Consider the following 115,343-nt stretch of genomic DNA (forward strand, 5'->3'; position numbering starts at 1 on the left):
TATCATAGAAGAACCTTCCAAACATTATTTTACAGAAAAAGTTTCATACTCTCTCCATTTTTTCAAGTACATTTATATAATCCATTGATGGAAATTCTTTATCGTCAATGGTATATAACACATTTAATTTTTCTTCTGCCATTCCTACACTTTTCATCATTTTATAAGATTATAACATACAACATCTTTATCTGCCATTCCTCTTAGAGACTATCTATTCTATGCTGATTAACAAAGATGAAAAATTACAGGAATATAAATACCGCACTGATCCTCATAACAATAATTACTCTCTTCCTCTATAACAGAAAAACACACAGACCCTTATTACACTAACCATGAGTCTGTGTGTTTTTCTAATTTTGGTTTTCAATATAATTTGTAATAATTTCAGTGAGTAATTCATCGGGATTCCTGCCAAGCTTTTGAGCATGTTCGCGCAAACATTTAACTAACTCTCCAGGAATATGAAAAGGTTTAAATTTTTCAGGATATGCCCAACAACAAGTTTCACAATCTAACTGGCAATCTCTGCAAGCAGTACTTTTAAAGTTATTGCATTCATCACACAATGGTTGCCAATTTGAAATTTCATCACTTCCCCCTCTAAGTCTCGGCACTTTATGATCCTGCTGAAACCCTGTATCTTTCGGGGTTCTTCCACATGCAGCACATACATGGTTATATTTTGCAAGAAGAGGTTCAGAACTACCTTGCAACAAAACCAGAAGGACGCTACATGTTTGTATTTACACAAACCCATAGTTCCTGGCTAAATTTGATTGAAAGCTTTTTCAGCAAGATGACAAAGCAGATGCTGAAGGGAATTCGAGTTAATACAAAGCAGGAACTTGAAGACAGAATTTATAAATATTTCGATGAAGTAAATGCAGATCCAGTAGTCTATCATTGGACTTATAAGCCCGATGAAATTTCACCAGAAGACGTTTCGTAAAATGTAGCCAGTTATTTATTATTTGATCTACTAGATAAATTGACATAGTAATAAAACTATATTCTGTTCATTTTCTTTCTTTCCAGTTTATCCCAGTTCAGTTTGTTCTTCTTGTATCCCACAAATGCAGTCACACGGACAAACTCCAGATAAAAGCGGAGAAAAGTTGTTTCAAAAAAACAAGCAGTAATAGCAAGGATCAGCTCTCGAAAAGAAAACCTCTGGTCAATGGTATAGATTCTTGAAAAATATGCAGTTAATGTGAGTAAAATACCATACAGGGCATAGTATGCAAGAAATACCAGCATAAATTTCACGTTCAGCATATCCATCATCACAGATAAAACCATTGTAAGTACACCCAAAAGTTCAATAAATGGTGACAATAATTCGTAAAGCAGAAAATAAAGATAGGATAAAAGTCCTACAGCTCCGTACCGTGGGTTTGCCAGCATTTTACGGTGTCCCCACATACACTGGAACAATCCTCTCTGCCATCTTTTCCGCTGCTTGCCTAATTCACTTAATTTTTCCGGAGTCTGCGACCAGCAGATGGCATCCTGTGCAAAATCAATCTTATATGGCTTACGATTCATGCGGCTGAATTCATGAAGTCTGACTACCAGTTCCATATCCTCGCCCATTGTACTGTTGTCATATCCGCCTACGGCAATCACTGTTTTTTTCTCAAATAATCCAAAAGCTCCGGATATGATCATGTTTGCATTGATTTTATCCAGCAGGATACGTGCTGCCAGAAAAGAACGGGCATATTCCAGGGATTGCATTCTTGCTATTATATTTCTGGGCAGCCTGTATTTTATCACATGACCTTTTTTTATGACAACACCATTGGCTGGGCGGACACTTCCACCAACGGCTATTACATTTTCGTCCTCCAGAACCGGGCGAACGATTTTCTCCAGCGAATCATGCTGTAAAATAGAGTCCGCATCCATACAGATAAACCAGGGATACCTGGCTGCATTGATTCCGGCATTTAAACTGTCTGCTTTTCCGCCATTCTTCTTGCGGATCAAAGTAATGGGCACTTTCTGGTTCGGGCATTCATAAATTTCTTCCTCAGGCTGACATTGGATCAGATGACGGATCGGGCGTTCCACTCGCTCCATATGAAATGCATCAATCAGAACCTGAGATGTTTTGTCTTTAGAACCATCATCTATTACTATAATTTCATATAGTTTATAATCCAGGTTGAGAAGTGAAGTGACTGTATCCTTCACCGTAACCTCTTCGTTATAAGCCGGAACAAGAATGGAAACCGGTATGTAATAGCTTTGCCACAGTTTATTGTGCATCTGTTCAAGGCGGTATGATCTGTACAGCTCAATTGCGCCTGCTACAACCGACAAAAACAAAAAGCTGGAATATCCAATCAGGTATATAATAAAAAACAGATTGACACATTCCAGAAAAAAACGAAATGCATCGGTCATAAACCCGCCCCCCTTTGTACTTTTACTTCATCCAGCTGGTACTCTAACATTTCTTTTGCGTAGCGGTCATTTCCCTGTAAAATATCAGCTAATGCATCCCTGTCTGTATTCAGAACTGCAAGGCTTTTTGCAGCATTATAACGGACATACCAGTTTTTACTGGAAGTCTCTTTTTTCAAGATTTCCAGTGTCTGCGGTCCGGGATACACAGCAAGAGCAGAAATACAGGCATTCTGCAATTCCCAGAACCCTTCCTTTTCTTCTTCAGCGTGATGAAGCAGAAAAGAAACACTTCTTTCATCCTGATATCTGCCAAAATAGCGGACACATGCGATTTGAATTTCCATATCCTGGCTTGTTTCCAGCATAGACAGCATTTCATCCTTCCAGTTTGACGATGCATATCGAATATAATCCAACAAGCTTACCTGCATCCTTGGATGAAATTCACTCAATTTTTTCCAAAGGAGTGGTATCAGTTCTTCTTTTTTATCGAAGGAAAGAAGTCCATCTGCAAGTATTTTTTTATGCGGAAGCAGCTGCTCATTTGCATCCAGAAATGTCAATGCCTGCATAACCGCTTGTATATCTTCTGAACTGTATAATGCCCGCAAAGCATTCTCCCTGCAATAGAGACTTTTATTTCCAAGCAGGTCAAAAAGAAATGGGAAAACAATTTCCTTAGCCTGGAATTTCGTCATATGAAATATGGCAAATACATAAGCCAGGCAGGCCTTTTCCATATCCGGTTTTCTTTTATAAACCGGTATCAGTTCTTCCATCAGCCGACTTACAGATGCTATTCCCTGCTGGAATTGTTCCGGCATACTGTTTTCAACTTTAGATAATGCTTCACTGAACGTCAGAAGTCTGCTGGCTGAATGAAGCTCTTTAACCAGCCTTTTTTCCTGCTTTTTATTTTCCGTTATATTTTCTGAAAACAACTGTCTGTATTCTTCGCAATATCGTTGTTCCCTCCTTTTCAGAACACAGGAACGATATCTTGAAATTATCTCTGTAAAGCAGTTAAAAATGATAATCCCCACACAGACAATAAAATAAAAAACAATCACAAGCTGCGCTATCATTCGTATTCCTTTCCTGTCCAGTATGTCTTCAGAACCTGGTATGCTTCTTTTAATCTTTCATGGTAGGATACTGTATTCTCCCATCCTTTCAGTTTAAGGCCTCCCATCTCGATTGTATTTCCTTCTCCGCCAAAACCTATAAACATCTCTTTGATCCCCACTGATTCAATGCCATAATTTCCGTCATAATAATCATCATGGATCTGCATTCGGGACGGATCAGAAAAATTCAGCAGCTGCCATGGGATTCTAATTTCCACATCATCTCCATTACAGATAAAATCTGCCCTGGAATCATAAGCAGATGCAGATGGATTTCCATTACCATAATACAGCTTTCCACTTTCAAAGGTTTTTAACGGTGTGGCAGCATCCTGATACTGACCAATAACATCCCGTAATACCATGCTGATATTTTCGAATACAGCGCTGTCCCTGGCTGGTGGATCAATATAAGGATCTTTTCCTGTAATATCTTCCTCATAATTGGCATGAATGGGATTATACCGATCCTGAACCAACAGACGAGTATTATCTTTTCCATTTAAGACCAGTACAAAATCTGCAGGTCTTTCAAATTCTGCTGTACAATTTTCCATACGGGTACTGCCTGTTTTTTTGGTCGTATCAACCGGAACATACAGCGTGTCATTTTCCAGATCAAAGTCCTTTTTATGGAGATATAAATAAACACCGGAGGCATCATACTTCACACTGATGAAAGAGCCGTCTTCATATTGGATCACCCTATCTTTATCCGTCCATTCGGAAGTATCACCGTCCACGTAACAAACACTTTCTTTTTCCCCACAGTCAAATGCCAGCAGGCCAAAATGCTGGTCATTTGTCTGAGCATCTTCCCAGTAAATATTACGGCTTAAATCTACAGCATACATGGTATTCCAGGTATGCTTGAACCATTCATCCTGCCAGGAATAGACACAGCCTCCGGAAAGTCCGGCAGCCATAATGTCTTCATAACAATCTACCAGAATCTTTCCCTGTTCTTTTTCAGAATAGTATCCAAGTCCTCTGCTGGTCACCTGATTCTCATGAATCTCACCTCGTCCTGTGGCTGCACCAAATTCAACAGCCAAAACCGGCATTGTATGATGTTCGTTTAAAAGTCTTAAATATGCCCGATAAGTATTCCGTTTTCCGTCAGGAGTGATACAGTCACTAAAGTCAATCTTTTTATCAGACAAGCTGTTCCATGTTGTGTATTCCATACAGGAAAAGTAATCCTGATCATATGGAGATGCACTGTAGCTGGCAAACTGACCTGATATAAATTTATCAGTTGCAGTTATATGTTCTGTGTCGATCCGGGCACATTTTCTGAAATATTCTGCAATCTCTTTAGGATAATCAAAGGGATCTGTTGCATTTCCACTGGAAAAGGAGATCAGACGCTGCTCATCATATCTTGTTGATTCATAGTGCAGCATCCTGTCACCTGTTTTGGCAAGCAGGGATTCAAAGGCAGAGGCATCTTTTGAAGCAATAAGATAGGTTCCTTTATAAGGTTCCATATCCGGATATTTCTCATCTGTATATGCAACTGTTGTATCTTCCCATCCATTTCCGATAATATATCCCAGCACCCATTTCGAGACATCGTGTAAATAAAGTCCTGTACTTGTATCTGCATCATTATTGATGATAAGTCGTTTTCCATGGATCACATCTACAGTGACCAGGCAATTATCCAGAAGCTTTCCTGCAAAGGAGTCGGCATATGCATCCACTCGGGAGTTCTGTATATAATCATTTACCCAGATTCCCTGAAGTAAATATAACGGCTCCTCATGTTGGGAATTGTATTCATAGAACGCTTTATAAAAAGACGGATTCTGGACAGAATAGACTCTCAGCGTATTTGCTCCTGCTTCCTGGATCAGCTGAAACCAGTGCAGATAGGTTTCTTTGGTGATCGCATAATCTGTAGACCATTCACCAGGAATACCGCTTCCCATATCAATTCCCCTGACTTCAAATGGTTTCCACTTATCTTTGTCCTTTATAAGTATCTCTTTATTCTCAGTCCGGACAAATGTGTTTATATGATTGTCCCGGTCTGAGTCCATATAAAATCCGCCATAAAACACAGCTATAAATCCAATAAATAGAAGCAGAATGATGGCAGATATGCTGATAATAAATCGTTTCATATTTTAATCATTAACCTCATTATACTGCTTTACACGGGAGGATGCTGAATACTGACGCAGAGTCTCAATGTTTTCATCCAACCATTTTCCTCTGTTTCGCAAGTAACCTTTTAGCTGTCCTTCAGCGGCAGATCTGCTGTCCAGATTTCTTGATACCGGAACCAGAAGTCCCTTTGCCTGCTGTTCTACACTTCCCCATCGTGCATCGTTTCTTGCAAGAGCTGGTGCGATAAAATCAAGGGTTTCATCAATATAACGATAAAGTGATTCCTCACTTAACAGACCTTTTCGCAAGGAATGATATCGCTGGATGATCCGTTCAGTAAAATCCTCATCTTTGATAAGCATTTCAAACCATAATCGGTTGTTCAGGAAAAATCCAGTATAAGGAAGTTCCTCCTCGAAATAGTTATTACAGGCATTATTAAAATCCCATACACACATATGATACAGATTATCTGTTCCCTTATAAATATAAGTGGAATAGTTTCCGGCATCTGCATTACTGGAAAGCTCATTGATAATAAAGTAATCTACAAAGCTGTCTACATCTATCATAGAAGTGTAGCCATGTTTTTCCCTGTCATAATCATATGAGTACAGAGTTTTTTCAAAATTTGAAAAATCCTGCCGGATTTCTTCTGTCAGTCTGGCATCCCTGTTCCTGCTTCCGGGATATTCTATCTGCAGCATGAAGGGGGTTTTGTAGGTATACGTTGTAAAGCTGTTTAAAGCTTCTTCGCCCGCATGCTGATGATCCAGGCGAAGCAGGTATCCGGAAAATGTGCTGCGCTTGGCATTTACACGAAGTCCCAGCCTGGCGCCATCTTTTCCGCCGGTTATCATTTCAGTCATTACATATAGACCTTCATATTCACCATTAAGAATTACTTCGCAGAATCTTACATTTGGCGCATAAGACATCATTTCTCCGGCAAGATTGTAAAACATATAATTTCGTATGGCTGTTTTATCGAGCCAGGGACCGTATAATACCCATTCATGGTGCGCATCCATTCCCATAATGGAAAGCGGATTGTTTTCCCCTTTTTTATCTACAAGTCTGATGGCATAGCTTGGCTTATCAAACTCTCTTGAGGAATTACCTCTCATTCGTATGCGGATTGCAGAAGATACATCTGCCGTTTCATTTGCATGATGGTACTCTTTGCTGTCATTTCCGATTATATCCATCTGAGCAGCAATTGTAGTTTCCCCATCAGCAGCACGTGTATAAATGCGGTTGTTTCCATCATCCTTAATGGGTCTTCCCGGGATTACCACCCCATCTGTATCAATTTTGACAATCGGAAGATATGTACACAGACCGCCATCCGCAGGATCCGTACATGGTTCTTGGGGAATTTCCTGTTCATGCTGATGAATTCTCTCTGTTTTTCGGTAGTCCTTATAAAACAATGGCGCAAAAACGGCAATCAGAATAACCGCAAAGCAGCATGTAAATCCTATTATTTTATATTTCATATCAGTTATAAATCTCATCGCTTTGAGCTACAATATTAACACTTTCAATTTGTCCAAGGTTATAGAAATCATCTGTTAAAGCCGGATGCTGTTTCTGAACTTTTTCCAGTATTTTTCTGGATAATTCATAAATGTACTCAGCATTCTCCTCTGTCGTATTTTTTACCCGAAGAACGGCACCAGTCCCAAAATAACGAAAGATCTGGGATTCTATATTTTCACAGCGGCTTCTTTTTGCACGGATGATCAAAAGCATACGGTTATCACTGCGGATTGCTCCCATGATAAGAAAGATAAGAAAAATAGCAGAACTGCCTACTGCAGCAACCAGATAATCTCCAACTCCACAACATATTCCCACAATGATCGTCCAGAAAATATATACAGTATCTCTGGAATCTTTTATTGCAGTTCGAAAACGCACGATAGATAATGCACCGACCATACCAAGCGACAATGCAATATTGTTTCCTATGACAGTCATAACTGTTCCTGTCATAACAGTCAGAACGATTAGTGTTACTCCAAATTTTTTGCTGTAAATCGTTCCCTTATGTGAGATCACATATGAAATAAAAATAAACAGACCAATGACAGCACTTACCAGAATATGCATTGTAATTTGCTGCCAGGTCATATCCCCCTGCTGGGCAAGCAGGTTATAAATCGTCTCTTTCATTTCCTTTCCTCCTAAAATCTGTAGTCACAGCCAATTTGTCTTGCCATACAGTATTTGCTCACAGAAAGCTCGCTTTTCTGAACGGGCAGAAGCATATGCTTGATATAGCTTAACAAAAAACCGTTATATTTTACTTCCAACACTACAGCAAAAGGAGACATTACACTGTTTAACACCAGATTTCTATCAAATATATTGAAATTTACTTCATTAGCCCGTATTCCAGAATCAAAAGTTATTCGAATAGAATTTTCCGGCGCGATAAATGCAAATCTGTCATATTCTACAACTGTTTTAGGACGGTATGCCCACATTTCCATAATTGAATAACATTCCTGTCCAAACTCACTGCCACTGTTTAAAAGTACAGAATAATCACCCTCAATGAGAGCCTGCGCTTCCCTTCTGGATAATCTTAATGATCGCTTCCGCTGATAAGGTCCCTGCTTCTGCTTCATTTCAAACAGTGCAAAATCCGCATCAGGACTATATACCCGCAAACGAAACTTCCTTCTTAACTCCAGACCATCTTCCTTTTCCTGAAAATCCCGATTTGACAAAGAATCAAAGTACAAAGAACGTACCTGATAACCATCCGGTCCGTTATGTGAGTCAGTATGAACCACATTTGACAAATAATTCCGAAGTTTTAATGCTTCTGCCTGATTAAGTAGAAATTTCTTTTCTTCCCGCAGTACATCGCGCACAGTATTATTTCCTCCTGCTTTTGCTTTTTAGTAAATACTACAATAGTATACATCCATAATTTTTTTTGTCCATATATGGAATAAAACTTTGTAGTATACAATGAACTCTCAATAAAATCAACATTTATTGACAATATATACCAAAAGATATGATATTTTATAAACAAATATATAAAAATCATAATGGAAATGGGGATTCCTTATGAAATGGGGATGTTGTATGATATCAAACTACCAAAAATATCTTGAAATACTATTAACATTTATCTGTGTGATCGTACTGTATCCACAATCGCCCTATGCCACCGAAGCCATTTCACAGCGTGAAACCATACGCGTGGGATTCTTTGAGATGGACGGATACCATATGCAGGATGAAACCGGAAAACGAAGCGGCTATGGATATGATACCTTACGTCTTATGGCACGCTACTGGAATGTTCATTTTGAATACATCGGCTACGACAAAGCTTGGTTTAATTGCCTGTACGGATTTACGGGAAGATAATCCTTTCAGCTTTGACTTAAACTTCTTCCATGACTACTCCATTCTCCATTACACCGCTTTTCAGATAACGCTTAATCAGCTGCACCACTCGTTCATCCTTTTCATTCCTGCGAAGTAAGTTCATGAGAATTTCATGATTGAGTGTGTCAAAGTATTTTGATAAGTCCAGCTCTGCCCATTCTGTGTCCGATTTTAACGCCCTTATTGCCTCCGTAATCATTTCTTTAAAATCCTGAAGAAAGGCTTGTTTCTTCTCACTCACTTCAGCAGTTCTCTGAGTCTCCTGATATTCCTGTATGACCCCTTTCATATCAATCCGATTGGACTGCAGCTTATTCTGCAAAGCTAACATTTTCTGTATATCGTTGATCTGTGACCACCAAAAAAATATAGACCACACGAGATTGGCTACAGCTTCCGGTGCCTGTCCCCGAAAAAAATGAGGAGAAAGTACTGTAAGAAATAATTGACTCCCTTAGGAGTAAATATGTAGTAGCAATAATTCATACCTTTTTAGCTGTATTTTGTATCGTAAACAGAAAGAAAATACACTATAATCCAAGGCAATGAAAGTACTTAAAAAAGTAGTTTCGTTGCCTTGGTTCCATTTTTAGAAAGAATAATACTTAGGTGGGAAAATTCCCAGGCGCTGTGTGGAGTTTTCTGTAAGAAGCCGGGGACAGACCGCACTGTTTCTTGAAAAAGGAAGAAAAGTGGTGAGGGTCTAAGAACCCAAGCTGTGTGGAGATGGCAGAAACAGGAAGAGTGGTGCGGCTTAGCATGGACTGGGCCAGCTTGCACTTCTGGGACAGGTAATACTGGTAGGGAGCAACATGATATACCTCCTGGAACAGGTGGATGAGCCTGGAGCGGGACAGGGAAACGGTATCTGCCAGATGATCCAAGGACAGACTTTCTGTTAAGTGCATATCGATATAATTGCGGATCGCCAGTGCAGTAGGATTGATGGGAACTTTGTTTGCCAGAAAATCCGCCAGCTCCTGAATATATTGATGGAGCAGTACAGCCAGCTTGTCAGCAGAGTGTACAGGGTCGGCGGTAAAGGCATCAAGGATCCGGGTCAGAGGTGTTTCGTTATGGAAGCGGGGGATCAGGGTGACACCGTCTAAGCCGTAATCGGAGAGAAGATGCTGTACCAGACTGCCGCTGACATTGAACCAGATCTTGGTCCAGGGATCAACTTTGTCTGAATAGTAGTGGTGGTAGGTGCCGGCAGTAAGGATATAGGCATCTCCGGCATTTACAGTGAGGATACTGCCGTTTCGCTCGATATGTCCACGGCCGCTTAAAACGTATTCAAACACACACAGGGGTCTGCGATAAACCAGGATCTCATAGGCAGGATCCGGGTAAGTGATACCGGCCATGGTGGGAGAAAAGCTTTCCGCGGTAGGGCCGGTGTAGACAGTGTATTTTTCAGTCTGTGTGCGTGTAATTTCCTGAGGCATGGTGGTTCCTCCATTTTTTGAAAGCAAATTGCAATAATGTAATAACAGCATTGTAGTAAAAAGGAGCAAGCCTGTCAACTATGGCTTTCACTATATAAAATAAAAATGAAATCAACCCAAATAAATGATCACAGGAGGACAAAATTATGACACAAATACCCAGACCGGAGCATCCCCAGCCCCAGATGAAGAGGGAGCATTGGAAAAACCTGAATGGAGAATGGGATTTTTCCTTTGACTTTGGATGCAGCGGCATAGATCAGAAATGGCAGGAAGGAAAGACAGATTGGGAGAAGAAGATCCTGGTGCCCTTCTGCCCGGAAAGTGATCTGAGCGGAATCGGCTATAAGGACTTTATCCCCGGCGTATGGTATCACCGTACCATCACATTGACAGGGGAGGAGCTGAAGGGAGATCTTCTCTTACACTTCGGCGCAGTGGACTATGATGCAAGAGTATGGATCAATGGAGTAGAGGCAGGCAGACACCAGGGCGGTTATGTTTCCTTTACGTTTAATATTACAAAGCTTGTAAAGGAAGGAGAAAATGACATTACGCTTTTTGCAGCAGATGATGTGAGAGGCGGAAAGCAGCCCAAGGGAAAGCAGAGTCATTTCTTCAACTCCAGAGGCTGTGATTATACCAGAACGACAGGTATCTGGCAGACGGTATGGCTTGAGTGGGTACCGGAAAGCTACATTGAAAAAGTGCAATATTATCCAAACCTGGCAGAGGCAACTCTGGGAATTAAGGCGGTAGTAAAGGGGCAGGGCACACTGGAAGCAAAGGCCTTTTATGGGGGAGAGCCCTGTGGCAGCGTAAGCGCAAAGTCAGAGGGCGGCACCGTTACCATGACACTTCCTTTGTCCCGTCTGGAAAAGTGGGAGCCGGGTCATGGCAGACTGTATGACCTTACATTAACCTATGGAGAAGATAAGGTAGAAAGCTACTTTGGTATGCGTGAGGTAAGACTGGATGGAGAGAAATTCCTCATCAACGATAAGAGCGTGTTCCAAAGACTGGTGCTGGATCAGGGCTTCTATCCGGATGGCATTTACACAGCGCCTACAGAGGAAGCACTTGTCAAGGATGTGGAACTGTCCATGGCTGCAGGCTTCAACGGCGCAAGACTCCATCAGAAGGTATTTGAGCCTCTGTTCTTGTATCACTGCGATAAAGCAGGCTATCTGGTATGGGGCGAGCAGGGCTGTTGGGGACTGGATTACAGCAATCCCGCAGCATTAAAATATTTCCTGCCTGAGTGGATGGAAGCCTTGGAGAGAGACTTCAACCATCCCGCCATCATCGGCTGGTGTCCGTTTAATGAGACATGGGATTATGAGGGAAGAAGGCAGGATGACAGCTTACTGGCCAATGTGTATAAGATGACAAAGCTGTATGACACCACCAGACCCTGCATTGATACCAGCGGAAATTATCATGTGGTGACGGACATCTATGACTTACACAATTATGAGCAGGATCCGGCAAAGTTTGCAGCAACCTACGAGTCCTTTAAACAGGGAGGTGATTTGGAAGATAATCATGGCTACAGGCAGACACCTGTAAAGGGTATCCCTACCTTCATCAGTGAGTATGGCGGTATCAAGTGGGACGAGGAAGGTGTTGAAAAGGATGGCTGGGGCTATGGTGCAGGTCCTGCTACCAAGGAGGAATTCCTGAACCGATATAAGGGACTGACCGATGCCCTTTTGGACAATCCCCATATGTTTGCCTTCTGCTATACCCAGCTGTATGATGTGGAGCAGGAGTTAAACGGTCTGTATACCTATGAACGTAAACCCAAGTTTGATATGGATGTGATAAAGGCAATCAATGCCCGTAAGGCAGCAATCGAGGATTAAAAGCATCTCGCAGAGTATAAAAGAAAGCGTGTGAGAGACATTGGGGTCTGACCCTCTTACAATTTTCTTGGTGAGATAAAAAGCAAGTGCAAAACTTTTAAATGTATAGCTATAAATGAGCAAATTTGAAAAACTGTACAAACAAATCTGCTATACACGGACATTAAGAGGATTAAACAATTTATTGTCCGCTACACTTGGCGGTAAATACCCGTGACTGGACTTGCACCAGCAAGATTAGTGCCATGCTCGGCACACAAAATGACTGCCCCGCCTGCTCAAATGCAGGCAGAACAGTCATCTGATCTTTTTATTCACTTTTTATGAAACAAATTTTCCAACGATCAGACAGATTACAATCGTAATCACCATATCCGGCAGAGTGTTTCCCAGCGGCATGTCGATGTTCATCAGAATTCGGTATACCACAAATCCAATCACCCAGATGATCAGATTCGGAATATGTACGGCCAGGCTGCTCTTGTCCCGTTTCAGCAGGAAAAAGTCGGCAATCTGAATTGCGATCATCGGTGCAAAGACCGAGCCGATCAGATAGAGGAAATCTGTGATGTTGTCCATCGGATATACAATCGCTGCGATGGTTCCAATGACGGTGACAACGATGGCCACATGCTTTCCATTCCATTTGCTTACGACGGTCTCGCTGGAAATTCCTGCGGAGTAGGCATCCAGAAATGTCGTTGTTACTGTTGAAAATACAATAATCAGAAGGCCCGCAATGCCAAGGCCTGCCTTCAGCATGATCTGCGCGATGTCATATTCTCCGGTGATGATCGCTGCTCCCATTCCAATCACATACATCCAGCAGCTGACGATTCCATAGACAACCGCGCTGATGGCCGTTGCTTTGACCGGTTCTTTTGCTTCTCTTGTGTAATCGCTGATCAGCGGCAGCCAGGATAACGGCATCGCAACCGCAAGTTCTACTGCTGCACCGAATGTCATACTGTCATCCGATGGCGCTCCTGCTCCGCCTCCGGCAAAGATGACCTTGCTCAGGATCAGGCTAAGCAGAAATAATGCTGCCATGGCAACCGTGTTGATTTTACCAAGATTCGTGATTCCGATCACAATCCAGAGAATAATCAGGACTCCGATCACAAGGCACCAGATCCATCTGCCCGTATGCATTACGCCGTCTGCGGCGAGCGCTCCGTCATAGATCATGATGGCGGTCCAGCCAACGAGCTGCAATACATTCAGGACAGCAAAAAGGATGCTTCCCTTCTGTCCAAAACTCATTTTTACAGTTTCCATGGCACTTTTTCTGACCCTTCCGCCGATCACGCCCGCCAGAAACAGCATCAGGCATCCGATGATATGGCCGATAAGAATCGCTGCCAGACCTTTTCCCATGCCGAGCGGTGCAAGGTAGGTTCCGGTCAGGATTTCGGCAATCGAGACACCTGCCCCAAACCAGATCAGGCCATTCTCGAACAGGCCGGTACGTTTTTCGTTCATTTTCATGTTCCTCTCTTTGCTTAAATTTTCATACCGGAAACCATTTTAGCACAGAAGGGAAAATGCGGCAATGAATTTACTCTATCCGTTCATCTGACTCCCAATCTTTCTCCAATCATCCCAGCTTTTCAGACCATTCTGCTTCCTTAAAGCCGATCAGCACGGTATCACCATCGATCAGCAGCGGGCGTTTCACCAGCATACCATTCGTGGCAAGAAGCTGCAGCTGTTCCTCTTCGCTCATGGCAGGAAGTTTGTCCTTCAGTTTCATTTCTTTATAAAGAAGGCCGCTGGTATTAAAGAACTTTTTAAGTGGAAAGCCGCTCTTAGAATACCATTCCTTTAACTCACCGCAGGTTGGATTCACATCCACGATGTTGCGCTCGGTATATTCTATTTTCTGTGCATCTAACCATTTTTTCGCTTTCTGGCAGGTTGAGCATTTTGGGTAACATATAAATAACATTTCTCCATCTCCAATCAAATATAATTTATCCATAATCCTGTATCTTTTGCCGGAATCATTTCAGCACAGGAACGGAGGATCGGCAATTATTTTCCTTCTTCCAAGATCAATTCCAGCACCTTCATCAGCTTCGGAATCCAGCCCATCTATCTTATATAGACGAGCTGTTTGAGCTCTTTTGGTCTTTCCTTTTTCACAATTATGCAATAATAATCTATAACTTTGCACATACCAAATCATACAAAGCACTCATAAGTTCTTCCCCGTTCCGGCATTCTGCGACCATCGAAATAACCGCATTCTTGTCCGGAAGGATCATAGAAATCTGAGAATATTTTCCATCCGCCCGGTAGGAATTGTATTCTCCTCTCCAGAAAAGATAACCATAATTGTCTGTATCGGATGCTGCTGTACTTTCTTCTATCCATTTTTCGGATAAAATCTGTTTTCCATTCCATTTTCCCTTATTCAGGTAAAACAATCCGAATTTATGAAGTTCAGAAAGTGTAAGGAACAATCCACCTGCGCCAAAACTGTTTCCAAGAGGATCTGTCTCCCATGTCGGCCGCTTGATTCCAAGATGTTTAAAAAGCCTTGGTGTAAGATAAGAGACCAGATCGCATCCGGAACGTCTCTGTACAAGAATGCCTGCCAGGTAGGGACCAACATTATTATATACAAAATGTGTACCTGGCTTATATTGAAACGGAATCGCCAAAGACATTTTTACCCAGTCATCCTCCTGGTATAATGGCCGCTGTTCTCCCATAAGGCTGCCCTGTTCCTGTCCTAAACACATCGTAAGCAGGTCTCGAACCGTTGCCATTTTCAGATTATCATCGATCACATCGGGTAAATCTTCAGGAAAGGCATCCGTCAGTTTTTCATCTAAAGACAGTAATCCTTCCTGGACAGCAAAACCAACTGCACAGGATGTGAAGCTCTTCGTTGCAGAATAGATATTTCTACGGCATTCGGGTTCGCTGTACCATTCATTTATGAGGTCGCCATCTTTTGTGACCTTTATTCCAAGAACGTGAAAGGTTTTTGCAGCTCCTATAAAATCAGATATGTCCATAGCTAGGTTCCTCCTTTATTTTTACTATAATAATTTGTAGTATCTTTGCCATGTTGTCTTTCTGAAATTTTTATAAACCTATGTATATTTCCTCCTCATCAACCACTTCTGATCAATACATTTCACCTCACCATCAAACCGAATATGAAGATGAACTCCACCAGATCTCAGATTAATCTTTTCTACGATTCCATCTCCGAATTTCGGATGTGTGATATTGTCTCCAATTTTATATTAAACAACTTCATCCTTCTGCTTCTGTGCTTTCTGCTGGCGCTGATACGTATCTCGAATCGGCACTGTCTTATCATGAATCCGGCTTTTTAATACTTTATCATAGTTATGATCCAACAGCGCCTCTCCTGCCTTATAATAAGGTGTCGGTGCTGCACCTATAAGAGAACAACAATATTTCCACGCACTTCCATGTGTTCCAGCCTGCCATTTATACTTCTCAGGTATCCGCATATTGTACTGCATGTAATGCGCATATTCATGCTTGAATAAATCGATACGGTCCTCTTTTGACAACGGATTGTTGACTCCATACGCAACAAAGAGCAGGGAAAAATGAAAATGTTCCTTTTCATGAGCACTCTGCCTTGTATAGGATCCCAGAGAATCTGTCTCAAATCCAAATGTTACCGGTATTTTTGCTCCGTTCAAATGAAACTTCCGGTCCAGGTCCTGATACAACTTCTGGATTAATGCTGTCAAGATCGGGATTTCTTTCTGTAACTGCTGGCGTAAAAACTGGTTTTCTTGATCATAATAAGTCATTCTTTCATGTTTCCTCCCAGCTTTTCTATTGCCACTTCTTCCATATCTCCGGCTGATAACCGAGCGTAGAAAGTTTTCCATTTCTGACCACCGGCGTCTTAATTACAGATGGATTTTCCAGCACTTTTTGAAGCTTATCCTCATCGGCAATGTATTTAATCAAAGCTAATAAATCTTTGTCTTTGCCATCCCAATTAATCATATTTTCCAGTCCGCCATTTGCCTGAGCTACAGAATTAAATTCCCCTTTACTCATGCCTTTTTCCTTCATGTCTACGAACTGGTACTTGATGCCGCGCTCTTTGAAAAAACGCTCAGCTTTCTTTGTGTCGTTGCATTTCTTAGTTCCGAATATTTGTATGTTCATTGTAATGTTCCCTTCTAGCTCCAAAATTATATTTAATTCTTCGGATTATCCCTTTCGCAATAAAGCACTATAACAACTGTGTCATTAATCCTCAATAACCAGTACCTTCTCACCCTATCACATTTCCGAGATAATCACACCTTCACTTAAAGCGACTTGATTCCATACTTTACAGATCAGTTCATACTTATTTCAACTCACATCTTTCTGGAATACGACTGTAAGAAGATCCAACTTTACAAATTTCTTTTTTCTATTTTCTAGATTTTTTCTTCAATATATCCCGTTTTCTGTAGTAAACGACTCTTCCATCGTATCTGATATTTCCTATACGCACTGGAATGTATTTCCTGTGTTTTACATTTATTCGCAACAATTCGGTATTGCAATTGATATTCCACTAGCTGAGACCGCAAAGCATTTTCCGTTATTGGTTTAATTGGGTTGTCAAGAGTGTGCAGTATTTTTTGGGAGTTCTATAGAATCAGCTTTACTGCATCAATCAATTCCTCTCCGAATCCTTCAAGCTCATCCATTGTGATAACTCCATCTCCAACCAAATATGCAATGTCCCAAATCGCCGTGGATTTCCGAATTTCAATCAGAACTCCCGGATTTTTCTTATCCTGCCTGATACGCTTCTCAAGTGTCCAGAAATGATCTGATGCATTTCCTGTGTTCGCAGGGTCAGGTACCTGTTGCAGATGTCGCCTCGTATAGGATCACAGAGAATCCGTGTCAAATCCAAAAGTTATCGGGATTTTTGCTCCGTTTAAATGAAACTTCCGGTCCAGTTTCTGATACAAATTCTGGATTAATGCCCTCAAAATCGGGATTTCTTTCTGCAATCGCTGGCGTAAAAACTGGTCTTCTCGATTATCATAAGTCATTATTTTATGTTTCCTCTTGATGTAAGGCGCTGACCCCAATGCTATGAATCTTCTATGTTCTCGGTCACTTAATTATATATTTTGTTCCTCTGCCTTTTCCTTCAACTGCAACCACACCCTTTTCTCCCATAGTTTTAAGTAAATGTGTTGTTTTTGATTTTCCAAATGGGACATATGGTGCAATTTCACTTATTGATTTTAACATCGTCTTACTTAATAATTTGTAAATTACTTTTTCATCCTCAGTCAAATTAACATTCGTTTCAAATAGCGGCAGCACAATTTTTATAGCATTTTCTGATACCTCAAAATCTGGTTTTATCAGACTCTCTGCATACAGTTGTTTTATTCGTGTAATTCCCATTCCAAATATCTCTACAAACCCCAATCTGTAAAACACATTTGCGAGATTTCTATTCCTTAAAACAGAAAGTTTACCTGATAAATATTCTTCGGCTGTTATTCCAGCTGGCAATCCACCAGGAGATACAACCTCTATTCTATCATCAAACATAGAAACTCTGATGTGTGAATCAATATCCCATACCCTATGAATTAAAGCATTTGCAATTGCTTCTCTGAAAGCTGCTTGTGGTATTTTCTCCATCGTTTTTCTATCAGCGCCCTGTATGACTTCATATTGGTAATAGTCTTTAAATACAGCAAGTGTTTTTTCATATACATCTAAAACTGATACATTTTCAAAGGTTACTCTTTTTTGAATAATACTGATGTTCTCACCGAACTTAACAAGATCAATTCCGGAAAAATGATTTTTATCTGCCAAAAGTCCTGCTGCATTATTAAAACCATTTGCATTGTCATACAGATTCAGTGTCTTTAAAGTATCCTGATTGAAACTTTCAATCTGAATATTTTCTTTTAGTTTATGCTGTAAAAAATCAAAAGATAGCTCTTGATCTTTACACTGTAATTCTTCAAAGCTAATATTTTTTCCTTCTAATACAAGCCTTGAAAATTCAAGTGTGTCTACCTCTATCGTTGCTGTATCATTTCGTTTGTATGCTTTCGATTTATATAAATATGGCTTCTGAAGACCACTTTTTACAGTAAGTTTTATCGTTTGATCATTATTCTGTAGTTCAAGCATATAATTTGGCTGAGGCGAAATACTGTCATTGATTTTATTTTCGATATCCAGGCAAGCCTGCTTTACATCTGGCAAGCCTTTTACATTTCCATCATCATCTACGCCAAAAAGAATCATTCCGCCATTATAATTCGAAAAGGCACTGACTGTTTTCAAAAAAGTATTCGTAATCGTTTCCTTGAATTCCAATATTCTTGTTTCACGCATAGCAATCATTTCCTTTCCCAGTCTTAATGATTATATTATATGTTTAAATACGCGAAAAATCAATCGTAACTTTTTACGATTGATTTTTCAATTGATTTTGAGTGTGTTTTTCTGTTATTCTTCTTCATTTCAATTCACGTCTTCACGGGAGACGACCAATGCCGCTTCACTTTATAGTAAGTGTTCTACCGGTTGCGATTTTTCTGGGCTGGTATAATTTATTTATGTTTTTTTTAGATTTTTTTATTTTCTCTTTCGAGTCCCAGACATCCTGACAAATGCTTTCATCATTATTTTTATTTTTTTCTTTCCTGAAACCTGGAACTTTAAATATGCTTTATAAGTTTTTTCCAATATTTTCAAGTTCTTTTATAGAATCCTTGTTTTTTGCAAGTTCATCACTGGCTGTTGCATAATATGATTTTTGGAAAATCATATCCCATGAAAGATATTTCGCCATGCAGTCGAACTGTTTGTCAATTAACTCATACTGGATACTGTCCACCGGGGATCCTCCCACAACGATTGTTCCAACTTTTTTATTTTTCAGCTGCAAACCGCGGCAGTAGCACTTATCAATGATAAGTTTCAACTGCGCAGACATTCCCCACCAATATACCGGAGTAGCAAAAAGAATCACATCTGCAGCAGTAATTTTATCAATCGTGGGATTTGTATCATCCTGATCAATACATCCTTTATAACATTGACAGACCCCACATCCCTTACAAGGTGCTATATGATATCACATGCTCCGCTGACTGCGTCCTTTGCACTTTCCACTCCTTTTTCTTCAGAGATATAAGCTTCCGCTGTCTTTTCAAGCGGTTCCTTTGTCTTCTACAATGTGATCCAATGCAGCCAGCGGCTCAAGTCCTTTCTCCTTCGCGATTGTCGCACGTGTGCGGCGCTTTGGACGATATGGGCGATACAGGTCTTCTACTGCCACAAGCGTTTCCTCTGCCAGAATCTGTTTCTTTAATTCTTCTGTCAGTCTCTGATTAATATCCAAGCTTTTTAGTTCTTTCCACTTTCATAGGCGTTCTGCACCCGTTCGGTCAGCACTTTTCCACCGTTTGCATACCATTCTACCACAAAAGTATCAAAGTAATCCACTGGTTTCTCCCCACTAATGATCTGAAGAAATGCTTCCTGTTCCAGTTCCTGTAATTCTTGCGGAATTTCTGCATTTACATTTTCCAGAGGCAATGTCGATGTACTTGTTATTCCTGCCTTCTGCAGTTCCCCCACAGCCTGAATTCTTGACGCATACGCCGCCCATCCATTCGCGGTTGTCAGCTGTCCATTCAAGTAAGATTTGCATGTATTAAAATAAGACTTTTCCAAACCGCTAAGCTCTGATACATCAAGCGTCTTATCCAGTGCTGCCTGAATATGTTCTGTCGTACGGTAAAGTGCATCCTCATAATCCACATTAATATTCAGTGGCCGGGCCGTCGGATCTACATTAATAGAAAAATAATCATTCACTTCTCTTGCCGCACTATCCTTTGCATATCTAGACTGATCAAAAATCGCACTCACATACTTTGCTACAATTTCCGGATGCTCATATCCTTTACGCACCACCACATACATCCACTGGTCATACGATTCAAAAACTGATATCTTCTGCGTCTCATTTACCTGTTCTTTGTCTAAAAGATACGGTTTCCACTCTGCATTTGAATCGACATTATATGCTGCACTCAACGGGTTATTCGGAGCCCACCAGCGTCCATAGATAGCACCGCAATGTCCGGTTTTTAACAGATCATCTATGTTTTCCGTCTTTCGTAGCAGGAATCTCTGGTCGAGTATCTCATCCTCATATAGATTGTGAAGTTTCAAAAGCGCTTCTTTTGTTTCCTGTGTTACTGACCCATAAACTACATTTCCATTTTTATCCAGGATCCAGTGACATGGCATTGCACCGGCATGTATAAAAGTTGCATCCACTCCATAAGTCTGATCCGCACCGGCAACCACGTCTGTACTACAGGCAAGGCCGATTGTCTGACCGTCTCCTGCTGCATCCTGTTCTACAAATGCCCGGATCACTTCCAACGCTTCTCCTACTGTTTCCGGTTCCTTTAATCCCAACTTCTCAATCCAGTCTTTCCGCAGCCAAAGAAGCGGAGTTCCATCGTCAATCACCGTATTCGGAAATGCATATAGCTTTCCATCCACGGTTGCAGACTGTAAAAGAGAATCTCCATAACTTTCATACATTTCTTTGATCGTATCTGTCGTACACTCTTCATACGTTTCTGTAAGTTCTTCGATCAGGCCTGCTTCAATCAGGCGGAGCAGGTTATCTCTTCCCTTCACAACAAGCACGTCTGGAATATCACGATCTTCAATCGCTACATTGACCGCCTCTTCATAAGTATTGCCATCCTGCAATTCAAAGACATCTTCATTCTGAATATTAAGTATTTTCTTCAAATATCTCGTATATGCATTATTTTCGTACGTATCTCCTACAGGAAGATTCGAATTATTCGCCCCTGCAATCTTGCCAAGTGTATAGGTAACAGTCTCAGGATATTTCCCAAGTGGTGTATGCATCGCTTTATACATCAGCTTTCTTTTCGCTTTAACTGCATTGCTTGCACCAGACTCACTTTGAGATGCTTTTAACTGTTCCATCTGTCTTTGACTTTCCTTCGTCTCAAAATAGGTTCCGCACCAAAGCATCAGCAATAAAATTAATGCAAGATGGGCTGAGAGAATTCGCTTTTTCATATCGTTTTTCATAACACCTTCGCCTCCGTGTTCTTCGGAATCCGGATAAAGACCCGCGTTCCTTTTCCTGGAGTACTTTCTATCTTCATCTCACCTTTTTCTCCATAAAGGACATGGATTCTGTCACAGACATTTCGCACACCATAACCGGAGGACTGATATGTCAGAATCTGATCCGCCTTCTCCTGCGTCATTCCCGCACCATTGTCCCTGATTTCAAAGAAAATGTGCTCAGCCTCTTCACGAATCGTCAGCCACAACGTCGGATTCTCATTCTCTGACACATCAATTCCATGATCGATTGCATTTTCTGCAAGTGGCTGCAGGATCAACTTCGGTATCAGATAATCATTAAGACCATCCGAAATCTGTTCAACCACACGGAACTCGTTATCATGCATAACAAGTTGGATTTTGAGATATGCACGGATGTTATCAATTTCTTTTGCCACTGTAGTCATTGTTTCACCACGATTTAGGCTTGTCCGATAATAAGTAGACAGTGCTAATGTCACATGACTGATTTCATCCTCTCCCGCTTCAATTGCTTTCCAGTTGATGATTGAAAGCGAATTATAAAGGAAATGCGGATTGATCTGTGCCTGCAGTGCTCTCATCTCACTGTTCTGAAGCTGGATCTTACTCTCATATACTTCTGAGATCAAATGGTTCATCTGATCCATCATGCGCCGAAATGACCGGATCAGCACACCCACCTCGTCTTTGGATTTACTCTGCACGGTAACTTTACGAAGTCCCATATTGATCAGGTTCATATTTTCAGTCAATAACTCCAACTGCGATACCATACGGAGGGAAAAAACATATCCCAGAAAACTCAGAAGAAGAACACTGATCAAAATAATCGGAATATTTTTGAGCAAAAGCTTATGGATTGCGTTTTCACTTACTGCCTTTGGACGATAGATATAGAATTTCCATCCTGTATCCTTCATTGTCCGCTGTACCAGATAATAATTCTCACTGATATCTTTCGGACTCTCAATATCCTTCGGACGATATTTTTTATCCATAGAACACTCGGCATAGACAATATTTCCATTATCATCCTGAATCATGCCTCCTGTATTATCTGTGAGCTGGCTCATGAATGGTTCAAGAACTTTTTCATAATCCAGACGCATCTCCAACACCGCTTTGATCGTATCATTGTCATAGAATTTCCGACTGGCAATGATTGATTTATTCACACCGCGAGTGATGCTCCACTGCATTAATGTTCCCTCATTCAACCTGGAATACCACTGTTGATTCTCCGCTTCCGACATTGGAAGAAGTGTATCTCCATGTGGCACTTCTATATTGTCAGAATATAATGTAATGCTCTGGATCTCTTTGTGATAGATCGTCGGCATCTGCAACAGTGGATCAGCCACCTTCACATATTTCAAATACTTCTCATAATCCGACTCTGTCTCCACATCAAAAATATTCCTGAGATTTTGAGAATAAGACAGATAATCAACCAGGTTCTCATAGATCTGAGACTGATTCTCAATCGAACTCACTGACTGTTCCAACATTTTCTCCAGATTGTACTGTTCCTTCTCTCGCAATTGATTCATCATGCCATACTGCATGGAAAAAGCAAGGAATCCTACCGGAACCAGTCCTGCAATCAGCATCAAAACAGACAGTTTTTTACGAAATTTCAGATTTTCAAATCGCTGGATCAACTTCCGTATTTGTTTTTTCATCCGCCGCTATTCCTTTCCTGCATGCTTCCGGTGTATCTCCGAAAAACTCTCTGAAACTTCTGCAGAAGTATGAGTTATTGGAAAATCCTACTTCTTTCGCAATTTGGGAGATTTTCATATTCGTTGTCTCTAAAAGCTCTTTTGCTTTATTCATTCGCACTTCACGGATAAAACGGTTCAGTGTCATCCCTGTTTCTTCTTTAAATACAGCACTTAAATATCCCGGTGACAGAAAAACCATTGCGGAAAGTGTCTCTGCTCCCAGATCCTTTTCCTTATAATGGTGATAAATATATCCCTTCACGTTTGTAACTTCTGATCGGAACCCATCTTCCTGCTCTTGTATGCAATGTTCATATTCCTGAAGTACTTCTTCTACTATAGCAATCACATCATTAAGGTTTCTGCAACGATATAATCGATCCACTCTCTTTGAAAGCATCTTTTCATCCAGCCCTTCCATCTGGTCGAGCAATTCTTTCATAATTCCAGAAAATACAAACTTTACATACATATCCGAAAATTGCTTATGCGCACGATATTTTTCTTCCAGTCTCTGAAAATCCTGACGGAGATGTGGCAGATCTTTATATTGAATATCTTTCGTAATCTGTTCCATGATTTCAGAATCTTCTGCTGGATCAGCTTTCTTCTCTTCCTGCTTCTCCCCGTGGAAAAACAGATGCTGACGTGGCTGATAGAACTGCTCTTCTAACATTCCTTCCAGCACCTTAAATTCCTCTGCCAGATTTTTTCCATCTTCGATTTCCTCACTGACTGCAAAATAACATTCACTGTCAAACTGGTGCGCAAAAAAACGGTACATTTTCTCTACGATTCCATGATAATCTGCATATTTTTCCGTGAACAAAAAGATGGATTCGTTCGAATTCAGATTCACATAATGAAACTCTCTCTGCACCTCTTCCTTCAGGCTCATCAGGAAATGTTCCTCTTCCGTTTCGAAGAATCCATTTGAGGCACTGACAAGAACCATACGGGTAAATTGGGACAGACCATCTTCCATTCCATCTGTAAGTTTCTTAAACTGAACAAAATCTTCCTCATTTCCCCCATACAGATATTTCAGTAAAAAGTATTTTTTCAGATAATCTTCTTTCTTTTCCTGCTGCTCTTTTTTCTCTATCTTAGAAGAAATATTTTCCATCACTCGTTGAAAAGTCTTATGGAATTCCTCCGGATCAACCGGCTTCAGAACATAGTCCACAACTCCATACCGCAATGCTTCTCTTGCATAAGAGAAATCATTATATCCGCTGAAGATCACGATTTCCATATCCGGATGATCTTCTCTCACTGCTTTCGTCAGCTCCAGTCCATTCATATAAGGCATCTTTACATCCGAAAATAAAATATCCACATGGTTTGATTCTAATACTCCCAGTGCATCCTTTCCATTCGTTGCTTCTAGGATCTGGAATTCTCCTTCCTCCCTCTTTAACAGAAAGCGGATTCCCCTTCGCTCCAGTTTTTCATCATCCACGATCAATATTGTAATCATTTCCCCACTCCTCCCACACGTTCACTTTACATTTTCACTATTCCTTTTATAACGTCCGAAAACAGCAGGGAATGTTCACTCACTCTCTGCTGTCTTTTTTTAATTTTTATAATTCTATTTTAATTCATTTTTTAGACAATGTCCACACTAGCCTTTAACCGCTCCGGCTACAACGCCTTCGATAATATATCTCTGGCAGAACAGGTAGAAGATGATAATCGGCACAATTGCAAGAACCAGAGTTCCCATCATTGCTCCCATATCTACAGAACCGTATCCACCTTTCAGATACTGAACTGCCATCGGCACTGTCTTATATTTTCTCTGATCCAGTACAAGTGATGGAAGCAGGTAGTCGTTCCAAATCCACATTGCCTGAAGAATTGTAACTGTTACGCAAGTCGGCTTTGCAATCGGAAGTACAATTTTAAAGAATGTCTGGATTGGTGTGCATCCATCAATCATTGCAGCCTCTTCAATCTCCAATGGAATGGATTTCATGAACCCGGTAAACATAAAGACGGAAAGTCCTGCACCAAATCCAAGGTAGATCACAACCAGTCCCCACGGATTTCCCATATGAAGCATATTTGCGATCTTGGATAATGTAAACATTTCCATCTGGAATGGCACGATCATTGCAAACAGGCAAAGCATGTAAAGGATCTTTGTAAATTTTGTCTTCACGCGGCAGATATACCATGCACACATGGAGCAACATAAGATAATCACTGCTACAGATAAGATTGTGATAAATAAACTCCATCCAAATGCCTGAATCAGCTGTGTCTGCTTAATACCACGGATATAGTTCTCTAATCCGACATACATCTTTCCGGTCGGTATCTCGAACGGTGCTTTACTGATATAGGCTTTTTTCTTAAAGGAGTTGATAAATACCAGTATGATCGGATACAGATACAGCAGGCTGAGTAGTGTAAAAATAACGGTTAATAATGTACCATGTTTTACTTTTTTATTCATTACTGCTGCACCTCCTTTGATGTTGTCAGTTTATTCTGGATCAATGCAATCACTCCTACGATAATAAAGAAGATAACTGCTTTCGCCTGTCCTACACCTTCCCAGCCAGTTCTTCCATAGAATGTATTATAGATATTCAGGGCAAGCATTTCTGACATCTTGTCCGGTCCACCGTTTGTCAATGCAAGGTTCTGGTCGAAAAGTTTAAATCCGTTTGTAAGTGTCAGGAAAGTACAGATTGTAATGGATGGCATAACCATCGGAATTGTAACATATCTTAAAAGCTGTACTTTATTCGCTCCATCAATCTGTGCTGCCTCGATCAGCTCTCCAGGAATATTCTGGATTCCTGAGATGTAGATGATCATCATGTATCCAACCTGCTGCCAGAGCATCAGGATAACCAATCCCCAGAAACCATATTTTGAAGAATATGTAAGTGTTTTCTGGAAATGTGCCAGAATACCATTTAATAACAGCTGCCATACATACCCAAGTACAATACCACCGATCAGGTTCGGCATAAAAAATACAGTACGGAAAATATTGGTTCCCTTAATATTCTTTGTCAAAAGCATTGCTACCGCAAATGCAAAAATGTTGATCAATAATACTGTCACAATTGTAAATAATGCGGTAAACCAAAGAGAGTGAAGAAAATCTCCGTCTCCAAGGATCTTTACATAGTTGCTAAGTCCAATAAATTTAGCGTCTGTCACCGTTGTGAACTTGCAGAACGAAAGATATACGCCTAACACAAACGGTGCAAGGAAACCTATCGTGAATGCAATCAGCGTCGGCAATACAAATACCGGAAAATATCTCTTTATTGCTTTTTGCATGTTCTTCTCCTCCTGTCTTTCTTTTCTGTAAAAAGCCTTTCTGCGCCTTTGCTTTTCACAATTCTAATTACATAATTTCAGCCTGCCCCGGTATGCTCGTTGGCAGGCTGTTTGATCTTCTTCTCTATTTCACAGCCTTTTTATCTGCCTATCCTGTGAAAAGTCTTTTTTATTCGTTTGCTGCTGCGTATTCTTCAGCCCATCCATCAACAAATGCTGTCTGTACACTATCCCATGCGCCTGTACCCTGTGCATAGTTCAGAAGAGCTCCACCAAGATTGTTTTTCCAGTTCTCAGATGGCATTGTTGTAAAGTTCCAGCTTACTGGTGTCTTTCCTGCCTCTGTATACTCAGCATTTGCTTTTACAAGCGGGTTGTCCGGAAGGTAATCTGAGAATGTTGTGAACGGTGTTACAAATCCCATCTCGTTAGCCAGCATGTCACGACCTTCATCGCTCTCAACTACCCATTTCATAAAATCAAGTGTTGCCTGAATGTCTTCTTCTGAAGCGTTCTTATTTACACACCAGTAGTTCTCAGATCCTGTACAAAGTCCCTGATTTTCTTCTCCATCAACTCCGATGTAGATTGGAAGCATTCCCATATCTTCATCTGCTACTTCATTATCTTTGATATCATTGTAAGCCCATGTACCATTCTGATAGAATACTGCTTCGCCAAGTGCAAATTCACTTGCTGCGTCATCTCCTGTCTTAGAAGAAATCATAGATGGCTCACATGTAGAGTTGTTCAGATACAGATCCCAGATCTGTTTGTAGTTGTCAAGGTATGTTCCTTTGATTGCATCTGTGCTGTCAATTCCGTCTGCCTTATACTCATAGTAGATTGGAAGATTTGCAAGGTGTGTCTTGAATCTCCAGTCAGAGGAAGAATCCATTCCTGCTGAAGTAAAAGCTCCTTCTACTCCAAGATCATCTTTGTGTGCCTGAATCTCTTCTGCAACTGTCTTAAGTGCCTGGAAGTTATTCAGATCATCAATTGATTTGATACTTGCATCCGGCAATTCGAAGTATTTGTTCAGAAGAGCTTTGTTGTAGATCAGACCATAAGTCTCAATAACATAAGCGATTCCATCTACTGCGTCGCCATCTTTTAATATATAATCGTCAGACTCGACATCTTTATAAACATCGCTGTCTGAAAGGTCATAGCAATAATTTTTCCATGTAGCAAGTCCAACCGGTCCGTTTACCTGGAACAATGTTGGTGCCTCATCTTTTGCCATCTCTGATTTCAACTGTGACTCGTAAGTTCCTGATGCTGCTGTCTGTACATCAACCTGAACACCCGTCTCATCTGTATACTCTTTTGCAAGTTCTACCCACTGGTCAGCCTGCTCTGGTTTAAAGTTCAGATAATAAACTTTTCCGGATGACTTATCTCCTTTCGCTGTTTCATCTCCGCTTGATGTGGCTCCACATCCTGCAAGCATTCCTCCTGCCATTGAAGCTGCAAGTACAAGTGCAAGAATCTTTTTCTTCTTCATAATTGAATCCTCCTTTTATGATTACTTTTCTTTGTTTTTCTTGATGATGTTATTATAAGAAAAAGTTCCAAAATAAGATATAATAAAATTCCAAGAAACATAACACTATTTCAAGATTATTGTAATTTTTGAAGATTTTGTGTATGATACAAGAGTTCGCCAAGAACCAAAAATGAAGTTTGAAACAAATAAGTAGAGAACAGCCACGAAATAGAGGGCATAGCAAACAAACCACCGGATTAGCTGGTTTTGAAAATTGAATATATAAACGCAACACCTAATTAGGAGACCGGCGAAGGCTCATCTTTAATGAGATACCCTCGTTGCCTTAGAAGATTAAGTGCCTGTGAAGTTGTAAGAACTTTTTCTTTTTTCACAGGACGTGATTCAAGAAAACCATCGGATGTATAAGGTTTTAAATCTATGAGTATGTGCCAGATAGCGGTCAGGATCATACGGCAGCGTGCAATAATGGCTTTCTTGTGGCCACGACGTGTTTTGATACGCTTATAGCGGGTGGTAAATTCAAAATGTTTCTTCGATTTGATTAAAGCATTTGCAATCTGTACCAGAACTGGTTTAAAATAAGAACCAGCACAGGAAATCCGAGTGGATTTGATTTTACGGTCGCTCTTATCATTTCGGGGACAACATCCAGCCCAGGAGACGAGGTGTTTTGCTGTGAGGAAGACAGACATATCACCACCAATCTCTGAAAGCACCTGAATTGCAGTCATTGGATTCTTATCGAATCCAGGAACCGTTCTTATTAAGTTTAAAGCAGCCTCGTATTTATCACTGAGACGAAGGATTTCCTGTTCTACTTCTGAAATGTGCTTTTGAAGTTCGTCTATGTGATCAAGGCACTGTCTGAGCTTTACATCCTGTTCTTTCGAGATATTACCATCAACGGCCGCCTGAATTTCTTCTATTGGAGTTTTACAGCGGCTGTCAACAAAGGGTGACACATCAAATTTTTCCCCAGGGTGCTGCAAAATCTGTTCCGTAATGGAACGGGAAGATTTCCCGAATACATCAGAAAAGACATCATCAAGCTTCAGATTGGAAACAGTAAGACAATTTTGGGCACGATTCTTCTCACCGGTAATCATACAGGTGAGTTTGAAACGGTATCTTACGAGATCCCTGAGTTCTCTGATGTCAGCAGGTGGAATAAAAGAAGGTTTCACCATGCCGCACATGTATAGATCACAGATCCATTTGGCATCTTTGCGGTCGGTCTTGTTTCCTTTCATGGGTTTGGTGTATTTCGGATGGGATAGAGTAACCCGGATTTTGTGTTGCTCTAAGATATTGAAAACAGGGATCCAATACTTGCCGGTAGATTCCATACAGACATCGTTACAGTTGTATTTAGCAAGCCAGACACACAGCTGATGCAAACCTTTAGAAAAGGAAGAAAAGCGAGCCTGCTTATACTCTGTACGATTATTGGAATCCGTGATACCGATACAGGCATAAATCCATGTTTTGTGGACATCAAGTCCACAGCAGTTAAATTTAAAAATTTTAAAAGACAAGTAACTACCTCCTGATAGCATAATGATAAAACGGACAGTGACTGGTCATCCGGCGAGATCGAGTCGACTTCGGAAGAGATAAGTTTCCGGGCTACAGTTATGCGCCACTCATTGATGCCTTAACGGATGACCGACAACATATAAATATGCGAGGTTGCCGCTATACAGCCCCGCCACTCACCTCCACGTGTTCTGTAGTGTGTCAGTCTTATGGAACCATCATATCAGAAGGGAACAAAAATAGAAAGTGAAGGTAACCAACACGTTTCATGGCGCATTGGTGGCTTTCGCAGAAAGACGGGAAATAAATATGGATAAATCCATGTTCATAATAATTCTTTCTCCATAGTCAGATAGTGCAGCTAACCTAAACCAAAACAAAAAACTTCATAAACAACGTCATGGCGAAGCCCCCTTCGCTCTTTTGTTATGTCATTTTTTATTTCCAGCCCATTATACACTATTTCTGACGATTTGAGAAATTTCCTATAAAGCAAAAAAGGCTCGGTGGGTGCAACACCGAGCTTTCGTTTTTCTATTAGAAACTATCTGACAAATCAGAGCTTTAGCAGGTTGCAAGAAATAGATCGGCTTTAGGTTCTGCAACCGAACGGTTAATATAAACAAGATTGAATTCACCAGTGATCTCCATGTCCTCCACTCTAAATGTTGCCAAGTCATTTCGGCAGTGGCTAATTGGTTCATATGCAAAAGTAATCAAATGATCCATTGCAACCAAGTCGCAAATAATAGAAAAATTACTGATGGACGAATGCCGACTGAAGCTGTCCAGTGAATAACCTCTTGCGGCCACGGCTTGTTCCTGAAGCATGTGTGTTCCGGAACCTTTCTCACGCACAAGCAGGCTTTCCTGAAGAACTTCCTCAAGAGAAACGGTTCTGCCTGCAAAAGAATGACGGCGGCTGCATATGCCCAAAAAGCTCTCTTTTTTATAGAGGCGGTGCGGATACTTTTCTTTATCGAACACGCCTTCAATTATTGCAAAGTCCACAGGCATCTGCGGTGGCTCTGCCATTGCCGCTATCGCCCCCACCATCGACGCGGACGACAACGACGTTGCCTACGCCATGTCCGCCACCTTCCTATTTGACATGGCGATGATCGTGCTGTTTCCCATCATGGGCCGGGCACTGGGTATGACGGATCAGGCCTTTGGCATCTGGGCAGGTACGGCGGTGAGCGGCACCAAGACTGCCAGCAAGTTCCTGATGGTCTGCGCACTGGCTACCATCGGATTGAATACCTCCTTCGCCAGCATGAAGAAGGCTGGCATCCGCCCCATGATTCACGGTTTCATCATTTCTGCGCTGGTTGTAATTGTGGCGCTGCTGGTGGAGATGGGCATGGGAATCGTGTAAGAAAGCTACAAGACAATTGAGCAAAGCCACAGTTCAAAACAAAACTGTGGCTTTTGTCTTTGGATTGAGGAATGGCGTTACGTATTTGCTCGAATTACGCAGCTGATGGATAATGCAATTCTGAATTTCCGTCTTGGGAAATACAGCCCCAATCGCCGCAGAGAATCCCGTCAGGTTATCCGTGCAGGCAATGAAAATGTCCTCCACGCCTCGTTTTTTAGCCCGTTGAGTACCGTTGCCCAGTACTTGGCACTTTCGTTTTCTCCTACCCACATCCCCAACACGTCTTTTTTAAGGGCACAACGCACATATCCTTGCTCACTCTTTTTTCATTTTCTTGTTACGGTCTTTCGGGGCAACAGCCCCATCAAATCGCTTGTAAAGCGATTGTGCTTTCGAAAAAAGCATGATACGATATTGCCATAAGCAGTGATGTTGCAACACATAGCTACAATCTACAATAGTGAAAGGAGACGATCTCACCAATGCGATGCTCCCTTGTTTCCAACAAAATAATCCAAGCCCGTGAACGTTTGGGACTCACACAGCAGCAGTTAGCGGAAAAGCTTTGTGTAACCAACAAAGCCGTTTCCAAGTGGGAATGTGGCGTCACACTTCCTGACATCTCGCTTTTGGTGCCGCTATGCCGTGTTCTGGGTCTGACGGTGCAGGAACTGCTGGATGAATACGACGGCAAATTCGGTAATACCCCCGGCTGCCAGACCACGGAAGATCCTGCGCAGGACACGCTGTTTGCGGCGCAGCAGCACAGCCATTACCTGTATATCGATCTCAAAACCACCTCTACGGTGTCGCCCCATTTGTTTGGCCACAACCTGGAGCATACCAGAGCCAGCATCATGGATGGTCTCAGCGCCCAGATGATCCGCAACCGGAAGTTTGCCGGCGCTGCGGCGCGCAACGGCGTAGCGCTGGACTGGGAAGGCATCGGCGAATGCGTGTACTTTGCCAATGAACACCGCCTTCCCGGTAGCAACGCAAACGAAGCTTATGTATGTCATTACGCGCACAACGGCATGTGGCGGCGTAACGAATGTCAGTCCCAGATGATTCAGAACCCAATTCCGAATCAGGTGAGCGGTATCCGTCAAAAAGAGCTCTTCCTTCAAAAGGACAGGAGCTATCCGTTTGCCGTCGTTGTCAAAGTACAGCAGCCGCTGGATGTGCGCGTCGCGCTCACCAACGCCGATGGTACGCAGATTTATGCGGAAACCGTTTTTCCTGTTCAGCCCGTTCTAGCGAAGGAGGATGCACAGGAAGAGGTGGATGAATGGCAGCGCTTTGAGACGATTCTGACCCCCGGCGTCGACGATGCGCATGCCGTGATAAGCATTACCTACACGGAGCAGGCACAACTGCTCATCGGCGCAGTTTCCATGATGCCGGACAATCATTTCCATACCATGCGCAGGGACACCGTGGAAAAGCTCAAGGAAATCGGCGTGCGTCTGCTGCGCTGGCCGGGTGGCAACTTTGCCGGCGAATATCGCTGGCAGGATATGTTCCTGCATCCCGACAGGCGCGCTCCCATGGAGGGCTACATGGAAAATGAAACGCAGCCCTTTACACACGGCTATGACATGCATGAAATAGACACCGACGATTTTATTGCACTGTGCCGTGAGATCGGCGCGGAGCCCTTCCTCACCATCAATGCCGCCTGGGATTCCCCCGAAGTATGCGCCGCCTGGGTGGAATACTGCAACGGCCCTGCCGAGAGCAAATACGGCAGGCTGCGTGCCCAGCGCGGTCATCAGGAGCCCTACAATGTCAAATGGTGGTCGCTGGGCAACGAAATGGGTTATGGCCACATGGAGGGCGCAAATACGCCGGATGGATACGCATCGCTGGTGGAAACGCATGCGCGTGCCATGCTGAAGGTTACGCCGGATCTGAAATTTGTTTCTTCCGGCCCCTATCCGAATCAGGAGTGGGTAGATGTTTCCATCAAGAAGCTGGCTCCCATTGCGCCATACGTTTCTCTGCATACGTACAATTCAGTCCATTGGGACTTCACCTCTCCGGAGGGCATGGAGCGCTGCTATAACGAAATGATCCGCATGCCCATCCACAATCTAGGAATCCTGCGCAGGCTGCATGACATGCTCCCGGAAAAGACATTCATCTCCTACGATGAATGGAATCTGTGGAAAACATGGTGCCGCAATCCTTCCTCCATGGAGGGCATCTTCACTGCGCAGATGCTGCACATGTTCATGCATGAAAGCGAAAAACAGCGCATGCCCATGGCCTGCTACTTTGAGCCGGTTAACGAAGGCGCCATGCAGGTGCATCCGGATCATACCGAGCTGACGGCAACCGGTCAGGCCTTTGCGCTGCTCTCCCGGCATGCCGGCGGAAAGCTGTGTACGGTAGATGGTGTAGAAGACTTTGAAGTCGTTGCCACCATCGATGATCATCATGTGCTGACCCTGACGATGCTCAACCTGAACTGGCAGGAGGAAACTACTTACTCTCTGAATAAATGCGGAACAATTCTGGAAAACAAGGTACTTCAGGCCGAAAATCTGTTGCCTGGTACCCCGTTTACGGAAAATCCCCTGATGATTCATGTCAAGGATGATATTATCAAGGCGAAGCTTCCACCCCGCAGCGTTGCCTGTATCAGTATTTCACTCGTCGAATAACATACACGGAATGCAAAAAAAATAAAATGAAAACAGCAAGTCGCTCACAGCATGAAAGGAGTAATTTTATGAAAAATGGAAAGTTGACGGTTGCCATCGTGGGCATGGGTTTCGGCAGCTGCTTCCTGCCCATCTATCTGAAGCATCCGGATGTGGAGCATGTCATTATGGTGGATACCAATCCGGACCAGCTGAAGGCGCTGGCAGATATGTACCTGCTGGACGAAAGCTACTACACCACCGACTTTGAATCGGTATTGCAGAACCCGGATGTGGATGCGGTCCATCTGGTCATTCCGCCCGCGCTGCATGCGCCCATGTCGGTTCAGGTGCTCAACGCAGGCAAGCACTGCGCCTGCACCATCCCCATGGGTATGTCCATGAAGGAGCTGGAAGACGTTATCAAGGCGCGGAAGGCTTCCGGCAAACACTATATGTTCATGGAAACTTCCGTCTACACCCGCGAGTATCTGTATGTGAAGGAGCTGTACGAATCCGGCGCAATGGGCAAGCTGCAGTATATGCGCTGCGCCCACTATCAGGATATGGAGGGCTGGCCCTCTTACTGGGACGGCTTCCCGCCCCTGGCACATCCCACCCATGCCATCGGCCCCTGTTTTGCTCTGGCAGGGCAGCGTCCGGTCAGCGTCTTCGGCAGAGGCTCCGGCAAGGTCCGTCCGGAACTGGAAAAGCAGTACGGCTGCCCCTTCGCCTTTGAGTCTGCTCTGGTGGCCTTGGAGGATGGCGAGACGACCGTTGAAATGGAGCGCTTCCTGTACCATGTCGCCCGTGGCTACAGCGAATGCTTTAATATCTATGGTGAAAACAAGTCCTTTGAGTGGGATCAGCTCAACGGCGACAAACATGTGATGTTCAGCCGGGATCTGGTTTGGGAGAACGAGAACCGCGGCGGCAAGATCGATGAGGAATACGTTCAGGTCCCCGATTATGCCCATCTGCTTCCGGACGTCATTGGCCGGTTTACCTACGAAGTGGCCTATGACGAGGTCAATCCCCATCTGTCCTTCAAGCAGGGCGGCGGTCATGGCGGTTCCCATCCGCATCTGGTCCATGAGTTCGTTACCAGCATTCTGGAAGACAGAACTCCCTTCCCCTCCGATATCGATGCGGCCTACTGGACCGGCGTTGGTCTCCTGGCCCACGAAAGCGCCATGGAAGGCGGCACCGTAAAGTCGCTGCCCAAGTACGAAGAGCTGTAACGGGAGCCGGTAAAAACGCAGTCTCCCCAAAAAAGCCGAACCAATCGTTCTGCCTCAAATTGTCCATACAGCCAAGAGGGCTTGCCTTGATTTTGCCCAGCAATGCATCTTCAGCAAAGACCGCGGTCAAGGCTTCTCCCACAATAAAAAAGTGTCTGCGACACTCTCAACTCCCCTAACCCCTCATTCATGAGGGGAAGGGGTTTTCTTATCTCCTTCTTTATTGTAAAATTCTATTATGAATATATTACAATCCATCTTTACCGATTATTATGAACTCCATCCTCGTCCTGCTGTCATTGAAAATGTCAACAAGATGATTCATTGTGGTGACCCTTCTTACGGTGGTGCCATGTATGGCTGTCCTCACTGTGGAAATCTTAAATTTGTTCCCTTTCGCTGTAAAAGCCGTTTTTGCCCTTCCTGCGGAAACAAATACAACCAGCTTCGTTCTTTTCATATGTCCTGTAAGCTTGTTTCTTGCGTTCATCGCCATTGTGTTTTCACTATCCCAGCGGAACTTCGCGTTTATTTTCTCGAAGACAGGACTCTCTTAGATTGTTTATTTCATTCTGTTCGTGATGTTGTTTTACGCATGTTTTCCAAAATGAATAAAACCGAAAACTTTACTCCTGGGCTTATCTGTATTCTTCACACTTTTGGGCGTGATTTAAAATGGAATCCTCATATCCACGCTCTCATCTCCGAGGGTGGGGCTGGTAACATCACTCCTTGGCGTCCTGTCAAACACTTTGATTACAGTTTCCTTCGTAATGCTTTCCGCAAAGTCCTGCTTGAACGACTTACCTCCCGCATTGGTCCGACTTTTCGCAAAGTCAAAAATGAAATGTACACGAAACACGCTGACGGCTTTTATGTCCGTGCAAAGCCAAATCTTTGCACTCCTGATATCACCATTAAATACATCAGCCGATACCTCGGCAGACCTGTTATTGCCACATCGCGTATTGATACTTATGACGGCAAAAATGTAACCTTTCATTACACCAGACACGAAGACAATAAAACTGTTACTGAAACCATTCCTGCTTTGAACTTCATTCAAAAACTCATTGTCCACATCTCCGAAAAACATTTTAAAATGCTTCGCTACTATGGGATATATGCCAAACATCATAAGCAGGAAATGAAGCTCCGTAAATGTATTTCTGCCGAAAAACAATGTTTCCTACATTCTAGTTAGCAACCACCTGTTCAACTGGTGGTTTATTATTAGCCCTCCAAAGGGCTATTGTTACTGCTCGCCCCAAAGGGCGGTATCGCAAGCACTTTTGCTGGCCCGCTATAAAGCGGTACTACTCGAATCTTCTCGTCTCGATTCTTCTGCTTGCTCTTTTATATACTTTTGAACTGCTTCATCTGTTATATTGCCAATCGTTTCAACATAATATCCTCTAGCCCAAAACGCTTTATCCCATTTACTTTGCAACTCAGGATGCCTGTCATAAATCATTAATGTGCTTTTTCCTTTCAGATACCCCATAAAATCTGATACTCTGAGTTTTGGTGGAATTGCTACGCTTAAATGTACATGATCTATACATACCGCTCCTGCAATTATCTCTACATTTTTATACTGGCATAAAGTTGCTATTATCTCTCGGACATCTCTGCGTATTCTCCCATACAATACCTTCTTTCGGTATTTAGGAATAAACACAATGTGATACTGGCATTTCCAACGAGTATGTGATAAACTTTTATTGTCCATTTGGACCGCCTCCTTTGATTTTGAGTTTGGCTTGCGACACCATTCTCATTCTATCACAGTCCAGTTTTTACCATGCTTTATAACGTCTCCTGATACGCCCGATCAATCAGCTTCTTTGCCTTCTGAAAGTCTTCTGCCGTCTTGATTGACACTTCTAGCTCCCCCGTTCCGTAATGTCCAATCCCGCGGGTATCTCTTGTGAATCCTTCTTCCAGTTCAACAGTGTCCGGGTCGAGTTTCATTCGGAGCAGGATCTGTTTGTTATAAATTTCAATGCAGAAAATGTTCTGCACTTTCTTATAGGCCAAATACAGCTTCAATTGGTTTGGAACAAGATCGTCTCCCAACGATTCGATGTAGTCACAAAGCGCCGTATATAATGTTTTGAAATGGCTGCTTGCTGATGACAGCTTCTCTAAATGTGTTTTCTGTGTGTATGTACTACTTGTTGTTGAAATGGTTGATGTTTCCGTTACTGGCTTTGCCACCGGTGTGTTCAGATGTTCAAACAGCAACAGATCTTCCCCATATTTCCGATATTTCACCAACTTGATATTCCTCTGCATCTGATTCACTGCATGCACGTCGTATTTCGTAAAATCATTTGCAATACAAATCACACAAGGCACCGACCAATCAATCTGGTCTGCTACTTCCATACCCAATTTTTCAATCACAAGCAGTTTGAAATCCGCTTTGTGATCCAGAAGCCAATCCAGATAGAATAATCCCTGATTAATTACGTTCTCGCTCGAGCTTCTCTTATACTCAAAAATCACTGGGCTATTATTTTCATCAATTCCGATGCTGTCCATTCTTCCGGATGTGATCATATATTCACTTTTCAGAAAACGAACGCCGAAAAATGTCTCCATGTTCTGCTCTATCGTTGTTTGCAGTTGTTTCTCCAATACTACCGTGGAAGAGGTGCGCTCTTTCACAACCGTTCCGACCTCAAAAAGTTTTATTTCCGACACTGCAGTTTCTCCTTCCCTGTCGCAAGATATATGTTCATTATATCGTACCTTCTTACAAAATACTATTGTAAAACATTCTTTCCTCAGGCATTCCCATCAAAAAAGGCCGCAGCTCCGCAAAGCTGTGACCTTTTCCCAATATTACCAATATGCTATTTCCGATACACCGTCTTCCCCCGTGCAACGACTTCCTGAATCTCTAGTCCCTGATCCAGTACGCAAAGATCCGCATCATATCCTTCCCGGACCTTGCCTTTTCCTTTCAGTGACAGGATCTCTGCCGGGTTTGCCGTAATCGTCGAAATTGCGGTTTCCAGCGGAATTCCCGCTTTCTCCACGCATTCTTTTACTTCTTTCAGCAAACAGCTCGACTGGCCCATGCCCATCCGCAGGAATTCTCCCTTCTCATTAAAGATCGGCAGACTGCCCTGACCGTCGGATGAGATGGTGATGTGTTTCGGATTCACGCCTGCATCCAGCATGCGGCGGATTCCTTTGCACACGCGGACTTCATCACAGACAGTTTCCCAGTAATCGATCTCTTCATTTCCGGTGAAATCGACCGCACCGCCCTTTACGGCGTATTCAATTGCCTTCTGGAACAGCTTCTCGTTCCGGTTGACATGGGTCGGGAGGAACTGGCTGGCCGGGATTTCGGTTTCGCTGATGACGCGTTCGATCAGCTCCATACATCTTGCACCGTCGCCAAGGTGGACATTGATCACTCCCGCTTTCCCGGAAAGAACACCGCCGAGGCGCGTGTCTGCTGCCAGTCGGGCGAATTCTTCGAAGGTCGGCTGTGAGGATCGGTGGTCCGAGATGGCGATTTCGCCGGTTCCGATGATTTCTTCGATCATCATGATATCTTTCGTAATTCCATCCGTCAGTGTACGCACCGGAACCTGATAGCTACCGGTGTAGCACCAGGCGGACATGCCCTGCTCCCGGAGACCTTTTGTTTTTGCCACGAGCGCGCACATGTCACGGCCAATGCCGTCAGTTCCGAGGCAGCCGACAACGGTTGTCACACCGAACTTGTTCAGGCCTTCCATCGTCGCCTCCGGGGTGCGGTTGGCAAAGCCGCCCTCGCCGCCTCCGCCGAGCACGTGAACATGGCAGTCGACAAAGCCAGGTGTCAGGACTAGTCCGGTTCCGTCTACGGTCTCCGCGCCAGAGAGCAGGCCGTCTGCCGTTATCGTGCCGGCATCTGCGATCTTGACAATTTTATCATACACAGTAAGAACGTCTTTTCTTCCGAGGTGTTCCGGCGCATAGACGTCTATGTTCTGAAATAATATCATTTTCTCTCACTCCTCTTAAAATCCAATCGCAACCGCAATCAAAATCGTAATGACTGCTCCGATCATCAGTATCCCTAAGAATTTCCACATGAATTTGATCCAGTTCGACCACTCGATTTTTGCAATCGCCAGGGAGCCGATCAGGCAGCCGGAGGTCGGGACGATCAGGTTTGTGAAAGCATCACCGAGCTGGAACGCAAGGACGGATGTCTGGCGGGATACGCCGAGAAGGTCCGCGAGCGGTGCCATGATCGGCATGGTGATCGCCGCCTGGCCGGAGCCGGACACGACGAAAAAGTTGAAGACCGACTGGAACACGTACATCAGCACGGCTGCGGCTGCACCGGAAAGACCGGCCAGTGCCTGTGAGATGCCGTACATAATGGTGTTGATAACGGTCGGTGTGGTCGGATCGGAACCGCCGAGCACCTGCATGATGCCCTGTGCCATCGCAACAACGAGTGCTGCGCCGATCAGGTCTTTTGCGCCGTCTTTGAAGGAAACGGCAATGTCGTTCACTTTCATGTCATTCAGATGGAAAATGACACCGATCACACCTGCCACAATTCCCATGATGAAGAACTGGGTTGCGATTTCGGCCATGTAATAACCTTTTGCCATAACGCCCCAGATAACCCAGACAACGGTAACAGCCAGTGTCACCAGAACTAGGATATGGCCGATGCCGAAGGAATGGCCCTCGTCGATGCCTGTTTTTTCGTTCTGATCACGGAAATACTGGTCACTTTCGTAAGCAACGGAGATTTCCGGGGTCTTTTTTACTTTTGCTGCATAGAACATGGTCATGCCGCAGCCAAGAGCGGTGAACACCACCCACATCACCATACGGAAACCTGCGCCGGAGAAGACGTCAACGCCGGCGATTCCCTGTGCGATTCCGACAGAGAACGGGTTCATCCAGGAGGATCCGAAGCCGATCTGTGTTGCGACGTACGTGACAAGCACGGCAATGACCGTGTCGTATCCGACAGCGACGAACAGCGGGCAGAGGATCATGGTGAACGGAAGGGCCTCTTCTCCCATTCCGAACACGGCTCCGCCGAGGGAAAACAGGACGAAAAGGACCGGGATCAGCAGTTTTTCGGCTCCTTTTGCTTTACGGATCAGGCCGATCAGACCGGCTTCAACGGCTCCGGTGCGGATCATGATGCCGAAAGCACCGCCGACTACCATCAGAAATGCGATGATTTCGATAGCGGAGCTGCTGATAATTCCGTTATACATGTAATTGAAAAATCCGGTTCCGCCGTCGCCGCTGAACAGTGCAACGCCTTCTGTGACCGGTTTTCCGGCAGCATCGGTCAGATACTGGAAGCTTCCGTCTTTGATGACGGTACGGGTCTTTTCTACCCCGTTCATCAGGTACGTGACATCCTCCGTCTCGTAATAGCCTTTCGGGACGAGGAAGGTCATGACGGCCGCGATAACCACCACAAAAAAGATGATAATGTAGGTATCCGGCACGTTAAATCCCCTGTTGAATGATTTCAGGCCTTCGCCTTTCTTTTTGCTCATATTTTGAGATTTCCTCCATTTGATATTCTATTCTCGTTTTTAACGCGCTTGGATTAGTGTACCATAGATCATAGAGGAAAGTCACTGAAAAAATCAAAAAAGTGACAGAAAAATTTTCCATTCGGATTTTTCTGCCGGCTGTGTGCAATGTCATGCATAACATGATTGTATAGAAAGGTAAACAATTCCTTTTAAGGTTTCCTGCTTCCCGTCTCTTATGCTATACTTGAAAGGTTCTTGCTTCCGGCGCTTCATCTGCCGGTTTTTGACATGAAACTGATTCAGTCGGCGATTCCAAATGCGTTTACGATCGCGGTGCTTGCGGCGATTGAGTCGCTTCTCTCCTGTGTTGTTGCGGACGGCATGATCAACAGCAAGCATCGTTCGGATACAGAGCTGATTGCACAGGGTGCCGGAAATATTGCTTCTGCGCTTTTCGGCGGTATTCCGGCTACGGGAGTGATTGCCAGAACGGCGGCAAATATCAAAAACGGCGGACGCACGCCGACAGCTGGGTCTATGTGGACGATGATTCCCCGGCGGTGGATGAACATCTGCAGAAGCTGCCGCTGGAAGTCCGTGTATACGAGATCACAGGACCGCTCTTCTTTGGCGCGGCGGATGCGATTGAGCACATCGTGGTAAAGGATTTCACAAAATGTCTCGTTCTCCGGATGCGGAGCGTACCGGCGATCGACAGTACAGCCATGAATGCACTACAGAATCTGACGAAGCTCTGCGAATCGAAAGGGATCACCCTCGTCTTCTCTCATGTGAATGAGCAGCCGATGAAGGTGATGAAAAAATCCGGCTTTGTGGATCTTGTCGGGGAAGAAAATTTCTGTTCGAATATTTCGGATGCGTTAAAGCATGCGGAGGAGCTGATTTCGAGATAATGTGAAACTGCAGCTGCCGCAGCATCTGGTCTGTATCACCTGTGATCCTTTCTCCTTTATGCCGAATAGCTTCTACACATAAAAAAGGCCGCCGTGCTGAGTACTGACCTATGCTTTTCCGTTGATCACGCAGTTAATCTTTTTCTCATCGTAAAACATCAGTATCAGTCCGCCTGCGCCGCAGAATACAGCTGCACCGAATGCGGCAATCCGGTAGCCGGTTCCAGTTCCCGCTCCGATGGTGGAGACTGCGGTAAAAATCAGCATGGAAAGGCTCTGGCCCAGCTTGAAAGCGAAGGTCCGGGCTGCGTAGAACATTCCCTCTCGGCTGCTTCCTGAGGTAACTGCATCGCTCTGTGCGATATCCGCGACAACTGCCTGCGGCAGAATACCGAAAATCGCCATGGGAAGTGCTGCCACGACTGTCAGAATCAGACCCTGTACGGTTTCCGGGATGAATGGGATGTTTCCCATAAAACCTGTGTAAAAATATGCAAGGCTGAAAACAGCAAATGCAAACAGAATCATCTTTTTCTTGCCCAGTTTCGGTGTCAGCTTGTTGACCGGAACGTAAAAGACAAGCGACAGTGCGGTCATTCCCACAAAATACAGTGTTGTCATTGTCTCCGGGAGTTTCAGCAGACTGGTAACGAAAAACGGAAGGCCCGTCTGGAACATGGTGAGGGCGATCCAGTAAAAGATATCAGATCCTACAAATTTCCGGAATTCTCCATTCCGAAAGGTTGCTGTAAGGGAACGAAAAGCCGAATCCTTCGAGGGAACGGTATCTACGTAATCTTTTTCCCGGATGCAGAATACCGGCACAAGCATGCATACGAATGCTGCCGCTGCCATGGCTGTGAAAGTGATCCTGATTGCATTTACTCTTCCGAAGGAAGGAATCAGCGTACCCCAGATCGCCGGTGCCAGATAGGCCACAGCGGTTCCTGCAATAAAGGTGAAAGAAATGATGGTGGATATATTCAGGCGTTCCTGCTGTGTATGGCCCAGTTCCGGAATCAGGGCATTGTACGGAGTACAGTATGCCGTGATCGAAAGGTAATATGCCAGAATCATACCAAACAAGAATGCCGCATTGATCCAGCTGTTTTCATTCACCGGTGACCAGAACACCAGCACGGTGGAAAGTGCCAGCGGCAGGGACGCGCCTTTTAAGAACGGGATCCGCCGTCCGTTTTTTGAAGTGCACCGATCTGACCAGGACGCAATCATCGGATCAGTGAATGCATCAAAAATTCTTCCGAAGGCTGTGATCCCTCCAATGATGGTAAAAACCCCGAAAATCACCAGACCCTGCGGTATGAATACCGTCTGTCCCTGGCTGATTGCGGTTTCATCCGGCTGATAAAAGTACACCAGCCAGTTCGATATGATACCAGACAGCAGCGCCCATCCAAACTGGCCTGCTGCGAACTGCCATATCTTTACCGTTGTTAATTTTTTCATTTTGCTTCCCCCTGTTTTGTCTTCTCCTGTTTTTATACCGTCCAAATTTTTACATTTTTTCCAGAAAAGGCGATTCCAAGTTTGATGACTTCCGTAACCCCTTCCTGCAGCAATCTCCCGGTTGGGGATAGATACCTCGCACAGATGATTATCAGCTTTCCAAGGTTCGCAGAATTTCTTCCACTCACCAGGGGAAATCAACTATGCTGATTTCTCAGCTCGCAGCTTTCCGCATCATTTTTCATCTCTGCCTTCGCTTTTCTCGCAATCCCCTGTGTGCCGTTCAGGATGCTCGCGCGGGTGACTTTGTCGTTGCCGTATTTCTGGCGGATCGCGTCGAGGGCGGCATCGAGTTTACGGCTTTTCTCCTTCTTTTCGGGATCTTCGAAGAGGGAGAGCTGTTCGAAATCGTCTTCGGTAAGACCGGTCACGGCGACGCCGATCAGGCGGAGGGGCTCGCCTTTCCAGGATTCGCGGAAGAGCTGTTTGGCGCAGCGGTAGATTTCATCTGTCACATCTGTCGCATTGGGGAGTTTGGTCTGGTGTGAACGGTTTCGAAACTCGAGAGTGCGAAACGTTACGGAAACGGAGGTGCATTTTTTCTTTTTCCGACGCATGCGGGCGGCTACGATGTCGCACTGGGCGAGAAGGATCGGATTCACCTGTTCGATGGAGATGATGTCCTCGTTGAAGGTCGTCTCGGCGCTGAAGCCTTTGGCCTCATCGGGCTGCGCTTTTACAGGGGAATCATCGATGCCGCGGGCGTACTGGTAGAGCTGATGGCCGTTTTTCTTGCCGATCAGCGTCTGGATATCCGCTTCGCGCGCATGCGCCAAGTCTCCGATTGTGCGGATTCCGGCCTCGATCAGTTTCTTTTCGGATGCTTTTCCGAGGAACAACAGCTCGCGTACCGGAAGCGGCCACATTTTTTCGGGGATTTCTTCTGGGAACAGAGTGTGTACTTTGTTTGGTTTTTCGAAATCAGATGCCATTTTGGCCAGGAGTTTATTTGTGGAGATTCCAATATTGACGGTAAATCCAAGCTCCTCGTAAATCCGGTCCTTGATTTCGTGCGCCGCCGCAATCGGGTCCGGATACAGAAGGGAAGTTCCCGTCATATCGAGGAATACCTCATCGATCGAAAAGGATTCCATGACCGGGGTGTAGGCGGCGCAGATTTTCTTGAAGGCACGGGAACACCTGACGTAGAGGTCGAAATCACTCGGGACAATGACCATGTTCGGACATTTCCGCAGTGCCATTGCCACAGGTTCACCGGTCTGGACACCGCATTTTTTCGCCGGGATCGACTTTGCCACAACGATTCCTGTCCGCTTCGTCGGATCGCCGCCGATACAGGCAGGAATGTCCCGCAGATCCGGCAGTCCCTCTTTGATCCGCCGCACCGACTCCCAGGATAAAAAGGCGCTGTTGACATCTACGTGAAAAATCAGGCGTTCTGTTGTCGCCTTCGTTTGTTCTTCTCTCATTTTTTTAACCCTCTTTCAAATTCTGCTGCTCTCTATGCAAAAAACAGCAGACCTGCTTTTGCCAGAAAGAAAAGAAGAAGGATCTGCGCCGCCAGCATCAGCGGGACTCCAATCGTGAATTTCTTTTTTCTTGTCTTGTGATGAAACAGGTGCATGCCCAGCAAGGCTCCCACCGAGCCGCCGGCTGCCGCAAGTCCAAGCAAGGTGGAAACGCGGATTCTCCATTTTCCCCGCACCGCACTTCGTTTGTCGATTCCATAGACTGCTATGGTAATGATATTAATACAAATCAGGTAACTCCACAATACTGTCTGTAAGATCGAATGTTCCATTTTTTACGCACCAGCCTTTCTTTTTTCAAAAAAGGCAGCGTTTTTCTGCGCTGCCTTTTTCAAACTCTTTTCAAAATTACTTTTTCTCCAGAAATATTTTTCTGGTCACAAAATTGTATACCATAACAATCGCCGTCGCGAATACTTTCGCGATTGTGTAGATCAGGTTATGGCCTATGTTCTGCTGCAGTGCAACATTACCGCCGTAGATCGGGCCTACGACGATCCAGATCAGGAAACTGTTGAGCAGCATGCCGATCAGGGAAAGGACGACAAAGGTGATGAACTCGACTTTTTTGTTCATTTCTTCTTTCCGCTCAAAGACAAATTTGAAGCTTAAAATGTAATTTGCAATGACCGATACGGTAAATCCGGCAACGGAACCGATGAGGGATGCCGCTTCAAAGTAAGAGCTGGAAGTCAGCGCCATCACAAGATTCAGGACAATAAGACCGGTCACGTAGTCGATGCCGAAGCTGATAACGCCGACGATACCGAATTTCACAATCTGTGCAAATAATTTCTTCATGTTTTTCCTCTTGTTTCTTCTATTATTTTCGAGTCAACGACTCTATGAGAATACCATATCACGGCAGTTTTTTCAAGTTTCCGTATTGTTTTTCCTCACGTCAAAAACGCCGGATTTCACATACAAACATGAAATCCGGCGTCTTTGAATTTCTCTAAATCTCCCGTTTCTCCATAAATCTTACACTGATCCCATACGAAATCAGCACAACTGCGATGCTTACCGCAAAAATTCCCGCCTGTCCAGGAACGTTTCCCGTGATGGTGCCAAGCAGCTCCGCGATCGTAAACTGCCCGTTGAAGCCCGACTCTGCCAGCGATACACCGATTTTCTGCAGGTCCTGCAGTGTGATCTCTGTGATCGGTTTTCCAAAGAGTTCGATCGTTCCGCTCTCCGCTTTTACAAGGCCGAGCATCAGGCGGATCGCCGTGCTCTTTCCTGCTCCGTTTTTTCCGATAAGTCCGGTGATTCTTCCCTCCGGAACTTCGGTCCGTTTTGAGCCCGGTGAAGAAAAAGAGGTGAAAAAGCTCGATTTTGACCAGCGGATTTCCGCATCCATCCACAACCATCATCACTGATGCGGTTTTTGTCCGTACCTTCGGAAGAATGGGCCGACCTCTTTTCGCGGGCAGGCTCATTCCGTATCTTATGATTTTCAGGAGACTTTTTATGTCCGAACTTAATTTTTATCTTCTTCAGATCAACGATGCTTTATTTCCAATCGGTACGTATTCACACTCGCAGGGACTCGAGACGTAAATCTCTTTCTCTCACGATCGGAGCACGCAGATACCCTTCTGGATGAAATCCGGGAATTTCTTGCCTCCGATCCGAAAATTGACGGCGGCGCAACTATACTTTCCTGCGGTGATCTTGCAGTTCGTATTTTCGGTCTACGCGCGCAAAGGCTGCAGCAAATGGCGGAAAAAATAAAGTCTGCATATGACAAATTTTTATAACTGTCTATTCAAGTCGTTCACTTTTCCCTTCGTCAAATTTCGCAGAAAAAATGTCAAAATAAGGATATGACAACCTCTTCAGAATGTGATAAAATAACTTTCGTTTTAAGCGAAGATAAAACTTATTTTACCATCATTTCGAGGAGGTTTTCTCATGGAAAAAGACATGACAAAGGGAAGTCCGCTTCCGGTCATTCTGCAGTTTACGCTGCCGCTGATTATCGGAAATATTTTCCAGCAGCTCTACAACATGGCAGACACGATTATCGTTGGCCGATATGTCGGAGCGGATGCACTGGCTGCAGTTGGTTCTACGGGAACGATTATGTTCCTGGTGCTTGGATTTGCGCAGGGCATCACAGCAGGCTTTACGGTTCTGACATCGCAACGGTTCGGTGCAAAGGATACGCGCGGAGTAAAGCGAAGTGTGGCAAACGGCATTCTACTGGCTCTCCTTTTCACAGTTGTCCTGACATTCTTCAGCATGATCTCCATGCGGCCATTGCTGCATCTCATGAACACACCGGAAAATATTTTTCAGGACGCTTATACCTATATTATGATTATCTGCGGTGGCCTGATCGCTACGATTTTTTACAATCTGCTTTCCTCCTATCTGCGTGCAGTAGGAAACAGCCAGACTCCGCTGATGTTCCTGATTTTTTCGGCTGTATTAAATGTTCTTCTGGATCTGCTTCTCATCATTCGTTTTAAAATGGGCGTTGCGGGAGCCGGATATGCAACCGTTTTCTCCCAGGGAATTTCTGCTGTGCTCTGTCTTTTTTATATTTATCGCTCCATGCCGGATATGTGGCCGGAAAAACACCACTGGAAGCTTCATGCGGCAGATTCCCGCCATCAGCTCTCGATGGGCATTCCGATGGCACTCCAGTTTGCCATCACCGCATCCGGTACAATGATTATGCAGGCTGCCATTAACCTGTTCGGCTCGGAGGCAGTTGCCGCTTTTACGGCGGCCTGTAAGCTGCAGAATCTGGTCACACAGGGCTTTTCCGCAATGGGACAGACGATGGCAACCTACAGCGGGCAAAATTTCGGAAAGGGCGATATTCCACGGATTAAAAAGGGAGTTCGCGCTGCACTTCTGACTTCCATCACATATTCGATCGCAGCCGCTGTTCTCGTCTTCCTTCTTCTGAAGCCATGTCTTTCCCTCTTCTTCTCGGGTGATGTCGATATGGCCGCCATGATGCCATGGGCAAAGACTTATTCCTATATGTGTGCTCTTTTTTATGTACCGCTCTGCACCATCTTTATTTTCCGAAATGCAATGCAGGGTTGCGGCTACGGCTTTCTACCTATGATGGGCGGTGTTTCTGAACTCTTTGCGCGCCTTATTGTAGCTGTGATTGCCATAAAAGTCATCAGCTATCCGCTCGCCTGCTTCTGTGACCCGGCAGCCTGGGTGACGGCAGCTGTCTTTACCGGTGTTTCGTATCTGTTTGTCATGAAGGATATCGACAAAAAGTATAATTCAAAGATACCGACGGCTCCGATCAGCTGACATTTTTCATACCAAACGCAAAACTGCGCGGAATGCACGATTCTGAAATGCATTCCACGCAGTTTTTTGTATTTACAGGATTACAGATTCAGTTTTGCTTTCTGCAGACTTACACAGGAACGATGATATGTGAGTGTCATCGTCAGATAAATGACGCCCACGACAATGACTGCGAGAATACCGGTATGGAACACCAGATGCAGGATCATCGTCGCACACAGCAGGATCTGAATCATCTTGCCCAGCGCCATATAGGCCTTATAGGCACTCTGATATACCATCTCTTTTTCTGCCTCATCGCAACTTGCCATCCAGTCTTTCTGGAAGTTTTTTGAGTTCATATCGCCTCTCTTCTCCGGGTGAGCTGCCTGAACCATTTTTACATAACGCATCTGATAATAGCCATAGAGAAAGAAGTTGATACAAAACAGAGCACAGGTTGCCAGGAATCCGGCGAGCTCTTTTCCCGATGCTTCTTCCAGCCAAGAACGGGAAAAGGTAAATGTCAGCACGATGATATCGCAGACCTGCGAAATCACATTGCAGTTCATCAGCATCGCGCCGTATTTCTCTTCTTCATAGCTTAAGACTTCGTACTGTTCATCCTCTGCTTCTTCGAGATGCTTCATCGTATCCTTTAATTTCCGGCTGTAAAATTCCATCAGGACAATGCTTACAACGAAAATTACCGCAATGATCGGCAGTGCCAGCGGGCGGACCAGATCGCTCAGATCACTCATGCCATTTTTCACACCGAACGTCATAAAAATTCCGACAAAAAAACCGCAGACTCCGCCGATTCCCAGATAAATCAGCATCCGCTTCGTCAGCTTTCCGTAGGAATTTGGTTTGTTCCCCTGTTTTTCTTTCATGGTTCATCCTCCTCATATTGAAAAATATCTTCTACTTTTACTTCACAGATTTTTGCAAGTTTTAATGCCAGTGTCACCGACGGTGAATAGTCTCCCCGCTCAATCAGGCTGATGGTCTGTCTCGATACTCCCGCCATTTTTCCAAGGTCGGTTTGGTTGATGCCAAGCTTCGAACGGTACTCTTTTAACTGATTGTACAGCGGCATCGCAGTATCTCCTTTCACTTTATTTTTAGATGAGCTCTCTATTTGACAACTTTTCTTGTCATCTACTACTCTACTATTGACAACTTTATTTGTCAATAGTTTTGACAAGTTTTTTTGTCATTGTCAAGCAGATATTCGCAATGGAAGCAGGGGACTTACTTGATTCGGTTAAACTCCCGGTTGATTTGTAGGCCGAAATGTACTAAACTAGAGATATCTATTTTCGTAACTATTCAAGCCGCAGAAAGGACAGAATCTATGGAACAGAAAGACAGCCGGTTTGCCGTATTGATCGATGCGGACAATGTTTCCCCGAAATACATCAAATATATCCTGGACGAGGTTTCCGACCAGGGTGTTGCCACGTACAAACGGATCTACGGGGACTGGACCGATATCTCGAAAAAGAGCTGGAAAGAGCAGCTTTTGCGCTACTCGATCAATCCGATCCAGCAGTACAGCAATACGAACGGAAAAAATTCAACTGACTCCGCGATGATCATCGATGCCATGGACATCCTCTACTCCGGAAATGTGGAGGGCTTCTGCCTGGTTTCTTCGGACTCTGATTTTACCAAGCTGGCGCAGCGTCTGCGTGAATCCGGCATGTTTGTGCTCGGCATGGGCGAGCAGAAAACCCCTTCTTCCTTCCGCGTTGCGTGCGATGCCTTTAAAATTCTCGAAATCATTTCCCAGAACGAGGACGATATCTCCCCTGCGATTACCGCTGTCTCGGAAAATCCGGCGCGCTACGGCACTTCTCAGGACGAACCCCCTTCCATTACAAGCAAGGCAGAAATCGAGCGGACGGTTTCCCGTGTACTGACAGAGAACAATGATCACGGAAAAAATACGACACTTAGTGAGATCGGCAGTATCCTGCAGAAGAAATTCTCAGAGTTTGACGTTCGAAATTACGGTTATTCCAAACTTTCCACGTTTCTAGAAAGCATGAACGATATCGAAGTGCTGAAAACCGGTCATAATTACCTCGTAAAGGAACGCCAGAACACCGTATCGCGCCAGCAGATTGAAAAATGTATCACGGATCTGATCTGCTCCAACGGAGGCCATATCGACAACCTCAGCATTATTCACGATGCCCTGCGGAACCGTTTCCCGGGCTTCGATGTGAAGCAGTATGGATATAGCAGGATTTCAAGTTTTATCAACAGTTTCAAAAAATTCAAAATCACAAACAATACGGTACAGATGAAACAATAGCATTTAAAACATAAACCAGATTCGCCGGATCCGGATCGTGCTTGATATACCATGTACATGTTTGGTGTGCCCGCAACAAAAAGCCCCCGGAAATGTCAGATTTTCTGACACCCGGAGGCTCTTTTTATTTCGTCTGTTGTTATCTTTTTCCTGTACTTCCAATTCCGCCGCGGTCCTCGCCGTTTAAGTGGTCAACTTCTTCAAAGCCGATGGTCGGCTGGTGTTTCTCGATGCGGAACTGGCAGATGCGGTCATTCACATGAATCACGGTGTCGCGCAGGGCATACGCCGGCATGTAGAACCAGTCGTTCGGTCCGCAGTAGCTCTCATCGATGATACCGCAGTGGTTCGTCTGGATAATACCGAAGTTCTTGAAGGTGCTGCTTCTCGGCACAATATGCGCCTCGTAGCCCTCCGGCAGCTGCATGGCAACGCCGAGGTGGATCAGCTTGAATTCTCCGGCCTTTAACTCTACTTCTTCTGCCGCGCGCAGGTCGATCCAGTCGGACTTTCCGTCGATATAGCGCAGGCGCTCAATTTCATCGTTTAAATACTGAATTTTAATGGTTTCCATAAAGCGTCTCCTTTTCTTTTTGCGTGACTACTTTTCGCCGAACAGTACGACTTCGCCGCGTGCTCTCGTCTTTTTCACATCAATGACTCTCTGATTCGGGCTGCCCTTCCATTCCAAGGTAACGTCCCTCTGGGCAAGAATAAAGCGGCCGTCCACAACCACGTCCGTGTAATCCATCAGTTCCAGATCACAGACGGATTCCCACTCATATCCGGTGTAAACCCAGATATCTTTTTTCGGATATCTTTCCTTGATCTCTTTTGCCAGAGCCGTCACATCCGCCCGGTTTGCCTCATGCAGCGGATCTCCGCCGGAAAAGGTGATGCCGGAAATGTAGTCCTTGTCCAGCTGTTCAAAAATTTCTGCCTTTGCCGCGTCATCAAACGGGATGCCGCCATTTGGATCCCAGGTAATCGGATTCTGACATCCCTTGCAGTGATGACCGCATCCGGCGACCCAGAGCACGACGCGCAGGCCGTCTCCGTTCAGCATATCGTCTTTCGTTATATTATGGTATCTCATAGCTTTCACTCCTATTGGACATAAGAAAACACAGAAAAACGAACCGTTTTGCAGATCCCTTTTTCTGTGTTCCCCGCTCTTTATCGTCTGGCAGATCTATTTATTTCGCGTCTGCCGGAACATCCTTGATACTGAAGCTTACACGGCCCATCTTATCTTTGCCCATGCAGACTACTTTTACAACATCGCCAAGGCTGACAACGTCTTCTACTTTCTCAACACGCTGTTTGGCGAGCTTGGAGATGTGTACCAGACCTTCTTTTCCAGGTGCGAACTCAAGGAAAGCACCGAAGTCTTTGATGCTGACAACTTTTCCGGTCAGGATCTGTCCCTCGGTAAAGTCGCTTGCGATGATCTCGATATATTTCTTTGCCTGATCCATCATAGCCTGCTCGGTTCCGCAGATGGAAACTGCACCGTCATCTGTGATGTCGATCTTTACGCCGGTCTCATCGATGATGGCGTTGATGGTCTTTCCTCTCTGGCCGACAACTTCACCGATCTTCTGCGGGTCGATCATCATCTGGATGATCTTCGGAGCGAACTCGCCGACCGTCTTACGCGGCTCTGCGATCGCTTTCTCCATAACCTCGGTCAGGATGTACTCTCTTGCCTGTTTCGTTCTGGCAATCGCCTCTTCTACGATCTGACGGGTCAGTCCATGGATCTTGATATCCATCTGGATTGCAGTGATTCCGTCGTGGGTACCAGCTACCTTAAAGTCCATGTCGCCGAAGAAGTCTTCGAGACCCTGGATATCGGTCAGTACGAGGTAATCATCATCGGTCTCGCCTGTTACCAGACCGCAGGAGATACCTGCAACCGGTTTTTTGATCGGTACACCGGCAGCCATCAGAGACATGGTGGATGCACAGATACTTGCCTGGGAAGTAGAACCGTTGGACTCGAAGGTCTCGGATACGGTACGGATTGCGTACGGGAACTCTTCCTCGGTCGGAAGTACCGGAACCAGGGCACGTTCTGCCAGAGCACCATGGCCGATCTCACGGCGTCCCGGTCCGCGGGACGGTTTTGTCTCACCTACAGAGTAGGACGGGAAGTTGTACTGATGCATGTAACGTTTGGAGGTCTCGAACTCATCCAGTCCGTCCAGTTTCTGTGCTTCGGAAAGCGGAGCCAGTGTTGTTACGTTGCAGATCTGAGTCTGTCCACGGGTGAACATAGCGGAACCATGAACACGCGGGATAATGTCAACCTCTGCTGCCAGAGGACGGATTTCTGTGATCGCACGGCCGTCCGGACGTTTGTGGTCTTTTAAGATCATCTTACGAACAGTCTTTTTCTGATACTGGTAAACAGCCTCGCCTAATACTGCCAGCCACTCTTCGTTGTCGGCAAATGCCTCCTCGAGTTTCTCGGTGATGACACGGATGTTTTCTTCTCTTGTCTGTTTGTCATCGCTGAAAACAGCCTCTTCCATCTCGGCCGGAGGAACGATCTCTTTGATCGCTGCAAACAGCTCTTCCGGAATAGCGCAGCTCTCATAAGCGTGTTTCGGTTTTCCAACCTCTGCTACGATGCTGTCGATGAATTTGATGATTTCCTGGTTTACTTCGTGTGCTTTGTAGATGGCGTCGATCATTTTTGCTTCCGGAATCTCTTTTGCTCCGGCTTCGATCATGATGACTTTCTCTCTGGTGGAAGCTACGGTCAGTTTCAGGTCGGATACTGCTTTCTGTGCGAGAGTCGGGTTTACGATGAACTCGCCGTCGATCATACCGATCTGAGTCATGGCACACGGACCGTCAAACGGGATGTCGGAAATGCAGGTTGCGATTGCGGAACCCAGCATTGCGACTACTTCCGGATCACACTCCGGATCTACGGACATTACCATGTTGTTTAAGGTAACATCGTTGCGGTAATCTTTTGGGAACAGCGGACGCATCGGACGGTCAATGACACGGCTGGTCAGAATTGCGTGCTCGCTTGCTTTTCCTTCTCTTTTGTTGAATCCGCCCGGGATTTTTCCAACGGCGTACATCTTCTCTTCGTACTCAACGCTTAATGGGAAGAAGTCGATGCCATCACGCGGTTTCTCAGATGCGGTTGCTGTAGAAAGAACTACAGTATCGCCATAATGCATAAATGCTGCGCCGTTTGCCTGTTTTGCTACACGGCCTACGTCTACGGTCAGGGTTCTGCCTGCCAGTTCCATAGAAAAACTCTTGTACATAAATAATCTCCTTTTTTTCTTCTGAGCAGAATTTCCGAAACAACTGAAAAGCACACCGGAATACGGACAAGATGCAGCTTTCAATGTGTTTTTCAGTGGTCTCGGATAAAATTCCTGCGCCCAGAATGGCTCCATGTCGTTTGCTGTCTTTGATCTTACAAGCAAAGAAACGGGCGGAAAATGTATCCCGCCCGTTGTTCCAAGCTGATTATTTTCTGATTCCTAACTTCTCGATTAAAGCACGGTATCTTTCAATATCAGTTTTCTTTAAGTAGTCAAGCAGACCACGTCTCTGACCAACCATTTTCAGAAGACCTCTTCTGGAGTGATGATCTTTGTGGTGAACTTTCAGATGCTCAGTGAGCTCCTCGATTCTTGCGGTAAGAACAGCTACCTGTACTTCCGGTGATCCTGTATCTCCCTCAGTTCTTGCATACTCTTTGATGATTGCCTGTTTTTTTTCTTTCGAAATCATTTTAAATTCCTCCTATTATTTTGATTGCACCGCTGACTAAGAAGTGGTCGGAGTGTCCTGCCTCTGAATCAGGGTCCGGGGATCTTTTTTGTCCCACATACTCGATTAGTATAGCATACGCTTTTCGAATTGTAAATACTAAAATCAGATGTTTTCGCGATGAATTTTCACGTAGTTACAGTTCTCCGAACTGTAACTTTCGCAGCTCTCATTTTAAGTTTTGCTTCGCAAAAGGAGAGCTGCTCACACCTGAATCACTTTCTTACGCAGCGAAACAGCGAGTGTTTCACTGCTGAGCGAACTTTTTTTCTACATATTTTTTTCCTGCCGCAACATCATGATCGAGCTGGTTTTTCAGCGCGTCGATCGAAACAAATTTCTGCTCCGGGCGCAGAAATTTTAACAGAGAAACCTCCGCCTGTTTTCCATAGAGATCCTCGCTGCAGTCAAAAAGATTCGTCTCCACGCCGGTAAATTTTTCCTGTACCGTCGGCTTAACACCGATGTTTGTGATACCGTAATAAATTTTTCCTTCGATTTTCACCTCGGAAACGTAGACGCCGAACGGCGGAAGCAGCTTTTCTGCCGGCGGGATCTGATTGATGGTCGGCACGCCGATCGTTCTGCCGAGTGCATGACCGTGGACAATCTCGCCGTGAACCGCGTAATCGTAGCCGAGCAGACCGCTCACGGCTTCCATATTGCCCTGTTCCAGCTCTTCCCGTGCCCAGGTGCTGCTGATCTCGCGGCCGTTTTCCTCTGCTTTTTCGATGATCTCGGTTTCAAAACCAAGGGACGGGCCCATTTCTTTCAGCATTTCGGCTGTGCCGCTTCTCTTGTAGCCAAAACCGAAATCCTTTCCCACAACAACTTTTTTCGCGTGCAGCTTATCCACCAGAATCTCTTTGATAAAGGCTTCCGGCGTCATGTGCATCACTTCATCCACAAACGGGCATTCCACAAGGCAGTCCATGCCAAGCTGTTCGAGGCGGGCTCTTCTCTCCTCATTCGTCAGCAGCTGATGCGGCTTGACATGCTGCACTTTCGACTGCGGCGGCACGTCAAACGTAAACACAACCGTTTCCAGTCCTTCCGTTCTGCCGATTGCAAGGACACGACGGATCAGAAGCATATGCCCCCGGTGGAGGCCGTCAAATTTTCCCAGGGTTACAACGCTGTCCCCTCTGCTGTCAAAATCCAGTGTTTTTGTTAGATATCTCATGTTCTCTCCAGAAATAACTTGACCGGTCTGGTTAAGTTTTGTGATGGTCTGTATTGATAAATACCGACAAACGTTCCGCCATCGAGATAAAGGCGGAACTCCTCGTCTTCTGCGAAGTCCCCGCCGGAAGCAGTTTCCCCGATTTCGCGGATCTGCGCCGGTTTCAGCGGATTTCCGTTTTCCGCAAGCTTTTTCGCATGATCGTCCGCTGTCGCAAAGCTGCGCAGCGCGGCAAACATTTCATCGACCGGCACGAGGATCTCCGAAAGGCGGCCCTCACCGACAATCGCTGCGATCTCGTCAAGCGTGTGCGCTCCGTTTCGGTCAAACTGGCCGACTCTCGTGCGGATCAGCTGCTCCATACATCCGTGGCAGCCCAGTTTTTCGCCGATATCGTGGCACAGGGTGCGGATATACGTTCCCTTCGAACACGTTACCTCCATGCGCACCAGCGGAAGCTTCATTTCCAGAATGCTGATCTCGTAAAAGTGCACCGTGCGGGCCTTCCGCTCGATCTCGATGCCTTCCCGCGCCAGCTCGTAGAGTTTCTTTCCATTAACCTTCAGCGCGGAATACATCGGCGGCACCTGCTGCTGCTCCCCGACAAACGAGGCGATGCAGTCCCGCACCTCTTCTTCCGTCACGGTCACTGGCGCTTCTGCTGTCACGGTTCCGCTCATGTCCTGCGTATCCGTTGCGATTCCAAGGTGAAGCAGCGCTTCATACGTCTTCGTTTCATCGGTCAGCATATCGCAGAGACGCGTTCCCTTTCCAAGGCAGACCGGAAGCACGCCCGTCGCATCCGGGTCTAGGGTTCCGGTGTGGCCGATTTTTTTCTGGTGCAGGATGCCGCGCAGCTTCGCAACCACGTCATGCGACGTAAATCCCGCCTCTTTCCATACGTTCAGAACTCCGTTTATCATGTTGTTTTGTCTCCCTCTTTTTCACAAGAAAACCGGGCGTGGATATATTTTCTGCGCCCGGCTGTTTCCTGTTTATGCTTCTTCCTCTGTCGTCTCTTCTTCCTCTTCTGCAAGAAGCTGTTTTTCGATATACAGAGTCAGATTGTTGATTACATCATACGGAGAACCTGACATCGTGCAGCCAGCCGCACGGATATGGCCGCCGCCGCCGAATACGGCTGCGATTTTGCTCACATCAACCAGCTCGTCGGAGCGGAGGCTTACTTTGAAGACCTGCGGCTCCAGCTCATACAGGAAGATCGCTACGTGAACGCCTTCTGTATTTTTTAACTGGCTGACAATGCCGTCCATATCTCCCGATGTCAGGCCATAGAAGTCCATGATCTTCTTCCGCACGATACCGACAATACACTGCTTGTCGAGAAGCATGATGCTCTCTGTCAGCGTGCGTCCCATAATCTGGTTCTGTACGTATGTTTTCTTGAAGAATGCATCCTCGATGATTCTGGTAAACGGAACTCCCTTTTCCATCAGAGCGGCCGCAACCCGCATCGTGTGCGGAGAGGTGCTGCTGTACTGGAATACGCCGGAATCGGTCACAATACCGGTGTACAGCGCCTCGGCGCACGGCTCGGAGATCTTTTCTTCCTCCAGAAGCCCAAACAGCACCTCGCAGGCAGAGCTTGCATCCGGCTCTACGTGATTGATTTCGCAATATTCTGTATTCGTCACATGGTGATCGATGCAGATCGTCTTTCCCGCTTTTGCAAGAAGCGGTGCGGCAACGCCGATGCGCTCCTCGCTGGATACATCCAGAAGGACCACAAGGTCGTACGCTTTCTCTTCACAGCTTGTCTTTACCTCAGAAAAACCCGGAAGATAGGAAAATTCCGGCCGTGGATCCTCAAGATAGACATCTGCCTGAATCTCCGGCCGATTGTCGCGAAGATACTGGTATAATCCCAGGCAGGAACCGATGCAGTCACCGTCCGGACGAACGTGTCCGGCGATGGCCATGCAGGAGACTCCGTTTAGAATTTCATCAATTTTCTTCATTTTCCTCATCCTTTTTGTCTTCTTTGTGTGTTACTTCATCAATCAGTTTCGACATCGTAACGCCATATTCAATCGACTCATCCAGGACAAAGGTCAGCTCCGGTGTATTGCGGAGGTTAATGGTCTTGGCCAGCATACGGCGGATGAAGCCCTCCGCGCTCTTTAAGCCGCGGATGGTTTCTTTCTTCGCCTCATCATCGCCAAACACACTGATATATACTTTACACGTCTTCAGATCCGGCGCTACCTCTGCCGCTGTGACAGAGGTCATCATTCCGATGCGCGGATCCTTGATCTCGTTCCGGATGATGTTGGAAAGCTCTTTCTGTACTTCCCCGTTGATCCTGGTGTTTTTAATACTGTTTTTTCTCAACTTAATTCCTCATTTCTATCTCGGCACTTCTACCATGATATAAGCCTCGACCTGATCGAACTCCTGAAGATCGTTGAATCCTTCAAATACAAGACCGCACTCATAGCCGGAGCGCACTTCTTTGACATCGTCTTTGAAACGTTTGAGGGATGCCAGATTTCCTTCGAAGATCTGGTTTCCTTCGCGGCTGATTCGAACTTTGCAGCCTCTCTGGAACGTTCCGTCCAGTACATAGCTTCCGGCGATCGTTCCGACACCGGATGCCTTGAAGAGCTGACGTACCTCGGCATGGCCGATAACTTTCTCTTCGTAAACCGGCTCAAGCATACCCTTCATGGCTGCCTCAACATCCTCAATTGCCTGGTAGATGACACGGTACAGACGGATGTCTACGCCGTTCTGCTCTGCCATGGATTTTGCGTTCGCATCCGGGCGTACGTTAAATCCGATAATGATGGCGGAAGATGCGGTTGCCAGCATAACGTCGGACTCGTTGATCGCACCGACACCGCCGTGGATGACGCGTACGGCAACTTCCTCGTTGGAGAGTTTGACAAGACTCTGTTTTACTGCCTCGACAGATCCCTGTACATCGGCTTTGACAACAAGTGCCAGTTCTTTTAAGTTACCCTCCTGAATCTGGTTGAACAGATCATCCAGGGACATCTTCGCTTTTGTCTCCTCAAGCAGGTTCTTCTTGTTCTCTGCCACGAAGGTTGCTGCGAAGTTCTTTGCTTCTTTATCGTTATCGGTCTGAACGAGGATCTCTCCTGCGTTCGGAACATCGGAAAGTCCGAGAATCTCAACCGGAGTAGACGGGCCTGCCTCTTTGACGCGGCGTCCCTTATCATCCATCATCGCACGGACTTTACCGGAGCATGCGCCTGCTGCGATGTAATCGCCGACATGCAGGGTACCTTTCTGTACCAGAATGGTAGCAACCGGTCCTTTTCCTTTATCCAGCTCAGCCTCGATGACAAGACCTCTTGCTTTCCGGTTCGGGTTTGCTTTCAGCTCGAGCACTTCGGAAGTCAGAAGGATCATCTCCAGCAGATCGTCGATACCTTCGTTGTTCTTTGCAGATACCGGAACGAATACGGTGCTTCCGCCCCAGTCCTCCGGAATCAGTTCGTACTCGGAGAGCTCCTGTTTTACACGCTCTACGTTTGCGCCTGGTTTATCGATCTTATTGATCGCAACGATGATCTCAACGCCGGCTGCTTTTGCATGGTTGATTGCCTCAACGGTCTGCGGCATCACACCGTCGTCTGCTGCGACAACGAGAATGGCGATATCCGTTGCATTGGCTCCACGCATACGCATAGCGGTGAATGCCTCATGTCCCGGGGTATCGAGGAACGTAATCTTCTGTTTGTTGATCGAAACGGTGTATGCACCGATGTGCTGGGTAATACCGCCAGCCTCGCGGTCGGTGACATGGGTGTTCCGGATGCAGTCCAGAAGAGATGTTTTACCGTGGTCAACGTGTCCCATAACGCAGACTACCGGCGGACGCGGAACCATGTCTTTTTCATCCTCTTCGTCCTCTTTTAAGAGCTCTTCGATCACATCGACTTTCTCTTCCGGCTCAGCGATGATGTTATAATCAAGCGCGATTTCCTGTGCTTTTTCGAAATCGATCTCATGGTTTACGGTAACCATCGTTCCTTCCATGAACAGTTTCTTTACGATGACTGCCGGCTGCATTTTCATCTTCTCAGCCAGCTCGCGGATGGTCATTTTCTCCGGCAGGGTAATCTCCTTTACCTCATCCTTCGGTGCTTCCTGTTTCGGTTTGTTGACCGGTTTCTGGAGCGCTTTCGGGAGTCTGGACTGCTGATGATGTCCCTGGTTCGGACGGTTTCCGCCTCTTCCTCTGTCTTCACTGAATTTATTTTCTCTTAAAGAATCTTTGTTTTTGTCTTTTTCTTTTCTTCCTGTATCACGGCCTGGCTTCTTGATGCCAAGGCTCATTGTATCGCCTGCAGAGCTCTTATGCTCGGTTCTGCGGCGGTCTCCTCCCGGACGGCGGTTCTGATTCTGGGAATCATCATCCTTTCCTGCGAACGGTCTTCCGCCATTATTTCCCGGTCTGCCTCCGTTTGGACGTGCGGAACGCTCACCGAATGGTCTTCCGCTTCTCTCACCGTTTCCACTTCTTCCGCCGTTATTGCGGTCTCCTCCCGGACGGTCTCCGCTGCGGTTCGGGCGGTCTCCATTGTTTCCGCCGAAGCGGCGTTCTCCCTGCGGACGGTCTCCGCTGCGGTTCGGGCGGTCTCCGTTATTGTTGAAGCGGCGCTCTCCCTGCGGACGGTCTCCATTGCGGTTCGGACGGTCTCCGTTATTGTTGAAACGGCGCTCTCCCTGCGGACGGTCTCCATTGCGGTTCGGACGATCTCCATTTCCGCCGTTTCCGTTTCCACGGTTCGGACGGTCCTCGCTTCTTCCGTTTCCATTGCGGTTTCCTTCCGGACGGCCGTTTCCGCGGGACGGACGGTCTTTTTTCTGTCCCTGGTTCTTTGTGAACTCTTTTGCTTCTTTACTTGTTGCGTTCTGCGGACGCACAACGGAAATAATTTTCTTTTTCTTCGGTTTTGCCTGCTCTTCCGGTTTCTTCATTTCCATATTTTCTGTATCTTTCTTTTCCAATGATCTTTTCTCCTCTTTCTGCGGTTTTCGTGTTTCCTGCATCCATCCACCGACCTTTCCGGCCTTACGCCTTACGCTTCTGCCAACAATGCTGCTATTTTTTCTGCAAAATGCGCTTCACATACGGCAAGGGAAGAACGGTATTCTCTTCCGATGGCTCTTCCAAGCTGCTCTTTGTCCCCAAAAAGAATGCATGGCACTTTATAGTATGCACACATATTGCGAAATTTCTTCTGTGTATTGGCCGACGCCGTTTCCGCCAGAATGACAAGGTATGCGCTGCCGCTCTTTACGGCCTGCTCGGTCGCAAATTCGCCGCTCGATACCTTACCCGCCTTCATGGCAAGGCCCAGCATGGATAATCCTTTACTTTGACTGTTCAATCTTCGCAAATGCCTCCTTTAACTGCTCATAAACCTCTGATGGAATTTCTGCCTTCAGAGAACGGGAAAGTCCTTTGTTTTTCATTGCATTCCCCAGACATTCCAGAGAGCAGACATAAGCACCGCGTCCGTTCATTCTTCCGGTTGTGTCCGGAACAATCGTTCCTTCGGTGGTTTTCACCACGCGGATCATTTCTTTTTTGTTTTTCATTTCATTGCAGCCAATGCATTTACGCAGCGGCACTTTACGAACTGTACTCAAATGCTCATCCCGCCTTTGTTTTTATTTTAATTACTCTTCGTCTCCGGCTTTCTCTGCTGTTTCTACATCATTCTCGTCGAAGTTTTCTTCTGCAGAGATGGTTTCCTCCTCTGCTGCGGACTCATCGTAATTGTCCTCTTCCTCGTATTCCTCTTCTTCTACGTAGTCGAAGTCTCCTGCCTCGCGTGCCTGGGTCTCGCTCTTAATGTCGATCTTGAATCCGGTCAGACGTGCGGCAAGTCTTGCGTTCTGTCCCTCTTTACCGATGGCAAGGGAAAGCTGGTAATCCGGAACGATTACTTTTGCGGTCTTCTCATCCGGATCTGCCATAACGGAGATAACTTTTGCCGGGCTCAGTGCGTTCTCGATCAGGAGTGCCGGGTTCTCATCCCATGTAATGATGTCGATCTTCTCTCCGTTCAGCTCATTGACAACCGCGTTGACACGGCTTCCGTTCATACCGACGCATGCGCCGACTGCATCGACGTTCGGATCGTTGGACCATACTGCCATTTTCGTACGGCTTCCTGCCTCACGGGCAATGCTCTTGATCTCTACGATGCCTTCTGCAACCTCGGAAACCTCAGACTCAAAGAGACGTTTTACGAGTTCCGGATGGGTACGGGATACCATGACTTTCGGTCCCTTGGTTGTATTCTTTACTTCCAGAACGTATACTTTCACACGCTGGGTCGGCTCAAATTTCTCGCCTTTGACCTGCTCGTTCTCGGTCAGCAGAGCGTCTACTTTACCGAGGTTGATGCTGACGTTGCGTCCCACATAGCGCTGTACCACACCGGTAACCACATCGTGCTCTTTCTCGAAGTACTGATCAAACAGAACTTTACGCTCTTCCTCACGGATCTTCTGAAGAATGACGTTTTTGGCATTCTGGGTTGCAATACGGCCGAACTCTTTGGATTTGATTTCTACCGGAACGATATCGCCGAGTTCATAGCGGGAGTCTGCACGTTTTGCATCGGAAAGGGCGATCTCCATGATCGGATCCTGTACCAGATCAACAACGGTTTTCTCTGCTACGACTTTGAAATCACCAGTCTGGGCGTTAATGCTTACCTTTACATTATCTGCTTTGCCAAAATGGTTTTTACAGGCCTGGATCAGCGACTGCTCAATTGCCTCAAGCAGGGTATCTTTGCTGATATTCTTCTCTTTCTCAAGAACTTCAAGGGCCTCCATTAATTCTGTATTCATTTTTCTCTTTTCCTCCTGTATCTGCGTCTGTTTAGAAATCAAATGCTAAACGGATCAATGCAATATCGCTTTTCTGGAAGACGCGCTCTGTTCCGTCCTCCTCCAAAATGGTCACACTGTTATCATCATATGCGGTGAGTATTCCGTAAAATTCCCGGTTTCTCTCGATCGCACGGTATGTCCGGATTTCCAGCTCTTTTCCCATGCTTCTCTTATAGTCTTTCTCTTTTTTCAGCGGACGTCCAAGGCCCGGGGAGCTGACCTCCATGATATAGGCGTCATCGATAAAGTCCTCTGCGTCCAGCCGGTCAGAAAATGCACGGCTGACGATTTCGCAGTCATCTACGGTAATTCCGCCTTCTTTGTCGATGTAAGCACGCAGGTACCAGGTACCGCCCTCTTTGACATACTCCACATCCACCAGTTCAAAACCATTGGCTTCTACAATCGGAGTGATCAGTTCTTCTGCCTTCTGTTCGTATTCTTCTCTTCTGCTCAAATCCTCACCACCTTTTTTGATTTAGGGAAACTTTCGAAAAATTCTTTCATTTCCCTGTACACAAGAAAGAGTGGACGAAATCGTCCACTCCTTAACAGTCACTTATTAACAACTTTACTATAGCACCTTTTCCGTGCAATTGCAAGGGTTAATTTTCAAAATATCCTTTATTTATCGCCTTTTCCGGCTTTTTTGTTCGCCGGTTCCGGGCAGATGTGGACATCGAGCTGGTTATACGGGATGGAAATTCCCGCCGCGTCAAACTCTTCTTTGATGCGCTCATTCATTTTCCATTTGACCGGCCAGTAATTTTCCGTTGCGACCCAGGCGCGCAGACCGACCGTGATCGCGCTCTCGCCCAGCTCATCTACGAAAAACTGCTGCTCCTCCGACTGAAAATGCGGCTCCTCCTCAACGAGGCGGCGCAGGATATCCTTCGCTTTTCTGATATCGGACTCATAAGAAATGCCGACTTTGATTTCCAGCTTTCTGCGGTCCATTGCCGTCACGTTGATGATGGTGTGATTCGTAAGATTGGCGTTCGGGATCATGATGGTACGGTTGTCGATGCTGTTGATTGTCGTGTAATACATCTCAATCTTTTTGACCGTTCCCTCCTGGCCTTCGCCCGGGAAAATGATGTAGTCACCGACCTTAAATGGCTTCAGCAGCAGAATCATCACCCCGCCTGCAAAGTTTGAGAGGCCGCCCTGCAATGCCAGGGATACGGCAACGCCGGCGGAGGCGATGGCTGCTGCGATCGACGCTTCGGATACGATGCCGAGCTGAACGATAATGGTCAGCACCAGCAGCGTGTTCAGACTGTATTTCACCATGGAAACGGTGAAACTGACCACCGCCTCCTCCGTGTGAAAACGCCGCATGTTTTTCCGGATCAGACCACAGAGCCACAGGATCAGTTTGCGTGCAACCAGAAACAGAATTACTGCAAACACAATCTTCAGCACCAGATCGGCAGCCGAAGAGGCCTTGTCGATCCAGTATTCATAGACGCGTTCCGCCGCTGTCAGATTCACCATGTGTTATCTCTCCTCTGTCTCGAATTTTCTCTGCAGCTCCTCGCCGAGTTCACTCATGCCTGTGCTTTTTTTCGTTTTTGTCTCTGGTTTTGCCTCTGATTTTGCTTCCGACTTGGTTTCCGGCTTTGTAGCCGGCTTCTTTTCCGGATCGGCGGCTGCGCGGTATTTTTCCACGGCTTTTGCTGCCTCTGCCGCTGCGGATTTTCCGGCTTTCACCAGCTTGTCCACCGTCTGCTCTACCGTTTTCACCGGTTTGCTGTCGATCGCCTGCTTTACGGCTTTCTCCACCTTCTCTGTCGCAGTCGTAGTTCCCTGCTTTTTCTCTGCGGTTTTCACCGTTTTTTCCGATACCTTTTTCTCTGCTTTTTTCTCTGCTTTTTGAGCAGTCTTTGTTGTTTTCTTTGCTTTTACTGCTTTTACTGCTTTTACTGCTTCTTCCGTTTTTCCAGCCGGTTTTCCCTTCTTTCCGGTTTTCTTCTCTGCTGCCGCTTTCGCTGCAGTTTTTGCCTTTGCGCTCTTATTGCTTGCAGCGCCCGTCTCCGGCTTCGTATAAGAAAATACCTGAACAGAAAGCGGTGCGAGTTTTACGGTAATCGAGTTTTTCCGCTCGTCGCACTCTGTTTTTTTCGACATTTTCACGCGTGGATTTCCGACGCCTGTTCCGCCATAGCTTTCCGCATCGCTGTTGAACATCTCTTTGTACTTTCCTGGATACGGCACACCAATGCGGAAATCATCGTACTCGACATTCGAGAAGTTGCATATGACAAGCAGCGTATCTTCTTTCTTCCTTGTTCTGCGAAGGAAGATCAGAAGATTCTTTTCCCACTCCATGCCATTGATCCACTCAAAGCCCTCCGGCTTTTCGTCAAGCTGATACAATGCCGGATTTGCTTTGTAGAATGCATGAAGTGCCGCCATATAGTTCTTTAACTGCAGATGTTTCTTGTCCTCAAGAAGCTCCCAGGACAGGGACTGTTTCTCATTCCACTCTTTTTCCTGTCCAAATTCCTGTCCCATAAACAGAAGCTTCTTTCCGGGATGCACCATCTGATAAGCGTACGCCAGACGAAGATTTGCCATTTTCTGCTCCGGTGTACCCGGCATTTTGGTATACATAGACCCTTTCAGGTGAACCACTTCATCGTGCGACAGACTCAGCATGAATTTCTCCGAGTATGCATATACCATAGAAAAAGTCAGCTGATCGTGATGTGCCCCGCGGTATACCGGATCGTTTTTCATATATTCCGTAAAATCATTCATCCAGCCCATGTTCCACTTGTAGTCGAAGCCAAGTCCTTCATCGTCGAGTTCTCCCGTCACCTTCGGCCATGCAGTCGATTCCTCTGCGATAAGAAGCGCATCCGGGAACTCTTTTTTGAAGATGGAGTTCAGATGTTTTAAAAATTCGATTGCCTCAAGGTTCTCATTTCCGCCGTAGATATTTGCGACCCACTCCCCGTCCTGCTTGCCATAATCAAGATACAGCATCGATGCAACCGCATCCATACGGATTCCGTCGGCATGGTACTCTTTTGCCCAGAAAAGCGCATTGGCGATCAGGAAGTTCTTTACTTCCGGTCTGCCGTAATTGTAAATCAGCGTGCCCCAGTGTGGATGGGATCCCTGTCTCGGGTCAAAATGCTCGTACAGACACGTTCCGTCAAACGCAGAAAGTCCGAAGGTATCGCGCGGGAAGTGTGCCGGTACCCAGTCGAGAATAACACCAATGTCGTTCTGGTGCATCGTATCCATAAAATAGCGGAAGTCATCCGGCGTTCCGTATCGTGCTGTCGGTGCGTAATAGCCCGTTACCTGATAACCCCAGGATTCATCGAGTGGATGCTCCATCACCGGCATCAGCTCAACATGGGTGTAGCCGAGCTCTTTCACATAAGAAGCCAGCATCGGAGCGATCTCACGGTAGTTATAAAATTCACGGCCATCGTCCGGTTTTTTCCAGGAGCCAAGATGCACTTCATAAACAGAAATCGGCGCTTTGTCGCCCTGTGTGACACCACGCTTCTTCATCCAGTTCTCATCCTGCCAGGCATATTTTCCAAGATCAACCACAACACTCGCATTGTTCGGACGCAGCTGTGCTGCATTCGCGTATGGATCCGATTTCAGATACGTCAGACCGCCCTTTGCCTTAATTTCATATTTATAGATGTCGCCCGCGCGAACACCGGGGATAAAGAGTTCATAGATCCCGGACTCCAGAAGATTCATCTGATATGCTCTTCCGTCCCAGTTATTGAAATCCCCGACAACGCTGACACGGATCGCATTCGGTGCCCAGACAGCGAAGTAAACACCACTGATACCATCGATCTTTACCGGGTGTGCACCCATCTTCTCATAGATGGAATAACAGATGCCGTTTTCAAACTGTTTCTGTTCCTGCTCGGTGAACTGCATCGGATAGGCATATGGATCGTAATGCTCCATCTGGTTTCCGTCGCCGTCCCAGTAGATCAGCGTATAGGACGGAATTTTCTTTCCCGGAAGCAGCACAGCGAAAAATCCCGCCTCATCCTCGCAAACCATCTCGGTCTGTTTTCCGTCGCGGATCGTATGTACGGCTGCACGGGTTGCACCCGGGAAAAACGCCTGAATCAAAATACCATCCTCCGTTACGCGCGGTCCCAAGATGTCTCTTGGATGATTTTCCTCAGAATAGACCACGGCTTCTATTTCCGCCCAATCCATATAATCGTATAATTTTTCTTCCATTTTCAAAATTATAACCCCTCCTTTTTTATTTTACGTGCTCTCGCTGCTGCTTCCCCCATACAAAATCGCATAAAAAAGCACTCATTCATGCCAGAGCGTGTTTGAAAAAAGCTTTTCGTGAGCTGCGAGTCCCATTTTCAGCCCAAACGGTCTGCAGCAACCGGATAAGGTCAAAACAGATCGCGAAGTGGGGCTTGCAGATTGTGGAAATGATTTTTCAAATTCTGTTTTTATTCTACCATCCTAACTGCGATTGTACAATGCAAATCTGGTTTGTTTTTTATTCATTTCCTACGATTACGGCAAGATCTTCATCTGTCGTCTGCATCTCATCGTTCTCAAACCAGATACTGTAAATGTTCTGTGAAGTCAGTGTTTCCAGGGACTCCCTGGAAAGCGATTCGGCCTGATAATCAGAAAATGCTGCAAGCAGCGTATTGGCACAGCCATATTCACCGGAATAGACGATCAGTTCGGAGGCTGCTGTGTGGTCTTTTCCGTCTGCCGCGCTAAGATACGGCGTGCGCATCGTTCCGTCCTGATACTGGTAATAGCGGTACGCATCCGGGCTGCCCGCCTGGTAAGCGTGGAAAAACACGATGCTTTTCGGTCCTTCATACGTCATTGTTCCGTATGACTGGATTTCGTTCCCGGAAAGATGATACAGCGGATACCGGTACTCTTTTTCTCCCGTCTCATCGAGACAGCGCACGAAACCGTCCTTACTGGAAATAATGCCGAGCTGATAGCCCTCGCCACGAATCGTATCCGCCAGATAATCAATCAAAAAAGCATTTTTCATCCAGAAAAAGTCGAGATATGCGGTATAGCCCATCTCTGCGGCATACGCCTGATACGCGTCTGACACATGCAGACAGACCTGGTTTTCCCCTGACAGCTCCAGTGAAATATCATCCGGGTTCTGTGTAAAGGCAGCAACTGCTGCCGTTTCTTCTGCTGCCGCATCGTTCCGGTTCGGATCAAACTGCGCTGCAGCCGCATCATCATTGCTGGCGCAGAGATTTTCCAGGGACGCATACAGCGGTCCCAGATAAATTTCCCGGCAATTGGCATCGGATACTTTTTTCAGTGCATCGTATAAAACCGGATCTACCGTCAGCACTTCATTTGGATGCTGGTTGATATCATACAGGTTTGTCACATCCTCAAAGCTCTCATCTATATTGAAAAGCCGGTAGCCTTTCACTGCCGCATCTGTGTAAAGCAGCGAAAGCGCCTTTGCCTCCCCGCCTGCAGAAACCCCGCTTGCGCCAACGTTATATTTCAAGGTAAAATCCTCACCGCAGTTCAAATCCGCGCCTGCCTTTACACTGATCTCACGCCAGCCGGAATCTCCATGCAGAAAGTTCATAAAACCATACACCAGAAAACCGGATCCAATCGCCAGAAGCAGTACTACAAGCAGGATGCGCCGTCCGACATTTTTTTCGGAAAGCCAGACCTTCTGTACCGGCTTTGGCAGCCGTCTGTTCGGATCTTTTACTGTTCTTCCCATTTTTTTGCTCCTCTTTCATTCTAATTTTCCTTTTCCGCTGTGATTTATTGTCCCAAAAAACACATCGCCCGTCAAGTAAAATCGGAACGGAATTCATCTCGCACTTCGTTCCGGAAGCCACAACTTTTTTAATTTACAGAAAATTTCAACGAAGTTTCCTGTAAACTATGAGAAACACGCTCCGCGAGTTTCTCAAGTTATCGCGGCAGTCGCCAAGGTCTCGTGCAAGCACGGACTTTGGCTCGTTGCTCGCGTAAATCAAAAAAAGCGGCACCGGAACCTTTTTTCTGGTTCCGGGCCACTTTTTCTTTCCTGTCCACTATAGGGCAACTAAAATCAATGCAATGATAAAGATCAGGAGAATCACGGCAAGTACAGCAAATCCGTACAGCGCGCCCTGCTTGCATGCTTTGTAGTTGTGATAGTATTGTTTCTTTTTGTATACCATCGCTGCGATGATACCGATGATCGGGAAGAAGAACGACAGCACTTTGTACCAGACGCTTCCGGTATCGTGAACCGGAGTTTTCAGGAATTCATCTTCTGCCTTGGAAAGATGAACCTCGTGGTTCTCCTCTTTTACTTCCTCGCCAGGCTTTCGGATGGTGATCGGCTGCAGCGGCTCTCCCTTCTCACGGAGTGCCTTATACTCTTCGATCTCTTTTTTATTTCCATATACAAAATGATTGTGTCCGATGTCCACGAATTCCGGTTTGTCCACGGAATAATCGTGAATGGACGGGTCATAGGTGTACAGCACCTTATTCTTCTCGAGCTGCGGATCCGGAATCGGGATCGCAGAGATCAGGGAATGGGTGTATGGATGCAGCGGGAAGTTGAACAGCTCCTCTGCGTCCGCAACCTCTACGATATTTCCTTTGTAGATAACACCGATACGGTCGGAAATGAACCGTACGATGGAAAGGTCATGGGCGATAAACAGATAAGTAACCTGTTTTTCTCTCTGGAATTTCTTCAGCAGATTGAGGACCTGGGCACGGATCGATACGTCCAGTGCGGAGATCGGCTCATCGGCTACAACCAGCTCCGGCTCCATAACCATGGCACGGGCCAGACCGATACGCTGGCGCTGTCCGCCGGAGAACTCATGTGGGTAACGGGTCAGGTGCTCTGGCAGAAGACCAACCTCGTTGATCATGTTCTCTACCTTTTTCACACGGTCTGCCTCGTTCTCGTACAGATGGAAGTTGTAAAGACCCTCGGATACGATATAATCGACCGTCGCACGCTCATTTAACGATGCGGCCGGATCCTGGAATACCATCTGAATGTTTCGGATAACCTCCCGGTCCAGGGAATGCGGAATCTTACCGGAAATTTTAACGCCCTTATACAGGATCTCTCCTGCGGAACACGGGTTGACACGAATGACCGCACGGCCGATCGTTGTCTTTCCGGAACCGGACTCGCCTACGAGGGAGAAGGTCTCTCCCTTGTAGATGTCAAAAGAAGCATTTTTTACCGCTTTGACTGCGTCATCGCCCTTGCCGAAAGTGATATCTACATTTTTTACCTGCAGTAAGATTTCTCTTCCATTTTCGTCAATCGGACCATGCTCCGGCAGATGCGAAACAGTGGTCTTGCTTTCCTGCTTTGTAGACACTTTCAAACTCTCCTATAAGTTATATGCTTTTAACAGTTTTTCGTGAATATTCTGAATAGCTTCCGGTTTTTCTGTCTTCGGCGCTCTCGGATCCAGCAGCCATGTCTTGGCATAGTGGGTATCCGTTACCTTGAACATCGGCGGCTCCTCCAGAGTATCAATCTTCAGACAGTACTGGTTACGCGGTGCAAACGGGTCTCCGATAATCTTATTGTACAGAGACGGCGGCGTACCGGTAATGGAAAACAGCTTTGTATTCCGCTCCGCAAGCTGCGGCAGGGAAGAAAGCAGCGCCCAGGTGTACGGATGGCGCGGATCGTAGAACAGCTCTTCTACGTTCGCAAACTCGATGATCTGTCCTGCGTACAGAACGGCAACACGGTCTGCGATATTCGCTACGACACCAAGGTCGTGGGTAATAAACACGATGGTGTAGTTGTACTCTTTCTGAAGATCCTTGATCAGCTTCAGGATCTGTGCCTGAATCGTAACGTCCAGCGCAGTTGTCGGCTCATCGCAGATGAGGATCTTCGGACGGCAGGAAAGTGCAATCGCAATAACGATACGCTGTCTCATACCGCCGGAATACTGGAACGGATAATCATCGAAACGCTGCTCTGCGTTCGGAATACCAACCTTTTCCATCAGCTCAAGCGCCTGTGCTCTTGCTTCCACCTCGCTGACATTCTGATGCTTCATGATAACAGACGTAATCTGTTTTCCGATTGTGATGATCGGGTTCAGGGAAGTCATCGGATCCTGGAATACGGTTGCAATTTTCTTACCGCGGATCTGGCCCCAGTCATTCGGATCCTGGATTTTTGCCAGGTTAATGATACAGGTTCCATGAAGCCGCTCCGGTGTCTCATCCAGATAGCGTACACGGAAAGTTGCCTGGTCGAAAACGCTGTTCCGTTTCTGCTCGTCATTCAGATCCACACCGCGTTCCATCGCAGCTTTGAATGCCTCGTGCAGCTTCTTGATCATGCGAACCTTTTTACGCAGTTTATAACGTCCGACAGAAAGATAGATCTCTTTGGCAAGAATCTCGTTTCTCTTTCTCGTCTCGTCCGTAATTTCTTTTGCTGTCAGGCCGGCGTACTCTTTTTTGTACTCTGCCATTTTTGCCTCATACGCCTGATTGTATGCCGTATCGTTCATGGCAGCCTGTTTGTGAGCCTTGATTTTTTCCTCTTTTGCTTTCTGCAGAGCCTTAATCTCTCCATCCAGTCTGGAAATCTCCGCGGATGTCTCTTTGACTTTCGCTTTTTCTTTGGAAGTATCGAGTGTCTGCTTATAGTTGAAAAGTTCGGTTCTCTTTATTACAAGTTCCTTGATTTCAGCCTCTGCTTTCTCGCGCTCTTCCTCGCTCAGCGTCATTTTTTCTTCTTTTTCCTGCTCCAGCGCCTTCATTTTCAGAAATACTTCTGAACCATATTCCAGTTTGGAATACTCGTTCAGTTTTTCCAGGGTAGAAGCGATGGTCTTTTTCGCATAAGAATTCAGCGGAACAACCGTATCACTCAGTTCGTCATCATTGAAAATGATATCTCCCTGATCGATGAAACCGTTGCTGTCCAGCATACCCGCAAACGCTTTCGTGAATACGGATTTACCGGCACCGGATTCTCCTACGATAGCAATGGACTCATTCTCGTAAATATCCAGCGTTACGCCCCGGATTGCCGTCAGGATACGGCCGCGGACACGGAATTTTACCTGTAAGTCCTTAATCGATAATAATACTTTTTTATCTTCCATGCGGCTTTCCTTCCTACATATGTGTTCTCGGGTCGGACGCATCTCCAAGGTTCTGTCCAACTACATATAATACTACGGTGATGATTGAAGCGACAACAACCGGACTCCAGAATTCGAATCCCCATCCCGGTGTCAGCATGGCGCCCTCAGCCTCATAGATCAGTCTTCCCAGAGACATGTCAGAAAGTCCCATACCGATGTAAGCCAGGAACACCTCGTAAGAGATGTAGGACGGAATCTCAGTTGCCGCCAGAGTAACAATGACAGATGTCATAAACGGGAGAATATTCTTCATCGCAATGCGGAAAATCGAAGTTCCAAGACATTTTGATGCCAGATTATACTCTCTGTCACGGATGATAACGACCTGCGTACGGATAAAGTACGCGATGGCAAGCCATCCGGTAACGGTCAGTGCAAATACCATGGTCCAGAAGCTCGGAGAAAAAATAAGCACCAGGACGGAGATCAGAAGTACATACGGAATATTTCCGATGATGTTGTAAACCTCCATCATGAAGACATCAACCTTCTTCGAAAATCCCCAGACAGATCCGACAATCACACCAATCGAAAGGTTGATGAGCGCACAGATAAACGCCAGGGAAACTGAAATTCTGGAACCAAACCAGACAGCGTCAAATGTCGACTGTCCGGAAGCACCGGATCCTAAAATCCAGTGAATATTGAATCCAAGCTGCTGCAATGCTTTGCCTGGAGACAGATGTTTTGTCGCGCCGTTCATCAGATTGGCGAAACGGTCGTACTCCACAAAGAGCGGATACACATACGTCATCAGCAGAATCACACCCAGGAGGCAAAGTACGGCAATATTGATTTTTTTCTTAAAAAATACGCGGAACACGGAATGCCAGTAGGAATATCTCGGAGCCGTAATTTTCTCAGACTCCAGAGAGCTGTTATCTACAGGAGAAAACAGTTCTTCCTCAGACAGACCGAATTTATCTAAATCATAATTCATAAGTCCCTACCTGTCTTTCGTTGAGAATGAGATTCGCGGATCCACCATGGACATCAAAACGTCGCCCAGGATGATGGAAATCACGGAGAGCACTGCGTAGAACAGTGTAACACCTACGATAACACCATTATCATATTTGCTGATTGCTTCGGTCAGCAGATTACCGGCACCTGGTACTACGTACACACGCTCGGTGATGATGGCGCCGGTCAGTGCGAACAGTACGCTCGCCGGAACACCCTGCACGATCGGAATCGCTGCGTTCTTCAAAATGTGTTTCGTAAAGATTTCTCCCTCTGTCAGTCCACCGGATCTTGCGAATTTTACGTAATCGGAGTTCATCTGGTCGATCATGTATCGACGCAGCCATTTCATCAGGTTTGCCACCTGCGGCAGTGCCAGGGAAACGATCGGCAGAATATACATCAGCTTGCTCTTCGAATCCATGTCAAAGGTGGTCGGCAGACCCATTTTTCCTCCGATTGCCTTAAACAGGAAAATATAGGCCAGTGAAGGTACTGCTATAATGAATACAATATAGATGGTTCCAAGCTGGTCAACCAGTTTGTCTTTCTTTCTCGCCATCAGAATGCCAAGCGGCACTGCGATGAGATAGGAAAGAATTACGGCAATGATACCGATTACAAAGGAATAGCCGATTTTTGATTTACCACTCTTAACTGTATCCACGTTGGTATAGTCATCTGTGAACCGATCGGAATGAACAGCGCTTGCATCCTGAGATTCGCTCATATACGTTGCGCTGTGCAGATCGTCTGCACTGTATTCCACCAGACCGCTTGGGTAGGTAATCTCCGATTTTACGTAGGATCCCTGCGCGCGGGTCATGGTCAGTGCTACATCCACACCCTCATTTACGGAATAGGACTTTCCTAAATTTATGGTGATTATATTCTGATGGAAGTATGGGAATTTTGAGTCAAAGTACATCAAGTACTTGTGTGTTGTGCCATTTCCCATGATGGCCGGTGAAAATTTCTTTCCCCCATATACCGGATCGTGTAAGGTAAATGTAATCCCCCTCTTACCTTCTACCTTTGCAGCATCGTGAATGCTGTCGATGTCAATCAAACCGGAAAAATATTTTCCGAGACGCGTTGCAAGCGGAATATCCCTGTACGCAAACAGCTGCTGCTGTCCGCCGTTGGCATATTTTTTCTTACCCATCATGATCGCATCGTATCTTCTTACGGTGTAACCTTTTGCTTTATAATAAGCTGTAAATTTTTTTACATATTCAGATACCAGTTCTGAATCCTGGTCTTTCGTTCTTCCGAATGCTACTGCTTTGGATCTCGTATCCTCGTCAATTTCGCCTTTTGCTTTGAGAGCGTTCAAATAATCTGCATAGGTTACATAATCAAGATATCCGTATGTCTCCCACTTCTGATATTTGTACACCTTTTTCTGGTTATTGCTCTGATGGGAATAGGTGGCGTCCTGTGCGAAAATCAGATTTCGGTCCATCAGAGAATAAATCATAGTCATAACGCATCCAACAACGATTACTACGGAAACAAGGCCATGCAACAAACGCTTAAAAAGATATTTTGTCATATTCTCTCATTCCTTAACACAATATGACAGGGGAATGGCTTTTTTTGTTCCCATCCCCCTGCCGGTTTATTCATTGGCTTTCAACTGTTCTGATCTTTCCAATTTTACCTTTTCCAAAATTAGAAGATACCGAAACATTTGGTCATGTATCCTTCGTAGTCCGGAAGCATGGTATCCAGGTAAGAGCACGGATCACCAAAGTCCGGACCCCATCCGGAGACATCGTATACGTCGTAGTTTGCTTCATAACCATAGTTTGCATAGTATCCTGCATAGTACCATCCATCCAGGTCTACGGCATCAACCAGATTGATCACAACTTTTCCGCCAAGGGCAGCCTCTACTGATTTCTTGTAGGAGTTTGCTTTGTTGGTGTAAACTTCTACTGCAGACGGATATGGATATTCCATCTGGATCGGGTTGCTCTCATCGATGGTGATGCCCTCTTCTGCGAGCTCCTCGATTGCGGTATTCAGTTCTTCTACTGCGTTTTCCGGATTGTACCATCCATCAAAGCCATCGCTGGTCTTGTTTTCGGCATCCCATACTTTGATCTTCACGCCGTCGGCGTCGATCTGTTTCTGTACGATTTCACCATAGTAGGTGCCTGCCGGGAAGGTTGTGTCGGTTCCGTTGATCTGAATGGTAGTGTCTTTTGACAGGCTTACGAAATATCCCGGGGTAAAGGTATTTCTAAGGGAAGTATACTTCAGATCCTCGCCAACCTGCTGTGCATTGTAAGCGCCACGATCTGCTGCAAAGCTGATCGCTCTTCTGAAGTGAACGTTCTGCAGCGCTTTGTTCGTTCTCTGGATTTCTTCGTCAGACTTTGTACTCTTTGCTGTTGTTCCGTCGTTGGCATTTGCAGTCGCAGTACGGTTGATATTGTAGAATGCCATGAAAGAAGTAGCATCGGTATCTGAAACTACTGCGTACTGGTCGTACAGACCTTCGGATTTTGCTGTCTCCATAGTGGAGGTGTTCAGGTTTACATAGTCAACGGTACCTGCTTTTGCATCTGTGTACATTTTGGTAACATCAGACTGGTCATTGAACAGCCAGGTCAGGGTTTTAATGTTTACGTTGTCTTTGTTCCAGTAAGAATCGCTCAGTTTAAATACGATGGTATTTTTCGCTGTAGCGTTGGTTACCAGGTACGGTCCGCAGTATGCGATCGAGTTGGAATCTTTTCCGTACTGATAATCTGCTGCGGAGGAATCGTACTCAGCACCAAATTTACCGCCCTGGGACTGATAGTAGCTTCTGCTCATCGGCATGAAGATGGTGTAGCCAAGCATGGTCATGAAGTAGCTGCATGGCTCTTCCAGTGTGTACTCTACGGTATAGTCATCAACAGCTTTTACACCAACCTCGTCGAAATCGGTAACTTCACGGCTGATGTACTGGGATACGTTTTTGATCACGCCCTGTACCAGGTATTCCAGACCGCCCTGTGCATCACACATATGCTGCATTCCGGCCACGAAGTCATCTGCTTTTACAGTATCCACTTCACGTCCCTGGGAATCGGTCCATTTTACATCTTTACGAAGGTGGAAGGTATAGGTCAGTCCGTCATCAGATACTTCATAGGATTCTGCCAGTGCCGGCTGCAGAGTTCCCTCTACATCGTACTCCATCAGTCCGTCATAGGTATTGATGATCGCATCGGTATCTGCCGCACGGGAAGTTGCAAGTCCGTCCCATGTTACCGGATCGCTCGCATACGGCATGGAGAAGCTGTCTTTTAAGGTGTAACCTTTTCCTGCCAGATATTCTTTTACCCAGCTCTCATAGGTTCCTGTTCCTTTAAGCTCATCCCATTTTGCTCTCATCTCGTTGTAATCTTCTGCCTTGATAAAGTCAGTTGTTACAACATACTGATGATAACGGTCTTTATCGCTTCCCCAAAGGGTATAGTCCTTGGTGCGCGGAGCCATTCTGTACATCGCGTACGTACCACCTCTTGAGGTGAGCGGGTACATCATGGCGGACTCCATCAGTTTTCCCTCGGCAACTGCCATCAGGGCATATCTCTCATCCACCGTTTCTGCTTCCTTTGCAGTAGCAAGTGCATCGTTGAAATCGCCCAGTGCCTCGTTATAGAGCTCTGTGCTGGTCTCGTCGTATCCTTCCGGCATTTCGGACTCCTCTGCCTCGGCTTCGCTCTCACTGCTTGCAGATGCGCTTGCATTGCTTTCGGAAGATGCGCTGCTGCTTACGCTTACACTCTCATCCGCCGGATCAGAACTTCCGCTGCCGGAATTTCCACAGGCAACCAGGCTTGCAGTCATACTCATAACAAGTAATGCGCTTACAATTTTTCTTTTCATAATTTCTTCCTAACTCCTTTCATGGATTCGCGTTGTTTTTGCATCATCCGGACATTTACCGGAACGGCTTCGCCATTCCACCGTTTTTCATTTTGGCACTTTACCACATCAAAACGAATAGTACAAAAAGGAGATGCGTCCAACAAGATTTGTTTTCTTCATCCCTCATGCCCGTACATTTGTCCGTTTGTCCAAAAACAACTGGGTTCATTATAACCAGAACTCTCTCTGTTTGTCAATATCCGATGCAGGAGAAAAGTGTATAAACTGCATTTAAAGTCATCAAAATCCTCTATTTTCCTCTTTTTGGGTATTGTTCTGATGCTGTTTTTCTATTTTCCTGTATTCTTCGGTTTTAGAATAAAAAAAGATTACACAAATAATTGTTTCTTTCCATTTGCGTTCTGCAGCACTGTCTTTTTGTATTTGTTTCAGATTTTGCTCCGGGAAAGAATCCTGCCGGACGCAAAAACAGACTTCTGAAAATCACATTTCTTCTTATTTAAGAGCGTCATACTGTTTTTTACTTTCGTTTTTTACTTTCGTTTTTTACTTTCGTTTCCTTCTTTTACAAAGCAAAGCCTTCCATGAAGACCGCTCACACCGAAATCACTTTCTTACTTTTTGTCTTCGACAGTCTCCGGACTATTGACAGCAAAAAAAAATCCTGCTAATATTAATTTTAATAAGGAACCAGTGCAGTACACGGAAAACAGGCACCGCACGCGGCGTCTCTGATATCCTTGTCGGATACAGCAGACGCTTTTTTGCTTTCTTGTGTATCATCACTTCTGCATCCGTATCCGCACGAAAAGAAAAAAGGAGACTTCTTTTATGTATCTTTATAATTCTGCAACCCATAAAAAAGCTGAATTCCTGACACACACACCGGGCCGTGTAGAAATGTACACCTGCGGACCTACCGTTTATCATTTTGCGCACATCGGAAACCTGCGCAGTTATATTATGGAGGATGTCCTGGAAAAGGCACTCCGCTATGAAGGCTACGACGTCAACCGTGTCATGAACATCACCGATGTCGGCCATTTAAGCTCCGATGCGGACACCGGCGAGGACAAGATGGTCAAAGGTGCAAAGCGCGAGCACAAAACAGTCATGGAAATCGCACAGTATTACACCGATGCATTCTTTGCGGATTGCAAAAAGCTGAACATCAAGCGCCCGGATGTCGTACAGCCGGCAACGGGATGCATTGACGAATATATCAGAATCATTGAAAAACTGATGGACACCGGCTACGCTTACTTTGCCGGCGGAAATGTTTACTTTGACACCAGCCGTCTCGACCACTACTACGTATTCAACGATCACGACGAGGATGACCTCGCGGTCGGTGTACGTGAGGGCGTAGAGGAAGATACAAACAAACGCAACAAAAATGATTTCGTTCTCTGGTTTACGAAATCCAAATTTGAGAACCAGGCCTTGAAATGGGATTCCCCGTGGGGCGTCGGTTATCCGGGATGGCACATCGAGTGCTCCGGTATCTCCATGAAATACAATGGCGAATACCTTGACCTGCACTGCGGCGGCGTAGACAATGCATTCCCGCACCACACGAACGAGATCGCACAGTCCGAAAGCTATCTTGGCCACGCCTGGTGCCCGCAGTGGTTCCATGTACATCACCTGAATACATCGACTGGAAAGATGTCGAAATCGAAAGGTGAGTTTTTAACCGTTTCTCTTCTTGAGGAAAAAGGTTATGATCCTCTCGTCTACCGTTTCTTCTGCCTCCAGTCTCATTACCGTAAGGCGCTTGTCTTCACCTGGGAAAACCTGGACAACGCCAAAATTGCCTACGACAAGCTGATCGCCCGCATCGCCGCTTTAGACCCGAAAGACGGACCGGCCGAGGAAGCTTCTATGACTGCTTTAAAAGAGAAATTCCAGAAAGCGCTCGATGCCGACCTCAACACCTCGCTTGCCATCACAACGCTGTACGATGTGTTAAAAGCAGACATGCATGATGCTGCAAAGCTGGCGCTTCTCGACAGTTTCGATCAGGTACTCGGTCTTTCCCTTCTCGCTCATGCAGATGCGAAGAGAAAAGAGGCTGCAAAGACAACTTCTGCTTCCACCGCGTCCGGCTATCAGATTACCGGCGAAGGAGATCCGGAAATTGATGCTCTTGTTCTGAAACGATATGAGGCAAAAAAAGCCAAAAACTTTGCAGAAGCAGATAAAATCCGCGATGACCTGAAAGCCCAGGGCATTGAAGTTGCTGATGTACGCGGCGGAGCCGTCTGGAAACGGATCTGATCTGCACGAAAGAGGAACTCTGATTTTCTTCTTCATTTCCTACGAAGGAAACAGGGAATTTCATGTGCTGAAAGCAACAACCGACCAGTATATTACCTGTGAAAACGCGGCTGCACTTTCTATTAAACTTCTTCCAAAGAGAACTGCTCTGATGCGGCAGTTCTCTTTTTTATGCTTTTTCACCTGCTGCTTGCGGCTTCCTTCGGATGCATGGCATCGAAAAAAAGACGGCATCCATTTTCCGGATACCGCCTTTTTTGTTTCTTTCGGATGGCTGTTTCTTTATTTAATAATACGAACCCTTAACACGCCGTCTACTGCTTCCAGCGCTTTTACGATCTCTTCTGTTGCTTCGCTTTCCAGATCCATCATGGTGTAAGCGTAATCGCCTTTACCTTTGTTTGTCATGTCGCTGATGTTGACACCGGCGTTACCCATAACGGTGGTAAATGCACCCAGCATACCAGGAATATTCTTATGGCAGATGGTCACACGGCCTGCTCCTGTGCATACACCCATATCACAGTTCGGGAAGTTGACGGAGTTTTTGACGTTTCCGTTCTCCAGGAAATCACGGATTTCTTTAACTGCCATGACAGCACAGTTATCTTCGGATTCTTTGGTCGATGCTCCAAGATGCGGAGTAACGATGGTTCCCTCTGCGCCGACTACCTTCGGGTTTGCAAAGTCAGTCACATATTTTTTCATTTTTCCGGCCTTTAATGCTTCCAGAACAGCATCCTCATCAACCAGGAGGTCTCTTGCATAGTTCAGAAGAACCACGCCGTCTTTCATCTCATCGATCGCTGCCTTGTTAATCATACCTTTTGTGCTGTCCATCAGCGGAACATGAATGGTGATATAATCGCAGGTACGGTAGATATCTTCCACGTTCTGGATATGATGAATGTCACGGGACAGATTCCATGCCGCATCGACAGAAATGTACGGATCGTATCCGTATACTTCCATGCCAAGATGGGTTGCTGCATTTGCTACAAGCTGACCGATCGCGCCAAGTCCGATGATACCGAGCTTCTTTCCGCTGATCTCACAGCCGGCAAATTTCTTTTTCTGTTTTTCTGCTGTCTTTGCAATGTCGCCGTCTTCTTTGTCGCTCTTCACCCACTCAATACCGCCTGCGATATCGCGGGATGCAAGCAGCATGCCGGCAAGCACCAGCTCTTTGACGCCATTTGCATTGGCTCCCGGTGTGTTGAATACAACGATACCCTGCTCTGCGCAGTCGGCAAGCGGAATGTTGTTGACACCGGCTCCTGCTCTTGCTACGGCAAGAAGACTTTTCGGCAGCTCCATACCGTGCATGGCTGCACTTCTGACGAGAACCGCATCGGCTCCCTCCAGGCTTTCACTCTGCTGATAGTTTTCATTAAAATTTGCAAGGCCTACGCCTGCAATCGGATTTAAGCAATGATACTGAAACATTAGAGATTTTCCTCCTCGAACTTTTTCATGAAGGCTACGAGTGCTTCTACGCCTTCCTTCGGCATTGCATTGTAGATACTTGCACGCATACCGCCGACGGTACGGTGACCTTTCAGGTTCTCAAGTCCGGCTTCTTTGGACTCTTTGACGAATTTTGCATCCAGATCTGCATTTCCGGTGATAAACGGAACGTTCATCAGAGAACGGTCTTCCGGTACAACGGTTCCTTTGAAGAGCTTGCTCTGATCCAGGAAATCATACAGCAGTTTTGCTTTTTCTTCGTTGCGCTGTTTCATGACTTCCAGTCCGCCCATTTTCTTCAGCCATTTGAACACTTTGCCGCACATGTAGATGCAGTAGCAGTTCGGCGTGTTATACAGAGAGCCGGCATCTGCATGCGTTTTAAATTTCATCATGGTCGGTGTTCCCGGCAGGACATCGTCGGTAATCAGATCGTCACGGACAATGGAGATGACCATTCCGGCAGGTCCGATGTTTTTCTGGACACCGCCGTAGATGATGCCGTAATCGGAGACATTAACAGGTTCGGAGAGGAAACAGGAGGAGACATCTGCCACCAGGGTTTTGCCCTTGGTATTCGGCAGTTTTTTGTATTTGGTTCCGTAAATGGTGTTGTTTTCACAGATATAAACATAATCGGCATCCGGGCTGATCGGAAGATCGCTGCAGTCCGGGATGTAGGAAAATGTTTTATCCTCAGAGGAGGCAATTTTGTTTGCCTTTCCGTATTTCTGTGCTTCTGCGTATGCTTTCTTTGCCCACTGGCCTGTTACGATGTAATCTGCGACACCGTTTTTCATCAGGTTCATCGGGATCATGGAAAACTGCAGCGATGCACCGCCCTGGAGAAACAGGACTTTGTAATTTGACGGGATTCCCATCAGATCGCGAAGGTCTGCTTCTGCCTCATCGATAATATTCTGGAATACTTTGGAACGGTGGCTCATCTCCATGACGGACATGCCGCATCCGCGGTAATCCAGCATTTCCTCCTGGGCTTCTTTCAACACTTCCTCTGGCAGAACTGCCGGTCCTGCGGAAAAATTATAAACTCTGCTCATTTTTCATCCTCCTGTTTCTCTTGCTACTTTATATTACTGGAAAACCACCGTTCCTATGCCGGTGGTTTTCCTTGTAATCGTTTGTACCTGTATTGCAGTTTTTCTTACAAGTCTGCAATTCATATGGTAATACGGTATTACTTTACCACGTTGAAACTATGATACCTCTTTGTTAGAAATATGTCAATTCTTTTCTTGTTCCTTTTTTGCCAGATCCTCTGCATCGAAGACATCCTCGATCGGTGCTCCGGCCGGAACCATCGGGAATACTTTTTCATCGCAGTCGATCCATACGTCGATCAGTGCCGGTTTTCCGCTCGCAATCGCCTCACGGATGGCAGGTCCCATTTCCTCTTTCTTCGTCACACGGATGCCCTTTACGCCGAGCGCCTCAGCAACCTTGACAAAGTCCGCCTGATCCTGCAGAACAGTGTTGGAATACCGTTTTCCATAGAACAGTGTCTGCCACTGGCGTACCATACCGAGTACATGGTTGTTGACAACGACTTCGATCACCGGAATGTTATGTCTCGAAAGGGTTGCCAGTTCGTTCATATTCATGCGGAAGCAGCCGTCGCCTGCGATGTTGATAACGGTTTTGTCCGGGCGTCCCATTTTGGCGCCCATGGCAGCTCCAAGACCGAATCCCATGGTTCCAAGACCGCCGGAGGTTAAAAGGGTTCTCGGGCTCGTATACCGATAATACTGCGCCGCCCACATCTGATGCTGTCCGACATCGGTCGTGATGACAGCCTGGCCGTCGGTTGCCTTATAGATCTCCTCGATCACGAACGGTCCGGTAAGGCCTTCTTCATGCTTTAACGGGAATTTTTCTTTCATTGCCTCGATTTCGGCAATCCACTCGTCATGATGCATCGGCTCCAGCTTCGCATTCAGGCGTTTTAAGACTTCTTTGACGTCTCCGATGATGCTCGACTCGACAACAACATTCTTGTTGATTTCTGCCGCATCTACATCGATCTGAACGATTTTTGCATTGTTTGCAAATTTTGCGGCGTTTCCGGTGACACGATCGGAAAATCTTGCACCGAGCACGATCAGCAGGTCGCACTTCGTCACGCCATAGTTCGATGTTTTTGTTCCGTGCATACCGAGCATGCCGGTGTACAGCTTATCGGTTCCCGGGAAAGCGCCTTTTCCCATCAGGGTATCGCAGACCGGCGCCTGTATATGGTGTGCCAGTTCACGCACTTCCTCGGCCGCACCTGAGATGATGCTGCCGCCGCCCACGAAAATATACGGTTTTTTCGACTCCCGAATCAGAGATACAACGTGATCCAGTCCTTCTTCTGTGATTTTTTCGATAGACGGTGCGATTGCTTCCGGTGTCTTTGGCTCATATTCATACGTTGCCGCCGTGACATCTTTCGTGATATCCACCAGAACCGGGCCCGGTCTTCCGCTCTTTGCAATCGAAAACGCACGGCGCAGCGTGTCTGCGAGAACCGTGATATCTTTTACAATCACGCTGTATTTTGTGATCGGCATCGCAACGCCTGCAATGTCAATCTCCTGAAAGCTGTCTTTTCCAAGCAGTGCCTTTCCTACGTTGCAGGTGATGGCTACCATCGGGGTGGAATCCATGTAGGCAGTTGCAATTCCAGTGACAAGATTTGTCGCACCAGGGCCGCTTGTTGCCATACATACGCCTGTTTTTCCGGTCGCACGCGCATACCCGTCTGCCGCATGGGCAGCACCCTGCTCGTGGGAGGTCAGGATGTGGTGGATTTCCGGATGACGGTAAAGCTCATCATAGATATTCAAAATCGTTCCCCCCGGATAGCCGAACACGGTGTCCACGCCCTGCTCCTTCAGGCACTCAATAACAATCTGTGATCCAGTTAATTCCATGTCTGTATGATTCCTTCCTTATCTTTTGGCTTTGTGTATGAAATCAGCCATCCGATGAAAATGCACGTTCGGACGGCTGATATGATTTTTTTCTATTAGAACTCCAGAATGGCTCCCTTATTTGCGCTGGAAACCATCTTTGCGTAGCGTTTCAGATAGCCTGTGGTTACTTTCGGCTCTCTCGGAGTCCATGCAGCTTTTCTGCGTGCCAGCTCTTCATCCGATACGGCAAGCTCCAGCTTGTGCTCTGGAATATTGATGCGGATCAGGTCGCCTTCCTCAACGAGCGCGATCGGACCGCCTTCTGCTGCCTCAGGGCTGACATGACCGATGGATGCACCGCGGGATGCGCCGGAGAAACGGCCGTCTGTAATCAGAGCTACGGAAGAGCCAAGTCCCATACCTGCAATCGCAGAGGTCGGATTCAGCATCTCACGCATACCAGGGCCTCCCTTTGGTCCCTCATAACGGATGACAACAACGTCGCCTGCCACAATCTTGCCGCCGCGGATTGCCTCGATGGCATCCTCCTCACAGTCGAAGACTCTGGCCGGTCCTTCGTGAACCTGCATCTCCGGTACAACGGCAGAACGTTTGACGACTGCGGTATCCGGTGCCAGGTTTCCTTTCAGGACAGCAATACCGCCGGTCTTGCTGTATGGATTTTCTACCGGACGGATGATCTCCGGGTTTTTGTTGACACAGCCTTTGATATTCTCGCCAACGGTCTTTCCGGTTGCGGTCATGCACTCGGTGTGCAGAAGTCCCAGTTTATTCAGCTCGTTCATAACGGCATAAACACCGCCGGCCTCGTTCAGCTCCTCAATGTAGTGGTATCCTGCCGGAGCCAGATGGCAGAGGTTCGGGGTCTTCTCACTGATGGCATTTGCCATCTCCGGATTCAGCTCTACGCCTGCCTCATGCGCGATGGCCGGCAGATGCAGCATACTGTTGGTGGAACATCCAAGTGCCATATCGACGGTCAACGCATTTAAGAATGCTTCTTTTGTCATAATGTCTCTTGGACGGATATTCTGTTTTAACAGCTCCATAACCTGCATACCGGCTCTCTTGGCCAGGCGCAGACGCTCGGAATATACGGCCGGAATCGTTCCGTTTCCTTTCAAGCCCATGCCGAGAACCTCGGTCAGACAGTTCATGCTGTTTGCCGTGTACATACCGGAGCAGGAACCGCAGGTCGGGCATGCATTGCACTCAAAATCATAAACATCTTCCTCTGTCATAGTTCCGGCTGCGTAGGATCCAACCGCCTCGAACATGCTGGAAAGACTTCTCTTCTCACCTTTTACATGGCCGGCAAGCATCGGACCGCCGCTGACAAATACGGTCGGAACATTGACTCTTGCTGCTGCCATCAAAAGGCCAGGTACGTTCTTATCACAGTTCGGGATACATACCAGTGCATCAAACTGGTGAGCCATTGCCATACACTCGGTGGAATCGGCGATCAGGTCACGGGTAACGAGGGAATATTTCATTCCGATGTGGCCCATGGCAATACCGTCACAGACTGCAATGGCCGGGAACACGATCGGTGTTCCGCCTGCCATGGCAACGCCCATTTTTACAGCTTCTGTAATTTTATCCAGGTTCATATGACCCGGTACGATCTCATTGTAGGAGCTTACAATTCCTACGAGCGGTTTTTTCATTTCTTCTTCGGTCAGACCCAGCGCACGCATCAGAGAACGCTGTGGCGCCTGTGCGATTCCTTTTTTTACAGCATCACTTCTCATGATTTTTTCCTCTTTTCTTATCTTACAGTTTTATGCCAGTGCTTTTACCAGCAGATCTCCCATTTCGGATGTAGATACCTGGGTACATCCCTCAGACATAATGTCTACGGTGCGGTATCCGTCTTTTAAAATTTTCTGTACAGCATTTTCGACTGCCTCTGCCTCCTGATCGAGATCCAGGGAATAGCGGAGCATCATGGCTGCGGACAGAACCGTTGCAATCGGGTTTGCGATGTTCTTTCCTGCGATGTCCGGTGCAGAGCCGTGGCTTGGCTCGTACAGACCAAATTTTGTCTCGTTCAGGCTGGCGGAAGAAAGCATTCCGATCGAGCCTGCTACCATACTTGCCTCATCGGAAAGAATATCTCCGAACATGTTCTCGGTCAGAACGACGTCAAACTGGCACGGATTGTGGACGATCTGCATCGCACAGTTGTCGACCAGCATATGCTCTAAGGTAACTTCCGGGTAATCTTTTGCAACATCCTCTACCACGGATCTCCACAGACGGGAGGAATCGAGAACGTTTGCTTTATCTACACTCGTTACTTTTTTCTTTCTCTTCATGGCGATGTCGAATGCACGGATTGCAATGCGGCGGATTTCGGTCTCGCTGTAGGTCAGCGTATCGGTTGCTTTCCGGATGCCGTTTTCTTCTACAGTGCTGCGCTCTCCAAAGTACAGGCCGCCGGTCAGCTCACGCATAATCAGCATGTCGAAGCCCTCGCCGATGATCTCTTCTTTTAACGGGCAGGCATCTTTCAATTCCTGATACAGGTAAGCCGGACGCAGGTTTGCAAACAGACCTAACGATTTCCGGATTTTTAAGAGTCCTGCCTCCGGGCGCTTGTCCGGGCTTAATTTGTACCATGGGGATGTTTTTGCATCTCCTCCGATGGAGCCCATCAGGACAGCGTCGCATTTCTTTGCTTCTTCTATGGTTTCATCTGTCAGCGGCACGCCGTGCACATCAATGGAGGCTCCGCCCAGCAGAAGGTTGGTATATTCAAACTTATGTCCATATTTCTCGCAGACAGCGTCCAGAACTTTTTTTGCTTCCTTTACAATTTCCGGTCCGATTCCGTCACCGTGAATTAATCCAATACGGTATTCCATATCTTTCTCCCTCTTTTCTTCCGGCTGAAAAACCGTTCTATTTTCTCTGCGTCTATAGCATTTCTAAATTATACGCCATTTTTCCAGTAATTTCAACACGAAATTTCTTTGCATCGGACGAAACGCAATAATCTTTTTGCTTTTTTGCCATTTAAAAGAAAAATACGCGGCATTTTTCCCCGTTTTCGCCGTGTTCCGCCGAAGAAGTTTCGGGGGCGAAAAAAACGCAGGCATTCGTTCTTTTTGAATACCTGCGTTTTTCCTGGCTTTTCGCCGTGTGAAATTATTTTTTCTTTTCTGTTTTCTCTTCAACGACTGCTGTCTCCGGTTTTTCAACCTCTGTGATGGCTGTTTTGCGCATCGGGATACGGCAGTTTTTGTTGTTTCCGAACTCTACGATGACATCGTCGTCTGTGATATCGATGACTACGCCGTAGAAACCGCTTGTTGTGATGACTGCATCGCCGACTGCGAGGTCATTCAGCATTGCCTGCAGTTTTTTCTGCTCTTTCTTCTGCGGGCGGATCATTAAGAAATACATCATACCGAACATGATGACCAGCCACATAATTAACATACCAGTGCTCATCACACCGCTGTTTGCTGCTGTTGTTGTTGCTAAAAACATTTTCTTTCCTCCTGTTATTCGAGAGTACATCCCGTTCTTTAGACACACCTATCATAATACACAATCCGGAACCGATGGGCAAGTCTTTTTCGGATATTTTCCAAAGATTTCATACTTTCCCGATTACTTTTTGTCGTATTCCTCAAATCCTGCGAGTTTTGCCCGTTTGTAGGAAGCAAAATTGCCCTCGTCCAGCGCGGTCCGGATTTCTGTCATCATATTGTTGTAGAAATACAGGTTGTGCAGAACACAGAGCCGCATGCCGAGCATCTCTTTTGCTTTCAGCAGATGACGGATGTAGGCTCTGCTGTAGTGACGGCACGCCGGGCACTGGCAGCCTTCCTCGATCGGACGCGGATCCAGCTCGTATTTCTGATTGAACAGGTTCATTTTTCCATGGTTTGTGTAAACGTGGCCGTGGCGTCCGTTCCGGCTCGGATATACGCAGTCGAAGAAATCGATGCCGCGCTCTACGCCTTCCAGAATGTTTGCCGGCGTTCCAACGCCCATCAGATACGTCGGTTTGTCTTTCGGCAGGTACGGAACGACTTCGTCGAGAATATGGTACATCTCCTCGTGGCTCTCTCCTACTGCCAGACCGCCGACTGCATAGCCATCGAGATCCATCTCGGAAATCCGTTTTGCATGGTCGATGCGGATGTCTTCATAGATCGCACCCTGGTTGATGCCGAACAGAAGCTGATGTTTGTTGATCGTGTCTTCCCGCTGGTTCAGCTCCTGCATCTTATTTTTGCATCGCTGCAGCCATCTCGCCGTGCGGTCGACCGAGTTCTGCACATAACGGCGCTCTGCCACACTCGACGGGCACTCGTCGAAAGCCATCGCGATGGTTGAAGCCAGGTTGGACTGGATCTGCATACTCTCCTCCGGTCCCATAAAGATCTTTCTTCCATCTACATGCGAGTGGAAATAGACACCCTCCTCCTTGATTTTCCGAAGGCCTGCCAGAGAAAACACCTGGAATCCGCCGGAATCGGTCAGGATCGGTTTGTCCCAGACCATGAATTTGTGGAGTCCGCCCATCTTCTTTACGACTTCATCTCCCGGGCGCACATGGAGGTGATAGGTATTGGAAAGTTCTACCTGCGTACCGATCTGCTGGAGATCTTCGGTGGAAACAGCTCCCTTGATTGCTGCTGCAGTTCCGACATTCATGAATACCGGCGTTTCGATATTGCCGTGCACGGTTTCCATATGGGCGCGCTTCGCTCTTCCTTCCATTTTCAGAATTTTATACATAACGCTTTTCATCCTTTCTCAATGATCCCTGCCTCCTGTTTTCATGCAGGGCATACTATTTTTAGTATACAGGCAAAATCTGTTTTTGACAATGCCTGAATTTTCTTTTTTCTCTCTTTTTTCTTTCCCGCTTTCTCCATTTTTCACAAGGACTTTATACTTTTTTCATAAGACATCGCCTTTTTTCCAATTGTATTTCCTTATTTTTTGTCGTATAATGTGTTGAGATTGTTTCTTATTATAAAAGGAGTTTGATTCATGACTGATAAAAAATATACTCTTGGAATCGACATCGGTTCCACTACTGTTAAAATTGCGATCCTCGACGAAGAGAACCAGCTTCTCTTTGCCGATTACGAGCGCCATTTTGCAAACATCCAGGAAACACTTGCCCATCTGCTCGGGGAAGCCCACGAAAAACTGGGCGAACTGACCCTGCAGCCGGTCATCACCGGTTCCGGCGGACTCGCGCTTGCCAACCATCTTGGCATTCCATTCACGCAGGAGGTTATCGCAGTTTCCACATCGTTAAAAGCGCTGGCTCCGCAGACCGACGTTGCCATCGAGCTCGGCGGCGAGGATGCCAAAATCATCTATTTTGAAGGCGGCAATGTCGAACAGCGTATGAACGGTATCTGCGCCGGCGGTACCGGTTCGTTCATCGACCAGATGGCTTCTCTTCTGCAGACCGATGCAACCGGCCTGAATGAGTATGCGAAACATTACCAGGCCATCTACCCGATCGCTGCCCGCTGCGGTGTATTCGCAAAAACGGATATCCAGCCGCTCATCAACGACGGTGCAACAAAAGAGGATCTTGCCGCTTCTATTTTCCAGGCAGTCGTCAACCAGACCATTTCCGGTCTTGCCTGCGGTAAACCAATCCGCGGCCACGTTGCCTTCCTTGGCGGCCCGCTGCACTTCCTCTCGGAATTAAAGACAGCGTTCGTCCGTACCTTAAAGCTGGATGACGAGCACGCGATCGTGCCGAACAACTCTCATCTGTTTGCAGCCATCGGTTCTGCAATGAATGCAGAGGGAAAGACCGAGGTTTCTCTTCTCGCGCTGAAAAAACGGCTCGAAGAAAAAGTAGCCATCGATTTTGAGGTTGCCCGTCTCGAACCGCTGTTTAAAGACCAGGAGGAGTACGATGCATTCCTGGCCCGCCAGAGCGTCAACAATGTTGTAACGGCTGATCTTTCCACTTACGAAGGAAACTGCTATCTCGGAATTGATGCCGGTTCCACAACCACAAAAGCTGCACTCGTTGGTGAGGATGGCGCTCTTCTGTATTCCTTCTACAGCAACAACCACGGAAATCCGCTCGGCACCTCGATCCGCGCGATCCAGGAAATCTACTCCAAACTGCCGGATTCCGCACAGATCGCCTGGTCCTGTTCCACCGGTTACGGCGAAGCACTCATCAAAGCTGCGCTGATGCTGGACGAGGGTGAGGTTGAAACGATTTCTCATTACTATGCCGCAGCATTCTTCGATCCGGAAGTCGACTGTATTCTCGACATCGGCGGTCAGGATATGAAATGTATCAAGATCAAAAACGGCACTGTAGACAGCGTACAGCTCAATGAAGCATGTTCCTCCGGCTGCGGTTCCTTTATCGAAACCTTCGCGCAGTCCCTGAACTACAGTGTACAGGATTTTGCACACGAAGCACTGTTCGCAAAACACCCGATCGATCTTGGTACCCGCTGTACCGTATTTATGAATTCCAAGGTAAAACAGGCACAGAAAGAAGGCGCATCCGTTGCTGATATTTCCGCCGGACTTGCCTGCTCCGTCATCAAAAACGCATTATATAAGGTAATTAAAGTTTCCGATGCCACCGAGCTGGGACGCCACATCGTTGTACAGGGCGGTACGTTCTACAACGATGCCGTTCTTCGAAGCTTTGAGCGGATCGCCAACTGCGAAGCCATCCGCCCGGACATCGCCGGCATTATGGGTGCGTTCGGTGCGGCGCTGATCGCAAGAGAGCGCTATTCGGCAGATCAGGAGACTACGATGCTCTCCATCGAAAAGATCAATGAACTGAAATACTCGACTACGATGGCAAACTGCAAGGGCTGTACGAACAGCTGCCGTCTGACCATCAACAAATTCTCCGGCGGCCGTCAGTACATCAGCGGAAACCGCTGCGAGCGCGGTATCGGAAAAGAGAAAAACAAGGATCATATTCCGAACCTGTTCGAATACAAATACAAACGAATCTTCGGCTACCAGCCGCTGCCGCAGGATGAAGCAATCCGCGGAGAGGTCGGCATTCCGAGAGTCCTCAATATGTTCGAGAACTATCCGTTCTGGTACACCTTCTTCACGCAGCTGAAATACCGCGTGGTACTCTCCCCGACTTCAAGCCGCAAGATTTATGAGCTCGGCATCGAATCGATCCCGAGTGAATCCGAGTGTTACCCGGCGAAACTGGCTCACGGCCATGTGACCTGGCTCTTACGCCACGGCGTAAAATTCATCTTCTATCCGTGTATCCCGTACGAGCGTACCGAGTTCCCGGAGGCCATCAACCACTATAACTGCCCGATCGTTACTTCCTACGCGGAGAACATCAAAAACAACGTGGATGAGCTCCAGGACGACTCCATCACATTCCGCAATCCGTTCCTCGCATTTACGAGTGAAAAGGTTCTCGCCGACGGCCTGGCAAAAGAATTTTCCGGCCTGCCGGAGGATGAGGTCCGCGCCGCTGTCCATGCCGGATGGGAGGAGCTCGCCGCTGCAAGACGTGATATGCAGAAAAAAGGGGAAGAGACGCTGCAGTATATGAAAGAAACCGGCCGCAGAGGTATCGTGCTTGCCGGAAGACCGTACCACATCGATCCGGAAATTCATCATGGTATTCCGGATATGATTAACTCCTACGGTCTGTGCGTTTTAACAGAGGACTCTGTTTCCCATCTTGCACCGCTCGAGCGCCCGCTTCGTGTCAATGACCAGTGGATGTATCACACCCGTCTGTATGCGGCTGCAAACTACGTAAAGACACGCGATGATCTTGACCTGATCCAGCTGAACTCGTTCGGCTGCGGTCTGGATGCCGTTACAACCGATCAGGTTTACGAAATTCTGACCAGAAGCGGTAAAATTTATACCTGCCTGAAGATCGATGAGGTCAACAACCTCGGCGCTGCCAGAATCCGTGTCCGTTCTCTGCTCGCCGCTCTGCGTGCACATGACCGCAAACAGGCGGTACGTGAAATTGTTCCATCCTCGATCCAGAAGCCGGTCTTCACAAAAGAGATGCGCAAAGATTACACGATCCTCTGCCCGCAGATGTCACCGATCCACTTCTCGATTCTGCAGCCTGCATTCAATGCTGCCGGATACCATCTGGAAGTGCTTCCAAATGACAACAAAGAGGCGGTTGATGTCGGCCTGAAATACGTAAATAACGATGCCTGCTATCCGTCTCTGATGGTAGTCGGACAGATTATGCAGGCTCTGCTCTCCGGCAAGTATGACCTGAATAAAGTAGCCGTCATCATGAGCCAGACCGGCGGCGGCTGCCGTGCATCAAACTATATCGGATTTATTCGCCGTGCACTGGAGAAGGCCGATATGACGCAGATTCCGGTCATCTCGATTAACTTAAGCGGTCTGGAAGAAAATCCGGGCTTTAAGATTACACCGGATCTTGCGATTCGTCTCTGCTATGCAGCGGAGTTCGGTGATATCATGATGAAATGTATCTACCGGATGCGTCCTTATGAGCAGAAGAAGGGAACGACAGACCGGATTCACAAAAAATGGGAGAAAATCTGTATTGATTTCATTTCTTCCAAACACCTGAGCCATACCCGGTTTAAACAGATCTGCCGCACGATGATCCGCGACTTTGACCATATTCCGATTACGAACGAGAAAAAACCGCGTGTCGGTATTGTCGGCGAGATTCTGGTTAAGTTCCTTCCGGCGGCCAATAACCATCTGGCGGAGCTTCTCGAAAGCGAAGGCGCCGAGCCGGTTGTGCCGGATCTGATCGATTTCTTCTGCTATTGCTTCTACAATACGAATTTCAAGGTAGAGCACCTTGGATTCAAGAAGAGCTCTTCGATGCTCGGAAATACGGGCATTAAGCTGATCAACTGGCTGCGGAGCGCGGCAGTTGCAGAGTTCAAGAAGAGCGAACACTTTGATCCGCCGGCTGATGTACGGGATCTGGCGAAGTATGCTTCTCCGATTGTTTCCTGCGGTAACCAGACAGGTGAGGGATGGTTCCTGACAGGCGAGATGATGGAGCTGATTCACAGCGACGTTTACAATATCGTCTGCATCCAGCCGTTTGCGTGCCTGCCGAATCATATTGTCGGTAAAGGTGTTATTAAGGCGATCCGCAAGGAGTATCCGAAGGCAAATATCGTGGCCGTTGACTACGATCCAGGCGCTTCGGAGGTGAACCAGCTGAACCGTATTAAGCTGATGCTTTCTACCGCAAATAAGAATCTGAAACAGGAATCTGGCGGAGAGAAAGACGCATAAGAAGTTACATACTGATTTTTCTATTCCGATATTTAAAAAAGCTCCTGTCCGGAAAACAGTTTTTTCTGTTTTCCGGACAGGAGCTTTTTTTACATAACAGGAAATTTCGTTGACATTCCCCGTTATAAGCCCTCCGGGCAGGATCGCACTGCGGCGGCGGGGAATTCTATCGCTAAAGCGGCCCGCCGCAGGCGGAGAATCCCGCAAAGCAGGATTTTCTCTTCTGTTTTCAGCGGTAAATCCGCAGGATGCGGAGAACCTTTACCAGCTTCGTTCCCATCGGCATACGGCGCATTTCTGCTTCCGTCGTACCGGTTACAACCACAAAAGCAATCAGATATACGACGATTGCGATCAGAATTGCGGCCAGCATACTGATCGATGGACGCTTCGTAATGGCGAACAGACCATAATAAACAATCCAGGTTACAACACCCATAATAGCTGCTGCGATCAATGGTTTTACATAGGTATTTTTGAACTCATTGCGGAAATTCAGGTGTTTGCGGATCGAAAGGTTATTCAATACGCACATGCTAAGGGAGAACAGGATTCCTGCAAAGACAACGGCATAAATGTTTGTCTTTGGGAAAACTGCAAGGATCAGCGCCAGGACGACGAGATCCATTCCAAGGGAAATTGCTGCATTGTGCAAGGCTTTCTTCTGCTGCCCGATCGACTGCAGGACACTGTTGGTAATGGTAGACAGTGCAGAAAAGACAACCGATACGGCACCCATCATCAGCAGTTTGCCGGAAAGGCTCGAACTTGACGGGAACAAAACGCCTGTAATCGGGAATGCCAGGACTCCAAGGCCGACGGCAGCCGGAATGGAAATAAACATGGTCAGGCGGATCGTTTCCAGAATTTTGTCGTTTGCCTCGTCAAGGTCACCGGTTGCATAACAGGAAGACACCTCCGGCATCATCGCAGATGCGGATGCACTCGCCATGGCAAGCGGAACATTAATCAGCGTAACGTAATAGTTGGAAAACTCGCCGTATGCAGCGTTCAGCGCTTTCTGGTTTTCGCCGTGCCATCCGAGGATGGTAAAGAACAGATAGTTGTCCAGGTAAGCGTTGCAGTTGTAAATGAATGTCGTGAAAATGACCGGCGTTACCATCAGAAAAAGTACCTGAAAAATTTCACGGTAGGATTCTTCACGGTGACGTGTATCTCTGGCCACCTTTCGCAGAATCGTTTTCCGATTTACCCCGTAAACGATCAGCATAAAGCAAAGGCCTGCCAGGACACCGGCTCCTGTTCCGAGGGTTCCGCCGGCGGCACCGAATTTGGCATGTTCGGTATCGTTTGTCGCGAACTGCTGGATGAAGAACCAGGCGGCGCCAATACTGAATGCGGCGTTGAATACCTGCTCGATGATCTGTGAAATTGAGGTCGGCATCATCGTGCTGTGGGCCTGGAAATAGCCACGCAGAACGCCGAGAACAGCCGAGAAAAAGATCGTCGGCGCCAATACACGCAGGGCGAGGAGTGCATTCTGCTGGTTATACGGCAGAAGGAATTTCCCGCCAAAGAATGCCACCAGTGCAGCAACTCCACCTACGATCACGGCGTAAAGAAGGGCACCGTGGAACACGCGATGTGCATTTCGGTACTCTTTTAATGCCAGACGTTCGGATACGATTTTTGACACTGCCATCGGAATACTATAGGAGGAGATCAGAAGCAGAATCGTATACAGATTACTCGCCGTACTGTAATAGCCAAGTCCCTCATTTCCAATCGTTTCGCCGAGCGGTGACCGGTATAAAAGACCGATCACACGTGAGATAATCGTTGCCGCCATTAAAATAGAAGTATTTCTCAATAATGTATTTTTCTTTTTACTCATGCTTTTGCTCCCGTATTACATTTTCGATCTGCCAGTCAATCGGCGCAAGACCGTTTTCTTCCAGATATTCGTTTGTTCTGGAAAACGGATGGCTGCCGAAAAATCCACGGTATGCAGAGAGCGGACTCGGATGAGCGGACATCAGCACCAGATGCTTTGGATTGTGGATCATCTCTTTTTTCCGCTGCGCCGGACGGCCCCAGAGGATAAAGACCATCGGTCGATCCTGCTCTGCGAGTACCTTGATCGCTGCATCGGTAAACTGTTCCCAGCCGATTTCCTTGTGGGAATTTGCCTGATGCGCACGTACAGTCAGCACCGTGTTCAGCATTAAAACACCCTGCCGTGCCCATTTTTCGAGATATCCGTTGTTCGGGATATAGCATCCCAGATCGTCCTCAAGTTCCTTGTAAATGTTGACCAGGGACGGCGGAATACTTACCTCCGGTTTTACAGAAAAGCAGAGCCCGTGCGCCTGTCCCGGCTCATGGTACGGATCCTGGCCCAGGATGACCACTTTTACCTGCTCGAGCGGGGTAAAGTGGAACGCATTGAAAATATCATCAGCCGGTGGATAAATGGTGTGAGTTTTATACTCCGCACCCACCGTCTGAAACAGTTTTTTATAGTAGTCTTTGGAGAATTCTCCCTTCAGGGCATTTGCCCAGCTTCCGCTAAGAGGCGGCATATCGTTTTCTCCTTCCTTTTACAGGCGGACCGGCACATTACGGCCTGCCAGATATTCTTTGACTTCACGAATTTCCAGTTCTTTGTAGTGGAACAGGGATGCGGCGAGGGCTGCATCGGCTTTTCCTTCGGTTAAGGCATCATAAAAATGCTCCAGCGTTCCTGCGCCGCCGGATGCGATGACCGGGATGCCGACGCTCTCTGCGATCGTTCTTGTCAGCTCGATATCGTATCCCGCCTTTGTTCCGTCGCAGTCCATGCTGGTGAGCAGAATTTCTCCGGCTCCGAGGCTCTCGGCTTTTTTCGCCCACTCGACGGCGTCGATGCCGACATCGATCCGGCCGCCGTTTTTGTAGATATTCCAGCCGCTTCCGTCAGCTCTCTTCTTCGCATCGATCGCAACGACCACGCACTGGCTGCCAAATTTCTGCGCCGCATCGCCAATGAGCTGCGGATTGTTGATCGCGGAGGAATTAATCGAAATTTTATCGGCCCCCTCTCGGAGCAGCATCTTGAAATCGTCCACAGTGCGGATTCCTCCGCCGACAGTGAACGGAATAAAAACGTTTGCCGCTACCTTCCGCACCATATCGACAACGGTTCCTCTCTGGTCGGAGGAGGCTGTGATATCAAGGAACACAACTTCATCGGCTCCTGCCTTGTCGTACGCTTTTGCAATCTCCACCGGGTCTCCGGCATCTTTTAAATCGACGAAATTAACGCCTTTTACGACTCTTCCGTTTTTTACATCCAGGCATGGGATAATTCGTTTTGTAAACATCGCTTAGTCCTCCTCTCCAATTTCCGCAAAGTTTTTCAGAATGGCAAGTCCAAGATCTGAACTCTTTTCCGGGTGGAACTGGCAGGCGAACAGATTTCCTTTTTCCACGGATGCATGGATGTGTGTACTGTACTCTGTCGTTGCTTTTACAATTTCCTCCTCTTCTGCTTTCAGATAGTAGGAATGGACAAAGTAAACATATGATTCCTGTGGGATGCCCTTGAATAATCTTCCTTCCTTCTGTAAATGGAGGGAGTTCCATCCCATGTGTGGAATTTTTAAGCCCTCTTTATCCGGAATCCGGAGAATCTCTCCTTTTAACAATCCAAGTCCTGCGACACCCGGACTCTCTTCGCTGCGTTCAAACAGAACCTGAAGCCCGAGACAGATTCCAAGAAACGGAGTCCCTTTTTCTACGATTTCATGAATAACCGGCACCAGATGATAGCGGTTCAGATTTTCCATCGCATCTCCAAAGCTGCCGACACCCGGCAGAACGACGTGATCTGCGCGTTTTAACACGTCTGGATCCCTGGTCAGTACAACCTCTTTTCCAAGGCTTTGAAAGGCTTTTTCCACGCTTTTTATATTTCCGGCATCATAATCAATCAGTGCAATCATAGGTGGGTCCTCCTCGTTTGTTATTTCAGTCCACGCCCCCTGTCATTGGGGGCATCTCTGCTGTTCTTTTGCAAACAGTACACTTCATTCTAACATACCGTTTTCTAAAATTCAAATTTTGAAGGTTATAAAATTATACAAAAATACAGAAATTCTTAAGATTTCTATAGAGAACCCCGGAAAAGCTTTATTTATAGGCGTTTCCGGGGTTTTTCTCTGCTCCGTGGTAAGATTTTGGTAATAAATGGCGTTATTTCGTCTGCAAAAGGTCAAGTTTTTCCGCAACCTCGCTTTGCTTTGACGGGAACAGGTGCGCGTAAATGTTGAGCGTGGTAGAAACGTTCTCATGCCCCAGACGCTCCGAGATCAGCAGGACGGAGAAACCAAGCTCGATCAACAGGGACGCATGGGAATGGCGCAGGCCGTGCAAGCGAATAGGCTTTACACCTGCTTTCTTTGTGTGGGACCGAAAGGCATCTGTATAGCCGGAATGTGAGTAAGGGAAAATTCTTGCGTCTGCGTCCGGCTGGTATATTTTGTTGATGTATTCTTGAAGAGCCGCACAAAGGAATTTCGGTATCGTTATTGTTCGGTTTGCTTTTGGGGTCTTTGGCGTCGTTATCATCTCAACGCCATATTTTCTATGATACGTTTTCGAAATGGTAATAGTGCCCGCTTCGGTGTCGACGTCTGAAGCAGTGAGCGCTTGCAGCTCCCCGATTCTCATTCCGGTATAGTACAGGGTGAGATACGCCATCCGGAACGGATCAGCCGCGTCAAAGGTTGAAAGAAAACGGTCAAATTCTTCTTTCGTCCAGAAGTTCAGCTTCTTCTTGTGCTTTACGGGCGTATTGCCCACAACCTTACAAGGATTCACTGACAACCCATAAAAGCGCATAGCAAAATTAAACACGCCGGATAACTCGACAAAGAGATCATGCCTATATCCATCTGAGAGCGGCTTATTCTGGGCGCTGATGGCTGTTTTAAGGTACCCTTGCCAATTCCTCACATCAACCGGCATGATGGCATTGATGGGGCGATTTCCGAATACAGGGAGCAGCCAGGTATCAACCCGCATCTTATGCACTCGATAGGTTGCAAACTTTGTATTCTGCTCCTTGTCCTTCAGATACAGCTCAGAGAGCGTAGAAAACGGCATGTCTGGTTGTGCTGCCTGCCGCTGCAGAAAGTCCCGTTCCCATTCCTGTGCATCCTTCTTGCGCTCGAATCCGCGCTTTTTCTTCTGCTTTCTGGTTCCGGTCCAGTCGGTATAGTAGAAAATGCAATACCAGTTTTTTGTTTTATTGTCGTAATATGACGGCATAGAATCATTCCTTCCATTCTTGCCGGGGGCGGTGGCTTAAAAACGAAAGGGTGATTGTGCATTAAATGGGCGGTTCTGCTCCCGATCGGACGGTGAACCGTTCTTTTTTGGGGGTTCAAACGAACATATGTTAGATAAAATAGGGGGTGACCGTTTCGGACATCCTTTCCGGTTTCCTGCTTATCGAACATACGTTAGATGCTTTTGAGCTGTCAAAACGCTGAACGAGTCGTTCACCGTCTACAGGTGTCAAAATTTCGACGGTGTAAAACTGGGGTTTTCTGGAGCAGTTGGGTGCAAAGAACTTTACACCCTGCTGTTTTCTGCAGTCCTGCGGGGCTGTCAGTCATTTCTGGCTAAGAGCTTTTGGACAATTTTGTCTGAAAGTCGTTCATCTTCCCTTTTTTCCATTTCTGGAAGAAACCATTCGACATTGATGTCGAGACGCACGGGCGGTTTGTCCCATTTTGGGGAAGAACCTTAAAAGTGGGATATACTCAAAAATGAGTAAAACACGTTCCCATTTTGGGAAAGCGCCTGCTATTGCCTACTCAAAAATGAGCAACCAATCTTGCTTCCCATTTTTGGAAAGCGTCTGATTCCGGTATTGCCTGCTCAAAAATGAGCAACCAATATTGCTTTTCAACTTACTCAAAAATGAGCAGGTTGCAAGACTTATGCTCAAAAAAGAGCGAAAGTGGTTCACTCTTCCTACGGGACGACTCGACGATATATTGTCGTTGAGCTGCTCCCGTACTGTATGGAGCAGATGGGGTAACGCTTCGTGACTCCATGGGGCGACGTAAGGCGTACAATTTTGTACGGCTTCTATATGCTCAGTAACGAAACGTTATCGAGCTTAGGCGATCCCCTGTTTTGGGGGAGTGGTTAACCTGCGTACTCGTTGGTACGGTGGTCGTCGTGCCGGGGTGCGTCCTGCTCCACGCCGGTTCTTTGCTTTGAAAGGGTGTCGCGGTTTTCTACTCCCTTATTTGTTCCACTTTGAATCATCGTTCATGATATCAAGATCGTGTTGAATATCTTCCGGCGTTTGTTCCACATCGGTGCGGGCGTGTGCCGCCAGAAGCTCCTCTTCGTATCGGTGGGAGCAGTCGGGTGCTTTTGCGTTAATTGTGTTAGGAGGAGAGACAGCATTTTTTGAAAAACCATTGTCCAGTCTATACTCAGGAATCTTTGTCAATAATTCTAAGTGTTCTATAGCTTTAGCTTTCCCAGCGTCATTTAGTTGTTTATATAATGTGTTCCAATCTTGCATTAATTGCTCTGACTTATTTTCTAAAAGAAAATTCAATTTTTCTTCATCAAGATCTGTCATAAAAGCAATGGAAATATCACCGAATAGTGCTTCTGTAGGGATATTTAAAGCATGTGCAATTTTCTTTAAATTTTCTAATCGTGGTGCTCGTAAATTTCTTTCATACTGTTGAATTGTGATAGTTGCAAGTCCTGCTTTTTCAGCAAGTTCTTTTTGGGTTAAACCTGCTTTTTGACGCTCCAATTTTATATATATTCCTTCATGCATTATTCTACGACTCCTTTCGATTACAATATAACATAAAATCATAAAACATTCAATCGAATCTATAAAAACTCTTGACACATTCGATTGAATGCGATAAAGTATAGTAAAGCATTCATTCGAATGTGTCAAAAAAGGTGGTGAGATGATGAAAGCAAACCGAAACAAATTGGAGCTTGCAATGGCAAAAGCCTGCATGAGCACGGCGGAGCTGCAGAAAGCGGCAGAGATGCCACGCCCAACGCTTAACAATGTGATCAGCGGAAAGAGTGCCAAACCGGCAACTATTGGCCGCATCGCAAGAGCGCTTGGGGTTGATGTAACCGAAATTCTCGAAACTGAAAACTAAACCGAAGCGCCGGGGGCGGTGGCTTGAGGATGAAGGAGAAAAACATGAGATTCAACAGTAAAAAGTACAAGGAACTTATGGCAGCGCAGGAATTGACACCGGAAGACATCTGCAGAAAAACAGGACTGGACGAAAAGCCTTTTCAGCGGATCATGACAAACGGTTTTGCGTCTGAGGATGCAATGGAACGACTCGCCAGCGTGGCAGCCGTCCCGGTTGGTGAGCTGCTCCTTCCAGATATTTCCGGAAACATTGAAAACGCTATCGAATTTTTGAAAGACCAAGACACTTGCATGGTCACATTTTCACAGGGCCGGTATATCTCCAGAATAAAGAAGCTTGCAGAAACCCACCCGGAAGAATGCAAAATTTTGGCAATCAATAAACTTCCACATGAAGGGGAAACAATTTGTGCTCATATCCCAACGGCCTGGATAAAAATAAATCCCGGGCTGAACTTGACGGACGAGCAGAGAGACGAACGGCGCAGAAGATTCTGCGAAAATGTCGAATATTATCGGCACGAAAATAGTTGAAATTCGATTTAAACCGTTGCAAGGCACAATTTACCGCCTAAAGAATAAAACGCCCGTTTTCAAGTGAAATTATGGCGTTTTATGGAGCAGGAACAGAAAGAAGGTGAACAGGAATGAAAAAGCAGTTTATGACGGCCGCAGAGGTCGCAGAGACGATGGGCGTTTCCCTCGGTAAGGCCTACGAGCTGATCCGGGGCATGAACAAAGAGCTGCAGGACGCGGGCTATCTTACGGTGTCCGGCAAAGTTCCAATCAAGTTCTTTGAAAAGAAATACTTCGGCTTTGAAGCGGAGCCGGGAGCAGGTCAGAAGCAGGAGGTAACAGCACAATAATGGCAAGCAAAAACTTATATTGGTTTAAGCTGAAAAATACATATTTTAATCAGCTTGTACAAAAGAAAATGAAACGACAGAAAAACGGAAAAGATATGCAAATTATATATTTACGAATGCTTTTACTTAGCCTTGATAATCAAGGATACATTCATTATCAAGGTATCTATGATTCCATAGAAGAAGAGCTTGCCGAAGAATTTGATGAATCTACAGAACTTGTCAAAATAACGATAGAATTTCTTGTTTCCAACAATATGATTGTTCGTTCAAACGACAAAGATCAAGAGAGCTATTACATACCTGAAGCGATTGAAAACGTAGGAAAAGAATGTGATAGCGCTGAGCGTGTCAGGCAGTACAGAAATAGAAAAGCGTTACAATGTAACGGCGATGTAACGCAAGGTAACGCTTCGGTAACAACCTGTAACACAGATAAGATAAAAGATAAGAGTAAAGTAAGAGAAGATAAAGAGTTAGATAATACTCTTTATAATTCTCTTACTCTTAAAGAAGGGGAGACGCCACCGCCTCCTGCTGGCGCCGGCGGTGCATCTCCCTTTACTCTTATGGATTGCAGACAATGTGCAGATGAGGGTAAGGTAAACTTATCAGCAAATGGAATTGCAGCGTTTTACAGTCGGATGGAAAAAGACAACTGGAAGATCAAAGACGAACCAGTAGAAAACTTGTTAAAGGCAATGAGAGGATTTGCTAAAAATCACAAACGATATCAAAAAGAAGTTTCGAAACCTGAAACCAATGAAAATGCAGCAGATAAGGAAACACCAGAAACGAGCGAAACAGAAATACAACAGGAACCACAAGAAGAATATGAACCAACGGAAGAAGAATATACAAAGTGGCTTGAAGAAATGGGCTATGAAACAAGGGAGGAATAAAATTGTATTTACCAGATAAAAAAGTTTTATTGCGAAAAAAAATGATAGAAAGCATCGACCTGGTATTAGATCAATATGTATCTTCGAAATATGTTGATGAAATGCTTGAAAGCGATTGGAAAAATGATGGTGTAGAAGTTGTAAAACACATACCGGAATTTGTTCCAAAGTCTGCGTTTACACCGGCGCAAATTTGCTTTATGGAAAATGACCCGCTGTGGAAAGTGACTTTTCCGGAAAATCAGAAATTAAAGACGGATCCTTATCTTAAAAAATGTCAAAAATAAAAAACTCCTGTGTGCTGGACGAGAAAACACACAGGAGCCCCACTACTGGGAATTATGGAACGTAAAACATTATAGCACGGAACCGGCGGACAGGGCAAGCGGAACGTTGGGAGCAGGGCTGCTACTCGGCATCGCGCTGCATTCGCTGCCGGATGGCTTGCTTGATATAGCCGTTTACGGACTCTTCCGCCGCATCCGCCGCCGCTTTGATCTGCTCATACTCTTCTTTTTGGACATCGAGCGGGATGCGCTTTAATTTTGATTTTGCATACTGAATATCGTACTTTGCTTTATCTTCTTTGGTTGGCATAATGTCACCTTCTTTCTATGGGGTGGGAAAAACTAAATGTTCCTTCTCCACTTTACAGATAAAGTATAGCATAATTTCAATACTATGTACATAGTTAGAATCAACAAAAAAACTACGTACATTTTATATAAAACGTCAATAGACTTTCAACTATGTACGTAGTAAAATATAATCATCAAAGGAAAACAAAACAGCGAAGGGTGAAAACGATGGGGCGCAAGCGTACCGGAGACACCAACACAACACCGGGAAAGGATAAGAAGAGAATGAGACGGCCAAAAGCCTACGATAGCCTTAAAGCCTGCCGGGGCTGGGAAACCTTTGAAAGAGCAAAGAAAGGACGATACAGAGTATGAAGTACAACCTTAGAAAGATCATGTTGAAGGCCTGGAAGACCTTCCGGAAGACAAAAGGGATCAGCTTTGCAGAAGCACTGCATAGAGCATGGCTTTCAGCAAAAGCTGAGGAGATCAACGAGAAACGGATTGAGCAGAGCAAAGCGGCCGCAGGCATTGCCGAAGAGGTAAACACCTGGGCGGGCTGGAAACAGAAAGGCTTCGAGGTGCTGCACGGTGCAAAAGCGCTGTTCCACTGCTCCCTGATCTGGGGAAGTAAGGGCGACGGAGCCACATATAAGGCGAGCTTCTTTGGAGCGTCGCAGGTACATACAGTAACAGAATAATAAAAAACCCCTTACCGATGCTACCAACACCAGTAAGGGACAGTCGGATAGCTGCTATACTACCAACCTCAGAACAGTTTTTAGTATAGCAGGTTTTCGGCGGAAAGGCAAAGTGAAAAACGATGAATTTTTTAAAAACAGCAGGAAACCTTGATGATAAAATCGGTGAATTACAGTACGCAGCAGAAAAATGCAACTTCATGCTTGAAAATTTATGCAATACGTTCGGTCAGATTATGGACGATAACCAGAAAGCCAATAATTGGGATGCTGCAGGTGTGGCGGTAGATATTGCCCAGGATTATGCACGAAGAACGTTTGAAACGACAAAAGAAGCAAATAAACTGATTAATCAGCTCTTCAACGAAGCAAGAGAGATTGAAAGACCGACAGAAGGCGGCAACAATGATGCACCGCAGGTAACAGCAACACAAGCGGATCTCAAAAACAGCGTTGTAAAAATGCTTGATTATGCGGATGCAAGAAAGATGCGAAGCGTTTATGTGTTCACAAAGGCTCTTCTGGGTGATGATTTAAAATATCATAAACAGCCGCAGAACTGAAAAACGTAGCGAAACGCGACGGAAATCGGGAGCGGGTGCAGTCCTGCTCCCACAAGAAAAGTAGAGAGGTGGACAGAATGAAGATTTTAGATAGAGCGGCGCTTGTGATCGGTGCTGCAGGTATGTGGCTGTATATGGCCAGCGTGGAGCAGGACAGATGGAGCCGCGCGGTGCTGAGCGTTGCCATCGTGGTTCTTGCGTTTGTGCTCAAGAAGATCAGCGACCGCATCGCAGAATGCCGCGAGGAGCAGGAAGAACGAGAGGAAGAGCACCGAAACCGTGCTTTTACGGCGTGGATCCGCACCGGATCATTGAAAGGATGATTCAGGTTTTGCTGACTGAACGAATTGTTCTGTCAGGTGCGGCGCTGCCGGATCAGAAACATCTGCTCCACATACTCACATTTCTGACACCCTAAAAAGAGTATTTAGACATTTTAGACACCCTAAAAAGGGAATGTTACAAAGGTGACACCCTAAAAAGGGGTCATTGCTTCGGTGACACATTCAAAGGGGCGGACATTTTATGGGCATCCTTTGCGGGGCGTACCTGCGGGTACATGGCACAATCGTACGCAAAGTACACTTGTTGGTACGGATTTTGGATAAAACGCGACGAAATAGCGGCGGATGTCAACAAATGTCTACCTCCCTCCTGCTTTACAACCGTACCCGATAGTACGCTTGTTGCCCTTCTGGGGAAGGTGTTGGTGCACTGGATCCAGACGGCAGCCGTTGCGCCGGCGCAATTATTGAACACGGAAACGCGCACGAGGTTTTTGTGGACACGATATGCGCGTATATTGAAAATTGGCTTTTCGGGTTCTGCTGGGCTTTCCAGTCCTTCCGGAAACGGTGCTACCAACACCAGAACCGGACGACCGGAGCGGCCCTGCTCCATAGCATTCCCAAGAATGATACCAGTTCAACCTATTGGAGCTGCAGAGCCTTAGAAAGCCACGTTCTGGCCCTTATGGGAGCGGTACGCCAATACCAAAGCCGTACGGCCGGAAACCTGTCAAAACCCAACATTGCGCCGGTTATATAATATTTTCCAACTCTTCCTGAAATGGAACAGTTGAAAACGAAACGAATACGGCAAACGTTGCGAGCGAAAGCGAACGTTCGGAAACAATCAGAAAACCACGAATGCACAGAAATGCTCAGAGACGGAGCCGTAAATATTTGGGAAAACTTGAGGTTTTATAAGGTTTTTGCAACCGTGGAACTCTTCACGCTTGCACATGAAGTGAGCGGAAACGACAAGGGTTTACAAGGCTTATTGCGAGCGAAAATACTAGGAAATACTAGGATTTATTGCAACGTTGCGAAAGGAATATGCAAAAAGGAGTCAAACATGGTAAAGATTAAAATATCCTATGAGACATTGGACGAGCAGGAAGAGGTGCTGCGACTGCTCCACCCGGTAACTTCTTCGTGTAAGGTGGCAAAACGCCAGAATGGGGCATATAAGCGGGCATACGTAGAATTGGGGTATAGGGGGGCGCTGACAAATGCAGACCTGCACATATTATGAAAAATGTTAACAAATGTTAACGTTGAAAACTCATTATTGCGAGGAACTGGGGCAGGTGGTATAATGCAAACCAGCAAACAAAGTACCCCTGCAGGTTTCTTTCTTCCGCTTGTCCTGTGGGAAGCCACTTTTTGAGGGCGTGGGAATGGTAGAGAATGTCAGTACATGGCATTTTTTCAACTGCTCCCGCGCCCTTTTTGTTTGCCATCCCCCTTAAAGTGTGAGAAGCCCGTGGAATGATCCCCGCGGGCTTTTGGTATATTCAGAGTGTATGGAGGTTGCCGAAGCATGACAAATGAAATTCTTGTTGAACTGATCCGGGCGGGCGAGGACACCGCCGAGAATATGCAGAAGCTATGGGAGCAGAACCGGGGCATGATCTGGAAAATCGCACAGCAGTACCGGAATAAGGCCGAGATTGAAGATCTTATGCAGGAGGGCTTCATAGGCCTATGCAACGCCGTGGACGCATGGCAGCCAGATGCCGGGGCGTCTTTCCTGCATTATGCCGCGTTCTGGATCAAGCAGGGAATGCGGCGGTATATTGACGACTGCGGGTATACGGTGCGTATTCCGGTAGGCCAGCGGGAACGGATCGGGAAATATAACCGGATCTGTCAGCAGTACCGGGCAAAGCTGGGGCGTGATCCGCAGGATTGGGAAGCGGCGCGCCTGCTGGGTGTCAGTATGACGGTATTGGAGCAGACGAAAGCCGATCAGCACCGCACACAGATAGTAAGTCTTGATAAAACGGTAGGCGATGAAGAAGAGACAACCATTGCGGAGCTTGTACCGGCACCAGAAAACGGCTTTTCTGAGGTACTCGATAAAATACAGGGGGAGCAGCTCAAAGCGGTCATCTGGCCTATTGTTGACGCTCTGCCGGGCAAGCAAGGGCCTGTTATCCGGATGAGATACGAAAACGGTTATACACTGCGGCAGATCGGGGAGACGTTGGGAACCACGCCGGAATCTGTGCGCCAGACAGAGAACAAAGCGCTGCGGGAGCTTCGGCAACCCAGCCGACGGCGTTACCTGCTCCCATTCTTCGCTGATGATGACCGGATAAGGAACAGCGCCATGCAGGGAACTGGCGTGAACACGTTTAACTATACATGGACCAGCAGCACGGAGCGGGTCGCCCTGGATGCCTGGTAATGAGTTGGTAATAGAAAGTTGCAAAAATAGGAACAGAGAGCATCAAAAGACAAAAACGAAAGAAAAAGATAATGAAAAATAAAGGAATTACAGAGTGAAAAACAGCAATCTAATTCTTAAGATTTCTTTTACTCCCGCTCTTTTCTTTCTTTTTATACTGGACAAATGACGGGCATCACGCTACAATAAGAGCGTTGCACTAAGAAACGATAACACTTTGTAAAAAACGAGAGGTGTATATGATTACCAAATATCTGATTGTATTTTTGATTTCCATGGTTCCGCTCATCGAGCTGCGTGGTGCGATTCCGTACGCGGTAGCTTTCCATATTCCGACGCTTCCGGCCTATCTGATCGCCGTCATCGGAAATATGCTTCCGGTTCCGATTATTTTCCTGTTCGCTCGAAAGGTTCTTGTCTGGGGATGTGATAAAAAGTATATCGGAAAGTTCTTCACCTGGTGTCTGGAAAAAGGCGAAAAAGGCGGGGAAAAACTGAAAGCAAAAGCCGGCCGCGGACTTCCGCTCGCCCTGCTGCTCTTCGTCGGCATTCCGCTCCCGGGAACCGGCGCATGGACCGGCACACTGGCCGCAAGTATCCTCGATATGGACTTTAAGACCAGCGTTCTCGCCATCATGGGCGGTGTTCTCCTTGCAAGCGTCATCATGCTGCTTGCAAGTTCCGGCGTATTCGGGGCAATTGGGGCGCTTTTGGCGTAAACGGCTCTGCTTCCGTTTCAATTCCATAAAATTTGGCTTACAGCCGCACAGATTTGTTTTTCCGATCTGTGCGGCTGTTTTTGTATAACTTTTTTCTAACAGAAATTTTCCCTGCTGTTTCCTGTTCACGTTTTTCCGGATCGAATTCTGTTTCTTTTCTTCCAGTATTTTCTTGTACTATTTTCATTTTTCCTCTTGAACATTCGTTCGATTTGTGTTACACTTCTTTTATCGAACAGTTGTTCTTTTTATAAAATACCTGTTATCTTATTGTTTTACTTTTATTCGTATTCATTTGGACATAGAAAGGAATTTTTCTGCCATGCAGTTATCATCACAAACACTTTCTCTCTCCGAGAAGCTGAATCTTCTCGCTGACGCGGCCAAATACGACGTTGCGTGCACTTCCAGCGGTGTGAACCGTGCCGGAAAACAGGGACATCTCGGCAATTCGGTCTCCTGCGGTATCTGCCACAGCTTTTCTTCCGACGGACGCTGTATCTCTCTGTTGAAAATTCTGCAGAGCAACGACTGTATCTACGACTGTAAATACTGCGTCAACCGCGCCGGGAATGACCGGCAGCGCGCCACGTTTACACCGGAGGAGGTCTGTACACTCGTCACGGAATTTTATCGCCGAAACTATATTGAGGGACTCTTTTTAAGTTCCGCCGTCTGCAAAAATCCTGCCCATACGATGGAGCTCATGTACCGCACTCTGCATCTTTTACGTAATCGTTACCGCTTTAACGGCTACATCCACGTCAAAGCTATCCCGGGCGCACCCGCCGAGCTGATCGAAAAGACCGGCTATCTCGCCGACCGCATGAGCGTCAATCTGGAACTCCCGACCGGAGAAGGGCTGCAGAAACTGGCCCCGCAGAAGACACAGAAAGCGATTTTAAAACCCATGCGCCAGATCCAGTCCGGTATTGTAGATTACCGGCTGACCGCAGGGAAAAGCGCTTTTTTAGAGCGTTCCTCGGGAAACCGCTATCTCTCCCACTCCATTTTCGATACACGAAAGCAGATTTCCGCCTCCGCTGCCGATCTGGGCTGGATCTCTTCCTCCTCCGCGCGGTCACTGCCGGAAAAGGAACGCTCTGCTCCCTTCGTTCCTGCCGGCCAGAGCACGCAGATGATCATCGGTGCGACAAAGGAAAACGATTACCAGCTTCTCTCCACCTCACAGCTTCTCTACCAGCAGTATGACCTGAAGCGCGTCTTTTACTCCGCCTACATTCCGGTCAACGAGGATTCCGCCCTGCCCTCACGTGAAACCAAGCCGCCGCTTCTTCGGGAACACCGCCTTTATCAGGCAGACTGGCTGCTCCGCTTCTACGGTTTTCAGGCGGATGAACTGCTCGATGAAGCCCACCCGAACTTTCATGCACAGCTCGACCCGAAATGCGACTGGGCGCTGCGCCATATGGAGCTGTTTCCGGTGGAGATCAACACGGCTGAGTATGCCGACCTTCTGCGCGTTCCCGGCATCGGGCCGAAATCGGCCATGCGGATTGTAAAGAGCCGCAGAAGCTCCCATCTTTCATTTGATCATCTGAAAAAGATCGGTGTGGTGCTGAAACGCGCCAAATATTTTATCACCTGCGAGGGAAAAATGATGTATCACATGCGGCTGGAACAGCAGTTTCTGACCCGGCAGCTCACGGGAGAGGAAGCCGCCTCCAACTGGGAGGTTTCCCATCCGGAACAGTATCAGCAGCTTTCTCTGTTTGATGCTGCCGTACCTGGGCATATATAATCCCGGGCGTTCTTCTCACGGAAAAGCCTTTTTGCTGTATCTGCGCTTTTTGCAGAAGGCTGTTGTCTGTATCAATTGATTTCAGAAAGGATTTTATTATGACTGTTTACACCTGCAGCCCGGATCTTGCGTCGATCCTGACCTGCATCTATGAAGCCTGGAATTCCCGTCTCGGCTACCGCAATGTACGGCTGATGACGGAACCAGTCGGCAATCTGGAGCTGTTCTGCGATTACTGCCATGTTGAGCCGGACACAGAAAAAGCCGCCAGCGTCACGCGATCCATTCAAAAGAAGATCGGCGCAGCAGCCTGGCGGCTCGTCTATCTCTGTGCAATGTCCGAGAGAAGCGACGCTCCCGACATCATTTATCGTTTTCTGCTCTACGGCTTTTCCTATGGAAAGGATACCCTGCATATGCTGCAGGAACCGGCGGTATTCCACGCTTTTGAAGTTTCCCGTCAGGTCACAAATGAAGCGCATTCGTTCCGGGAATTTATCCGTTTTGCAAATATTTCCTCCGGTTTTCCGATCCTGGTCTCGCATATTTCCCCGAAAGCCAATGTGCTGACCCTGGTCGCTCCCCATTTTTCTGACCGGCTTCCCTCAGAAAACTGGATGATTCTCGATGATAACCGGCAGCTTGCCGTCGTGCATCCCGCTGACCGGCCCTTTTATCTGACCCGTCTTTCTCCGGATGAAATAGAACGCCTTTCCCTCACGGAATCCACTTCGGACCCTTACGAAGAACTCTGGAAAGGATTTTTCACCGCAATTGCCATCAAAGAGCGTTCCAATCCCGACTGTCAGCGTACGCATCTGCCGCTCCACTACCGGGATCATATGCCGGAATTTAAAAATTTTTAGAGTCTTAGAATTTTTCCAGCTGTTCCATGTTCAGCACAAACACAGTACAGCCTCCTGTCTGGGTATCAATCGGAACAGAGTAATTTCCGCCCGGGCAGAAGTTTCCGCTTTCCATCGGGGTGGCCGCATAGGTAACTGTTTTCCGAAGCCCTGCTTCCTGTTTTAAGATCGCAAGCACAGCGTCGAGCTTATGATCATCGGTTCCGATCAGCAGTGTTGTGTTCTTCTCCTTCAGGAAACCGCCGGTCGTGGCAAGCTCCGTCACAAAAAAGCCTTTTTTGTTCAACTCGGCAATGGTGTCTGCCTCGTCCTCTTTCCGTAATACAGCAACAATTAACTTCATACAAATTCCTCCTCGCATCCTCCGGTCAAACGGATTCTGATTTTTGAAAAGTCAGCTGCTTATGCCGTATGGCACATTGCATTTTTCTGTTTTCACAGTAAAAATAGCATAATGTCACGGAAAAAGAAAGTCTTTTTTTACTTTTTCACTTCAAATCCGTATGACACGGTTCCATTTTCGAATACCGCGTCCACTTCGTAGATGTAGCCGGCCTCGGCTCCCGGAATGCTCCAGCTCTCCGCATGCTCCACAGAAACGCTTTCTCCCTCCGGGTAACCATTGCCAAAGTTCTGCCCCCGGTCTTCGGCCGGCCATCTTTCTGCTGTGACAGAATCCGGCTCCTCCGAGAAGACAAGCTCCAGATCGGTTTTTCCTCCGTCATTTGCTGTATGCAGATCACTCAGTTCCGTCCATTCCAGAATGAACGCACTGTCCGCAACGACGTTCTGACCATTGCCGTCCTCATCAACATAAGACCAGGTATAACCTCCCTGTGTTGCCATAGCTGTCACCTGGGCATTTGGCTGTGTGTAGCACAGATTCAGAAACGGAATTTCCGATGGATCCTTTTCCGGCAGAATCTGGGAAAGTTCCTCATCGAATTTTTCTGCATCCGCCTCCGTACCGCCGCTGATTCTCATAATACGGCTGATACCCGGATATTGTCCCGGATAGGAGTTCAGCATAATACCGTCGCCCTCCACTTGAAGAAAATCTCCTTTTTTGATCTCGGACGGATCAATAGCATTTCCATTTTCATCGTAAAGTGTGTCGGACGGTGTATGTGTCACATAGATGTTTCCGTGTTCCAGATCTCCCAGGTACCATAACCCGGAATCTTCTGCAAGAAATACGGCTTTCTGTACTTCTTCTGCCCTATTGCTGTCCGCTGCAGTACTTGCTGTATCTGCATTCAGATTTCGGTCCCGTTCCGTTTTCATATAGATTCCGCCTCCAATCAGCACGGCGGCAACTACAACACCGGTCACTCCAAAAATAACTGCGTTTTCTTTTTTCATAAGCGTATTCTTCCTTTCCTGTTGTTTTCCCGTTTTTTTACACGACTTGTTTTATCTTTCTGCAAGACATGCAAGAAACGGTTCCCCGTACTTTTCAAATTTGCTCTCGCCGACACCAGAGACCGCCAGCATTTCCTCTTTGTTGGACGGTTTCTCCATCGCCATCTGGATCAGTGTTTTATCCGAGAAGATAATATACGGAGGCACTTTATGCTCCTTTGCAAGCTCCATCCGGAGTGCCCGCAGTTTTTCGAATACCGCGGCCTCCTCGTTGGAAAGATCCTTTGCCGCTGCCGAGGTTTTTGTCTTTGTCTTCTCTTTTGCGGCTTTCGGAATCCGTTTTTCTTCTTTTGCCATCTTCATCAGCATCGTGCCGTCCTCATCCAGCAGCTCCGCCGCTTTTGGCAGCAGGCGCACAATGCTGTATGTGTCGGCCGTTACATAGAGATATTCCCGGACCTGCAGTTCATTTAAGATCTGCCGCAGCCGGTAGACCGGCTCTTTTGCCAGTTCCCCGTAATGGGAGTTTTCATCCATGCGGTACTGGCGGATTTTCGCGGTATTCGCACCGTGCAGGGTATCGAGAATCACCGTCGTGCCGTAGCGCTGACGGCATTCCCGCACACAGCCAAGGATTGCCTTTGCCGCCGCTGTCACATCCACCGTTTCAAATTCCGAGAGGCAGTTGGAACAGTTTCCACAGTAATTGGAACCGTATTCCCCGAAATACCGCAGGATATAATCTCTGAGGCACTCATGGGTGAAACAGTAAAACGTCATTTTCTTCAGCCGTTCCTCCTCCCGCTGACGGATCAGCGCTGTCGTCTCGGGATCCTCACTCTCCTGCGCCATGTGTTCGATAAAAAACTGGTTTGTGATCACATCCTGTCCCGCATACAGCAGAATACATTCCGCCGGAAGGCCATCCCGTCCCGCACGGCCGGCCTCCTGGTAATAGCTTTCCATATTTTTCGGCATATTATAATGGATGACGTACCGCACATTCGATTTATCGATTCCCATACCAAAAGCGTTTGTCGCTACCATGATCTGCTTCCGGTCATAAATAAAATCTTCCTGGTTTTCCTTCCGTTCCAGGTCAGAGAGACCCGCATGGTATCTTGTGACAGAATATCCTTTCTGCTCGAGTTTCTCACAGACCTCCTCCACATTTTTTCTGGTCAGACAGTAAATAATTCCGCAATCCGCCTCGTGCTCTGCAAGGAATGATTCCACGGCTGCGAATTTATCTTTCGGCTGCTGTACCGTAAATTTCAGATTTTTCCGGTCAAAGCCTGTGACCAGACGTACCGGATCACGCAAAGACAGCAGTGCTTCGATATCATCCCGTACCTCTTTTGTTGCCGTTGCCGTAAAGGCACCGATCACCGGCCGTGCGGGAAGCTGCTCGACAAACTCTGTGATTTTCAGGTAGCTTGGGCGGAAATCCTGACCCCACTGGGAAATACAGTGTGCCTCATCAACACTAATCATCGAAATTTCCATCGACTGCACCGCGCACAAAAATTCCGGTGTCAGAAGGCGTTCCGGGGCGACATAAATAATCTTGTACCGGCCCTCCATGGCAAAGCCGAGTGCCTTCCGGTACTGCGCCGCACTTAAGGAGCTGTTCAGAAACGCAGCGTGAATCCCCGCCTGGTTCAGGGTCGATACCTGATCCTTCATCAGAGAAATCAACGGTGATACCACCAGGGTAATTCCTGGCAGCAGAAGCGCCGGAATCTGATAACACAGCGATTTTCCTGCTCCGGTCGGCATGATGCCGAGCACGTCCTGTCCGTTCAGAAGCGCATCCACCAGCATCTCCTGCCCCTCCCGGAAGGAATCGTAACCGAAGTACTTTTTTAAAACCTCATATTTTGTCATCTTGTTTTTCTCTGCCCTTTCCATCCACTCTACCTCCATTGTGACATAGATTGCAGGTAAAGTCAAACAGATGTGTGCCGCATGTTTTCTTTCATCCATACATATATTGTCTCAAAAAGTCCTGGAGGGGGATTTTATGCGTTCTCTTTCACCCCTTTCCCGCCGGATCCTGAAAAAAGCCGGTATCGCCGCCGCTTTTTTCTGCTCCGCTTTTCTTTTTGGCTCTGTTCTGTCCCACTTTACCTGCCGTGCGCTCCGAAAGGCAGCCCCAGTTTTTCTCTCTGCTGCGTCGGAGACACCTGTTTCTTCCGTTTCGATGCCCGTCCTCTCCTCTGCTGCCGAAAACTGGGGGCTCTCCTTCCCGGAAAAAGGGAAGACTCCCGTCGGCAATGCTACATCCGAAGAGCTTGCCGCCTACAACGCCTGGTTTGCCGCTTCACCGGAAGAAAACATCATCTATCTGACGTTTGACTGCGGCTATGAAAACGGCAACACCCCGGCGATCCTTGACGCACTCCAGAAGCATCAGGCACCCGCGGCTTTCTTTGTTGTCGGCAATTTTCTCTCCGACCAGCCGGATCTTGTCAAACGCATGGCGGCAGAAGGCCATATCGTCGGAAACCACACCTGGTCGCACCCGGATATGTCCAAAATTTCCACGCAGGAAGCCTTCTCCGAAGAGCTGAACCGTGTTTCCGCTCTTTACCAGGAAACCACCAGCCAGGAAATGGTGAAATTTTACCGGCCTCCGCAGGGAAAATACAGCACGCAGAACCTGCAGATGGCAAAAGATCTCGGCTATCAGACTTTTTTCTGGAGTCTTGCCTATGTAGACTGGTACCAGGATCAGCAGCCGACCCACGAGGAGGCTTTCAAAAAGTTGACCGGACGCATTCATCCCGGTGCCATCGTCCTGCTTCATAATACCTCATCCACCAACGCGGAGATTCTCGATGAGCTGCTGACGAAATGGGAAGAAATGGGATATTCTTTCGGCTCTCTCGATCAGCTCGCATCGAAATCTGCCTGAGGACCGGAAATACGGTTTCTCATGTATTTCTATCTTTCTTTTGTTCTGCTTTTTTTATCCTGCTTTCAAACCGGAATGCCTCCTCTTTTACTTCCTTCCAGAGCCGCAGCACACAGAGCAGGTTCGGCACCGCCATGCAGGCATTGGCAAGCTCCGCAAAATTCCAGACCGTTTCTGCCATGCAGACGCACCCGGCAAACGCTGCAAAACAGAAGAAAACACGGTAAACCATTCCGAAGCTATCCTTTTTCACCAGCCAGAGAAACGCCTGCTCCCCCTGGTATGCCCAGCCGGCCATCGTTGCAAATGCGAACAGCAGAATCCCGACCGCGACAACATAGCCTCCCGCCGGTCCGAACACACTTTCAAAGGCCTGAATTACCATCGCCGCTCCATCCGCTTTTTCCGCCTCCAGTATCCCCTCTGCCGCCCCGGTCACTCCAACGGCAAGGCCGGTCACAAGACAGATCACCATGGTATCAACGAACACACCTGTCATGCTGATGTACCCCTGCCGCACGGGATCGTCGGTCTGTGCCGCCGCAGCACTGATTCCGCCTGCTCCAAGCCCTGCTTCATTCGAAAACACACCGCGGGAAATTCCATACCGCAAGGCCGGCGGCAGCAGGGAAATTCCCGCACCCACCGCTCCTCCCGATACCGCCCGGAAAGAAAACGCGTCCCGTACTATCGCAAGCAGTGTCCGCGGAAGCTCTCCGGCGTGCAGACCGATTACCATTCCTGCCCCGCCCAGATAAAAGAGTGCCATTCCCGGTACCAGCACCTCCGCCGCTTTTGCAATGGAACGCAGTCCGCCTGTCACCACGAGCAGAAGAAGAATCGTCAGCACCAACGCGCTTTTTTCTCTTGCCACGCCAAACGTATCCTGCATCGCCAGCGCAATCGAGTTTGCCTGCGTCATATTGCCCATTCCGAGAGATACCAGCACGGTGCTTCCGGCAAAAAACACAGCCAGCATCTTCGCCAGCCGCTCCCCCGGAAATGCTCTGGTCAGCGTCACCATCGGACCGCCGCAGTATGTTCCGTCTTTTCTTTGCATCCGGTACTGCACCGAGAGAAAACTCTCAGAAAATTTCAAAGCAAGTCCCACAAACGCCGCCAGCATCATCCATCCCAGTGCTCCTGGTCCTCCAAGCGCCATTGCGGAGGCAACCCCCACGATATTGCCCGTCCCGATTTCCGCCGCAAGTTCCGTCATCAGCGATGCGAACGGCGAAACTCCTGCTTCTGTTTTCTCCCCGCTGTATCTCGCCTCACGGCCGAATGCTGTACGAAGCGCAAAGAACAACCGTCGAATGGGTAGCGCGCGAAGCTGGATGGTCAGAAAAATGCCTGTCCCAAGCAGCAGAAAAAGAAGCGGCGGTCCCCAGGCGGCTGCATTCACCGCTTTTAGAAATGCATTGATTTTTTCAAGCGTGGCCATATCCATTCCTCCCTGTACAAAGTTCCAAAGGAAAGCAGTTCCCGTCCCTCCATTGTTAAACGGTTTTCTGTCCATGCATCGCAATGTTTTCTCTGCACTTTATGCAGCACCGCACAAAAAAAGAACCCGACAGCAGCCTTACGGCCCGTCCGGTTCTTTCGATCTTCATCTTATTTTGTTGTATTCCGCTTCCGCCCGTTTTTCAGGACTCCTGCTCCTTTAAATCATCCGCCACGAGAACACCCGCTTTGAAGCCCATCAGCATCATCTCGAGCATTTCTGCATCGTAATTGCGGTATTTCAGGTAATAAAACAGCGAATCGAGATAATTCAGAAAGCCTTTTTTCGTCTCCGGACTTAAAATCACCCGTTTTCCGTCGCCCATCAGATATTTGGCAATCCGGGAAAAGACGAACTTTTCGTTCAGAAATGCCATCGCATCCGATGTCTCATCCTCCACCAGGATCTGGATCGGTTTTCTCCGCAGCAGCCAGTAGGTCTCATAGGAGATCACTTTCAATGAATTGATATGCTTTGCCTGATGAAAATGTTTCAGGCGGGAAATATCCGTGAAATAGTCCAGCACTGCATGGCTCAACAGCGACTCGCTGATCTGGATTTTCTCGCGGATGCCGAGACTCTTGGCAAATTCCTCGATTTCTTCGTAAAAAACAGCGTAACGGCTCTGGATTACTTCCTCGGAAAATTCTTCCAGAAGTCCGTCGTAGTTTGTGTATATTTTTTCTATTGTATTCATTTTTCCTCCCCGGGCAGATTCAGGATTTCATAGCAGAGTTTCGTCCGGACAAAGTCGGTATATTCGGTCATCTCGCGTTTTTCCATTGTTCCGTAGCGGATCGGCGAGGTATTTCCCATCAGATGTTTTCGGATTTTTCCGGCTTTGACTGCCGCCATCATATTCTCCGCAGAGTCCTCTGCTGCATGAGAGAAGCCCATGCGGCCCGTGTTTCTTCCATCCATTTT

General features: G+C 46.7%; 98 protein-coding genes and 7 pseudogenes. 27 read left to right on the plus strand and 78 right to left on the minus strand.

The window, feature by feature from the left end; genetic code table 11:
- Positions 1–356 precede the first annotated feature (356 nt).
- Entirely contained in the window at positions 357–620 is a 264-nt protein-coding gene (locus DXD02_RS03965; RefSeq protein ID WP_242991206.1) for an HNH endonuclease, read from the minus strand.
- Positions 621–712: 92 nt separating this feature from the next.
- Here DXD02_RS03965 and DXD02_RS03970 point away from each other — a divergent pair.
- Positions 713–955 (plus strand): annotated as a pseudogene (locus DXD02_RS03970) (IS630 family transposase); the annotation flags it as partial.
- 56 nt (positions 956–1,011) lie between these two features.
- Here the strand turns inward: DXD02_RS03970 and DXD02_RS03975 are convergent.
- From DXD02_RS03975 to DXD02_RS04000, 6 genes are all read right to left on the minus strand, one after another.
- A complete protein-coding gene (locus DXD02_RS03975) occupies positions 1,012–2,415 on the minus strand; it encodes a glycosyltransferase family 2 protein (protein ID WP_117510833.1) in 1,404 nt (467 codons plus the stop codon).
- Positions 2,412–3,503 (minus strand): HEAT repeat domain-containing protein, encoded by a 1,092-nt coding sequence (locus tag DXD02_RS03980; RefSeq protein WP_117804410.1) that lies wholly within the window; start codon positions 3,501–3,503, stop codon positions 2,412–2,414. Before DXD02_RS03980 ends, DXD02_RS03975 begins: the two co-directional genes overlap by 4 nt.
- Entirely contained in the window at positions 3,500–5,479 is a 1,980-nt protein-coding gene (locus DXD02_RS03985) for a hypothetical protein (protein WP_243002035.1), read from the minus strand. Before DXD02_RS03985 ends, DXD02_RS03980 begins: the two co-directional genes overlap by 4 nt.
- 198 nt (positions 5,480–5,677) lie before the next feature.
- The gene (locus DXD02_RS03990; RefSeq protein WP_158565834.1) at positions 5,678–7,159 is read right to left on the minus strand and encodes a CotH kinase family protein; all 1,482 of its coding nucleotides are present in this window, start codon (positions 7,157–7,159) and stop codon (positions 5,678–5,680) included.
- 1 nt (position 7,160) lies between these two features.
- Positions 7,161–7,838 (minus strand): DUF4956 domain-containing protein, encoded by a 678-nt coding sequence (locus tag DXD02_RS03995; protein WP_117804407.1) that lies wholly within the window; start codon positions 7,836–7,838, stop codon positions 7,161–7,163.
- 11 nt (positions 7,839–7,849) lie between these two features.
- Positions 7,850–8,545 carry a polyphosphate polymerase domain-containing protein gene (locus DXD02_RS04000; RefSeq protein ID WP_117510843.1) on the minus strand — a complete coding sequence of 232 codons (696 nt, stop codon included), beginning with the start codon at positions 8,543–8,545 and terminating at the stop codon, positions 7,850–7,852.
- A gap of 220 nt (positions 8,546–8,765) precedes the next feature.
- Here DXD02_RS04000 and DXD02_RS15295 point away from each other — a divergent pair, with 220 nt between their 5' ends.
- Complete coding sequence (locus DXD02_RS15295; RefSeq protein ID WP_118700397.1) at positions 8,766–9,053, plus strand: hypothetical protein; 288 nt, start codon at positions 8,766–8,768, stop codon at positions 9,051–9,053.
- Positions 9,054–9,078: 25 nt separating this feature from the next.
- Here DXD02_RS15295 and DXD02_RS16210 read toward each other — a convergent pair.
- Together DXD02_RS16210 and DXD02_RS04010 are read right to left on the minus strand one after the other, a co-directional pair.
- Positions 9,079–9,222, minus strand: a pseudogene (locus DXD02_RS16210) (group II intron reverse transcriptase/maturase); the annotation flags it as partial.
- Between the two features lie 457 nt (positions 9,223–9,679).
- Positions 9,680–10,522, minus strand: a complete 843-nt coding sequence (locus DXD02_RS04010) for a helix-turn-helix domain-containing protein (protein WP_055268294.1) — start codon at positions 10,520–10,522, stop codon at positions 9,680–9,682.
- 146 nt (positions 10,523–10,668) lie between these two features.
- Here DXD02_RS04010 and DXD02_RS04015 point away from each other — a divergent pair, with 146 nt between their 5' ends.
- A complete protein-coding gene (locus DXD02_RS04015) occupies positions 10,669–12,387 on the plus strand; it encodes a glycoside hydrolase family 2 protein (protein WP_117804406.1) in 1,719 nt (572 codons plus the stop codon).
- Positions 12,388–12,708: 321 nt separating this feature from the next.
- Here DXD02_RS04015 and cytX read toward each other — a convergent pair whose 3' ends face one another.
- From cytX to DXD02_RS04100, 16 genes and pseudogenes are all read right to left on the minus strand, one after another.
- Positions 12,709–13,869 (minus strand): putative hydroxymethylpyrimidine transporter CytX, encoded by a 1,161-nt coding sequence (cytX, locus tag DXD02_RS04020; RefSeq protein ID WP_022462800.1) that lies wholly within the window; start codon positions 13,867–13,869, stop codon positions 12,709–12,711.
- 115 nt (positions 13,870–13,984) lie between these two features.
- Entirely contained in the window at positions 13,985–14,335 is a 351-nt protein-coding gene (locus tag DXD02_RS04025) for an arsenate reductase family protein (protein WP_022462799.1), read from the minus strand.
- Positions 14,336–14,549: 214 nt separating this feature from the next.
- Positions 14,550–15,413, minus strand: a complete 864-nt coding sequence (locus DXD02_RS04030; protein WP_055228665.1) for a serine hydrolase domain-containing protein — start codon at positions 15,411–15,413, stop codon at positions 14,550–14,552.
- A gap of 234 nt (positions 15,414–15,647) precedes the next feature.
- The gene (locus tag DXD02_RS04035) at positions 15,648–16,193 is read right to left on the minus strand and encodes a hypothetical protein (RefSeq protein ID WP_243106543.1); all 546 of its coding nucleotides are present in this window, start codon (positions 16,191–16,193) and stop codon (positions 15,648–15,650) included.
- A 25-nt stretch (positions 16,194–16,218) separates the two neighbouring features.
- The gene (locus DXD02_RS04040) at positions 16,219–16,560 is read right to left on the minus strand and encodes an arsenate reductase family protein (RefSeq protein WP_118666430.1); all 342 of its coding nucleotides are present in this window, start codon (positions 16,558–16,560) and stop codon (positions 16,219–16,221) included.
- Between the two features lie 954 nt (positions 16,561–17,514).
- Positions 17,515–18,768 carry an ATP-binding protein gene (locus DXD02_RS04050; RefSeq protein ID WP_118666432.1) on the minus strand — a complete coding sequence of 418 codons (1,254 nt, stop codon included), beginning with the start codon at positions 18,766–18,768 and terminating at the stop codon, positions 17,515–17,517.
- A gap of 337 nt (positions 18,769–19,105) precedes the next feature.
- A pseudogene (locus tag DXD02_RS04055) lies at positions 19,106–19,510 on the minus strand (flavodoxin family protein); the annotation flags it as partial.
- A pseudogene (locus DXD02_RS04060) lies at positions 19,507–19,780 on the minus strand (RNA-binding transcriptional accessory protein); the annotation flags it as partial. The pseudogenes DXD02_RS04060 and DXD02_RS04055, both read right to left, overlap by 4 nt.
- Positions 19,781–19,785: 5 nt before the next feature.
- A complete protein-coding gene (locus tag DXD02_RS04065; protein ID WP_118666433.1) occupies positions 19,786–21,528 on the minus strand; it encodes an extracellular solute-binding protein in 1,743 nt (580 codons plus the stop codon).
- On the minus strand, positions 21,525–23,234 hold the full coding sequence (locus DXD02_RS04070) for a cache domain-containing sensor histidine kinase (protein ID WP_118666434.1): 1,710 nt from the start codon (positions 23,232–23,234) through the stop codon (positions 21,525–21,527). Before DXD02_RS04070 ends, DXD02_RS04065 begins: the two co-directional genes overlap by 4 nt.
- A complete protein-coding gene (locus tag DXD02_RS04075; RefSeq protein WP_118666435.1) occupies positions 23,197–24,756 on the minus strand; it encodes a response regulator transcription factor in 1,560 nt (519 codons plus the stop codon). Before DXD02_RS04075 ends, DXD02_RS04070 begins: the two co-directional genes overlap by 38 nt.
- 147 nt (positions 24,757–24,903) lie before the next feature.
- The gene (locus DXD02_RS04080; protein ID WP_118666436.1) at positions 24,904–25,740 is read right to left on the minus strand and encodes a carbohydrate ABC transporter permease; all 837 of its coding nucleotides are present in this window, start codon (positions 25,738–25,740) and stop codon (positions 24,904–24,906) included.
- Positions 25,740–26,582 (minus strand): carbohydrate ABC transporter permease, encoded by an 843-nt coding sequence (locus DXD02_RS04085; protein WP_118666437.1) that lies wholly within the window; start codon positions 26,580–26,582, stop codon positions 25,740–25,742. Before DXD02_RS04085 ends, DXD02_RS04080 begins: the two co-directional genes overlap by 1 nt.
- Before the next feature lie 169 nt (positions 26,583–26,751).
- Entirely contained in the window at positions 26,752–28,089 is a 1,338-nt protein-coding gene (locus tag DXD02_RS04090; RefSeq protein WP_055222161.1) for an ABC transporter substrate-binding protein, read from the minus strand.
- Between the two features lie 281 nt (positions 28,090–28,370).
- On the minus strand, positions 28,371–29,630 hold the full coding sequence (locus DXD02_RS04095) for an IS110 family transposase (RefSeq protein ID WP_118666438.1): 1,260 nt from the start codon (positions 29,628–29,630) through the stop codon (positions 28,371–28,373).
- Positions 29,631–30,195: 565 nt separating this feature from the next.
- Complete coding sequence (locus DXD02_RS04100; protein WP_158565833.1) at positions 30,196–30,666, minus strand: LysR substrate-binding domain-containing protein; 471 nt, start codon at positions 30,664–30,666, stop codon at positions 30,196–30,198.
- On the opposite strand from DXD02_RS04100, the gene DXD02_RS04105 reads away from it, so the two are divergent.
- Positions 30,665–31,009: a putative sulfate exporter family transporter gene (locus DXD02_RS04105; protein WP_243030719.1), complete on the plus strand. Its 345-nt coding sequence runs from the start codon at positions 30,665–30,667 to the stop codon at positions 31,007–31,009. The two genes, DXD02_RS04100 and DXD02_RS04105, sit on opposite strands and share 2 nt — an antisense overlap.
- 78 nt (positions 31,010–31,087) lie before the next feature.
- Here the strand turns inward: DXD02_RS04105 and DXD02_RS04110 are convergent.
- A pseudogene (locus tag DXD02_RS04110) lies at positions 31,088–31,299 on the minus strand (transposase); the annotation flags it as partial.
- Positions 31,300–31,494: 195 nt separating this feature from the next.
- Here DXD02_RS04110 and DXD02_RS04115 point away from each other — a divergent pair.
- From DXD02_RS04115 to DXD02_RS04125, 3 genes and pseudogenes are all read left to right on the plus strand, one after another.
- Positions 31,495–33,678, plus strand: coding sequence for a helix-turn-helix domain-containing protein (locus DXD02_RS04115; RefSeq protein ID WP_117761804.1), 2,184 nt, complete (start codon positions 31,495–31,497; stop codon positions 33,676–33,678).
- Between the two features lie 68 nt (positions 33,679–33,746).
- Entirely contained in the window at positions 33,747–34,898 is a 1,152-nt protein-coding gene (locus tag DXD02_RS04120) for a Gfo/Idh/MocA family protein (RefSeq protein ID WP_117802718.1), read from the plus strand.
- A gap of 238 nt (positions 34,899–35,136) precedes the next feature.
- Positions 35,137–36,090: pseudogene (locus DXD02_RS04125) on the plus strand (IS91 family transposase); the annotation flags it as partial.
- 111 nt (positions 36,091–36,201) lie between these two features.
- Here the strand turns inward: DXD02_RS04125 and tnpA are convergent.
- From tnpA to yfcC, 4 genes are all read right to left on the minus strand, one after another.
- Positions 36,202–36,630, minus strand: a complete 429-nt coding sequence (gene tnpA, locus DXD02_RS04130; RefSeq protein WP_055226077.1) for an IS200/IS605 family transposase — start codon at positions 36,628–36,630, stop codon at positions 36,202–36,204.
- A 77-nt stretch (positions 36,631–36,707) separates the two neighbouring features.
- Positions 36,708–37,607 (minus strand): endonuclease NucS domain-containing protein, encoded by a 900-nt coding sequence (locus tag DXD02_RS04135; protein ID WP_117509176.1) that lies wholly within the window; start codon positions 37,605–37,607, stop codon positions 36,708–36,710.
- Positions 37,608–37,759: 152 nt separating this feature from the next.
- A complete protein-coding gene (gene iadA / locus DXD02_RS04140; protein ID WP_118666439.1) occupies positions 37,760–38,908 on the minus strand; it encodes a beta-aspartyl-peptidase in 1,149 nt (382 codons plus the stop codon).
- A 15-nt stretch (positions 38,909–38,923) separates the two neighbouring features.
- Positions 38,924–40,444: a putative basic amino acid antiporter YfcC gene (gene yfcC / locus DXD02_RS04145; RefSeq protein ID WP_022462924.1), complete on the minus strand. Its 1,521-nt coding sequence runs from the start codon at positions 40,442–40,444 to the stop codon at positions 38,924–38,926.
- Between the two features lie 240 nt (positions 40,445–40,684).
- Between yfcC and DXD02_RS16335 the strand changes: the two are divergent.
- A pseudogene (locus DXD02_RS16335) lies at positions 40,685–41,340 on the plus strand (SulP family inorganic anion transporter); the annotation flags it as partial.
- 108 nt (positions 41,341–41,448) lie between these two features.
- On the opposite strand, the gene DXD02_RS04155 reads toward DXD02_RS16335, so the two are convergent.
- From DXD02_RS04155 to DXD02_RS04175, 5 genes are all read right to left on the minus strand, one after another.
- On the minus strand, positions 41,449–42,807 hold the full coding sequence (locus tag DXD02_RS04155; RefSeq protein WP_117760901.1) for an MFS transporter: 1,359 nt from the start codon (positions 42,805–42,807) through the stop codon (positions 41,449–41,451).
- Positions 42,808–43,004: 197 nt separating this feature from the next.
- Positions 43,005–44,297 carry a DNA polymerase Y family protein gene (locus DXD02_RS04160; RefSeq protein WP_117760899.1) on the minus strand — a complete coding sequence of 431 codons (1,293 nt, stop codon included), beginning with the start codon at positions 44,295–44,297 and terminating at the stop codon, positions 43,005–43,007.
- A 32-nt stretch (positions 44,298–44,329) separates the two neighbouring features.
- Entirely contained in the window at positions 44,330–44,629 is a 300-nt protein-coding gene (locus tag DXD02_RS04165; protein WP_055228600.1) for a DUF1294 domain-containing protein, read from the minus strand.
- A gap of 76 nt (positions 44,630–44,705) precedes the next feature.
- Positions 44,706–45,158 (minus strand): GtrA family protein, encoded by a 453-nt coding sequence (locus tag DXD02_RS04170; RefSeq protein ID WP_117509180.1) that lies wholly within the window; start codon positions 45,156–45,158, stop codon positions 44,706–44,708.
- Between the two features lie 154 nt (positions 45,159–45,312).
- Complete coding sequence (locus tag DXD02_RS04175) at positions 45,313–45,717, minus strand: ATP-binding cassette domain-containing protein (protein WP_117760897.1); 405 nt, start codon at positions 45,715–45,717, stop codon at positions 45,313–45,315.
- A gap of 554 nt (positions 45,718–46,271) precedes the next feature.
- Here DXD02_RS04175 and DXD02_RS04190 point away from each other — a divergent pair.
- On the plus strand, positions 46,272–47,642 hold the full coding sequence (locus DXD02_RS04190; protein WP_117760895.1) for an MATE family efflux transporter: 1,371 nt from the start codon (positions 46,272–46,274) through the stop codon (positions 47,640–47,642).
- 80 nt (positions 47,643–47,722) lie between these two features.
- On the opposite strand, the gene DXD02_RS04195 is transcribed toward DXD02_RS04190, so the two are convergent.
- Both DXD02_RS04195 and DXD02_RS04200 read right to left on the minus strand, forming a co-directional pair.
- The gene (locus DXD02_RS04195) at positions 47,723–48,514 is read right to left on the minus strand and encodes a DUF3169 family protein (RefSeq protein ID WP_117509183.1); all 792 of its coding nucleotides are present in this window, start codon (positions 48,512–48,514) and stop codon (positions 47,723–47,725) included.
- The gene (locus tag DXD02_RS04200; protein ID WP_055228608.1) at positions 48,511–48,720 is read right to left on the minus strand and encodes a helix-turn-helix transcriptional regulator; all 210 of its coding nucleotides are present in this window, start codon (positions 48,718–48,720) and stop codon (positions 48,511–48,513) included. Before DXD02_RS04200 ends, DXD02_RS04195 begins: the two co-directional genes overlap by 4 nt.
- Before the next feature lie 258 nt (positions 48,721–48,978).
- Here DXD02_RS04200 and DXD02_RS04205 point away from each other — a divergent pair, with 258 nt between their 5' ends.
- Positions 48,979–49,944 (plus strand): NYN domain-containing protein, encoded by a 966-nt coding sequence (locus DXD02_RS04205; protein ID WP_022462939.1) that lies wholly within the window; start codon positions 48,979–48,981, stop codon positions 49,942–49,944.
- A gap of 139 nt (positions 49,945–50,083) precedes the next feature.
- On the opposite strand, the gene DXD02_RS04210 is transcribed toward DXD02_RS04205, so the two are convergent.
- From DXD02_RS04210 to glgB, 15 genes are all read right to left on the minus strand, one after another.
- Entirely contained in the window at positions 50,084–50,518 is a 435-nt protein-coding gene (locus tag DXD02_RS04210; RefSeq protein ID WP_022462938.1) for a dUTP diphosphatase, read from the minus strand.
- Positions 50,519–50,545: 27 nt separating this feature from the next.
- Positions 50,546–51,040 (minus strand): anaerobic ribonucleoside-triphosphate reductase activating protein, encoded by a 495-nt coding sequence (nrdG, locus tag DXD02_RS04215; protein WP_022462937.1) that lies wholly within the window; start codon positions 51,038–51,040, stop codon positions 50,546–50,548.
- A gap of 100 nt (positions 51,041–51,140) precedes the next feature.
- A complete protein-coding gene (locus DXD02_RS04220) occupies positions 51,141–53,237 on the minus strand; it encodes a polyribonucleotide nucleotidyltransferase (protein ID WP_022462936.1) in 2,097 nt (698 codons plus the stop codon).
- A gap of 208 nt (positions 53,238–53,445) precedes the next feature.
- Complete coding sequence (rpsO, locus tag DXD02_RS04225; RefSeq protein ID WP_022462935.1) at positions 53,446–53,712, minus strand: 30S ribosomal protein S15; 267 nt, start codon at positions 53,710–53,712, stop codon at positions 53,446–53,448.
- A 286-nt stretch (positions 53,713–53,998) separates the two neighbouring features.
- On the minus strand, positions 53,999–54,934 hold the full coding sequence (locus DXD02_RS04230) for a bifunctional riboflavin kinase/FAD synthetase (RefSeq protein WP_117760893.1): 936 nt from the start codon (positions 54,932–54,934) through the stop codon (positions 53,999–54,001).
- The gene (truB, locus tag DXD02_RS04235) at positions 54,931–55,857 is read right to left on the minus strand and encodes a tRNA pseudouridine(55) synthase TruB (RefSeq protein ID WP_117804405.1); all 927 of its coding nucleotides are present in this window, start codon (positions 55,855–55,857) and stop codon (positions 54,931–54,933) included. The genes DXD02_RS04230 and truB overlap by 4 nt, the downstream gene beginning before the upstream one ends.
- A 72-nt stretch (positions 55,858–55,929) precedes the next feature.
- On the minus strand, positions 55,930–56,913 hold the full coding sequence (locus tag DXD02_RS04240; protein ID WP_117804404.1) for a DHH family phosphoesterase: 984 nt from the start codon (positions 56,911–56,913) through the stop codon (positions 55,930–55,932).
- Positions 56,900–57,286 carry a 30S ribosome-binding factor RbfA gene (gene rbfA, locus DXD02_RS04245; RefSeq protein ID WP_022462931.1) on the minus strand — a complete coding sequence of 129 codons (387 nt, stop codon included), beginning with the start codon at positions 57,284–57,286 and terminating at the stop codon, positions 56,900–56,902. Before rbfA ends, DXD02_RS04240 begins: the two co-directional genes overlap by 14 nt.
- A gap of 15 nt (positions 57,287–57,301) precedes the next feature.
- Positions 57,302–59,911, minus strand: a complete 2,610-nt coding sequence (infB, locus tag DXD02_RS04250) for a translation initiation factor IF-2 (protein ID WP_334291847.1) — start codon at positions 59,909–59,911, stop codon at positions 57,302–57,304.
- Positions 59,912–60,006: 95 nt separating this feature from the next.
- Complete coding sequence (locus DXD02_RS04255; RefSeq protein ID WP_055221524.1) at positions 60,007–60,318, minus strand: L7Ae/L30e/S12e/Gadd45 family ribosomal protein; 312 nt, start codon at positions 60,316–60,318, stop codon at positions 60,007–60,009.
- On the minus strand, positions 60,302–60,580 hold the full coding sequence (rnpM, locus tag DXD02_RS04260) for an RNase P modulator RnpM (RefSeq protein WP_117804403.1): 279 nt from the start codon (positions 60,578–60,580) through the stop codon (positions 60,302–60,304). Before rnpM ends, DXD02_RS04255 begins: the two co-directional genes overlap by 17 nt.
- A gap of 30 nt (positions 60,581–60,610) precedes the next feature.
- Positions 60,611–61,795: a transcription termination factor NusA gene (nusA, locus tag DXD02_RS04265; protein WP_117804402.1), complete on the minus strand. Its 1,185-nt coding sequence runs from the start codon at positions 61,793–61,795 to the stop codon at positions 60,611–60,613.
- A gap of 31 nt (positions 61,796–61,826) precedes the next feature.
- Positions 61,827–62,294 (minus strand): ribosome maturation factor RimP, encoded by a 468-nt coding sequence (gene rimP / locus DXD02_RS04270; protein WP_022462927.1) that lies wholly within the window; start codon positions 62,292–62,294, stop codon positions 61,827–61,829.
- Positions 62,295–62,461: 167 nt separating this feature from the next.
- A complete protein-coding gene (locus tag DXD02_RS04275; RefSeq protein WP_022462926.1) occupies positions 62,462–63,334 on the minus strand; it encodes a mechanosensitive ion channel family protein in 873 nt (290 codons plus the stop codon).
- A gap of 3 nt (positions 63,335–63,337) precedes the next feature.
- Positions 63,338–66,073: a 1,4-alpha-glucan branching protein GlgB gene (glgB, locus tag DXD02_RS04280; RefSeq protein WP_117804426.1), complete on the minus strand. Its 2,736-nt coding sequence runs from the start codon at positions 66,071–66,073 to the stop codon at positions 63,338–63,340.
- Between the two features lie 101 nt (positions 66,074–66,174).
- Here glgB and DXD02_RS16340 point away from each other — a divergent pair, with 101 nt between their 5' ends.
- Positions 66,175–66,429 (plus strand): DUF6783 domain-containing protein, encoded by a 255-nt coding sequence (locus tag DXD02_RS16340; RefSeq protein WP_416388104.1) that lies wholly within the window; start codon positions 66,175–66,177, stop codon positions 66,427–66,429.
- On the opposite strand, the gene DXD02_RS04285 is transcribed toward DXD02_RS16340, so the two are convergent.
- The 6 genes from DXD02_RS04285 to DXD02_RS04310 all read right to left on the minus strand — a co-directional run bounded on the left by DXD02_RS04285 (position 66,354) and on the right by DXD02_RS04310 (position 75,867).
- Positions 66,354–67,589, minus strand: a complete 1,236-nt coding sequence (locus DXD02_RS04285) for a hypothetical protein (RefSeq protein ID WP_117509188.1) — start codon at positions 67,587–67,589, stop codon at positions 66,354–66,356. The genes DXD02_RS16340 and DXD02_RS04285 overlap by 76 nt on opposite strands.
- Before the next feature lie 319 nt (positions 67,590–67,908).
- Positions 67,909–69,213 carry an ATP-binding cassette domain-containing protein gene (locus tag DXD02_RS04290; protein ID WP_270423095.1) on the minus strand — a complete coding sequence of 435 codons (1,305 nt, stop codon included), beginning with the start codon at positions 69,211–69,213 and terminating at the stop codon, positions 67,909–67,911.
- Positions 69,214–69,225: 12 nt separating this feature from the next.
- Positions 69,226–70,974, minus strand: a complete 1,749-nt coding sequence (gene oppD, locus DXD02_RS04295; RefSeq protein ID WP_117509189.1) for an oligopeptide ABC transporter ATP-binding protein OppD — start codon at positions 70,972–70,974, stop codon at positions 69,226–69,228.
- Between the two features lie 13 nt (positions 70,975–70,987).
- Positions 70,988–71,956, minus strand: a complete 969-nt coding sequence (locus DXD02_RS04300; protein WP_055228618.1) for an ABC transporter permease — start codon at positions 71,954–71,956, stop codon at positions 70,988–70,990.
- Between the two features lie 6 nt (positions 71,957–71,962).
- Positions 71,963–73,534, minus strand: a complete 1,572-nt coding sequence (locus tag DXD02_RS04305) for an ABC transporter permease (protein ID WP_117509190.1) — start codon at positions 73,532–73,534, stop codon at positions 71,963–71,965.
- Positions 73,535–73,653: 119 nt separating this feature from the next.
- On the minus strand, positions 73,654–75,867 hold the full coding sequence (locus DXD02_RS04310; RefSeq protein ID WP_117509191.1) for an ABC transporter substrate-binding protein: 2,214 nt from the start codon (positions 75,865–75,867) through the stop codon (positions 73,654–73,656).
- 834 nt (positions 75,868–76,701) lie between these two features.
- On the opposite strand from DXD02_RS04310, the gene cysS reads away from it, so the two are divergent.
- Positions 76,702–78,150 carry a cysteine--tRNA ligase gene (cysS, locus tag DXD02_RS04315; RefSeq protein ID WP_118594944.1) on the plus strand — a complete coding sequence of 483 codons (1,449 nt, stop codon included), beginning with the start codon at positions 76,702–76,704 and terminating at the stop codon, positions 78,148–78,150.
- Between the two features lie 282 nt (positions 78,151–78,432).
- On the opposite strand, the gene DXD02_RS04320 is transcribed toward cysS, so the two are convergent.
- The 7 genes from DXD02_RS04320 to tgt form a co-directional block, all read right to left on the minus strand.
- On the minus strand, positions 78,433–79,596 hold the full coding sequence (locus DXD02_RS04320) for a phosphoglycerate dehydrogenase (protein WP_117814389.1): 1,164 nt from the start codon (positions 79,594–79,596) through the stop codon (positions 78,433–78,435).
- On the minus strand, positions 79,596–80,678 hold the full coding sequence (gene serC, locus DXD02_RS04325) for a 3-phosphoserine/phosphohydroxythreonine transaminase (protein WP_117804398.1): 1,083 nt from the start codon (positions 80,676–80,678) through the stop codon (positions 79,596–79,598). The genes DXD02_RS04320 and serC overlap by 1 nt, the downstream gene beginning before the upstream one ends.
- A 183-nt stretch (positions 80,679–80,861) precedes the next feature.
- Positions 80,862–82,550 carry a biosynthetic-type acetolactate synthase large subunit gene (gene ilvB, locus DXD02_RS04330; protein ID WP_117804397.1) on the minus strand — a complete coding sequence of 563 codons (1,689 nt, stop codon included), beginning with the start codon at positions 82,548–82,550 and terminating at the stop codon, positions 80,862–80,864.
- Positions 82,551–82,645: 95 nt separating this feature from the next.
- Positions 82,646–84,307: a dihydroxy-acid dehydratase gene (gene ilvD / locus DXD02_RS04335; RefSeq protein WP_117801682.1), complete on the minus strand. Its 1,662-nt coding sequence runs from the start codon at positions 84,305–84,307 to the stop codon at positions 82,646–82,648.
- A gap of 30 nt (positions 84,308–84,337) precedes the next feature.
- Positions 84,338–85,423 (minus strand): 3-isopropylmalate dehydrogenase, encoded by a 1,086-nt coding sequence (gene leuB / locus DXD02_RS04340; protein WP_117801683.1) that lies wholly within the window; start codon positions 85,421–85,423, stop codon positions 84,338–84,340.
- Between the two features lie 283 nt (positions 85,424–85,706).
- The gene (gene yajC, locus DXD02_RS04350) at positions 85,707–86,051 is read right to left on the minus strand and encodes a preprotein translocase subunit YajC (protein ID WP_117509198.1); all 345 of its coding nucleotides are present in this window, start codon (positions 86,049–86,051) and stop codon (positions 85,707–85,709) included.
- Positions 86,052–86,174: 123 nt separating this feature from the next.
- Positions 86,175–87,311 (minus strand): tRNA guanosine(34) transglycosylase Tgt, encoded by a 1,137-nt coding sequence (gene tgt, locus DXD02_RS04355; RefSeq protein WP_117804425.1) that lies wholly within the window; start codon positions 87,309–87,311, stop codon positions 86,175–86,177.
- 258 nt (positions 87,312–87,569) lie between these two features.
- On the opposite strand from tgt, the gene DXD02_RS04360 reads away from it, so the two are divergent.
- Positions 87,570–91,823: a 2-hydroxyacyl-CoA dehydratase gene (locus tag DXD02_RS04360; protein ID WP_117804394.1), complete on the plus strand. Its 4,254-nt coding sequence runs from the start codon at positions 87,570–87,572 to the stop codon at positions 91,821–91,823.
- 229 nt (positions 91,824–92,052) lie between these two features.
- Here the strand turns inward: DXD02_RS04360 and DXD02_RS04365 are convergent, their stop codons facing one another.
- The 6 genes from DXD02_RS04365 to DXD02_RS15365 all read right to left on the minus strand — a co-directional run bounded on the left by DXD02_RS04365 (position 92,053) and on the right by DXD02_RS15365 (position 98,637).
- A complete protein-coding gene (locus DXD02_RS04365) occupies positions 92,053–93,678 on the minus strand; it encodes a putative polysaccharide biosynthesis protein (RefSeq protein WP_117804393.1) in 1,626 nt (541 codons plus the stop codon).
- Entirely contained in the window at positions 93,671–94,366 is a 696-nt protein-coding gene (locus DXD02_RS04370; RefSeq protein ID WP_055219339.1) for a uracil-DNA glycosylase, read from the minus strand. Before DXD02_RS04370 ends, DXD02_RS04365 begins: the two co-directional genes overlap by 8 nt.
- An 18-nt stretch (positions 94,367–94,384) precedes the next feature.
- A complete protein-coding gene (gene hisF / locus DXD02_RS04375; RefSeq protein ID WP_117804392.1) occupies positions 94,385–95,146 on the minus strand; it encodes an imidazole glycerol phosphate synthase subunit HisF in 762 nt (253 codons plus the stop codon).
- Positions 95,147–95,149: 3 nt separating this feature from the next.
- Positions 95,150–95,767: an imidazole glycerol phosphate synthase subunit HisH gene (gene hisH / locus DXD02_RS04380; RefSeq protein WP_117804391.1), complete on the minus strand. Its 618-nt coding sequence runs from the start codon at positions 95,765–95,767 to the stop codon at positions 95,150–95,152.
- 250 nt (positions 95,768–96,017) lie between these two features.
- Positions 96,018–97,094: a site-specific integrase gene (locus DXD02_RS04385; protein WP_118666441.1), complete on the minus strand. Its 1,077-nt coding sequence runs from the start codon at positions 97,092–97,094 to the stop codon at positions 96,018–96,020.
- 988 nt (positions 97,095–98,082) lie between these two features.
- Positions 98,083–98,637 carry a helix-turn-helix domain-containing protein gene (locus tag DXD02_RS15365; protein ID WP_158580106.1) on the minus strand — a complete coding sequence of 185 codons (555 nt, stop codon included), beginning with the start codon at positions 98,635–98,637 and terminating at the stop codon, positions 98,083–98,085.
- 142 nt (positions 98,638–98,779) lie between these two features.
- Here DXD02_RS15365 and DXD02_RS04395 point away from each other — a divergent pair, with 142 nt between their 5' ends.
- From DXD02_RS04395 to DXD02_RS04415, 5 genes are all read left to right on the plus strand, one after another.
- Positions 98,780–98,983 carry a helix-turn-helix domain-containing protein gene (locus DXD02_RS04395; protein WP_118666442.1) on the plus strand — a complete coding sequence of 68 codons (204 nt, stop codon included), beginning with the start codon at positions 98,780–98,782 and terminating at the stop codon, positions 98,981–98,983.
- 29 nt (positions 98,984–99,012) lie between these two features.
- Positions 99,013–99,519, plus strand: coding sequence for a hypothetical protein (locus DXD02_RS15720; RefSeq protein WP_243106368.1), 507 nt, complete (start codon positions 99,013–99,015; stop codon positions 99,517–99,519).
- Between the two features lie 113 nt (positions 99,520–99,632).
- Complete coding sequence (locus tag DXD02_RS04405) at positions 99,633–99,851, plus strand: ICEBs1 excisionase (RefSeq protein WP_118666443.1); 219 nt, start codon at positions 99,633–99,635, stop codon at positions 99,849–99,851.
- Positions 99,851–100,753, plus strand: coding sequence for a phage replisome organizer N-terminal domain-containing protein (locus DXD02_RS04410; RefSeq protein ID WP_118666444.1), 903 nt, complete (start codon positions 99,851–99,853; stop codon positions 100,751–100,753). Before DXD02_RS04405 ends, DXD02_RS04410 begins: the two co-directional genes overlap by 1 nt.
- 2 nt (positions 100,754–100,755) lie before the next feature.
- Positions 100,756–101,040 carry a hypothetical protein gene (locus tag DXD02_RS04415; RefSeq protein ID WP_118666445.1) on the plus strand — a complete coding sequence of 95 codons (285 nt, stop codon included), beginning with the start codon at positions 100,756–100,758 and terminating at the stop codon, positions 101,038–101,040.
- Between the two features lie 121 nt (positions 101,041–101,161).
- On the opposite strand, the gene DXD02_RS04420 is transcribed toward DXD02_RS04415, so the two are convergent.
- Complete coding sequence (locus DXD02_RS04420) at positions 101,162–101,350, minus strand: hypothetical protein (protein WP_118666446.1); 189 nt, start codon at positions 101,348–101,350, stop codon at positions 101,162–101,164.
- 352 nt (positions 101,351–101,702) lie between these two features.
- On the opposite strand from DXD02_RS04420, the gene DXD02_RS04425 reads away from it, so the two are divergent.
- From DXD02_RS04425 to DXD02_RS04470, 8 genes are all read left to right on the plus strand, one after another.
- Positions 101,703–102,032: a hypothetical protein gene (locus tag DXD02_RS04425; RefSeq protein WP_118666447.1), complete on the plus strand. Its 330-nt coding sequence runs from the start codon at positions 101,703–101,705 to the stop codon at positions 102,030–102,032.
- Positions 102,033–102,154: 122 nt separating this feature from the next.
- The gene (locus DXD02_RS04430) at positions 102,155–102,595 is read left to right on the plus strand and encodes a hypothetical protein (RefSeq protein ID WP_118666448.1); all 441 of its coding nucleotides are present in this window, start codon (positions 102,155–102,157) and stop codon (positions 102,593–102,595) included.
- 77 nt (positions 102,596–102,672) lie between these two features.
- Positions 102,673–102,918 carry a hypothetical protein gene (locus tag DXD02_RS04435; protein ID WP_118666449.1) on the plus strand — a complete coding sequence of 82 codons (246 nt, stop codon included), beginning with the start codon at positions 102,673–102,675 and terminating at the stop codon, positions 102,916–102,918.
- Positions 102,919–103,951: 1,033 nt separating this feature from the next.
- The gene (locus DXD02_RS15370) at positions 103,952–104,131 is read left to right on the plus strand and encodes a hypothetical protein (RefSeq protein WP_158581236.1); all 180 of its coding nucleotides are present in this window, start codon (positions 103,952–103,954) and stop codon (positions 104,129–104,131) included.
- Positions 104,132–104,419: 288 nt separating this feature from the next.
- The gene (locus DXD02_RS04455; protein WP_118666453.1) at positions 104,420–105,289 is read left to right on the plus strand and encodes a sigma-70 family RNA polymerase sigma factor; all 870 of its coding nucleotides are present in this window, start codon (positions 104,420–104,422) and stop codon (positions 105,287–105,289) included.
- Between the two features lie 239 nt (positions 105,290–105,528).
- Positions 105,529–106,008, plus strand: coding sequence for a COG2426 family protein (locus DXD02_RS04460; RefSeq protein WP_117804390.1), 480 nt, complete (start codon positions 105,529–105,531; stop codon positions 106,006–106,008).
- Positions 106,009–106,330: 322 nt separating this feature from the next.
- A complete protein-coding gene (locus DXD02_RS04465; RefSeq protein ID WP_117509203.1) occupies positions 106,331–107,770 on the plus strand; it encodes a putative DNA modification/repair radical SAM protein in 1,440 nt (479 codons plus the stop codon).
- A gap of 98 nt (positions 107,771–107,868) precedes the next feature.
- Positions 107,869–108,636, plus strand: coding sequence for a TIGR03915 family putative DNA repair protein (locus DXD02_RS04470; protein WP_117509204.1), 768 nt, complete (start codon positions 107,869–107,871; stop codon positions 108,634–108,636).
- Between the two features lie 4 nt (positions 108,637–108,640).
- On the opposite strand, the gene DXD02_RS04475 is transcribed toward DXD02_RS04470, so the two are convergent.
- From DXD02_RS04475 to recQ, 3 genes are all read right to left on the minus strand, one after another.
- On the minus strand, positions 108,641–108,979 hold the full coding sequence (locus DXD02_RS04475; protein ID WP_055227503.1) for a cyclic-di-AMP receptor: 339 nt from the start codon (positions 108,977–108,979) through the stop codon (positions 108,641–108,643).
- Between the two features lie 137 nt (positions 108,980–109,116).
- Positions 109,117–109,998 carry a hypothetical protein gene (locus DXD02_RS04480; protein WP_118666454.1) on the minus strand — a complete coding sequence of 294 codons (882 nt, stop codon included), beginning with the start codon at positions 109,996–109,998 and terminating at the stop codon, positions 109,117–109,119.
- 51 nt (positions 109,999–110,049) lie between these two features.
- On the minus strand, positions 110,050–111,885 hold the full coding sequence (gene recQ, locus DXD02_RS04485; protein ID WP_118666492.1) for a DNA helicase RecQ: 1,836 nt from the start codon (positions 111,883–111,885) through the stop codon (positions 110,050–110,052).
- A gap of 136 nt (positions 111,886–112,021) precedes the next feature.
- Here recQ and DXD02_RS04490 point away from each other — a divergent pair, with 136 nt between their 5' ends.
- Positions 112,022–112,915 (plus strand): polysaccharide deacetylase family protein, encoded by an 894-nt coding sequence (locus DXD02_RS04490; protein WP_243108194.1) that lies wholly within the window; start codon positions 112,022–112,024, stop codon positions 112,913–112,915.
- 19 nt (positions 112,916–112,934) lie between these two features.
- Here DXD02_RS04490 and DXD02_RS04495 read toward each other — a convergent pair whose 3' ends face one another.
- The 3 genes from DXD02_RS04495 to DXD02_RS04505 form a co-directional block, all read right to left on the minus strand.
- Positions 112,935–114,359, minus strand: coding sequence for an alanine/glycine:cation symporter family protein (locus tag DXD02_RS04495; protein WP_158580105.1), 1,425 nt, complete (start codon positions 114,357–114,359; stop codon positions 112,935–112,937).
- 202 nt (positions 114,360–114,561) lie between these two features.
- Positions 114,562–115,116, minus strand: a complete 555-nt coding sequence (locus DXD02_RS04500) for a hypothetical protein (protein ID WP_022461914.1) — start codon at positions 115,114–115,116, stop codon at positions 114,562–114,564.
- Entirely contained in the window at positions 115,113–115,340 is a 228-nt protein-coding gene (locus DXD02_RS04505; RefSeq protein WP_055227506.1) for a hypothetical protein, read from the minus strand. Before DXD02_RS04505 ends, DXD02_RS04500 begins: the two co-directional genes overlap by 4 nt.
- Positions 115,341–115,343 lie beyond the last annotated feature (3 nt).

The sequence above is a fragment of the Blautia sp. TF10-30 genome (assembly GCF_003481245.1).
Classification (GTDB): Bacteria; Bacillota; Clostridia; order Lachnospirales; family Lachnospiraceae; genus Fusicatenibacter; species Fusicatenibacter saccharivorans.

Coding starts and splice junctions, on each gene's coding strand:
- DXD02_RS03975 (WP_117510833.1), bottom strand. CDS start 2,415: ATGACCGATGCATTTCGTTTTTTTCTGGAATGTGTCAATCTGTTTTTT.
- DXD02_RS03980 (WP_117804410.1), bottom strand. CDS start 3,503: ATGATAGCGCAGCTTGTGATTGTTTTTTATTTTATTGTCTGTGTGGGG.
- DXD02_RS03985 (WP_243002035.1), bottom strand. CDS start 5,479: ATGGGAAGCGGTATTCCTGGTGAATGGTCTACAGATTATGCGATCACC.
- DXD02_RS03990 (WP_158565834.1), bottom strand. CDS start 7,159: ATGAAATATAAAATAATAGGATTTACATGCTGCTTTGCGGTTATTCTG.
- DXD02_RS03995 (WP_117804407.1), bottom strand. CDS start 7,838: ATGAAAGAGACGATTTATAACCTGCTTGCCCAGCAGGGGGATATGACC.
- DXD02_RS15295 (WP_118700397.1), top strand. CDS start 8,766: ATGATATCAAACTACCAAAAATATCTTGAAATACTATTAACATTTATC.
- DXD02_RS04010 (WP_055268294.1), bottom strand. CDS start 10,522: ATGCCTCAGGAAATTACACGCACACAGACTGAAAAATACACTGTCTAC.
- DXD02_RS04015 (WP_117804406.1), top strand. CDS start 10,669: ATGACACAAATACCCAGACCGGAGCATCCCCAGCCCCAGATGAAGAGG.
- cytX (WP_022462800.1), bottom strand. CDS start 13,869: ATGAACGAAAAACGTACCGGCCTGTTCGAGAATGGCCTGATCTGGTTT.
- DXD02_RS04025 (WP_022462799.1), bottom strand. CDS start 14,335: ATGTTATTTATATGTTACCCAAAATGCTCAACCTGCCAGAAAGCGAAA.
- DXD02_RS04030 (WP_055228665.1), bottom strand. CDS start 15,413: ATGGACATATCTGATTTTATAGGAGCTGCAAAAACCTTTCACGTTCTT.
- DXD02_RS04035 (WP_243106543.1), bottom strand. CDS start 16,193: ATGACTTATTATGATCAAGAAAACCAGTTTTTACGCCAGCAGTTACAG.
- DXD02_RS04040 (WP_118666430.1), bottom strand. CDS start 16,560: ATGAACATACAAATATTCGGAACTAAGAAATGCAACGACACAAAGAAA.
- DXD02_RS04050 (WP_118666432.1), bottom strand. CDS start 18,768: ATGCGTGAAACAAGAATATTGGAATTCAAGGAAACGATTACGAATACT.
- DXD02_RS04065 (WP_118666433.1), bottom strand. CDS start 21,528: ATGAAAAACGATATGAAAAAGCGAATTCTCTCAGCCCATCTTGCATTA.
- DXD02_RS04070 (WP_118666434.1), bottom strand. CDS start 23,234: ATGAAAAAACAAATACGGAAGTTGATCCAGCGATTTGAAAATCTGAAA.
- DXD02_RS04075 (WP_118666435.1), bottom strand. CDS start 24,756: ATGATTACAATATTGATCGTGGATGATGAAAAACTGGAGCGAAGGGGA.
- DXD02_RS04080 (WP_118666436.1), bottom strand. CDS start 25,740: ATGAATAAAAAAGTAAAACATGGTACATTATTAACCGTTATTTTTACA.
- DXD02_RS04085 (WP_118666437.1), bottom strand. CDS start 26,582: ATGCAAAAAGCAATAAAGAGATATTTTCCGGTATTTGTATTGCCGACG.
- DXD02_RS04090 (WP_055222161.1), bottom strand. CDS start 28,089: ATGAAGAAGAAAAAGATTCTTGCACTTGTACTTGCAGCTTCAATGGCA.
- DXD02_RS04100 (WP_158565833.1), bottom strand. CDS start 30,666: ATGGCAGAGCCACCGCAGATGCCTGTGGACTTTGCAATAATTGAAGGC.
- DXD02_RS04115 (WP_117761804.1), top strand. CDS start 31,495: ATGCGATGCTCCCTTGTTTCCAACAAAATAATCCAAGCCCGTGAACGT.
- DXD02_RS04120 (WP_117802718.1), top strand. CDS start 33,747: ATGAAAAATGGAAAGTTGACGGTTGCCATCGTGGGCATGGGTTTCGGC.
- tnpA (WP_055226077.1), bottom strand. CDS start 36,630: ATGGACAATAAAAGTTTATCACATACTCGTTGGAAATGCCAGTATCAC.
- iadA (WP_118666439.1), bottom strand. CDS start 38,908: ATGATATTATTTCAGAACATAGACGTCTATGCGCCGGAACACCTCGGA.
- yfcC (WP_022462924.1), bottom strand. CDS start 40,444: ATGAGCAAAAAGAAAGGCGAAGGCCTGAAATCATTCAACAGGGGATTT.
- DXD02_RS04155 (WP_117760901.1), bottom strand. CDS start 42,807: ATGAAAAAATTAACAACGGTAAAGATATGGCAGTTCGCAGCAGGCCAG.
- DXD02_RS04160 (WP_117760899.1), bottom strand. CDS start 44,297: ATGAGAGAAGAACAAACGAAGGCGACAACAGAACGCCTGATTTTTCAC.
- DXD02_RS04165 (WP_055228600.1), bottom strand. CDS start 44,629: ATGGAACATTCGATCTTACAGACAGTATTGTGGAGTTACCTGATTTGT.
- DXD02_RS04170 (WP_117509180.1), bottom strand. CDS start 45,158: ATGAAGAAATTATTTGCACAGATTGTGAAATTCGGTATCGTCGGCGTT.
- DXD02_RS04175 (WP_117760897.1), bottom strand. CDS start 45,717: ATGGATGCGGAAATCCGCTGGTCAAAATCGAGCTTTTTCACCTCTTTT.
- DXD02_RS04190 (WP_117760895.1), top strand. CDS start 46,272: ATGGAAAAAGACATGACAAAGGGAAGTCCGCTTCCGGTCATTCTGCAG.
- DXD02_RS04195 (WP_117509183.1), bottom strand. CDS start 48,514: ATGAAAGAAAAACAGGGGAACAAACCAAATTCCTACGGAAAGCTGACG.
- DXD02_RS04200 (WP_055228608.1), bottom strand. CDS start 48,720: ATGCCGCTGTACAATCAGTTAAAAGAGTACCGTTCGAAGCTTGGCATC.
- DXD02_RS04205 (WP_022462939.1), top strand. CDS start 48,979: ATGGAACAGAAAGACAGCCGGTTTGCCGTATTGATCGATGCGGACAAT.
- DXD02_RS04210 (WP_022462938.1), bottom strand. CDS start 50,518: ATGGAAACCATTAAAATTCAGTATTTAAACGATGAAATTGAGCGCCTG.
- nrdG (WP_022462937.1), bottom strand. CDS start 51,040: ATGAGATACCATAATATAACGAAAGACGATATGCTGAACGGAGACGGC.
- DXD02_RS04220 (WP_022462936.1), bottom strand. CDS start 53,237: ATGTACAAGAGTTTTTCTATGGAACTGGCAGGCAGAACCCTGACCGTA.
- rpsO (WP_022462935.1), bottom strand. CDS start 53,712: ATGATTTCGAAAGAAAAAAAACAGGCAATCATCAAAGAGTATGCAAGA.
- DXD02_RS04230 (WP_117760893.1), bottom strand. CDS start 54,934: ATGAGATATCTAACAAAAACACTGGATTTTGACAGCAGAGGGGACAGC.
- truB (WP_117804405.1), bottom strand. CDS start 55,857: ATGATAAACGGAGTTCTGAACGTATGGAAAGAGGCGGGATTTACGTCG.
- DXD02_RS04240 (WP_117804404.1), bottom strand. CDS start 56,913: ATGAAGAAAATTGATGAAATTCTAAACGGAGTCTCCTGCATGGCCATC.
- infB (WP_334291847.1), bottom strand. CDS start 59,911: ATGGAAATGAAGAAACCGGAAGAGCAGGCAAAACCGAAGAAAAAGAAA.
- nusA (WP_117804402.1), bottom strand. CDS start 61,795: ATGAATACAGAATTAATGGAGGCCCTTGAAGTTCTTGAGAAAGAGAAG.
- DXD02_RS04275 (WP_022462926.1), bottom strand. CDS start 63,334: ATGGTGAATCTGACAGCGGCGGAACGCGTCTATGAATACTGGATCGAC.
- glgB (WP_117804426.1), bottom strand. CDS start 66,073: ATGGAAGAAAAATTATACGATTATATGGATTGGGCGGAAATAGAAGCC.
- DXD02_RS04285 (WP_117509188.1), bottom strand. CDS start 67,589: ATGGGAAGAACAGTAAAAGATCCGAACAGACGGCTGCCAAAGCCGGTA.
- oppD (WP_117509189.1), bottom strand. CDS start 70,974: ATGGAAGATAAAAAAGTATTATTATCGATTAAGGACTTACAGGTAAAA.
- DXD02_RS04300 (WP_055228618.1), bottom strand. CDS start 71,956: ATGAATTATGATTTAGATAAATTCGGTCTGTCTGAGGAAGAACTGTTT.
- DXD02_RS04305 (WP_117509190.1), bottom strand. CDS start 73,534: ATGACAAAATATCTTTTTAAGCGTTTGTTGCATGGCCTTGTTTCCGTA.
- DXD02_RS04310 (WP_117509191.1), bottom strand. CDS start 75,867: ATGAAAAGAAAAATTGTAAGCGCATTACTTGTTATGAGTATGACTGCA.
- cysS (WP_118594944.1), top strand. CDS start 76,702: ATGTATCTTTATAATTCTGCAACCCATAAAAAAGCTGAATTCCTGACA.
- DXD02_RS04320 (WP_117814389.1), bottom strand. CDS start 79,596: ATGTTTCAGTATCATTGCTTAAATCCGATTGCAGGCGTAGGCCTTGCA.
- serC (WP_117804398.1), bottom strand. CDS start 80,678: ATGAGCAGAGTTTATAATTTTTCCGCAGGACCGGCAGTTCTGCCAGAG.
- ilvB (WP_117804397.1), bottom strand. CDS start 82,550: ATGGAATTAACTGGATCACAGATTGTTATTGAGTGCCTGAAGGAGCAG.
- ilvD (WP_117801682.1), bottom strand. CDS start 84,307: ATGAGAAGTGATGCTGTAAAAAAAGGAATCGCACAGGCGCCACAGCGT.
- leuB (WP_117801683.1), bottom strand. CDS start 85,423: ATGGAATACCGTATTGGATTAATTCACGGTGACGGAATCGGACCGGAA.
- yajC (WP_117509198.1), bottom strand. CDS start 86,051: ATGTTTTTAGCAACAACAACAGCAGCAAACAGCGGTGTGATGAGCACT.
- tgt (WP_117804425.1), bottom strand. CDS start 87,311: ATGTATAAAATTCTGAAAATGGAAGGAAGAGCGAAGCGCGCCCATATG.
- DXD02_RS04360 (WP_117804394.1), top strand. CDS start 87,570: ATGACTGATAAAAAATATACTCTTGGAATCGACATCGGTTCCACTACT.
- DXD02_RS04365 (WP_117804393.1), bottom strand. CDS start 93,678: ATGAGTAAAAAGAAAAATACATTATTGAGAAATACTTCTATTTTAATG.
- DXD02_RS04370 (WP_055219339.1), bottom strand. CDS start 94,366: ATGCCGCCTCTTAGCGGAAGCTGGGCAAATGCCCTGAAGGGAGAATTC.
- hisF (WP_117804392.1), bottom strand. CDS start 95,146: ATGTTTACAAAACGAATTATCCCATGCCTGGATGTAAAAAACGGAAGA.
- hisH (WP_117804391.1), bottom strand. CDS start 95,767: ATGATTGCACTGATTGATTATGATGCCGGAAATATAAAAAGCGTGGAA.
- DXD02_RS04385 (WP_118666441.1), bottom strand. CDS start 97,094: ATGCCGTCATATTACGACAATAAAACAAAAAACTGGTATTGCATTTTC.
- DXD02_RS15365 (WP_158580106.1), bottom strand. CDS start 98,637: ATGCATGAAGGAATATATATAAAATTGGAGCGTCAAAAAGCAGGTTTA.
- DXD02_RS04395 (WP_118666442.1), top strand. CDS start 98,780: ATGATGAAAGCAAACCGAAACAAATTGGAGCTTGCAATGGCAAAAGCC.
- DXD02_RS15720 (WP_243106368.1), top strand. CDS start 99,013: ATGAAGGAGAAAAACATGAGATTCAACAGTAAAAAGTACAAGGAACTT.
- DXD02_RS04405 (WP_118666443.1), top strand. CDS start 99,633: ATGAAAAAGCAGTTTATGACGGCCGCAGAGGTCGCAGAGACGATGGGC.
- DXD02_RS04410 (WP_118666444.1), top strand. CDS start 99,851: ATGGCAAGCAAAAACTTATATTGGTTTAAGCTGAAAAATACATATTTT.
- DXD02_RS04420 (WP_118666446.1), bottom strand. CDS start 101,350: ATGCCAACCAAAGAAGATAAAGCAAAGTACGATATTCAGTATGCAAAA.
- DXD02_RS04425 (WP_118666447.1), top strand. CDS start 101,703: ATGAAGTACAACCTTAGAAAGATCATGTTGAAGGCCTGGAAGACCTTC.
- DXD02_RS04430 (WP_118666448.1), top strand. CDS start 102,155: ATGAATTTTTTAAAAACAGCAGGAAACCTTGATGATAAAATCGGTGAA.
- DXD02_RS04435 (WP_118666449.1), top strand. CDS start 102,673: ATGAAGATTTTAGATAGAGCGGCGCTTGTGATCGGTGCTGCAGGTATG.
- DXD02_RS15370 (WP_158581236.1), top strand. CDS start 103,952: ATGGTAAAGATTAAAATATCCTATGAGACATTGGACGAGCAGGAAGAG.
- DXD02_RS04455 (WP_118666453.1), top strand. CDS start 104,420: ATGACAAATGAAATTCTTGTTGAACTGATCCGGGCGGGCGAGGACACC.
- DXD02_RS04460 (WP_117804390.1), top strand. CDS start 105,529: ATGATTACCAAATATCTGATTGTATTTTTGATTTCCATGGTTCCGCTC.
- DXD02_RS04465 (WP_117509203.1), top strand. CDS start 106,331: ATGCAGTTATCATCACAAACACTTTCTCTCTCCGAGAAGCTGAATCTT.
- DXD02_RS04470 (WP_117509204.1), top strand. CDS start 107,869: ATGACTGTTTACACCTGCAGCCCGGATCTTGCGTCGATCCTGACCTGC.
- DXD02_RS04475 (WP_055227503.1), bottom strand. CDS start 108,979: ATGAAGTTAATTGTTGCTGTATTACGGAAAGAGGACGAGGCAGACACC.
- DXD02_RS04480 (WP_118666454.1), bottom strand. CDS start 109,998: ATGAAAAAAGAAAACGCAGTTATTTTTGGAGTGACCGGTGTTGTAGTT.
- recQ (WP_118666492.1), bottom strand. CDS start 111,885: ATGACAAAATATGAGGTTTTAAAAAAGTACTTCGGTTACGATTCCTTC.
- DXD02_RS04490 (WP_243108194.1), top strand. CDS start 112,022: ATGCGTTCTCTTTCACCCCTTTCCCGCCGGATCCTGAAAAAAGCCGGT.
- DXD02_RS04495 (WP_158580105.1), bottom strand. CDS start 114,359: ATGGCCACGCTTGAAAAAATCAATGCATTTCTAAAAGCGGTGAATGCA.
- DXD02_RS04500 (WP_022461914.1), bottom strand. CDS start 115,116: ATGAATACAATAGAAAAAATATACACAAACTACGACGGACTTCTGGAA.
- DXD02_RS04505 (WP_055227506.1), bottom strand. CDS start 115,340: ATGGATGGAAGAAACACGGGCCGCATGGGCTTCTCTCATGCAGCAGAG.